This is a genomic window from Aureimonas altamirensis, assembly GCF_001463885.1.
Classification (GTDB): domain Bacteria; phylum Pseudomonadota; class Alphaproteobacteria; order Rhizobiales; family Rhizobiaceae; genus Aureimonas; species Aureimonas altamirensis.
Map to the genome: position 1 here is coordinate 56,924 of NZ_BBWQ01000024.1, position 114,120 is coordinate 171,043.

Below are 114,120 nucleotides of genomic sequence, written 5' to 3' on the forward strand. Positions count from 1 at the left end.
GGACCATGCCGCAGGCCGGTATCCTCGCCAACCAGCACAATTACCGTTCCGTCCACAGCGCCGTTGCCGCCAATGCGCGCAATGACGATACGGACCACGATGCAGAGCGCACGCATGTCGTGATCATCGACAGCCGGCAGCTCGAGCGCGAATGCCTTGCCAGCAGCCTCTGCGCCCAGAGCGCCGACCTGCAGATCGCAACCTTCTCCAATGTCGAAGGCTGGCGCCAGGCGCGTGCCCGTCACCCGGAGACGGCGGTCATCCTGCTGCATCTCGGCAACCGCAAGATCACCGATTTCGGCATTGCCGCCGATGTCAGCCGCGTCGTCGCCGAGGCCGCGCCGGTGCCGGTTATCGTGATCGCCGATACGGAAGAGATGCCCCAGATCGTCAAGGCACTCGAATGCGGCGCCAAGGGCTTCATCCCGACCACCGTCACCATCGGCGTCGCGATCGAGGCCATCGAGCTGACGCTGGCCGGCGGCGCCTTCGTGCCCGCTTCCAGCATCCTCGCCATGCAGTCCATGCTGGAATCCGGCCACGCCCCGGAGCGCCCGCTAAACGGCATGTTCACCGCCCGCCAGATGGCGGTCGTGGATGCGCTGCGCCGCGGCAAGGCCAACAAGATCATCGCTTACGAGCTGAACCTGCGTGAGAGCACGGTGAAGGTCCATGTGCGTAACATCATGAAGAAGTTGAAGGCGACGAACCGCACGGAAGTCGCGTTCAAGATCCGCGATCTGCTGCCGGAAACGGCTGGTCCGTCCATCTGAGGATAGCGGCGCGGCGTCAGCATAGACGCCTTGCCCGCAAGTATCATTTCAGTAAAAGCATAACTTAAAGTCTTTTCCTATTGGCGGGCGTCGTGTCCCATGGACACGCGCCCGCCCATCGCCTTTTTCAGGCGCAATCCCGCGTGCCGGAGCCGTCTGCCGGCTCGATCTGCACGCGCGCATGGCCGGCTCCGATAAAGCCCAGCTTCTGCGCAGCCCCTTTTGAAAGGTCGATCAACCGTCCCCGTACGAAGGGGCCCCGATCGTTGATCCGCACCACCACGGATTTGGAATTTTTGAGGTTCGTTACCTTGACCTTCGTGCCGATCGGCAAGGTCTTGTGCGCCGCCGTCATGGCGGCCGGGTTCATCATTTCGCCCGATGCCGTACGGGATTTCAGCGCGTACCAGGATGCGCTCCCGCAGGATGTCTTTCCTTGAGCGGCATAAGCTCCGGTTGCGGGCATGCCGAACGTCATTCCAGCCAAGATCATGGCCGCCAGGTGCAGCTTCTTCAATATCCCCGTGTCCTGTCCTGTTTCATACGGACAGGCGCCGAGAATCGACCGTCATCGCGTCGTGATGATTGTCCCCTCGTGGCCCCCGCCGTTCGATGGCTCCTAAAGCCATGACGGATAAGGCGAAATTTCGGCGGAGAGGTTAATTCGTGTCAGGACGCGTCGTCGCGCAGGTTGAGCAGGCCCTCGCGATAGGTCGGAAACTCGAAGGCAAAGCCCATGTCGCGGAGCCTCTTGTTGGAGACGCGCTTGTTCTCGCCATAGAAGCTGCGCGCCATGGGACCGAGCTCAGCGGTTGCAAAATCCTGCTCCGGCGGAGCGTCCACCCCCGCCAGTTCGGCCGCAAGGGCGACGACATCCTGCGGCGGCGCAGGCTCGTTATCGGTCACGTTGAAGATGCCGTCCGCGCGCCGGTTCATCAGGAAGCCCAGCGCCGAGGCGATGTCGTCCACATGGATGCGGTTGAAAACCTGCCCCGGCTTGACGAGGCGGCGCGCCGTGCCGGACTTCAGATTGACGAAGGCATTGCGGCCGGGGCCGTAGATTCCGGACAGCCGAACGATGGCCAGAGGAACGCCCCTGTCGTCGGCCAGCCGCCGCCACCCCTCTTCCGCCGCCAGCCGCTGGCGCGAGCGGAGCGACACCGGGGCCGGTTCGGTCGTCTCGTCCACCCATTCGCCCCCATGGTCTCCATAGACGCCGACGGTCGACAAATAGGCGATCCAGCACAGCTCCGGCGCGCCGTGGGCGATTTCGTCGCGATACCAGTGCAGCACGGCATCGCCGGCCGCTTCGCCATCCGGTGCGATGGACATCAAGAGATGTGTCGTGCGGAACAGCGCCGCGTCGATGCCGGGCCCCGGCGCCGTACCGTCGAAGATGAACGGCTTCAGCCCATGTGCGGCAAGCCCGGCCGCCTTGTCGGGCGTCCGGGTCGTAACGCCCGAAATGCCGCTTGTCGGCAGCCGTGCCGCAAAACGGCCGGCCGAATATCCATGGCCGAACACGAACAATCGGTGCGGCTGCGACCGCGAATCATCGTTTGCGGCTGCCTCGGCCGCGCCTACGCCGCCCGTCATCGACGGCGGAGCCAGCCGGGCGTGAGGCTGGACAGAGGGGGCGGCACGATATGCTCGATCTCCAGCGTGCCGATCGTCAGATGGTCGATCTCGGCCTTGCCGACGCGCGCCTTGCCCACGGACAATCGCCCGATGGCGAAGGCCCCGATGGCAAATGCGCCTACCGCAAAGGCACCGACGGCCAGGGCGCCGATGCTGCCGGCGCCCAGATGCCGGGTTTCGCGGAAGCCATCGGGCAGGCCGATACCGCCATCGCGAAGGGCGGCGCGCGCCCGCTCGAAATCGCCATGGGCCGCGTTGCGCGCCGCATCGGCGACGGCGGCACCCTTTTCCTGGGCGACTTCCTTCAATTCATCGGCTCGTTTCGACCAGCGCATGCCACTCTCCCCTGACCAGATCGTCATCCTCGTTAACAAGGGCGGCATCCCGCGCCGCCAAGGCCCCGGACGGAGAAAGCCGGCCGAATGCCCATACCGCCATCGCCCTGACAAGGGCGGCCTCATCGCCCAGAAGGCGCGTCACCTGCGGCAGAAGCGCGTCCAACCCGGAGTTTCCGGCCGCGATCAGGCAATTGGACACGAACTTGTCGCGGCCGATGCGCTTGACCGGAGAACCGCTGAACAACGCCCGGAAATCCGCGTCGGTCAGACGCATCAGGCTTTCCAGTGAAGGCGCGTTGAGATCGTCGCGCGCCTGCAGCCGCGCCTCGCGCGCGGTGCTGGCAAACTTGTTCCATGGGCAGACGGCAAGGCAGTCGTCGCAGCCATAGATGCGGTTGCCCATGGCCGGTCGCAACGCGCGGGGCACGAGCGCCTTCGTCTCGATCGTCAGGTATGAGATGCAGCGGCGGGCATCGAGCTGGTAGGGCGCGGGGAACGCGTCCGTCGGGCAGATATCCTGGCAGGCCCGGCACGACCCGCAGGCATCCGACGCGGCCGTGTCCGGCGTCAGCGCAAGCGTGGTCGCGATGGAGCCGAGAAAAAGCCACGAGCCATGCTCCCGGCTGACAAGGTTGGTATGCTTGCCCTGCCATCCGAGCCCTGCCGCCTGCCCCAACGGCTTTTCCAGCAGCGGCGCCGTATCGACGAAGACCTTGACCGAGTGGCTCTCATCCGGCCGCATCTGCCGGATGCGCCCCATCAGGCGGCCGGCAAGCTCCTTCAGCCTGCCCTTGATGACATCATGATAGTCGCGGTTGCGCGCATAGACCGAGATGACGCCCTGCGCCTTGTTTTCCAGAGCTTCCAGCGGGTCGAAGCCCGGGCCGTAGTTCATTCCGAGCACGATGACGCTGCGGGCCTCGGCCCACATGGACGTCACGCCGCGGCGGCGCTCCGCCGTTTCGGCGATCCAGCCCATGGTGCCGTATCGGCCCTCTTCCACGAAGGTGTCGAAGCGCTCCACGACCACCTCGTCGGTCCGCGCAGATGCGACGCCCACGGCGTCGAAGCCGAGGCGGTGGGCTTCTGTTTCGAGAAAAGACCGAAACCGGTCTTCCGCAGGGGGCGGCAGCGCATCCATACGGCTTTTATACAGGCTGGCCCCGGCTTTGCGTTCAGAAATCGAGTTCGCCGTAATGGGCGGCCGGCGGTATTCCGCGGATCCGCTCCTGCAGGAAGGGGCGGAAGGACGGGCGCGACTTGATACGCATGTACCAGTCCTTGGCTACGGGGTCGTCTTCCCAGCGTACTTCGCCGAGATAATCCAGCACTGAGATAGCGGCCGCGGCGGACAGGTCGGCATAGGACAAATGCGACCCGGCCAGCCAGTTGCGGCTTTCGGAAAGCCAGCCGATGTAGCGCACATGGTTCTTCAGATTGGCACGCGCAGCCCGCATGGCCGACGAATCGGGGGCGCCGCCGCCCTCGGCCGCCGTCATTTCGCGTTTGAAGACGCGCTCGCGGACCAGATAGCGCGTCACCTCGCCTTCCATCTTGCCGAGGAACCAGTCGGTCAGGCGCCGGATCTCCGCGCGCTCGAAAGGCTTTTCGGCCAGCAGCCGCCTGTCGCGCTGAAACACGCCGCGCGTCTCGTCCAGATATTCGGCCGCCACCATGCCGCCCACGATCGGCGGTCCGTTGTCCTCGACCAGCACCGGCACCGTGCCGGCAAGGTTCAGCGCCAACAGTTCCTTGCTGCGCTCCCACGGGCGTTCGTCGACGAGCTCGAAGCGCTCACCGTATTCCGTCATCACCAGGCGCAGGAACCTGCACGCAGCGGACATGGGGTGATGATGGAGCCTGAGCATGAGTCGTCTTGTCTTAACCTCCGGCCGTTCGGGCGATGTGCGGAGATAGCCGAATCAATGATTTGTCCGCAAGGGTGCTTAGGCGGGCGCCTTGCTTGAAACTGATGTCACAATACGGACGGGTTGATCCGCATGGTGCAGTGCGCAATGACAGGGGCTGGATAGACACGAGGGGACGGCGCTTGCAGTTCAACGATATTTTCGACGCCACGCTGCTTGGCCTGATCGAAGGTCTGACGGAATTCATACCCGTTTCGTCGACGGCGCACCTGTTGCTGATCGGGCAGGCCATCGGCTGGCGCTCGACGGGCCACAGTTTCGAGGTCCTGATCCAGCTCGGCGCGGTCCTGGCCGTCCTGTCGGTCTATTTCGGCAAGCTGTGGCATCTGGCCCGGACGCTGCCGACCGATGCGCGCAGCCGCCGCTTCGTACTGGGCATCCTCGTCGCCTTCCTGCCGGCCGCCATCATCGGCGCAATGGCGCATGGCTTCATCAAGGGCGTCCTGTTCGATTCGCCTGCCATCATCTGCATCGCGCTGATCGTTGGCGGCTTCATCCTTCTCTACATAGACAGGATGCCCCGCAGGATCCGCTACAAGGATGCGATGGAGTTTCCTCCGTCGGTCTGCCTGGCTATCGGCTTTTTCCAGTGCCTTGCGATGATTCCCGGTACGTCCCGTTCCGGCGCCACGATCGCCGGGGCGCTGCTGATGGGAACGGACAAGCGCTCGGCGGCCGAATTCTCGTTCTTCCTTGCCATGCCCACAATGGCCGGCGCCTTCACCTACGATCTCATCAAGAATCGCAACATCCTGTCGACCGACGACATGATGCTGATCGTCATCGGCTTCGTGGCTGCCTTCCTGTCGGCGCTCTTCGTGGTGAAGTTCCTGCTGGACTTCGTGTCCAGACACGGCTTCGCACCGTTCGCCTGGTGGCGCATCATCTTCGGGACGGCCGGGCTGATCGCCCTCTACGCCTTCGCCTGAGGGCGGATCGGCGCCGCAACGGCGCCCCGCCCCTCCCTGCCCCGGGTCATTCAGGCATTCAGGGCCGGGGTGCAATTTCCGGATCGATGGTCTGGTCCGAGGTCGGGCTGCCCTTGGTGAACTGGCCCTGCGGGCGGAACCGCACAAGATAGGTCGGCAGGACGGCTTCCAGCGTCCGCGGCTGGATGCCGAAGGCCTCAAAGGTGCGTCCCTCCGCCTTCGCCGCTTCGGACACGACATTGTCCTGCCGCAACTGCTGCACCTGGTCGTGGGTCAGCGGCGCGCCCGGCAGATACTTCATCACGCCGGCCAGCCGCTCGGCCGCGCCGAACGGAATGTCCAGGAAGCGGCGCTTGCGATCGATCACCAGAAGCATCTCTTCCATCAAGGCGCGGAAGCTCAGGCTTTCAGGCCCGCCCAGCTCATACACACGGCCACCCGGCACCGCGCCATCGACCGTCTTCGCCACCGCTTCGGCGACATCGTTGACGTAGACCGGCTGGAACATCGTCTTGCCGCCGCCGATCAACGGCAGGAAGGGCGAAAAGCGCGCCATGTCCGCGAAGCGGTTGAAGAACTGGTCTTCCGCGCCGAAGACGATGGACGGGCGCAGAACGGTGGCATCGGGCACGGCCTCGAAGACATATCGCTCGCCCAGCGCCTTGGTGCGGGCGTAGCGGCTTTCGGAATTCTCGTCTGCGCCGATGGCCGACATCTGCGTCAGGCCGGCACCGCGCGCCGCGGCGGCCTTTGCAACCAAGCGCGCGCCTTCTGCCTGGATGGCGGTGTAGCGCTGGCGTCCGGCCTCGGTCAGGATGCCGACGAGGTTGACGACATGGTCGGCATCTTCCACGGCGCGTTGCACCGACCACTCGTAGCGCAGATTGGCCTGGATGGGCTGGATCTGGCCGAGGCGGCCGGCCGTCTGCAGGTGGTAGGCCAGGTCGGGCCGGCGGGTCGCGACGCGGATGCGGTGCCCGCGCGAAGCAAGGGCGTGCACGACATAGCGACCCAGGAAGCCTGATCCGCCGAAGACGGTGACGAGCTTTTTGTTGTCGATTCGCATATGCGGGCCCTTCCGATATCGATGGCGCTGGCCCTGCGCGCTGCGGCGCGGCATCGGCCTTGCGAGGTCATTTAGCGGGATTTCCCCGACGCGCAAAGGGCTTGGATGCAGGCAAGCCGGATTGCCGCATTGTTTTTCCGCCGCAAGCCTTCACGGGGCGTTGACAGGCGCCCGGCCGCTCTCTAATGACACCGCCAGTGCCCAGGTGGCGGAATTGGTAGACGCGCACGGTTCAGGTCCGTGTGCCGCGAGGCGTGAAGGTTCGAGTCCTTTCCTGGGCACCAATTCACCGGATAGTTCCGGGAAGCCAAAGAGTTCAGCCACATCACTGTCCCGCAATGACCCGAGTTACGCGACCGGGTGATGCAGATAGTTCTGCATATGGCTCAACCATGGCCGCATCCTAGACTGGTGTTTTCTGGGTGCAGCGGGCTGTCTGGGCGAGTCGTCGCGATGCCGTAGGCAAGCGAGAGGAACTCGTTTCGCTAGGCACGAAGGACGCCAAGCTCGCGCGCGTGAAGTACGCACAGGTGTAGGCCGAGGTCGAAGCGCGATGGGCGAACCTGCAAAATGGTCAACGATCACTGACGGAGCGTGAAGCGCACGCGATGGCGCGCTGGAACCGCATCACATCGATTGACTCCGGGCCCGTGCACACGTCGCAGTCGGTGGCGTGTACGCGGGGGCTGATGGTCTGGTTTTTCATCCTAGGTCCGAAAATCCATGCTGGTTGATCTGATTGATCCTAACGGTTTTGTTCGCCGTAAAGGAGATACCATGAGCACAGTACTCGTCACCGGTGGCACCGGGTTTCTCGGTAGCCACTGCATCCTGCAACTCCTCCGCGACGGCCACGATGTGCGCACAACAGTGCGAGATCTTGGGCGGGAGCAACACCGAAGGTCTATCCTTGAAACCAACGGCGCCTCGACGGAGATGCCCTTGTCATTCGTGGCGGCCGATCTTCTGACCGAGAATGGCTGGATAGAGGCGGCGTCGGGCTGCGACGTCGTCCTGCACGTCGCCTCTCCTTTTCCCGCAACCCAGCCGAACAACGCGGACGAGGTCATTATCCCCGCAAGGGACGGCACCCTGCGTGTGCTTCGTGCGGCCCGCGACGCGGGGGTCAGGCGTGTCGTGCTCACGTCGTCGTTCGCCGCAGTTGGTTACGGACGGCAGCACCCGGGCCGGGCCTACGACGAACGGGACTGAACCGAGGAAGATGCGCCGAACGCCCCCTACATCCGGTCCAAGGTCATCGCCGAGCGAGTGGCTTGGGATTTCGTTGCGCGCGAAGGCAATGATCTAGGCCTAAGCGTCGTCAATCCGACCGGCATATTCGGGCCCACGCTCGGTGCCGACTACTCGGCCTCGATTGGAATGGTAAAGGCGATCCTCGAAGGGCAGGTGCCCGGTCCACCCGACATGGCTTTCGGTGTCGTGGATGTGCGCGATGTCGCGGACTTGCACATACGGGCCATGTCGAGTCCCAAGGCAGTGGGCGAGCGGTTCATTGCCGTTGCGGGCCCCGCGCTTTCGCTGAGAGACGTGGCGTGGACCCTCTCTGAAGAACTCGGCGAACGGGCTGACGGCATATCGCCGGCACTTCTGAGCGCACCGTCAACAACGCAGGAAGGCACCCAGCGTCCGGACGCCAGCAGCGCAAAGGCGCGTCGTATTCTCGACTGGTCGCCGCGCCCGGCCAGCGAAGCGATACTCGCCAGTGCGCAAAGCCTCCTGCAACTGGGCCTCATCGAATGATCGACCGCTATGAGAAGACGCTTAGAAGGGTTTCCCCAACAGGCAGGTGGTCGGAAGCGCCGTCGCGAAACGTTGAGGCATACTGATGCGAGGCATTAGGATTTAGCGCCGTCTTGCTCGAAAGCGACGTTCAGCCTGGAACGCTTCTTTCGCCTATCTTACGTCGCAACTTGTCTGAGGCCTTGGAGAGTATCGGGCGTCCATGACCGAACACTGCCTTCTCAAACTGGAGATGGGCGAGCCTACGCTGGGAGCGTCGTCCTTCAGCCTCGTCTTCGAATCCAACCGGGTCGGCTAGGCCTATGATGTTCATGAACACGTCGCCACCGATCAAAAGGTGATCGTCCCGCCAGAGGTAAGCGAGGTGTCCCGCGTCATGACCCGGTGTGTGTATTGCTCGCAAACCGCCGGCGATGTCCAGTACTTCGTCGCTCGTGACCTGCTGGTCGATTCGGATGGGTCGCGTACGCTCATCGGGATTCCATACCAGCCTGAACATGGTTTTGTGTAACACTCCAGGCGCAGCCGTCATCGGCCGGAAAGGACCACCGCTTTCAGCGATCATAGCGTCGGCCGCATGTATGTAGGTCCGGGCGCCGGTCGCAGCGACGATGGCCGCCGCGCTTCCAATATGGTCGGGGTGGCCATGAGTTAAGACGAGATGACGAAGATCACTTGGCTTGCGGCCAAGCTGGGTCAGGGCACGAAGGACGACGTGCTCCTTGTCAGGGAACCCGGCGTCCACAAGCGTCAGTTCGCCCTGATGATCGAGCAGGACCGCGTTGGCATTGCCAAGCGCGAGAAGCCAAGCGCCGTCGGCGATCTTTGTCAGTGCCATCCCAAAATTCCAATCGAAGTTGTCTGCCAGATGTCGTTGCCCCTAGTATCGCACTCTGCCTTCATGGCGGCGGCATAGAGTTCGTCAACCTTTACAGGGTTCGCCTTTGCCATCAGGATCAGCGAGTAGAATGCGACCGTACGGATCCTTCTCGGTCGCCTCGCCCGGGTGGACCTGACGTCGGAAGCGGAGTGTTCCCGGATTTGACGGGTAGCGAAGGGTGGCAAGGCAGGCGCTTGTCCATCCATCACATCAGTATGTCTGGAAGGCGCCGAAACCCTTCGCCAGGATAGGCCCGGTCGGCAGCCCGGTTGGCGATCCACCTTCAGGCTCAAGCGTGATCTCGTAGAGCTGGTCTTCTGCCGGTGGCGGTAGGTTGAAATCGTCCAGCCGCGTCACGCGGGCGTCCGGCAAGAGACCCATGGATCTGGGGCCCATATCGGCAGAAGGCAGAGTCCACACCTGCATCACGCGATCGTCCGGCACCTCGACGGCCGTGAGAAATCGAAGACGCGCCGTATCGTCTCCGAAATCTTCCACCATCGCCCGTGGGACGCCCGCATCATCCAGAAGAACAGCAATGACCCGAGGGTCGGCAGAGCCGGCCTGCCAGCCGATCCCAAGCCCCACGGCCAGCGCCAGCATGGCCGCCGCCGCCGGCAGCACCGTGCGCCGCACCATCGACTTGCCGCTGGCCGCCGACCGAACCGGTACCGTGTCGACCCGCTGATCGATCGACGTCAATTCCGCAAGGATGCGTGTCGACAGGCCGCCGGGCATGGTCAACGGCGCCGTTTGCAAATCCAACTCGACGAAGCGGTCGCGCGATTGGGCAATGGCGCGCGCAACTCCCTCGTTTGTCTCGGCAAGCCTCTCGATACGCCGCGCCTCTTCCTCATCCAGAAGTCCAAGGACGTACTCGTCGGCTGTCTCGGGAGAAAACGGGCTCACGACAGGCACTCCCGCAGTTTCAGAAGCCCTCGGCGTATCCATGACTTGGCCGTACCCAGCGGAACCTTCAGGACAGCTGCCACCTCTCCGTGGCTGTATCCGGAAAGATGCGCCAGAAGGATACCGGTCCGTGTCGCCGGTTCGACTTGCTCCAGACAATGCCGAAGCCGGCTCGATCCGGGCAGCATGCGCCATTCGGTCGGTTCGTCATGAATGGCCCGCGCATCTTGAAGTTCGACGATGTCTTCGGGTGCCAGTAAACTCATACGCTTTTCGCTGCGCAGGATATTGAGACAACGGTTGCGCAGGATCGCATACACCCAACCACGCGCCGATCCGTGATCGGCCTTGTGCTGATCCGCCTTCCGCCAGATCTGGATCATCGCGTCCTGCAAGGCTTCTTCGGCAAGTTCGACACGACCGAGAATGCGCTTGGCCACCGCAAAGAGCCGGTCGCCCTCGAGGGACAGGATCTGCGCGATGCCGTCGCGATCCCCGCCTGCACATGCCGCAATTGCTGCGCCCAAATGTTCGTCGCCAACGGGATCAGCCGACGCACCACCGGATGCCGGAGCAAAAGCGAACCCACTGGTGGGCGTCGTCTCGGTCACGCACGCATCCTTCTTATTACCCGTCCAAACGGCACCGACTTACAGGATGACAACGCACAATCGCAAACGGATGCAGAAAAACATGCGGGCCCTGCATCCAAACGCAGCATGGGAGTGTCTTCAAGGTCGGCATCGTAAATCGCGATGTCCAACCATTAGTGGAGAACGCGCATGATCCGCACCACCACCACCCTCATCGCCTCGGCAGCCCTCTTGGCCTTCGGCACGACCGCCTCAGCGGCCCCGGCAGTCGCACTGGTCGGAGAAAAGACACTCGCCATGTTCGATACCGACACCCGCGCCATCACCGGCACGATGGATGTCTCGGGCGTCGACAGGCTCGTCGGCATCGACTTCCGCCCGGCCGACAACACGCTTGTCGGCGTGACGGATGCCAACGTTGTTTTCACCATCGATCCGGCAACCGGTGCGGCCAGCGAATTGTCGACTATGGACACGCCTCTGGACATGGGCGACATGCCGGTCATCGTCGATTTCAATCCGATGGCGGATCGTCTGCGCTACATGACAGGCACGACGAACCACAGGGTGAATGTGGACACCGGTGAAGTCACCGTCGACGGTGATCTCAGCTTCGTCGAGGCCGACATGCACGCGGGCGAAGAGCCGGCCATCGTGGCGGCAGCCTATATCAATAGCCTTGGCAAGCCTGAAAGCACCGCGATGTACAACATCGACGGCACCATCGTCGCGCTCATACAGCAGACCGCTCCCAATGATGGAACGCTGGCGTCCATCGGCAAATTGGGAATCGAGAATCCTGCCTCAAACTATGCGTTCGACATCTCGGCCGACGCCGAGTTGAACAACACCGCATGGCTCGTCAATGGAACGACGTTGTTCACCGTAGATCTTGAGACTGGCGCAGCTACGGCTGTCGGCATGATCGAAGGCGTGGACGGTGAGATCCGCGACATTGCTATCGCCCCGCCGATGTAAGCACTGCCGCTTCCAGTCGCATGGCGCCAGCCGTCCCGATGTTCGGTTTGGCTCGTGCTGTGCTCAGATTGCTGCTCCGCGAACTCGGCGCCCTTTGCGACGGCGACCGCGTTCCCGGACAGTATATCGGCTTTCCTGACCAGGATTCCTGTCTACAACTCAAGTCGGACTGCGCCGCCGAAGCTATAGGTTGATGAGCGGCCATACCCAGATGAGGATCGTCAACACCGCAAGGGCGCCCGCGTATAAAGCACCGACCGCGTCGAGTGCAGGGGAAGCTGCCGGTCCGCTGATCCCAGTAAAAGCCGTTGCCACTGGGATGCGCGAGGCATCCTATGCAGTCGTTCTCTTGAACCACCTCGCCGTCCGTTCGATTATCGCCTCCTTGCCATTTGCTACAGAACGACGATACAAAACTTAAGCGTCAGCATCTGATAAGCCATTGTATTATCTTGATATTACTACGTCCGGGCTCGTTCCTTTCCTGGGCACCACCGGATTGTTCCGGGAAGCCAAAAAGCTCAGCCACATCACGGTCCCGCAATGACCTGGGTTACACGACCGGGTGATGGCTACTTTTCACCCAGATACTGAAACACAAGCTGCTTCCACCAGTCGCTTTCGACGGTTTGGATGAGGCTGACGTTCACGGGCTCACGCAGCGCGCTGTTGTTGGGCAGGGCAATCGCGTAGTTCTGCTTGACGAAGGTGGTGTCGAGAAGCTGCAGGCTGGATGCGTAGTCTTGCGAGATCAGCCAGTTCAGGAGAGGCCGGTCGTAGACGAAGGCGTCAATCTGGTTTGCTCGCAACGCCTCCAGGCCAGCTTGGACCGTCGGGTAGTCCCGATGGCGGACTTGCGTCGCATCGAGATAGGCGGCGGTCGAAGAAGCCTCGACGTTGCCCACTCGGACGGACTTCAGGTCGCCTTCGTTCTGTACCAGCCCCTCAAGCTGGTTGACCGTCAGAACCGAAGTCACCCCGGCCGTGAAGATCGCAATGCCGAGGATCGAGCCAATCATCCAGACGACGGCGAGAACCTGGCCTGGAACAGAACGCGGACCGAAATTGCCGGTGGTCGCCTGGGTCGCCGCGTTGGTGGCCCACCACAAGCTCGCGAACATACCCTTGGCGACCCCTCCGCCGAAGTCTTCATTGTCGCGACGTTCGAACAGCCAGATCAACAAGCCGACAAGCAGCGAGATCCCGATCAGCGCCAGGATGGCCTGCACGAAGCCGAACGAGGTCAGCGCGTTGAGAAGTGGACGCCAGGACGGTTCGCGGCTGGCAGGGATCGCGATGCCGAGCCCGGTCGCGTAGAAGGGCTGCGTGAAGTCGACGGTCTTCTCGCGTTCGGCCGTAACGGTGATGGCGGCGGTCGCCGCGTCGAACCTGCCGGAGGCGACGCCCGCAATCTGCTCCTGGACGGTTCCGACTTCCTCAAATCGATATTGCAGCTGAAGCGAGTCTGCGATGCGCTGCCACAAATCGACGCTGAGGCCGGTCCAGGTCCCGTCCTGACGCTTGTAGGCGAAGGGTGGCGCAAGCTTGATGCCGATGATGAGTTCGGCAGGTGAACCGCCCGCAGGGGGTTGCACCGGCCTAGGAGACTGAGCCGCGGCGGTGCCGCTCAGAACGAGAAGAGAGAGCAGGATGCCGACAACCAAGCGAGCCAGACGCATGAAACCTGCTATCGTCACGGAGAACGTCATGGAGCTTCGTCCCGGCAGGACAACCCAAGGAAAGAAGGGATTGGAGTACTCTGTCCGGTTCCGTACTTTAGATTGCAAGTAGAAACCTGTCTACGGGATCGGACTCACTGGCGTCTGATTGCCGTTTGCCGATCTTGCTTCCGTTACCACCAGCTTCTCGACCTCATCGCCCGAACCACGCCGCGGGACGAAAAAACTCCCCGCGTCCGCAACAACAAAATAAACTACCTCCAAAATCTATCAATTTTGTAGACTTTAATGCGGTGACGAACTTGAGGTCATTTCGATGCCGCAGACGCCTTCCAATCCGATCCAACTGGGCTCCAGCCTGCCGGACTTCGTCCTGCCCGGGCCCAATGGCGCAAGCATAACCCCGGCCGATTTTGCCGGGGCCCCGGCCCTGCTGGTGGCCTTCATTTCCAATCGGTGTCCCTTCGTCGTACTGATCCGCGAAGAGCTCGCAGCCTATGCCCGCGATTACGCCGGGAAGGGTGTCGCCGTTCTGGCGATCAATTCCAACGATGCGACCCTTTACCCGGAAGAAGCGGCGTCGGAACTGGCACGTGAGGCAAGCGACCACGGCTATGCCTTCCCCTATGTGAAGGACGCGACACAGGACGTCGCGCGGGCATTCCGCGCGGCCTGCACGCCGGACCTCTTCCTTTATGATGGCGCGGGCCGCCTCGCCTACCACGGCCAGTTCGACGACGCGCGTCCGGGCAACGGCAAGCCGGTCACGGGTGCGGATCTGAGGGCGGCAAGCGACGCCATCCTGGCGGGTCGCCCGCCCGTTGCAGCGCAGCTTCCGTCCATCGGGTGCAACATCAAGTGGCTGCCTGCCGAGGTCCTGCCGGACCAGCGCAAGGCCTCGTGATCGCGGCGCGAGCTTTTCCAACGCATCTTCAGTCAGGAACGCCGATGGCAACGGCCCGCAAGGACAGTTCGCTACCCAATGGCACCGTGCTCGGCTGCGACGTCCTGGTTGTCGGCGGGGGGCCGGCCGCAGCCTGGGCGGCTCTGTCCGCGGTCGAGGCGGGCGCCCGCGTCGTGCTGGCCGACAAGGGCTATTTCGGCACGAGCGGCGCGACCGCCCCGTCCAATACCGGTACCTGGTACGTGCCCCCGGGCGAAGCCCGCGCAACGGCGGTCGACGCCCGCTGGAAGAAGACGGCGGGGCTTGCCGACCGCCGCTGGATGATGCGCTGCGTCGATACCTGCTACGATAACCTGTCTCGGTTGGTCGAATGGGGATACCCGTTCCCCAGCGACGACGGCGGAAACCTGTACGTCGCCAACCTGCGCGGTCCCGATTACATGCGCTTCATGCGCGAGCGCGTATCGAAAGCGGCCGTGCGTATCCTCGATCATCACCCGATCCTCGAACTCATCGGCGAGGGCGCGTCCATATCGGGGGCCGCCGGCTTGGCGCGCGCCAACGGGCACGATTTTCGGATCGAGGCGAAGGCCGTGGTGCTCGCCACCGGCGGATGCGCCTTCTTCGAACGTATCCTTGGCGGAACGGGCCTGACCGGCGATGGCCATCTCTTTGCGCTCGAAGCAGGCGGCGCCCTGTCCGGAATGGAATTCAGCGGGAAATACACGCTCGCCCCCTACGGATCGTCGGTCAACAAGGGTTTGCCCTTCCGCTGGGCAAGCTTCTACCGCGCGGACGGCACCCCTCTCGTCGGGCCGGACGGCGCGCAGTTGACGAATGGAATAGGCGGAGCAGAACGGGCCATCGCCGCGGCCCTGATGGAGGGGCCGGTTTACGCCCGGCTCGATCTGGCCAACGCTCCCCTGCGCGATGCACTCCGCCGGGGGCAACCCAATTGCTTCGCCCCCTATGACCGGATGCGGCTGGACCCGTTCGAGGATCGCTTCCGTATCGAGCTGAAATACGAAGGGACCATCCGCGGCACGGGCGGAATCCGGATCGCCTCTGCCGAATGCGCAGCCGGCGTGGCCGGGCTGTTCGTCGCCGGCGACGCGGCCAGCCGCGAAAACGTAACCGGTGCGATCTCCGGCGGCGGCGCCATCAACGCGTCCTGGGCGATGGCGAGCGGCTGGTGGGCGGGCCACGGCGCGGCGTCCTTCGCGGCCAGGCGGCCGGGCATCGACGCCGGGCGGCTGACACCCCTCGGGCGGACGGGGCTGCGCGGCGCAAGCAGTGCCCGGCCCGTCGACATCGCGGCGGCCGCGTTGCGGGTGCATGCCGAAATTGCGCCGCTTGGCAAAAGCTACATTCGCGACGCCGCAACCTTGCGGCAAAGCCGAAATGCCGTCGACGCGGTCTGGCAGGAGCTCCATGACCATCTGGAGGCGACCGGCCGCGAGCGGCTGCGCGCCCGGGAACTGGTCGCGGTGACGGCTGCAAGCCGCGCTACGCTGACAGCCGCCGCTTTGCGCACGGAAAGCCGGGGCGTTCACCGCCGGGCGGATTTCCCCGGCGAAGTGCCCGGCATGGGACGCCGCATCATCGTATCCGGCGTGCAATCCGTCTCGGCGCAGCTCGAAGCGGAGGCAATCGACGCCGGGGTCGCATCATGATCGAGATCGTTTCCGAGGCACGCTGCATCCGCTGCGATATCTGCGAACGGGTCTGCCCTGCCTTCGTCTTCGACCGGGACGAATCCGGACTGCCCTTCATCGCAAGGCAGGATGACTGCCAGACCTGTTTCCTCTGCGAAATCTATTGCCCCACCGACGCGCTCTACGTGGCCGAGCATGCCCACGGGCCGACCGGCATCAGCGAGGCGGAGGCCGAGGCCGCCGATCTGTTCGGCAGCTATGCCCGCGCGCTCGGATGGCGGCGTGGCCGCTCCGGCGGCGCTGCGGACGATCCGACACATCGCCTCCGGATGGCGCAGGCATGAAGTTCGAGAGGAGAAGCCCATGGACCGCATAACAGTGAGGGACGTCTGCAAGACGTTTCGCCTCAGGCCGGGCCAGACCGTGACGCTGGATGGCCGCAAGAGCGATCGGGTCGAGGTTCTGGCCGGCGTCGATCTTTCGATCCGCCGCGGCGAGTTCATAACCCTCGTCGGCCCTTCGGGCAGCGGCAAGTCGGTCCTGCTCGACGTCATTGCCGGATTGACGGATGCGACGTCCGGCAGCGCCGAGATCGACGGACGCTCGGTGACGAGACCTCACGCCGATACGGCCTACGTCTTCCAGCAATATGCCCTGTTTCCATGGCGGACGGCCATCGAGAACGTCGAGTACCAGCTCGAGGTCCGGGGCGTGGGAAAGGCGGAGCGGCGCGAGCGGGCTCTCCACTTCCTCAACCTCTTCGGTCTGCGGGGCTTCGAGGATCGCTACCCCTCGCAACTGTCGGGCGGGATGCAGCAGCGCGTGGCCATCGCGCGCTCCTTATCGAGCGACCCCCAGGTCCTGCTGATGGACGAACCCTTCGCCGCGCTGGACGCCCAGACGCGCGATATCCTTCAGATAGAGCTTTTGCGCATATGGGAGACGATCCGCACGACGGTCGTCTTCGTCACGCACTCGATCGACGAGGCCATCTTCCTGGCCGACCGCGTCGTGGTCATGACGGCGCGTCCGGCCCGGGTGAAGGAGATCGTCGAGATAGACCTGCCGCGCCCGCGCGACATCGAATGTCGGAACGGCGCCGCCTTCAACGACTATCGCGGCCATGTGTGGAATGCCCTGCGGGATGAAGTCCGCAAGGCCCAGGCCGACTGGTCCCTCGCTTCCGCCTTCGGTCATTGAGGAGCCGGTCATGACCTATGCATCATCAGCCAAGGGCGGTGAAACGCCATTTCCGACGAATAGGCGGCTTCGGTTCAGCGTGGCCAACTCGGCCTTGCGGGCCGCTGCAAGCACGATCGGCTGCGGGCTCCCGGCAATGCTTGCATTCGCCCTCCTTTGGGAGATGGCGCCCCGGCTGGGCTGGATCAACGCGCTGTTCTTTCCGCCGCTCAGCCGGGTCCTGGCCAGCCTCGGCGACATGATCGCCAGTGGCCTCATCGTGCAGCATCTGGGTATCAGCCTGCAACGCGCGGCCATCGGCTTCCTGCTGGCCGTGGCGGTGGCCATCCCGCTCGGGCTGCTTATGGGCCGTTACACGCTGTTCGAGCGCATGAGCGACTTTCTGGTGCAGACCTTACGCAACACATCGCAGTTCGCCCTGCTGCCCGTCTTCATCCTGGTGCTCGGCATCGGCGAGGCATCCAAGATCGCCATCACCTTCTATGCCGCCGTGTTCTTCCTGCTGGTCAATACCATCGTCGGGGTCAAGTCGACCGATCCGCTGCTGCTGAAGGCTGCGCGCTCGATGGGCACGTCGGACTGGGACCTGTTCCGCAAGGTGATCCTGCCGTCGGCGATCCCGTCGATCGTGGCCGGCGCACGACTGGGCGTGAAATCCTCGCTGTTCTCGGTCATCGCAGCCGAGATGCTGGCAGCGCAATCGGGCATCGGCTTTCTCATCCAGAACTCGTCGCTGATGCTTCAGACAGACCGCATGTATGCCGGCATTCTGACGCTCACGATCGCCGGCCTCCTGCTCAATTATGCCCTCGTCGCCTTCGAGCGGCGCGCCACGCGCTGGCAGCCGCACGGCGACGAAACCGACTGATCCCTTTTTCAATCCAATCGAAACGGAAGGCCGTTACCCATGCGCACGACCAAACCCCTTCTTACGCGGCGCCTGTTCTCCGCCACTCTTGCCGCCGCAGTCGCCATCGGCGCCGTTCCGCTGGCCGGGGCGGCGTCTGCCGCCGACGACAAGCCGGACGCCATACGCATCGGCTCCACCGCACCGGGGCATTTCAAGTTCATCCTGTTCCGCCACCAGAAGCTTCTCGAGAAGGAATTCGAGGCGGATGGAATCCCGATCGAGCTGACGACGTTCGACGGCGGCTCTGCGGCGTCGGTTGCACTGGGGTCCGGCGCCCTCGACGTCACCTATATCGGCAACAACCCTTCGCTGCGGTTGGCGGCGAGCGGCGCCAACGTCAAGCTTGTCGGGCTTTCGAGCTGGCTGCCGTCCAACGAGACCCTTGTGCTCACCCGCGCCGACTCCGACATCCGGACGCTTGCCGACCTTAAAGGCAAGCGCGTCGGTTATCTTGCGGGGACGGTTCGCCACTCGACATTCGCCAAGGCACTGGAAGCACAAGGACTGTCGATCGACGATGTCGAGAGCCTGAACATCGGCATCGAGAGCTCCGGACCGGCCCTCGCCCGGGGCGATATCGACGCGATCGTGGAGGGGCAGGGTTCCGCTCAGCGCCTCGTGGAGGCGGGTCAGGCACGCATCGTCTTCGATGCGGCCAAGGACGGCCGCCCCGAATGGGCGGTGCCGCATGCCATAAGCGTCAACGGCGATTTCGCCCAGCGTTATCCCGACATCGTCGAGCGCATCCTGAAGGTCGACATCGCGGCGGCCGAGTGGGTCGAAGCCAATCCGGAAGAAGCCATCTCGATCTTCGTCGAGGAGACCGGCAACAGCGAAGCCGCTGTCAGGGCGACCTATGCGGATGGTCGTTTCTACCAGAACCCCGAGATCACGCCGGCGGCCGTGGAGGCCCTCAAGGGCGAGGAAGCCTTCATGGCGAAGGCCGGCCTGCTGCAGGGGTCGATCGACTACGACCGCTGGGTCGACCGATCCTTCTTCGAGGCGGCGACCGCCGAGCGCACCGCCGGCAACTAAACCTTGCCGAGCGCAACGACCAGCGACAGCCGAGCGGAGGAGCGGGCCGGGCGTCCGCGCCTCGTTGCCGGCATCGTCGCCGTCGCCTTCTTCATGCAGATGATCGACGGAACGATCATCGCAACCTCCCTGCCCGCCATGGCGGCCGATTTCCGGACCGACGCGATCTCGCTCAATGTCGGTTTTACGGCCTATCTTCTGGCGATGGCGATCTTCATTGCGCCGTCGGGTTGGCTGGCGGAGCGGTTCGGCGCCCGACGGGTCTTCCTTCTGGCCACGATCCTCTTTACCGCCGCGTCGCTGGCCTGCGCGGCGGCGGGCTCGCTCACCTCATTCACGCTGGCCCGCGTGGTGCAAGGCGCGGCGGCGGCCCTGATGGCCCCGGTCGGGCGGCAGCTCGTCCTGCGCGGCACGCAGAAGCACGAGCTCGTCCGCACCATCGCAATCATCACCTGGCCGGCGCTGATCGCCCCAGTCGTGGGTCCCCTCCTTGGCGGGTTCATCACCACCCATGTCGGCTGGCGGTGGAACTTTCTGATCAACCTACCCATCGGCATTGCCGGCGCCCTACTGATCCGTCTTTTCATCCCTGCGGATGAAGCACGGACGGCCCGGCGGTTCGACTGGGCCGGCTTTGCGCTGTCCGCCGGGGCCCTCGCCGCTCTCGTCACCGGCCTGGAACTCTTCTCGCATGAGGGCCGCGCCGGGCTGGCGCTGTCGCTTGTCGCCGCCGCGACGGCAACCGGCATGCTGGCGATACGGCACATGAACCGAAGCCTGGCGCCGTTGCTGGACCTCAAGGTATTGCAGGTCCGGACATTCGCTTTCTCGGCCTTGTCCAGCGGCATCCTGACGCGAAGCGCGATCAACGCAACGCCCTTCCTGCTGCCGCTCCTGCTGCAAATCGGCTTCGGCCTCGACGCAATCGCCACCGGCTCGCTGATCCTGGTCTATTTCCTCGGCAATTTGGCGATGAAGGCGGCGACGACCGGCTTCCTGCGGCTTCTGGGCTTTCGGACATTGCTGGTCTTCAACGGTGTCCTCGCTTCAGCCCTCGTGGCCTGTCTCGGGCTGATCGGCCCGGACACCGGCAATACGCTCCTGTGGCCGGTGCTGTTTGCCGCCGGATTGACGCGGTCGATGCAGTTCACTGCGCTGAACACCATTGCCTTCGCCGACATCGAGGCTCGCCAGCGGGGCGACGCGGCCACCATATCGGCCATGTCGCAGCAGATTTCCCAACTTCTGTCCATCGCAGGATCGATCGCCGTCATACGGCTGATCCACGCGTTCGACCTTGTCGGGCCAGACCGGGAAGCGGCCGCGTTCGCCCTTGCCCTCATGGTGATGGGGGCCATCGGCATCGCATCTTCGCTAGCCTTCCTGCGGCTGCCGGCAGATGCCGGCCACGAAGTTTCCGGCCGCCGCGCCTGACAGGCATACAGGCAGATGGAAGGGCTTGTGTCGCCATCGTCACGACGACGGCTTCCTGCTTTCGCTTACATCCGGTCGGTTGTCGAAGTCCGGGAAGCCCTGTCGACGACCAAAGCTGTTATGCTAACGTGGGTCGATTCACTCCCAACGACCCTTCCATATCTCAGGCTCGGACACCCTTGATGAAGCTTGACCGTATCGACATCAAGATCCTGCACGAGTTGCAGAAAAACGGTCGCGTGACCAATGTCGAACTAGCCAAGCTTGTCAATCTTTCCGCCAGCCCGTGCCTGATGCGCGTGAAGAAGCTGCAGGCGGAAGGCTACATCTCCGGTTATTCCGCGCAGATCAACGTCGCCAAGCTCGGTGCGACCCTCACGGTGTTCACCGAAGTCACGCTGAAGAACCATCAGCAGATCGACTTCGCGCGCTTCCTTACGGCCGTCGAAAAGGTCGATGAAGTGGTGGAATGCCACCTCGTTTCCGGCGGGTACGATTACCTGCTCAAGGTCGTGGCAGCGGGGATCAGCGAGTATCAGGCGATCATGGAGCGTCTGTCGGGCCTGGACATCGGCATCGACAAATATTTCAGCTTCGTTGTCCTGAAGTCGCCTGTCGTGCGGGCCCACCTGCCGCTGAAATCCCTGTTTCCCTACTGACGATCCGCTGCGCGGACCCCGCCTCCGGCCTTCAGTGCAGGCCATCGTGCCGAAATCCCCCCCATAAACGGAATATCCTGCTCCGGGACCGCAGAATTCGGCAATCCGTCCGGTGTGTTCAGTCCTACCGTCATCGCATCGCTCCACCCGGCATCCCGCGCCGGCCAAAAGGACAGTGCGCATGAACACCTTCCGCCCGAAGTACATCACCTTCGACTGCCATGGCACGCTCATCCATTTCCAGATGGCGGAAGCGGCCGTGGATCTGTACGGCGCCCAGCTCGGCAAGGAGCAGTTGGAGGCGTTCATCAGGCACTTTTCGGCCTATCGGCTGGACGAAGTGATGAAGGACTGGCAGCCCTATGCCGACGTCGTCCATAATGCGCTGGAGCGGACCTGCAAGCGCAACGGCGTTGCCTTCAAGGCAGAGGATGCACAGAACATCTACGAGCGAATTCCTTCCTGGGGCCCCCATGCCGACGTGCCGGAGGGGCTCGCCAAGGTCGCCAGGGAGTTCCCGCTTGTCGCGCTGACGAACTCGATGGACGCCCAGATCCACTCCAATGTCGCCAAGCTCGGCGCGCCCTTCCATGCAGTTCTGACGGCCGAGCAGGCCGGCGCCTACAAGCCGCATTTCCGGGCCTTCGAGTATATGTTCGACACGCTGAACTGCGGCCCCGAGGACATCCTCCACGTTTCGTCGTCGTTCCGCTACGACCTGATGTCGGCCCACGATCTCGGGATCAGAAACAAGGTCTGGGTGAACCGGGGCCACGAGCCGGCCAACCCCTATTATGGTTACACCGAAATCCCCGACATCCGTCACCTTCCGGGCGTCGTCGGCCTTTGAGCGCACCCATTGGCCCCGTCGTGGGCACGGCGCCCGCCTTGGCAGGGCAGGCACCGGGTCCGCGCACGGGAGCCTATTTCCGTGCCGGCGCGGCGGCCCTGACGAACCTGCCAAGCGTCTTCGATGCGCGTATCCTGGCCGAGTTGCTCGATCGTCACTACGGCCTGTCGGGTGCGATCGAGCCTTTGTCATCGGAGGTGGAGCATACGGCCGAGGTCACGCTCGCCGATGGCACGCGGCTGATCCTGAAGACCGCGCGCCAACCGGAGGCCGTGCCCAGCTTCCGCTTTCAGTCCGCAGCCATGGCGGCCCTGGAAGGTGCCGACGGATTCCTTGCGCCACGCCTTCTGCGCACGCTGCGGGGGGCCTCGATGTTCGAGGAAGCGGGCGTCTCGGGCTATCTCCAGACCCGTCTGGACGGCGTACCCCTCTATCGCGAGCGTCGCACACCCGACCTCCTGCGCCGAACGGGCCGCGCGCTTGGTTGCCTCGACCGTGCGCTGGCAGCGCACGACCTTCCGGCCGCCGACCGCCCGGTCCTGTGGCACGTCGGCTGCTGGTCCCATCTCATTCGGCTTCGGACCTACCTGCCGCAGGGGCCCGTGTCGCAAACCGTTGCCCGCGCGATGGAAACCTATGTCGATCGCGTCGAGCCGGCGCTCGTCGATCTGGCGTGGCAGGTTGCGCACAACGATCCAAGCCCCTTCAACACTTTGGCTTCGGATGAGGGCATCGCCTTTATCGACTTCGGCGACGGCGTCTTCGGCCCCCGCATCCAGGATCTCGCCGTTGCGGCGAGCCATCTCGTCTCCGATCCCGCACTTCCGCTCGGCGGCGCCGAGCACTTGATCGCGGGTTACCATTCCGTTCTGCCATTGTCCGCGCTGGAGGCGCAGCTCCTGGTGGGGCTGATGACGGCGCGGCAAGGCGCGTTGATCCTCATAAACTACTGGCGCTCGCACCTCTTCCCTGCCGACGCCGCCTACATCAACAAGAACGTCGGCCGTGCCGAAGCGGGCCTCGCCATTCTCGACCGTCTGAGCCCGATCGAGGGTGAGGCGGCGGTGCGCGCGGCCCTTGAAACGTGAAGCCACCCAACGCGGCCGCTTGCGAGCGCCGCATCCCCCTCCTTCGAACGGGACGGTTCCCATGTCCGTAGATCTGATGCCCAACCGCTACCGGCCCGGCGAGGCCAATCTCGCCCCGCGCGAGGCCGACCTCATCGCCCGGCGCGACGGCGTCCTGGGTGCGTCCTATCGCCTGCAGTACCGCAACCCGGTGCACTTCGTGCGTGGCGAGGGCATGTGGCTCTTCGATCCCGACGGGCGGCCCTATCTGGACTTCTACAACAACGTCCCGTCACTCGGTCACTGCCATCCGGAGGTCAACGCCGCCATGGCCGAGCAGGCCGGGCGGATCAGCGCGAACACGCGCTATCTCGAGCCGCGCCTCGTCGAGTACGCGGAGCGGCTGGTTGCCACCTTCCCGGCAGAACTCGACCGCATCGTCTTCACCTGCACGGGCAGCGAGTCCAACGACCTCGCGCTGCGCATCGCCCGGTTGGTCTCGGGCAACGAGGGTGTGATCGTCTCGGCCTATGCCTATCACGGCACGAGCGCAGCTGCGGCCGAAGTATCGCCCAATCTCGGCGATGCGGTGAAGCTCAGCCCGTCGGTGCGCATGGTTCGGCTGCCGGGCGTTAAAGGCGTCGCACCGGACAAGGCAGCCGCCTTCTTCGAGGCCGAGGTCCGGGGGGCGATTTACGATCTCCAAAGGCGCGGCATCGGGGTCGCGGCCCTTCTGGTCGACAGCATCTTTTCCAGCGACGGTGTCCATGTCGATCCGCCGGGCTTCATCGCCGGGGCGGTGGCGGCGGTGCGGGAAGCGGGAGGGCTTTTCATCGCCGACGAGGTGCAGCCCGGTTTCGGCCGGACGGGCGCGCATATGTGGGGCTTCGAGCGGCATGACGTGGCCCCCGATCTTGCGACGCTGGGCAAGCCCATGGGCAACGGCTTTCCGATCGGGGCGGTAGTCGGACGTCAGGCGCCGATGGACCGGTTCGGGGAAACCGCGCGCTATTCCAACACCTTCGCCGGCAACACGGTGGGCATCGCGACAGCCGACGCCGTTCTGCGCATTCTCCAGCGAGACGGCATCCTCGAAAACGCTTCGGCCATGGGCGAGCGGCTGGCCGCAGGGCTGCAGGCACTGTCCGCACGCATGGACGGTGTGCGCGCCATGCGCCATGCCGGCCTGTTCTTCGGCATCGACATCGGCAGCGACGACATGCCACCGGCCGCGCGCCGCGCAATGGCGCTCGACGTGGTCAACGCGATGCGCGACGACGGCGTCCTGATCAGTACCTGCGGCGCCAACGAAGACACATTGAAGGTGCGTCCGCCGCTGGTATGCGAGGCGCAGCATGTCGACCGCTTTCTCGAAGCGCTCGAAGCGGCGCTTCGAAAGCTGGCCGCATAGGCCGGCAAAAGGCGGCCGGACCCGCCCGCGCCGCTGCCTTGTTGCTAGGCGGTCTGCGCACCAGAGTGGCAAAGGGTCGGCGCACCGGCGAAGCCGCCGTGCCGCGCCTTTCGTCGCCGCCATCCAGGCACCGGGAGCCGCCGAAAGCGGGCACGCGCCGCGGACCTTCCGGGTCGAGTGGATCGTGCCGAATCGCCGACCCCGTGCAGAAGCTTCTGCTGCCGCCGCGGCACGATTCAGCGATTTCAGTTGGCCCAAACGCGCCACACTCGATGCAGGCGCCGGGAAGCCTTCGAAGCGAATGCCCATCGAGAGCACGAGAGTTTCCCGCACTGCCGGATTGAGTTGACGGCCTCGAATGCCATCGTCTGCCCCATCGATGTGATGATTTATCAGACAGCACTGACAGGAACGAGTTCGATGACGCCTCAATACAAGACGAACGGAACAGTGGCGCCGGCGCTTTCGGTGAGTGCCCTGACGATCGATCTGCCCGAGGGGATGGAACGGCGTCATGCCGTCGAGGACATCACCTTCGATCTGCAGGCGGGGCAAATCCTTTGCATCGTCGGCGAGTCCGGCTCGGGCAAATCCGTCACCGCGAACACGATCATGGGCCTCCTGCCCCGTTCGATCCGTGTCTCGTCCGGAAGCATCCAACTCGGCGGTCCGGAGGGGACAGCCATCGTCGATGCTTCTCCCGCAACGCTGCGCAACCTTCGCGGGCGCACCGTGTCGATGATCTTCCAGGACCCCCTCTCCGCGCTCAACCCGCTGATGACGGTGGGCCAGCAGATTACGGAAGTCCTGACCGCGCACGGCGTCGGAACCAGGGACTGGCAGCGACGGCGGGTCATCGAGCTTCTGACCGAGGTCAACCTTCCCGATCCGCAGCTCATGTACGACCAATACCCGTTCCGCCTGTCGGGCGGGCAGCGCCAGCGCGTCATGATCGCGATGGCCTTGGCGCTGGAACCCACGGTGCTGATCGCGGACGAACCGACGACGGCGCTCGACGTGACCACGCAGGCGCAGATCCTGCATCTCATCCGGGATATCCAGCGCCGCAAGGGCATGAGCGTCATGTTCATCACCCACGATTTCGGCGTGGTGGCTGAGATCGCCGACAGCGTGATCGTGATGGAGAAAGGTCGGATCGTCGAGCAGGGCAGTGCCGAAACCGTGCTGAAGTCGCCCTCCCATCCCTACACCAGGCGCCTGATCGCCGCCGTGCCCAGCCTGACGGGCAAGGACCGTCCGGTGGCCGCCGCAAGCGACAGCGGTCCTGTCATCAAGGTCGAGGGACTCGCCAAGACCTATCGCAGCGGCAGCGCCCTCTTCGGCAGCCAGCGTATCGTGCCCGCCGTGCAGAACGCTTCGTTCGAGCTTCGCGCCGGACGCACGCTCGGCATCGTCGGCGAGAGCGGCTCGGGCAAGTCCTCGCTCGGCCGGCTCCTGGTGAAGCTGCAGGACTGCGATGGCGGTCGCATCCAGTTCGAGGGCCGCGACATCGCCGCGCTTTCCGAGGCGGAGTTCCGACCGCTCCGCCCCAGGATTCAGATGATTTTCCAGGACCCGTTCGCGTCGCTCAACCCGCGTTCGACCATCGGCCGCATTCTCACCGTCGGTCCCGTTGCGCATGGCATGCCCTATGCGCAGGCACGCAGCGAAGCGAAAGAGCTTCTGGAACATGTCGGCCTCGACGCCGGCGCATTCGAGCGTTTTCCGCACGAGTTCTCCGGCGGCCAGCGCCAGCGCGTCGGCATCGCCCGCGCCCTGATGTTCAAGCCCAAGCTTCTCGTGGCCGACGAGGCGGTGTCCGCGCTCGACGTGTCGATCCAGGCGCAGATCCTGAAGCTGCTGGACCAGATCCAGCGCGAGACGGGCGTTTCCATGATCTTCATTACCCACGACCTGCGCGTCGCGAGCCAGATCTGCGACGAGATCGCCGTGATGCAGAAGGGCTCGATCGTCGAGCAGGGCCCGCCCTCGCAGATCTTCCTCAATCCCCGATCGGCCTACACGCGCGAGCTCGTGGCAGCGATTCCGGGCGACAAGCCGGCGGACGGCAGCTCCGCCGTCCTGAACTGATGCCGCGCCACCGATACCCATACCTTCAACCCGACACTGAAATGGAGACGACGTCATGACGGATACGACCATCCCCAAGTCCGGCCTTTCGCGCCGCGACGCCCTTCGCCTCATGGCGGCAGGCGGACTTGCCACCTTCGTCGCTCCCCAATTCGGGGCGGGCGTCGCCTTCGCGCAGGACGGCGCGGCGCCCAAGGGCCGCATCGTGGTCGGCATGTCGCAGGAGCCGACCGTCTTCAACCCGCTGATGGTCCATAACGAGGTCGACGACGCGGTGGCTTTCTCGGTTTTCGATGCACTGTTCCGCATCGACCCGCAGGGCCAGATCCAACCCAATCTTGCCGCCGAGGTGCCGACGACCGAGAATGGCGGCATTTCGGCCGACGGCCTGTCCTGGCGCGTCCGTCTGCGCGACGACGTCAAGTGGCACGACGGCACGCCCTTCACGGCCGAGGACGTCAAGTACACGCTCGAACTGATCGTCGATCCGAAGTTCCGCGCCTGGCGCACGGGCGGCCACGCCCTGGTGCGCGACCTTACGGTGGTCTCTCCGACGGAGATCACCTGGCGCATGGAGAGCCCCTTCGCGCCCTATCTCGCCTTCCTCGCCGAGACCTTCATCGTGCCCAGGCACATCCTGGAACAGGCAGAAGACCCGAACGCGGCGCCCTTCAACCAGGCTCCGGTCGGGACAGGTGCGTTCAAATGGAGCCAGCGCGTGGCCGGCGACCGCATCGAACTCGTCGCCAACGAGGACTATTTCGGCGAAGGCCCGTTCATCGAGCAGCTCATTTTCAAGTATATCCCCGACATGACGGTGCTCTACACCCAGTTCCAGAGCGGCGACATCGATCTGGTGGATCAGGCCTACATCACCGCGGACCACTACGAGGAAGCCAAGACCCTTCCGGATCGTGTCGTATCGCTGGAATCCAGCTCGTCGATCGAGGGCATCTTCTTCAACCTCGAGCGGCCGCAGTTCAAGGATCCGGCGGTCCGCAAGGCGCTCTATGCCGCGCTCGACCGCAAGGCGATCATCGACAGCATCTACTATGGCGTCGGCACGGTCACCGAGAGCTTCATGCCGCCGCGCTCTCCCTATTATGACGCCAACCTGCCGGTTCAGGAATTCGACCTCGAAGGCGCGCGCAAGATGCTCGACGACGCCGGCTGGGTTCCCGGAGCGGACGGCATCCGCGCCAAGGACGGCGTACGCCTGTCCTTTGCCAACTCCACGACCGCGGGCAACCACCTTCGCGAGCAGGTGCAGCAGTACATCCAGCAGGTCTACCGCGAAATCGGCGTAGAGATGACGATCTCCAACCTGCCGGCGGCCGTCATGTGGGGCGACTTCTGGACCCGGTCCCAGTTCGATACCGGCATTTCCGGCGTCGTCTTCCTGATCGCCTCCGACCCGGACGTCACCAACCGTTTCGCCTCCACCTCCAGCCTCGCCAAGGGCGGCAAGGGGTCGAACGTGATGCAGTACGCCAACCCGAAGGTGGACGAACTCCTCGAGAAGGGCCGCAGCAGTTTCGACATCGAGGAGCGCAAGGCGGTTTATACCGAGGTGCAGCAGATCGTCCGCGAGGACCTGCCGTTCATGCCGCTCTTCGCCTACACCAACGTCCTGGGCCGCAAGGCCGGGCTGGAGGGCTTCGTCTTCAATTCCAACACGCGCACGGCCTCCTCGCACGCCGCCGCCTGGTACTGGAAGGACTGAGCCTAAGCCATTCCCCACTCCCCTCCGCCGGACATCGGCGGAGGGGTTCTCCCGCGGCACCGTCATCAAGGGGCGAAAGCTGAATGCACGGCTTCCTACTCAAACGGCTTCTGCAGAGCCTCGTCCTGCTTGTCATCGTATCGGTGATCGGCTTCTTCGTGCTCAACCTTCTGCCCGGCGGCCCCCTGGCCCAGTTCGGGCTCGACTCCAGCATGACGCAGGAGGACATCGCACGTCTGTCCGCCCAGCTCGGATTGGACCGGCCGCTTTATGTCCAGTATTTCGACTGGGCCTGGCGGCTTCTGCAGGGCGACTGGGGCCACTCGTTCCGGGACGGGAACCCGGTTCTGGAGGTCATAGCGCGCCACCTTTGGGCAACGTTTCTGCTGATGGGCTCATCCACGGTCATCGCGGTGGCTGTCGGCGCATGGATCGGCATCCGCAGCGCAACGCACCGCGGCTCGACGTTCGATTACGTATCCACCGTCGGCGCGATGGTGGCACTGTCGATCCCGACATTCTGGTTCGGCCTCGTCGGCATCTACGTTTTCTCTTTGAAGCTCGGCTGGCTCCCGGCCGGCAACATGTACACGGTCGGCGACGAAACGGTCCTCGACTATCTCCACCACCTCATCCTGCCCAGCATCGTGCTGGCCCTCGTGCATGTCGCCGTCTGGAGCCGCTACATGCGCTCGGCGACGCTCGATGTCATCAACCAGGACTTCGTCAAGACAGCGCGCGCCAAGGGCCTGTCCGAGCGGCGCATCCTGATGAAGCACGTCGTCGGCAACGCCCTCCTGCCCATGGTGACGCTTGCCGGCATCCAGTTGCCCAGCGTCCTGACCGGCGCACTCGTGACCGAAACGGTGTTCACCTGGCCGGGCATGGGGCGCCTTTTCCTGGATAGCCTCGGCTACAGCGACTACCCGGTGGTGATGGGCCTTCTGATGTTCTCGGCGATCCTCGTGATCGTGAGCAACCTCCTGGCCGACATCGCCGTCGCCTTCATCGATCCCCGCATTCGTCTGGCCTGAGCCATGTCATCCATCGCCCGAGACAGGGAGTCAGCCACCATGACCACCGTCACTGCTTCCCCCGCCCGGCGTGAGCGCTGGTGGAACAGCCGCACAATGCACCGCTTCATGTGCAACAACCTCGCCTTGTTCGGGGTAGCGATGATCACGGTTCTGGTGCTGGCCTGCGTGTTCGGCCCGCATCTCCTGCCCTACACATCGCTCAACATCGACCTGCGCGCGCGCTTCGCGCCGCCCTTCACCGGCCAGCACTATCTCGGCACGGACCCGCTCGGGCGAGACATCGCCGCGCGCCTTCTGGAAGCCGGGCGTATTTCGCTTTCCGTCGGCTTCTCGGCCATGCTTCTGTCCACGATCATCGGAACGCTGGTCGGCGTCATCGCCGGCTATCGCGGCGGCTGGGTCGGCACGATCCTGATGCGCACCGTGGACGGGTTCCTGTCCTTCCCCTCCATCTTCCTCGTACTGGCGCTGGCCGCCGCGCTGAAACCCAGCGCCATGATGATCACGGTCGTCATCGCTCTCACGAGCTGGATGGAAGTGGCGCGCATCGTCGAGACGGAAGTGCGCTCGCTGCGCGAGCGCGAGTTTGTCCAGGCGGGGCGGATGCTGGGCCTCAGCGGCGCGCACATCATGTTCCGGGAGATTCTGCCAAACGCCATCGGCCCGATCATCGTGGCGGCAACGCTGACCGTCGCGCGCGCCATCCTGATGGAGGCCTATATCAGCTTCCTGGGCTACGGCATCCAGCCGCCCCTGCCCTCCTGGGGCAACATGCTGAACGGCGCGCAGCAATATCTCGGCAGCGCGCCCTGGCTTGCCATCATCCCGGGTGCGGCCATCACCATCGCGGTCGCGAGCTTCAACTTCATCGGCGACGGCCTGCGCGACGCCTTCGACGTGCGTGGCGACCACAAGTAGGACACCACGAACCAAAGCATGGCGCGCGGCGGCAGCATCGCGCCATCCCATCCCCCGCAAGTCGGTCGCCACCGCGACACCCACAGCCGAAAGACACATTCCCATGCGCATCGTCGTGAACCGCCTGAAGGACAGCCCCGACCTTGTCGAGAAGGTCGACGTCGTCGTGATCGGCGCCGGCATCGTCGGCTCTTCCACGGCCTACGAGCTGGCGCGCAAGGGCTTGTCCGTCGCCCTGATCGAGAAGGGCATCGTGGCTGGCGAGCAGTCGGGTCGCAACTGGGGCTGGGTGCGCGCGCAGAACCGCGACCTGCACGAACTGCCGCTCGCCATGTACAGCATGCGGCGCTGGGGCGAACTCGACGAGGAGATCGGCGCCGACCTCGGCTTCCGCCGCAGCGGCTGCCTGTACGTCACCAGGGACCCTGCCGAGCTGGCGCGCTGGGAGGCCTGGAACGCCAAGGCACGGGCCATGGGCTTCAGGAACGAGAGCCTGACCCAGGCGCAGGCGCAGGAGCGCATGAAGGGCAGCACCACGCGTTGGGCGGGCGGGCTATGGTCGCCGACCGACGGGCGCGCCGAGCCCGGCATGGCCGCACCGGCCATAGCAGCAGGGGCTCAGGCGCTCGGCGCCTTCCTCTATCAGAACTGCGCGGTCCGCGGTCTCGACATCGCCAATGGAGAGGTGCAGGGGGTCTGGACAGAGCGTGGCCTGATCCGCTGCGATGCGGCGGTCCTGGCAGGCGGCGCGTGGAGCTCTCGCTTCCTGCGCCGCCACGGCATCGACCTGCCCGTCGCCAATATCGAGGGGACCGCCCTGCGCACCACGCCGGCGCCGGAAGTCGTCGAGGCGGGCTGCGTGACGGGCGCGGGCTATGCGCTGCGCCGACGCCTGGACGGCGGCTACACGATCTCGGTGCCGGGGCACGGCGTGGTCAACCTTGCGCCGCAGGGCATCCGCTACGCCGCCAAGTTCCGCGAGATGATGAAAGCCAAGATTGCCAAGAAGCTCAAATACAAGCTCAGCAGTCGGTTCTTCAACGGCCCCGACGCGTGGGGCAGCTGGGACTTCGACAAGATTTCGCCCTTCGAAAAGATCCGCATCATGGACCCGGCGCCGCAGCAGGATCTGGTGGACGAGGCCATTCGTGCGCTCGTCGCCGACTTTCCCATCTTCAAGGGCATCGGCGTTGCGGGGGCCTGGGCGGGTCTGATCGACACGTCGCCCGACCTGGTACCCGTCGTCGGCAATCCATCCGAAATCCGCGGCCTGACGGTTGCTACCGGGTTCAGCGGCCATGGCTTCGCGCTCGGGCCCGGCGCCGGACGGTTGGCGAGCGAGCTTGCGACCAACGACACGCCGTTCGTCGAAATCGATGCCTATCGGGTGAACCGCTTCACCGACGGCTCGGCCATCAAGCGGCCGGACATGATGTGATGCAGCGCGCATCGCGATGCACCAGGTGTCCCGCGCGGCACCGTTGCGGCCAACAGGCCACAAATGGTATCGGATGGTGCCCCTTTGCCGGAGCGTACGCAAGGCGCGGACGGCTTCGGGAACCGTCCGGAAATTCGATGCCGAAGATCGGTCCCACGAGCAGACCTGCGGGCGAGAAGGATTCCTCTCGATGCAAGAATCGGTGCACCTGAAGTCCTTCGAACTCTTCGTGCAGGACATCGCCGGTGTCGACGTGGGCCTCCTGCACGCGCTGTCGCTCAGCGTCGGCTGGTCGCATCGTCCGAAGGACTGGGAGTTCCTGCGGCGGATCGGCAAGGGGATCGTCGCCGTGGACGGCATCGGGCGGGTGTTCGGCAGCGCGATGTGGTTTCCACACGGCGAGGACTTCGCCACGATCGGCCTGGTCATCACGACGCCGCGCCTCCAGGCGCAGGGCAATGGGCGCTGGCTGATGGATCACGTGCTTACGCAATGCGGGTCGCGCAACCTCAGCCTGAACGCGACCAAGCCCGCCTACCTCCTCTACCATTCGCTCGGCTTCGTCACCGAAGGAACGGTCCATCTGTATCAAGGGCAGATGCCGGCCATGCCGGCCGCGCGGCTTGAACTGGAAGGCAAGATCGACGCGCTTGCGCCGCATGCACTGGCCGAAATCGCTGCCCTCGACACGCAGGCCTTCGGCGCCGACCGCATGGCGCATCTGGCGGCACTGGCTGAAACCGCCACGATCCACGTGCTGCGGCGCGCCGGCGCTATCGTCGGCTATTCGATGTGCCGGGCGTTTGGGCGGGGTCATGTGATCGGACCGATTGTGGCAGTCAGCGAAAACGACGCCATCCATCTGGCGGCCGCGCACATGGATGGACTTGGCGGCCGCCACGTGCGCGTCGATACACGCTCCGAGGGCCCGTTTGCCGATTTCCTGCGCCGCAGCGGGTTGTCGGCCATCGAGACCGTCACCACCATGTCGAAGGGCCGCCGCGTTCTGACGTCCGAAGCCGGCCAGCCAATTATTTTCGGCCTTGCGGGCCACGCTCTGAACTGAGGAAAGGCGATGCGGCCTCGCCGCTTCGCCTTATCCTGCCGTCAATCGCGCATGGCGGCGCGCACGTCCGGATCGTCGAGCGTCTGGTCCAGCGTGGCGCGGGTCCGCTCGACGATGGCGTCGATGTCGTCGTCCGTGCAGCAGAGCGGCGGGGCGTAGCCGAGGATACCGGTCGGGAAGGCGCGCACGACGAGGCCGTTGTCCCAGGCGCGGTCGAAAATGCGGCGCGCCGGCTCGGCGGTGGCCGGAAGTGGCGTCTTGCGCTCCTTGTCGGTGACGAGTTCCACCGCCGCCAGCATGCCCCGGCCGCGAACCTCGCCGACCAGCGGATGATCGGCAAGACTACGAAGCCCCAACATCAGCCGCTGTCCCGCCCGGCGGCCATTGTCCAGGAGGCCGTCCTCATAAAGTTCGAGGCAGGCGAGGCCGACGGCCGCACTGACCGGGTGGGCGGAATAGGTGTAGCCATGGCCGACGGCCGCGGCTCCTGCTCCGTCCGCAATCGTATTGTAGACCTTATCCGACAGGAACACCGCGCCCATCGGAGAGTAGCCGGAGGTCAAGCCCTTGGCCACCGTCATGAGATCGGGCACCACGCCCTCCTCCTCGCAGGCGAAGAGCGGGCCGGTGCGTCCGAAGCCCGTGATCACCTCATCGGCGACGAACAGTATGTCGAGCTCGCGGCAGGTGTCGCGCATGGCCTTGACCCACCCGTTGGGCGGCACGAGCACCCCGCCCGAGCCCTGGATCGGCTCGACGTAGAAGGCGGCGACCCGCTCCGCGCCGAGTTCCTCGACCTTGGCCCGCAGCGCCGCCACAGAGGCGTCGATGATCGCCCGCGCCTCGGTGCCAACCGGGTTGCGGTAGCTGTAGTGCGTCGGGATCGTGTGTTGCCAATCGAAGGGCAGGCCGAAACCGGCGTGGAAGACGGGCAGCGCCGTCAGGCCCGCGCCGACCGTCGAGGAACCGTGGTAACCGCTCATCACCGAGATGAACTGATCCTTTTCCGGCTTGCCGAGCGAATGGTGGTAGTAGCGGATGAACCGCACGGTGGAATCGACCGCGTCGGAGCCGCCGAGCGTGAAGTAGACGTGGTTGAGATCGCCCGGCGCGCGGTCGGCCAGCTCCGAAGCGAGCCGGATCGCCGGCTCCGAGCCCAGTCCGAAGTAGCCCGTCGCATAAGGCAGCTCGCGTAGCTGACGCGCGGCGGCCTCGATGATCCTGTCCTGCCCGTAGCCGGCATTGACGCACCAGAGGCCCGCGAAGCCGTCGACCAGTTCGTGGCCGGCTGCGTCGCGGACGCGCGCCCCCTTGCCGGATGCGAGCACCCTGACGCCGGCCTTCTCGTGCCCGCGGTACGAGGCGACCGGATGGATAAGATGGGCGCGGTCGAGTTCGACCAGCGAATTTAGCAGCATGTCAAACTCCTTTGACCGGGCAGGCGCCGTAGCGTGCTGGCCGGGCCGTCGATGCGTGAGGCGCCCTCAAGCGCTCTGGCGGATGCCGCCCATGTGGAGGGTTTTCACTTCCAGATATTCCTCGATCCCGAGATGCGACCCTTCGCGTCCGAGGCCCGACTGCTTGACCCCGCCGAACGGGGCGACCTCGGTCGAGATCAGGCCGGTATTGAGGCCGACCATGCCGAACTCCAGCGCCTCGCCGACGCGCCAGGCGCGCGACAGCCCTTCGGTGAAGAAATAGGCGGCCAGGCCGAAGGGTGTGCCGTTGGCGATGGCGATGGCCTCTTCTTCCCGCTCGAAGCGGAACAGCGGAGCGACCGGTCCGAATGTCTCCTCCGAGGCCAGCAGCATGTCGGTGGTCGCCTCGCCGATCACGACGGGCCGGGCATATTGCGCGCCCTCTGCCAGATTGGCGCCTTCGGCCAGGATCCGGCCGCCCTTGGCTTTCGCGTCCGCCACATGGCGGTCGATCTTCTCGATTGCCGCCATGTTGATCATCGGGCCGATGGAGACCCCCTCCTGCGTCCCCGGCCCGACCGTCAGCGCCCGCACGCGGGCTGCCAGCTTTTCGGCGAAAGCATCGTAGATGCCCGACTGCACGAGGATGCGATTGGCGCAGACGCAGGTCTGCCCGCCGTTGCGGAACTTGGAGGTCATGACGCCCTCGATCGCAAGATCGAGATCGGCATCGTCGAACACGATGAAGGGGGCGTTGCCGCCGAGTTCCAGGCTGAGGCGCTTGATCTGGTCGGCCGCACCCCGCATCAGAAGCGCACCGACGCGGGTCGATCCCGTGAACGAGATCTTGCGGACAGCCTCGCTTTCCATGAGGGCCTTGCCGATGCCCGCCGGCATGCCGGTGACGATGTTGATGACGCCGGCCGGAATGCCCGCCCGCTCGGCCAGCACCCCGAGGGCAAGTGCGGAATAGGGCGTGAATTCCGAAGGCTTGATGACGACGGTGCAGCCGGCAGCCAGCGCCGGGGCAACCTTCCGCGTGATCATCGCGGTCGGGAAGTTCCACGGCGTGATAATGCCGCAAACGCCGACAGCCTCCTTGAGGACGACGATGCGCCGGTCGGGCGTCGGCGAAGGGATCGTCGCCCCGTTGATGCGCCGCGCCTCCTCCGCGAACCATTTGACGAAGCTGGCGCCGTAGCGGATCTCTCCCTGCGCCTCGCCGAGCGGCTTGCCCTGTTCCCAGGTCAGGATGCGGGCCAGGTCTTCCTCATGCTCGACCATGAGCGCAAACCACGTGTCGAGAAGCGCGGCGCGCTCGGCGTGGGTGCGGCGCTTCCAAAGTTTGAAAGCGCGCTCCGCCGCCTCGATCGCGGCCAGCGTTTCCGCCTCTCCCATGTCGGGCACAGTGCCGATGGCGCTCTGGACGGCAGGGTCGACCACCTCGATCGTCGCGCCGGAGCGCGCGTCCTGCCAGCGCCCGTCGATAAAGCCCTGGAAACGCAAGAGGTCCTTGTCGGTAAGCTGCATGGTCGCTTCTCCTTCCATCATGCCAGGGCGTCGAGGACGGCCTTGGTGATCGTGTCTGTCCTGTCCTGTCCCGGCCGTGTGCCGATGCCCCGGGCGGTGGCCGCCTCGACCGCTTCCACGACACTGGCGGCGGCCTCCCGCTCGCCCAGGTGCTCCAGCATCATCGCCCCGGACCAGACCGCGGCGATTGGGTTGGCGATGCCCAGATGCGCGATGTCGGGCGCCGAGCCGTGCACCGGCTCGAACATCGAGGGGGCGCTGCGGTCGGGGTTGATGTTGGCCGAGGCCGCGAAGCCGAGCCCCCCCTGGATCGCCGCGCCGAGGTCGGTGAGGATGTCGCCGAAGAGGTTGGAGGCGACGACCACGTCGAGGCTTTCGGGTGCCATCACCATGCGCGCGGCCATGGCGTCGATGTGGTAGGATGTTGCCTCGACGTCCGGATAGTCCCTGGCCACGAGCCTCGTCATCTCGTCCCAGAACACCATCGAGTGCTTCTGGGCGTTTGACTTGGTCACCGATGCCAGCTTGCCGCGCCGTGCCCTGGCCTGTTCGAAGCCGAAACGCAGGATGCGCTCGACCCCGGTGCGGGTAAAGATCGAGGTCTCTACCGCCACCTCGTCGGGCGTGCCGACATGAACGCGCCCGCCGGCACCGGAATACTCACCCTCGGTGTTCTCGCGGATGCACAGTATGTCGAAATTCGTCGTACGCAGCGGCCCCTCGACGCCCGGAAGAAGTCGGTGCGGGCGGATGTTGGCGTACTGCCTGAAAGCCTTGCGGATCGGCAGCAGAAGCCCGTGCAGCGAGACGGAGTCGGGCACCTCGGCCGGCCAGCCGACCGCACCCAGGAAAATCGCGTCGAAGGGGCGCAGCGTCTCGATGCCGTCCGCCGGCATCATCGCGCCAGTCTGCCGATAGAACGCGCAGGACCAGGGAAACCGCGTAGCCCTGAGCGTGAAGCCGTGACGCGAGGCGGCGCGCTGGAGCACGTCCCAGGCGGCGTCGATGACCGCCGTGCCGATGCCATCGCCGGGAATGAGCGCGATAGAGAAGGTCTTCATGAATGTCCTCACGCGGTGGGCGGCAGCAGCGCGCGATGGCGCGCGCTTGCCCGGACCGTCAGGCGTAGACGCAGACGTAAATCTTGCGAACCGTCTCGATCGTGCGCCAGATTCCGACGAAGCCCGGCTTCATCACGAAGCTGTCGCCCGCCCTGAAGGTGTAGGTCGGCCCGTCCTTTTCCTCGATTTCGACGTGGCCGGCGAGAAGGTGGCAGAACTCGAAGGTCGTGCCCTTGATCGAATGGGTCTCGCCGGGCGTCGCTTCCCACACGCCTGTCTTGATCGCCTCGCCGTTGGAATCGTCCTGCGCCCAGGTCTTGAAGGTCGGGGAGCCCGAGATCAGCCGCTCGGGAAGCGGCACGCCGGGCTTCGGCTCGAAGGAGGGGTTGGTATCGATCGGAACGATAAGCGACATGGGTGGTCTCCTGAGGTTGAGGGTGGTCTGACGCTCGGCGCGTGTCAGTAGCCGCGGGCGCGGTCGACGAGGCCGACCATGGGCCGGCCATCGCGATGGCGTCGAAGATTGTCGATCACGGCGCGGGCGGCCGTGTCGGCCTGGGTCACGCTCGCCACGTGCGGGGTGATCAGCACCTTCGGGTGACGCCAGAGCGGGTGGCCGGCGGGCAATGGTTCGGGGTCGGTGACGTCGAGGATGGCCGCAGAAAGCTGTCCGTCGTCCAGCGCGGACACGAGCGCCTGAGCGTCGAGTTGCGGACCGCGCCCTGTATGGACCAGCGCCGCCCCGCGCGGCAGGCGGGCGAAGAGCTGACCGTTCAGGAAGCCGCGCGTATCGTCCGTCAGCGGCAGGAGGCAGACGAGGATGTCGGTGCGCGCCAGGAAATCCGGGAGCTGGTCGGGGCCGTGGAAGCTTTCGACGCCGGCAACCGCGCGCGGCGAGCGGCTCCAGCCGGCGAGCGGAAAGCCGAATGGCATCAGCCGTTCCATCGCCGCCTGGGCCAGCATCCCCTGCCCCAGAAACCCGATGCGACGCCCGCTCGCCTGCCGAGATGGCAAGGCACTCCAGAGCTCCTCGCGCTGCTGGCCGAGATAGGCAGGAAGGTCGCGGTGCAGCGCCAGTACGGCCATCGTGACATATTCCTGCATCATGCGGATGATGCCGTCCTCGACCATCCGCACCAGTGCGACATGCGCCGGCAGGCCGGCCGTATCGAACTGGTCGACACCGGCGCCTATGGAAAAGACGACCTCCAGGTTCCGGTAGCGGGCAAGGTCCGCCGGGAGCGTCCAGGTGATGAGGTAGCGCACGTCGTCCGGCCGGACGGCGGCGGCATCCGTCGCGAAGTCGACATCGGGCATGTCCGCGGCGAAGGCTGGGCCGAACACGGCCGCGCGCTCGGCGGTCGAGTTGAACAGGAATACGGGCCGGTCGGTCATCCGCGGAGCCTTTCTCCAAGCGCGAGGATCAGCCCGAGACATTCGTCCAGCTCGCCGCGCGTAATGTATTCATCGGGCCGGTGGGCGCGGGCGATATCGCCCGGCCCGCAGATGACGGCGTCATGGCCCGCCGCCTGGAACAGGCCCGCCTCCGTACCATAGCTCACCGCCTCGCACGGGGGCCGGCCGGTCAGCCCGGTCATCAGCGCCGCCAGCGCGCTGTCGTGCGATAGCGCCAACGCGGGATAGGCGGCGAGTTCGTCCCAGCGGGCCACGAAGCCCCTTGCCTCAAGCGCCACCAGGCGCGCACGCACGGGCTCCAGGCCCCCGCGAGGGTCTACCCCGGCGATGGCGCGGACCTCGATCTCGGCCGTGCAGCGGTCCGGGATCACGTTCAGTGCCCGGCCGCCGGACACGACGCCCACCTGAAGCGTCGAGTAGGGTGGCGCGAAGCGGGTATCGAACGGCCCGCCTTCCAAGGCGCGTCCATGGGCCACGGCTTCGCCCAACACCTCGACCATCGCATGGACTGCGTTGAGCCCCTGGTCGGGCCGCGAGGAATGGCCCGAACGCCCTTCTACCTCCAGCCGTGCCGCTGCCTTGCCCTTATGGGCCAGGACAGCCTGAAGGCCGCTCGGCTCGCCGACGATGACGCCGAGCGGCGGGGCGCAGAGACGGGGCAGTTCGGCGATCATGTGCGGGACGCCCCGGCAGCCCGCTTCCTCGTCATAGGAGAAGGCCAGATGGAGAGGGCGCTCCAGTGCCGTGGCGGCCAGGACAGGAAGCGCGGCAAGCGCGCAGGCGAGAAAGCCTTTCATGTCGGTGGTGCCGCGCCCGTAGAGGCGATCGCCGTCCGGCCGCAGAATGAAGGGATCGGCGCTCCAGCCGTCTTCGCCTGCGGGCACCACGTCGGTATGGCCGGACAGGACATAGCCCGGCAGATCGGCCGGACCGATGGTCGCGAACAGGTTGGCGCGGTCGCCCTCGGGGCCGGGCAGCACGCGGACGGCAGCGCCATGCGAGCGGCAGTAGTCGGCGATCCAGTCCACGATAGGCGTATTGGGCGTGCCGACGACGGACGGAAAGGCAACCAGCCTTGCCAGGATGTCCTCGACCATGTCGGCGCCTCCGTTGCGAATGGCGCTGAGAGTAAGGAAACGAACCCGCCGTTCGTGCCGTAGATCCGGCAACTTCGGAAGATGATACCGAAAAGCACCCGATCTGCGGTAGAACCTTCGGCCTCTCCCGGATCACCCTACGGCATGAAGAACCAGGGGTGCGGAGCCCGCCCGCAGGCGGGAGGAAACCACGGCTCCCTTCCCTTAATGCAACGGGGCAGCGCCTTTGCCGCCCCGCTCGAAAAGCCAGCAGAAAAGCGGTAACGCCTCATGGAAACGGCTGCCATTCAGAATCGCGACCAGGCGGGCGACGAGGTCGCGATGGTTCCCTTCTCCGCTCGCCACCTGCCGGGCGCCCACAAGCTCTCACTCGACCTTCGCTGGCCCTACCGCCTCGATGATTGGGCCTTCGCCATCGAGCTTGGCCAGGGCTTTGTGCTGGAGCGGCAGGGCGAAGTCCTCGGAACGGCTGCCTGGTTTCCCTATGGCGACACCTGCGCGACGATCGGCATGATCATCGTGGCGGACGCGGTGCAGGGGCGCGGATACGGCGCCAGGCTCATGGACGCGCTGCTGGCGGCAGCCGGCCCGCGCACCATCCTTCTGAACGCGACGCCCGAAGGCCAGGCCCTGTATCTGCGGCGCGGCTTCCGTCCGGTCGGCACGATCCACCAGCACCAGGGCGTCGTGCCTGCAACCTTTAAAGCCGCCTCGACGGCGGACATCGTGCGCCCGATGGTGCCGGAGGATTTCGACGCGATGCTTCGTCGCGACCGGGAGGCGACGGGCTTCGAACGCCGGCCGCTTCTGGAGCGCCTTCTGGATGTCGGCGAGGCAGACGTGCTTCTGCGCGATGGCGAGGTCGCGGGCTATGCGGTGTCCCGTGTCTGGGGCCGCGGCCATGTCGTCGGGCCGGTCGTCGCGCCGACGCCACACGACGCGCGCCTTCTGATCGAGGTGGCCCTGTCGCGGCTGCAAGGGCGCTTCGTGCGCATCGACACGGACGTGGAAACGGGTCTTTCCCCCTGGCTCGCGGAGATTGGCTTGCTTCAGGTGAGCGACGCGCTGGTCATGGTTCTGGGCCAGATGCCGCCGACGGGACCGGCCCGCGTCTTCGCCCTGTCCAACCAGTCGCTCAACTAGGACGCCCGGTATGTCGCACGCCTCCCATCTCGCCGATCTGCCGACGCCCGCGCTTATCCTGGACACGGAGCGCCTCGACCGCAATCTCGACCGCCTTGCCAGGCGCATGGACGGGTTTGGCATAACGCTTCGCCCGCACATGAAGACGGCCAAATCGATCGACGTCGCGCGGCGCGCCTTCCGGAACGGGCCGGGTCCGATCACCGTCTCCACCCTTGCCGAAGCCGACTACTTCGCGGCGCACGGCTTTGTCGACATGACCTACGCCGTCGGCATCGCGCCCCACACGGCCGCGCGCGCCGCGCGGCTGCGCAGGGACGGCGTCGACATCAAGGTGCTGCTCGACACGGTTGCACAGGCGCAGATCCTCGGTAAGGCGGGCCGCGCCGCCGGCGTAAGCCCGAGCGCCTTCATCGAGATCGACTGCGACGGCCACCGCGGCGGTCTGCGGGTCGACGACCCCAAGCTCCTCGACGTGGCCTCCGCCATGAAGGTGGCGGGCGTTACGCTTGCGGGTGTCCTCACCCATGCGGGCGAGTCCTATGCGCTCGACACGCCGCAAGCTCTGGAGGCCGCCGCCGAAAACGAGCGGGCCGTCGCGGTGGATGCCGCCACCCGCCTGCGCGCGGCCGGCCACGACTGCCCGATCGTCAGCGTCGGTTCGACGCCGACCGCCCATTTCGCCCAGGCGCTCGACGGCGTCACGGAAATGCGGGCCGGCGTCTACATGTTCTTCGATCTGGTGATGCACGGCGTCGGGGTGTGCTCGACCAGCGATCTTGCGCTTTCGGTCCTGGCCACCGTCATCGGCGCCAAGCCCGAAAAGGGCTGGATCATGATCGACGCTGGCTGGATGGCCCTGTCACGCGACCGGGGCACGGCGGCCCAGCGCGTCGACCAGGGCTACGGCCTCGTCTGCGACCTCCAGGGGCGCCTCTATCCCGATCTCGTGGTGGTCGGCGCCAGCCAGGAGCATGGAACGCTCGCCATCCGCTCCGGCTCGAATGCGACGCTGCCCGACCTGCCTGTGGGCGCCAGGGTGCGCATCCTGCCAAACCATGCTTGCGCCACCGGCTCCCAGCACGAGCGCTATCACGTCGTCGCGGGCCCGGATGGCTCGGTGACGGCCGAGTGGCCGCGCATCCGCGGCTGGTAATATCCTTCTTCCTGCGATCGGATATGTCATGAAGCTCGCATCCTACTGGCTGGATACATCGACGCCCTTTGCAGGCGGCGCCACGGGGCCTGTCGAGGGAACCTACGACGTCGCCGTGATCGGCGGCGGGCTCACCGGCTCGTCTGCCGCTCTTGCGCTCGCCAGGAAAGGCGCCCGCGTCGTGCTTTTCGAAGCCGACATCATCGGCAGCGCGGCCTCGGGCCGCAACGGCGGCATGTGCAACAACGGCTTCGCCCAAGACTACGGGGCGATGTCCGAGCGGCTTGGACGCGAGGCCGCCAACACGCTCTACCGAGCCTTCGACGCGGGCGTCGACATGGTCGAGAAGCTGATCGCCGAGGAACGCATCGACTGCAACTTCGCCCGCGTCGGCAAGTTGAAGCTGGCCGCCAAGCCGGAGCACTACGACAAGCTGGCGCGCGCCCAGGAGCTGCTGGCAGCCAATGTCGACCCTGACACCGAGATGGTCTCGCGCGCCGGCCTTGCCGCCGAAGTCGGGACGGACCGCTATCATGGCGGCCTGATCTACAGGAAGAGCGCCACCATCCATATCGGCCGCTTCGTGCGCGGGCTGGCGGAAGCGGCGGCCCGCCACGGCGTCGATATCCACGAGCACACGCCGATGACGGGCCTGAAGCCCGCGCCGGGCGGCGGCCATGTCGTGGAAACGTCGAAGGGCAGTGTCAGGGCCGCCCAGGTGCTGCTGGCCAGCGGCATATCCCATGTCGGGCGCCCGCTCTCCTGGGTGCGGCGGCGCATCGTGCCGGTCGGCGCCTTCATCATCGTCACCGAGCCGCTGCCGCGGGACCTTCTTTCCAGGCTCATGCCCCGCCGGCGCAACTGCGTCGACACCAAGAACCTTGTGAACTACTTCCGCACCACGCCCGACAACCGCCTTCTTTTCGGTGGCCGGGCGCGGTTCGCCGTATCCAATCCCGCGTCCGACACCAAGAGCGGCGCCATCCTGAACGCCGCCCTGAACGACGTCTTTCCGGAGCTGCGCGACACCCGCATCGACTATTGCTGGGGCGGCATGGTGGACATGACGCGCGACCGGCTGCCCCGCGCCGGCGAGCGGAACGGCATCTATTACTCCATGGGCTACAGCGGCCACGGCACGCAGATGTCCACGCTGATGGGCACGATCATGGCCGATGTCATGGGCGGGCACGCGGAGAAGAACCCCTGGAAGGACTTCCGGTGGCCCGCCATTCCCGGTCATTTCGGCAAGCCCTGGTTTTTGCCCGTCCTCGGCGCCTACTACCGCATGAAGGACCGCTTCCAATGACCGATCCCGTACGTCATCTGGCACAGACGGGCCATCTCGATCGCTTCTACATCGATGGCGCCTGGGTAAAGCCGCTGGGGCGTGAGCGGGCCGAGGTCGTCGACCCCGCCACCGAAACCGTGATCGCCGAGATCCCGCTCGGCTCGATTTCCGACACCGATCACGCCGTGCAGGCTGCCCGCAGGGCGTTTCCCGGCTGGTCGCGCACCACGCCCAGCGAGCGCGCGGCCCTTCTTTCGCGCATCCATGCGCTGGTGCTGGAGCGGGCCGACCTGATTGCCTATGCGCTGAGTGCCGAGATGGGCGCGGCGATCACCTATGCCCGCCAGGCCCAGGTGCCGCTGGCAGCCGAACACATCCGCGTCGCGCGCGACAACCTTGCAACATTTCCCTTCGTCTCCCAGCGCGGCACGACGGCGATCTGCAAAGAGCCGATCGGTGTCTGCGCTCTGATCACACCCTGGAACTGGCCGCTTTACCAGATCACCGCAAAGGTCGGCCCGGCGCTTGCCGCCGGCTGCACGGTCGTCCTGAAGCCAAGCGAAATGTCGCCGCTCAGCGCGATCCTGTTTGCCGAGATCATGGAAGAGGCCGGCTGTCCGCCCGGCGTCTTCAATCTCGTCCATGGGTCCGGGCCGGTGGTCGGCGAAGCGCTTGCCTCGCACGACGCGGTGGACATGGTCTCCATCACCGGCTCGACCCGGGCAGGCGTACTGGTCGCCACGGCCGCCGCGCCCACCGTCAAGCGCGTGGCGCAGGAACTCGGTGGCAAGTCGCCCAACATCGTTCTGCCCGACGCCGACCTTGCGCATTGCGTGCCCCTCGGCGTGGCGGCAGGCATGCGCAATCTCGGCCAGTCCTGCAGCGCACCGACGCGCATGCTCGTCCCCCGGACGCGCCTTGCCGAAGTCGAGGCGCTGGCGGCAGAGACCGCCTCGTCCTTTATCGTCGGAATGCCGCTCGACGAGACGGTGACGCACGGGCCGATCGCCAACCGGGCACAGTACGAGCGTATCCAGACGATGATCGAGGCAGGCATCGCCGAGGGCGCGAAGCTGTTGACCGGCGGCACGGGACGGCCCGAGGGGCTTGCGGCCGGGCTCTTCGCCCGCCCGACCGTCTTCTCCGAAGTGCGGCGCGACATGGCCATCGCCCGGGAAGAGATCTTCGGCCCGGTCCTTGCGATCATGCCCTACGACACGGTGGAGGAGGCGGTCGAGATCGCCAACGACACCGTCTACGGCCTCGGCGCACATGTCCACGGGCGCAACCTGGACGCCGCGCGGGCGGTCGCTTTGCAGATCCGCGCCGGGCAGGTTCACATCAACGCGCCCGCCTGGGACCCACAGGCTCCCTTTGGCGGTTACAAGCGCTCTGGCAACGGGCGCGAATACGGACGCGAGGGTATGGAAGAATATCTCGAAACCAAGGCTATCCTTGGTTTCTACCCGCAACCGGACTGCGCCTCCGAAGCCACAGGTTGATGAGCGGCCATACCCAGATGAGGATGGTCAACACCGCAAGCGCACCGGCGATCGGCCGATCGACGAAGGCAAGCGGATTGCCATGTGACTTCATCATCGACGTCAGGAAGTTCTGCTCCAGCAGCGGACCAAGCACGATGCCGAGCACGAAGGGCGCCAGGGGTATGCGATTTGCTTCCATGAAGAAGCCGGCCACCCCGAAAGCCAAGGCAACACCCACGGCCGCGACGGTGTTTTCCATGGCGAAGGCACCGACCAGGCAGAAGACGAAGATGATTGGCATCAGAATGCCGAGCCGGACGGACAGCATCAGGCGGCTGAGCTTTATGGCTACCCAGCCGAGCGGGATCATCAGAAGGTTGGCCAAAAAGAAGATGCCGAAGATGGCATAGACCACGGAAGGGTTGTTCAGGAAGATCGTCGGCCCAGGGTTGATGCCCTTCATGAAGAGGACGCCGATGATGATGGCGGCGATGGCGTCACCGGGGATACCGAAGACGAGTGAGGGAATGAACCCACCGCTGACCGCCGCATTGTTGGCCGCGCCGGCCGCCGCAAGGCCCTCGCGCGAGCCACGGCCGAACTCCTGCGGCTTGCGCGAGAAGCGCTTGGCGAGCGAATAGGAAATCCATGCGGCGATATCGGCGCCGGCGCCGGGCAGGATACCCAGAAGCGTGCCAAGAACATTGCCCTGCGCGATGGCCCGGCGTTCTTCCCAGAGGATTTTCCCCTGCCCCTCGAAGACGCCCTTGATCTCGACCTGTTCAAGCTTGGCCCGTTGGACGCGCCGCGCATAGAACCGGAAGATTTCGGCAATGGCAAAGAGGCCGATCATGACCGGTACCAGCGACAGACCGCCGATCAGCGCGGTGCTGCCGAAGGTGAAGCGCGGCACGCCGCTGACAGGATCGATCCCGACGGTGGCCACCAACAGGCCGAGAGCGAGAGATATGACGCCCCGTGTACGAGAAGACTGGATCATGAATCCGGCTGTCGTCAGCCCAAGCAGGCAAAGCCAGAAATATTCGTAGGACGAAAAGCGCAGTGCGACCCGGGCCAGCGGGGGCGCCAGAGTGGCCAGGATCAAGGCTCCGAAAAGACCGCCGATGGCCGACGTCAACAGACAGATGCCCATGGCAACGTGCGCCTGTCCCTTCCGGGTCATGGCGAAGGCGTCGTTGGTATAGGCCGCCGATGCCGGCGTCCCGGGCATTCGCAACAGGACGGAGGGAATGTCTCCGGCGAACATCGCCATGGCGGACGCGGTAACCATCGCCGCGACGGCCGGAACAGGGTCCATGTAGAACGTCACGGGTACAAGGAGCGCAACCGCCATGGTGGCGGACAGCCCCGGCAGCGCTCCCATGAAGAGGCCGAATGTCGCGCTGGCCAGCATGACCAGAAGCACGAAGGGGTCGAAAAGAAGGGCCAGTCCGGCCAGGATGTTGCTCATCAGAGGTAACCTCCCAGCGGCGACATGACCCCGAGCGGCAGCGGCACGAGCAACAGTCGCGCGAAGATGAGGTAGATGACCAAAGCCCCGATGAGCGCGATGAGTGCGGACAGCCCGGTGCCGACCTTGCCCATTTTCAGAAGGATGAACAGGATGATCGCCGCCAGGACCGGGAAACCGACGATCCCGACAAGCATGATGTAGGCGATCGCCGCAAGCCCGACGACGCAGGGACGCCAGTAGCTCATGCCACTGGATTCTGAGTCATCGTCCTCGTCTTCGTATGCCGGCTCCGGAGCGTTCAGGGCGCACATGACCACGCCGGCAACGACGATGACGATGCTGAGGATCGTCGGGAAGAAGCCGGGTCCATAGGAGATCCGCGTCGCCGCCATGGGGGCCGGCAATTGTATTGACATAACCAGCAGGACGACGCCAAGGGCGGCAAAGCCCGCGCCGAGCATTCTATCAGTCATGCGATCAGCTCGAGTTTCGAGGAAAGGATCGGCCCCATCGGATACCGACCGACGGAGCCGCGTTTCAGGATCGACAGATCCTTGCCTATCGTCCCGACAGCGCGTCCAGGACCTTTCGCGTCTCGTCGAAATGTTCCGTTAGGAACTGGGTGAATGCGGCATGATCGAGATACGCGATCCCGAAGCCACGATCCTCCATGCCCTTGATGAACCTGTCCTGCTGCACAGCGTTCTCCACCGCGCCTTCGATCCGCTCGACAAGCGCCGGCTCCATACCTGCGGGCCCTGCGATACCGCGCCATGTGCCGCCGACATAGGACGTTCCGATGGCCTCTTCGACCGTGGGAACCGCGTCATCGATAGGCAGGCGCTTCTCGCTCATCACCGCGAGGGTCTTGACGACCCCGGCATCCTTGAGCGCCGTCGCCTCGGGAATGGAACAGAGCACGACGTCGATGCCGCCCGATGCCAGTTCCTGGAGGGCAGCCGACGACCCTTGTGCCGGGATGAGGTTCAACTTGGTGACGTCGACCCCTTCGCCAAGGAGCATGGCTACGAAGGGGATGTCCCAACTGGCATTGCAGGTGCCGCCGCAGGAGATGTTGAGGCTTCCCGGGTCTTCCTTGATCGCGGCGACCAGTGACGCAAGATCCTGGTAGTCCGAGCTGGCCGAGACGTGGATCGCGGATGGATCCGCGTTGAATTGCGCTATTGCGGTAAAATTCTCGGGCGTGAAGTTCGCTTGACCGAGAAGGGTGAACTGCGCGATCGGCGAAAGCTGGCCAAGGACGTAGCCGTCCGGAGCTGCCGCCGTGTAGGTCGTATAGCCGACGATCCCGGATGCCTGAGCCTGGTTTACCACCGGAAACGGCTGGCCGAGCGCCGCCTCCAGTTCGGCGGCGAGCAGGCGGAACGTGTAGTCGGATCCGCCTCCGGCTCCCGCAACGACCACAAGTTGCACCGGCCGTTCGGGCCAGTCCGCAGCCATGGCGATTGATGACGTCGTTCCTAGGAGCCCGGCGGCAACGAGTATGCTGGCAATCGATCTCTTCAAGGTTTCCTCCCCTTTGTGCGGTAAATCGAAGGCGCCCCCACCGTTGCGGAGGCGCCCGAACTGTCAGTGCGGTATGGCCTTGAGCGCCTCGGCGATCAGCGCCTTGCGCGCGTCGTCGGGTGCGCGCATCGGCGCGCGCGGATAGGCAAATGGCACGCCCTGCAGCGACTGCGCATATTTGATGTTTGCGGGCAGATCGTCCGTCAGGATCGCGTTCCAGAAGCGGAGCAGGCCGGCATGGAGGGTGCGGGCCTCGTCATGGGCGCCCGCCTTGACCAGATCCCACAGCTTGACGACGGCTTTCGGCGCGGCCGCGGGGTTGGCGGCGATGGTCCCGTGGACGCCCAGGACGAAGCTTGGATAGAGCAACGCGTCCACGGCCGTGAAGACAAGCTTGCCCTCTGGCAGGTCGAGCAGCAGATCGGCCGTCAACTTCAGGTCACCATTGGATTGCTTGACACCGATGACACCCGGAACCTCGCGCATGATCCGCCGCAGCAGCGCTGGGCGAAGATAGCACCAGGGGACCACGTTATAGATCAGGACGGGAAGCCCGCTTTCTTCCGAGATAGCCCGGAAATGATCGACCAGCGCATCATCCGACGGGTGGAAAACGTAATGCGGCGGCGTGACCTGCAGGGCAACGGCGCCGGCTTTCCGCGCCCGCCGCGAGCGTTCGACGGCCTGGCGGGTCGAGTTGATGATGATGCCGGCGATCAGCGGAACCCGTCCGCCAAGGGCTTCCTGCGATGTCTCGAGAAGCTTGTTCAATTCGTCGGCGTCGAGCGTATGGCCCTCTGCGGACGAGCCGCCGACGCAAACGCCATGGACGCCGGCTTCGACCATCCAGTCGATCTGGGGCTTCATCAGCTCGTACTGGATATCGCCCTCTGCATTAAAGGGCGTCGTGGTCGGGGGAATCACACCATAGAAAGCTTCGGACATAGTCTTCCTCTAAAATCGGACACTATGTCTGATTAATGGACATCTTGTTCACGGTCAATGACAAAGGCTGTCTGCGATCAGCGGCTTCCCTCGCCACCCAGCCGCATGGAGATGAGCCGCGCCTGCTGCTTCACGAGCTCGGCAAAGCCGGGAATCGTCTTGTCGTCGAAGCGTGCCTTGTCGCCGGTGACGCTGATGGCGGCGAAGATGCGTCCGCTTGCGTTCCAGATCGGCGCGGCAACGCAGCGCCGCCACTCCTCATATTCCATGTCGTCGATCGAGTAGCCGCGCTCCAGGGTCTTTCGCAGCTCTTGGCGCAGGGCCTCCGGGTCGGTGATGGAATGGGCGGTGAAAGCCGGCAGACCCTGGCTGATGACGCGCTCGACGACCGTGTCGCTTTGATGCGCCAGCACGGCCTTTCCCGTTGCGCTGCAATGGGCCGCAGCACTTTCAAGTGTAATGAGATTGTTCAACCCGCGGGAATCGTGCCGGCTTACCATGATGATGCCGTGCCCGTCGAAGACGCCCAGATGGACTGACAACCCGGTCTTGTTGGAGAGGGTGGTTATGCTTTCCGCCGCCTCGCGTTGAACGTCCATGTTGGCGAGCACGGTGTTTCCGAGCTCGAACAGCTTGAGGCCCAGACGGTACCGCTCCCTGTCCCGGTCCTGCTCCAGAAGGCCTAGAGTGCAGAGCGTTCTGACAAGCCTGTGCACGGTCGTGCGCGGCAGATCGATCCGCTTTGAGATCTGCAGGACGGACAGCGCCTTGTCGCTGCGCGAAAAGCACTCGAGCACCGCCATCATCTTGAAGTAGGACAGCATCTGCCCCGATGCTTCGCTGCGCCCCGTCTCGACCAAGGATTTTGGATCGCCCGTCAACTCTATCTCCCGATCGCTTCCATAATTCTCAAGACTGCCAGCATACCGGGATCGTCCTGCCCCTTGGAAGCATCCGCGAACATTCGGGCACGGCCGATCTTGTTGGGACGCCCCCGAAAGGCCTCGAGCGCATCGTGGGCGGCTGCTTGCGCCACCGCCCCCAATCCGGGCCCGTCACCGTGACCATCGACGGCCTGTGCAAGCGCATCGAGCGAATCAAGGACAGTCTTGTCACCCAGCGCGGCGCCACCGCGAGCCGCCATGGCATCGCGCGCGGACGAAAGGATCGCGCCGAGTTCGGACACAGGAAGCTCCGTTCGGCCCTTCGTGGCGCGTGCCGCCGTCATGAAAGCCGTCGCGATCAGCGTGCCGAGGCTGGAGCCCGTCGCGCCGGCCGTCGCCCGGGCATAGGCAGAAAACGTAGCGCCGAGCTCGGCGCCGTCTGCGGGCGCTTCCCTCTGGATGGCGCCAACGACGCGAGCCAGCATGGTGCCGGTGTCGCCGTCTCCCAGCCTGCTGTCGGCCCGGTTCAACTCAGCTTCGATGGCCGGCAGCGCGCGGGCGATATTGTCGACCGCCGCATGAACGGAATTGCTCGTCAGGACCATGGTTCAGACCTTCCAGAAGGGGCAATTGGCCGGCGCAGCAAGGAGGGGCTCCAACTCATCGTCGATCGCGATGAGGCTGATCGATGTCCCGGCCATTTCCATGGACGTCACGTAGTTGCCGACCATGGGCCGTCGGATCCGCATGCCTGCGGCCTCGATACGTTTGGCGACTTCGCCATAAAGGATGAAGAGTTCATCGAGCGGCGTGGCACCAAGCCCATTCACCAGTACGCCGACAGCCTGGCCTGGCACCTGGCCGAGTTCCGCGATCAACCGGTCCACCATCTCTTCGGCCAGCGCGTGTGCAGGCTTCAACTTGCCGCGCCAGATACCGGGCTCGCCGTGGATTCCCATTCCCATCTCGACCTCATCATCCTCGATGACGAAATTGGGCGCGGATGCCCCCGGCACATGGCATGAGCGCAGCGCCACCCCGATGGTGCGCGTATGGTCCACGGCCTTCTGCGCCAGGCGGGCAACCTCGTCGAGCTCGAGGCCGGCGGCTGCGGCGGCACCCGCAACCTTGTAGGCGTAGATCAGACCGGCAACGCCGCGGCGCTTGCCGGACTCTTCCAGCGGCGCACTGGCGATATCGTCGGTACCGAGTACCGTCCGGGTGCGGATCCCCTCGTCTTCCAGCATCTCGACGGCCATCGAAAAGTTCATCCGGTCGCCGCCGTAATTGCCGAACAGAACCAGCACACCTGCACCAGCGTCGGCCATTCGGATCGCATCGATGCAGGAGGCGAGATTCGGCCCCTCGAAGACGTTACCAACCGAGCACGTATCGAGAAGGCCCTCGCCAACATAGCCGGCGAAGAGCGGCAGATGTCCCGATCCGCCACCGGACGCGATACCCACTTTGGAAGGCGCCGGATCACCTGCGCGGCGGACGACCCGTCTACCTTCGCCTGCCAATACCATACCCGGATTGGCAGCCACCATTCCGGCAAGGGCGTCATCGACGTAGGTATCCGACGAATTGATAAGCTTCTTCATACCGAACTCCGATCGCATGGACGAACGCCATCCGTAGATGTTCGCTATTCGGACATCAAGTCTAACTTTTGCAATTGCCCTTGCTCTCGCAATGCCGAAATTCTGATTTGCTCCGGCAAAAAACGGCCTCGAAGGGATGGCATCCAAGTTGACGGCTTCAGCCGTCCGAAGTTCGGGACAGCCAGTCCCACGCGATTGCGGTCCTGGGTCGGTGACACGGCGGCGCTCTGCCGCCGGCCGCGACAGGGTAGAAAGGTTCGGGAGCAGGATGGACACGGTCCCCACACCGGAATCCGCAGGCTCAGGATGGGCAGAGGGCATGTCCCGCGCCCTTCCCGGAAAGCTGCTCGGATGCAGCGCCGGGCGCGGGTGGACATCCATACTCCTGCGCCGGTATCGCGAGCCGCTTACGGTCGAGGACCTCGAACTCGAGCCCTCCCGAAACGCCGTCATCGTGCTTGTGCGGCGCGGAACCTGCAAGATCGAAAGCCTTTCAGCGGGCCGTTGGAACCATGCCACCTTTCGGGCCGGCGATCTGGGAATGACCCCGCCCGGAGAGCATGACCGGCTCCGGTGGTATGGCGAGAAGCCGCACGAGACATTGCACCTTCATTTACCGCAGGAGATGCTGAACGGCGCGATTGCCTCAGCCGGCAACCGGCATGGGGAAAACTTGTCCTTTCCCAGTCGCCTGCGCATGAAGGACACCACCGTCGAAACCGCCATGATTGCCCTGGAAAGCGCCCTCGCCGACGGCGCTGACGAGCTCTACGCCGCCTCGGCGGGCCACTGGCTGGCATCCCATATCCTGTTCCGCCACGGCGCCACGCCGCTGTCGCCTGCACGGAGCGACGAGGGTGCGGCGACCCTGCGCCATGCGGACGCCTATATGCGCGCGCACCTTGCCGAACGGGTCACGCTCGATGACCTCGCGCGCGTTGCCGGCTGCGGCACCTTCCAGCTTATCCGGATCGCCAAGCGCAACTGGGGCGAAACGCCCTTGCAAAGGATGACGCGGCTGCGGATGGAACATGCCTGCATCCTGCTGGCCGGATCGCAAATGTCAGTCATTTCCATCGCCTTGGAATGCGGATACTCGAACCCCACCCATTTCGGTGTCGCCTTCCGCCGCAGGTACGGTGTGACGCCGCTAGGCTACCGGCACGAACGCACGGCCTGACCCGGCAATACCGCGATAGGCGTCCCGCAGGATCGCGAGAGACGCAGAGGCCTGCTTCGTTTCCAATGAACGCCCGCACCGACGCCCCCGTCGACAAGGACGTTCCCATGGATCCAGACAATCCCCGACCGTTCGACCCATCGTCCCCGCTTGTGCTCAATCGGCGCGACCTGATGGTCGGCACGGCAACCGCGGCTGTGGCCGGCACGCTCGCCACGCCGGGCGAGGCAGGCGCCGCGGCGAATGCCGCTGTGTCCGCCATGACGGATCTGTCGGTCACCATCAACGGCGTATCCCACAGAATTGCGCTCGACGTGCGCAGCTCGGCCCTGGACATGCTTCGCGAAGTCTTCGGGCTGACCGGTTCCAAAAAGGGCTGCGACCATGGCCAGTGCGGGGCCTGTACCGTTCATGTCGACGGGCGGCGTGTCGCGGCCTGCCTGACCCTGGCGGCGCAGCTCGAGGGCCGCGCGGTCACGACGATCGAGGGCATCGCCCCCGGCGACGGCCCACTCCACCCCATGCAGCAGGCCTTTATCGACAATGATGCCCTGCAGTGCGGCTATTGCACCCCCGGCCAGATCATGGCGGCCATTGCCTGCGTGAACGAAGGCAATGCCACCTCCTCCGAGAGGATCCGCGAATATATGAGCGGCAACATCTGCCGCTGCGGCGCCTATGCAGGTATCGTCGCAGCCATTCAGCAGGCCGCGCCGCAGATGCAGGAGGCCTGAGCGTTGCAACCTTTCGCCTATTCTCGTGCCGCCTCGAGCGCGGATGCGATCCGACGCCTGGCCGCCTCCGACGGCAGGGCGAAGCTCTTGTCCGGCGGGACGACGCTCTACGACCTGATGAAACTCGGGGCCGAACGACCCGATGCGATCATCGACATCAATGGCCTGTCGAATCTGGCTTTCATCGAAGCCCAAGACCCCGGCGGACTGCGTCTCGGTGCCCTTGCCAGGATGAGCGACGTCGCGGCCGACGCGGCCGTCCAGGCCAACTATCCCGCCATTGCGGAATCTCTTTCGCTTGCCGCATCGCAGCAATTGCGCAACATGGCGAGCCTTGGCGGAAACCTTTTGCAGCGAACGCGCTGCGCCTACTTCCGGGCCGGCGCTCCCTATGCCTGTAATAAACGCGTGTCGGGCAGCGGTTGCTCGGCAATCGACGGCATCGACAGGGGCCATGCCCTGCTCGGCGGCAGCCAGGACTGCCGGGCGGTCTATCCGGGAGACTTCGCCGTGGCGCTTGTGGCGTTCGACGCATCCGTCGAACTTGCCGGCCCAGGCGGGACAAGGCTTCTGCCCGTGGAAAGCCTTTACCGCGAGCCAGGCGATGCCCCGGACCGCGACACGATCATTGCCGCCGACGAACTCATCCTGGCAATTCACGTGCCCCCGGCCGCCTGGGCGGGACGCTCGACCTACCTGAAGATCCGGGATCGGAAGTCGTACGCCTTCGCCCTGGTTTCGGCCGCGGTCGCGCTGGATATCGCAGCCGACGGTACGGTGCGCGAGGCACGCATCGCGCTCGGTGGAGTCGCGACACGCCCGTGGCGCGCCCGATCGGCCGAAACGTTGCTTGCCGGGCGTCCGCTCGATCGCGCGGCAGCCTTGGCCGCCGGGGAGATGGCCTTTGCCGATGCGCGGCCCGGCCGACACAACGCCTTCAAGATCGAGCTCGGCCGGCAGACAGTCGCCGACGCGCTCATGACTGCGGCCGAAAGGAACGGATGATGACGGGACCCGGCTTCGCCCCGATCGCGCGTGTCGATGCGCAAGACAAGGTCCGCGGTCGCGCCATCTACGGCACCGACCGCGCGCTGCCGCGCATGGTTCATGCGGTACTGGCCACGGCGAAGATCGCGCGGGGGTCGATCCGGTCGATCGCAACCGATATGGCCCTTGCCGTTCCCGGCGTGCGCCTGATCCTGACCCATGAGGATATCGAAATCGTTGAACCTGCGCAGTTCATCCTGGCGGGACAGGGCTACGGGTTTCAAAGCATCCAGCCCTTGGCGACCCGAAAGATCGGGTACAAGGGCCAACCGGTCGCCGTGGTCGTGGCCGATACGCTCGAAGCGGCCATGCAAGCGGCCGACGCGCTGGATGTCATCTACGATACCGAAGCGTTCCAGGCGCTCATCGACGCAGCGTCGGACGAGGATATCGTCGCCCAACAAGGGTCGCCGCTGCCGCAGGAAGCGTTCGGCGACAAGATCGTCGGAGATGCGGATGCCGCGATCCATAGCGCGGCCGTGCAGGTCGACGCTTCCTATGTTTTCCACGCCCAGCATCAGAACCCGATCGAATTGATCTCGACCGTGGCGCATTGGCAGGGCGAGCGGCTGGTCGTCCACGAGGGGACGCAGAATGCCGGGGCCATCCAGCACGGGCTGGCCCGCCAGTTCGGCATCGACTCGGCCCTGGTGGAGATCATCTCTCCCCATGCCGGTGGCGGATTCGGGCAGAAGAACTCCATGCAGTCGCAGACTTTCCTTGCGGCGGTTGCGGCACGCCGTCTCGGCCGGCCGGTGAAGTTGGTCATGACCCGGGAGCAGATCTTCCATACGGCAAGCTTTCGGCCGGCAGCAAGGCATCGCGTGCGGCTCGGAGCAACCAGGGACGGCCATATCGTCGGAGCCGTCCACGAGGTGGACCAGCAGACATCGCGCCATGACCTGTTCGCCAGTTCGACGGCGAGTATCACCGCGAGGCTGCATGGCATCGCGAACTTCCGGGGCAGCGAACGACTCGTCCGGACCGATGTCCAGACTCCCGGTTACATGCGTGCGCCCTTCGAGCATTCCGGCACCTTTGCCTTCGAAACCGCGATCGACGAACTGGCCTACGCGCTGTCGAGCGACCCGGTCGCGCTGCGGCTGGCCAATGATGCGACGGCCGATCCGCTCACCGGACGTCCCTTCACCTCGCGGTTCCTGGCGCAATGCCTGACCATCGGCGCCGAACGCTTCGGCTGGTCGCGGCGACAGATGGCGGCCGGCTCCATGTCAGGGGAAAATGGCGAGCTGATCGGTTGGGGCGTTGCCTGCGGCGCCTACAAGGCGGCTGTCGCCCCGGCGATCGCCACGATCGAGGTGCATGCGGACGGTGCCGTCGTCGTCAGCGTATCCGGCCACGAGATGGGCCAGGGTTTGCGCACGGTGGTCGCCAACGTCGTGTCGCGGCGGCTGGGTATAGAGCCGGGCCGCGTGGACCTCGTGCTGGGCGAGACGCGTGGCGCGGCTCCGCACCTGACTGCGGGGTCGTGGGGCACGGCAACGGCGATCCCCGCAGTGGAAGCGGCCATGGATGCTCTGGACGAGGAGGTCCGCCGCATCGGCGCCGGGGCCGATGGGTCCGGCATCGACGCGGTGCTGCGCCGCGCCGGCATGACCCGGATTTCGTCGGAAGCGCGCAGCAAGGCCCCGGGTCAGCCCGACGCCGTCTATGAGCGGCTGGTGACGGGGCTTCCGGCCGCGTCCGGGCCCGTCTTCCCGGATTTCGTGGCCATGAGCTATATCGCCCATTTCATCGAGGTGCGGGTCGAACGGAGCACGCGCAGGATCAGCATTCCCAGGGTCGTCAGCGTTGCCGATTGCGGCCGTGTCGTCAGCCCGGTCACCGCCGCCAGCCAGGTTCGCGGCGGCGTCGTGGGCGGTATCGGCGGCACGCTGATGGAGATCAGCGAAGTCGATCCGCGCCATGGCGGCTTCCTGAACGCCGATCTTGCCGAGTACGTCGTGCCGGTGAACGCCGATATCGGCGACATCGAGGTCCATTTCGTGGACGAGCCCGACCCCACCCTCAACACGCTCGGAGCCAAGGGCCTTGGAGAAGTGGCCATGACCGGCGTCGGCGCGGCGATCGCAAACGCAATCCATCATGCCACGGGGCGGCGGCATCGCAGCCTGCCGATCCGCATCGAGGACATGCTCTGAGCTGCCGGGACGATCAGCTCAACCGCTCGTAATCGACTTCGAAGACGCCCATCTGCACAGCGCCTTTTTCCGCTTCCCAGACATCGAGAACATCATTCAAATATTGGCCGGAGGGTTCATCTTCAGGCCAGGATGCTTCAGCTTCCCAAACCAGATGACCATCCTGTTTGATGCGAACGATATAGCCTGCCAGTGCCATCACGACCTCCTTCGATAGGTCGCTAACGACTTTGGAAATCGGCTGGTTCGATGCCGGATTGTCGCACGGCTGCAGACCCGGAGCGATGACCGCATCGAAAAACAATGCACGACGGAGCTTACGCCGCCGATCTACATTCCATAGCAAGCGTCTTGTGAAACAGAAGGCAAAAGGATCGCGTGATGCATTCCATCTCCCATGCCGCAGCTATCGGCTCTGCAATCATGATGGCTATCGCGGCCGTGCCCGCACACGCGCAATCCTCCTCGACGTGCGATCAGTATGGGGGGTACGAAGCGGAAAACTGCCTGAATGATGCCCTTGCGACCGCCAATGATGCGTTGAACGCAGCCTACCAGCAGGCCGAGGCTTTTATTGCCGGTGATCCGGATACGGCTGCTGCGGACAAGGCCACCTGGAAGAACGACCTGATCGCCGCCGAACGCGCCTGGGTTGCCTACCGCGATGCGAACTGCAAGTTCGAGCTTATCGGCGCCGAGTGGCACAATGGCAGTGGCACCACTGCGGCACAGCAGGATTGCGTGCTGACGATGACGACGCAGCGCACGAGCGAGTTGACCGAGAGATACAGCGCGAAGTGATTGGTGTCATGCCAGCAGGCTTTCATCGGACAGGTCCAGCTCGTGTGCATGGTGCCAGTCATGATCGAACACGGTTATCAGCCGGTCCAGGACGTGCTTGCCGTCCGTCTCGATCGCAAGCTCTCTGCGGCTGTCGAAGCTGCCCGGCGCAAGGTTGATCGAACCGACGATAGCCCGCGAGCCATCTGCGACCAGCACCTTCCCATGCAGTTTCAGATGACGCAGTTGCCGGACCTTTGCGCCGACATCCTGCAGTATGCGCAAGCCGCCCACGGCCTCGACGAGTTGCTGAGCCTTCAGCTTGTGCGGCGGCTTCGCCATGATATGAACCTGCACGCCCCGCTGGACGGCCCGCACGATCCGCTCGATGATGACCATGTCCTGATAGCGCTCGTTCTGCACCCAAAGAGAGTGTTTGGCGCCGTCGATGAAGGCGGCCAATCGCGCACGCCCGTTGTTCGGGCACCAGATCAGGCTTGAATTGTGTGCCGGCTCGAAGGGTTCACGCGCCCAGTCGCACTCGAAGCACTGGACCATTTCGGACACTTCCGAATGATCCCTGGTCGAGACCACATAGTCGCGCGTTTCGGTCAGGTTTCGATCGTCCCAGTTCAGCGATTTCACGAACCCGATCTCGCTGTCGATCACCATCGATTTCTGGTGCGTCAGGGCAAAGTCCGGGCTGCTGTCGCGAACCTGCACGCCGGCATCCTCCAGCGCACGGCGTGCCTCCTCGTTCTCACAGACACCGTTTCGCCTGGCGGGGTTCAGCATCACGCGGACCGTCACGCCGCGCCGTTGTGCAGAGGTGACCGCATGCAGCAGCGGCCGGCTCGTGAACACGAACATGCGGATATCGATGCTCTTCGACGCTTCCGCGATCGGCTTGATGATAGCGTCGGCGGTGTCGTCCGGTAGAACGATGAGTTTGCGGGACACTGTGCCTATCCACCCTCAATTGGTTCGCGAAATGCTTCGCTCGTTGGTCGGGTCGTTCTGAACGCGATGCAGCTCGGCATAGAGGCCGCCAAGTGCCAGAAGCTCGGCGCCCGACCCTTGTTCCGCAACGACACCCTCTTTCAAGACCACGATCTTGTCTGCATTGCTGACCGTGCTCAACCGATGCGCGATCATAATCACGGTGCGGCCCTCCATCAAACGGGCCAGGCCCTCCATCACGAGATGCTCGGACTCCGTATCGAGCGCCGCTGTCGGCTCGTCGAGGATCATGATGGGGCTGTTGCGGATTACCGCCCGCGCAATGCCGATACGTTGACGCTGGCCACCGGACAACGTGTCGCCGCGTTCGCCGACGAGGGAGTCGTACCCCTGGGGCATGCGCTCGATGAACTCGTGGGCGTTCGCGATCCGGGCCGCCTCGATGACCTCCTCGGGGCTGGCATCCGGCCGGCCATAGGCGATGTTGTCGCGAATGGTGCCCCGGAACAGAACGGTCTCCTGCAGCACGAACCCGATCTGCGACCGCAAACTGGTGAGCTTCAGGTCGGCAACGTCGCTGCCGTCGATCATGATCGTCCCGCTGTGAGCGTCATAGAAGCGTGGGATCAGGCTCAACACGGTCGATTTCCCGGAGCCGGTAGGCCCGACGATCCCGACGACCTGCCCCGGCTCCACCGAGAACGAGACCCCGCGCAGCACAAGGTCTTCTTTCGTATACCCAAACGTCACGTCGCGAAGCTCGATGGCGCCGCTCAGGCTTCCGGGCTCGCGCGCGTCGGCGCGCTCTTCGATCACGTCGTCGGCCGCCAGGATCGCCTGTATCCGCTCGATCGCGACCGTCGTCTGCGCGACCGTCGCCGTCATGCTGGCCAGATCCTGGACCGGCTTGAAGAACTTCGCGAGATAGGCAAGGTACACCGTCAGCGCGCCCGCCGTCATCACGCCGGCCACGATCAGGGCCGTCCCCCGCCAAAGAACGATCGCGGTGCAGAACGCCACGACGATCGCAACCAGCGGCGACATCAGGGACTTCACCTTGCGCGCCCGCAACGCCGCCTCGACCGTGGCATGGCTGGCGGCCTCCAGATGGGCAAGCTCCATATCCTGCCTGCCGAATGCGGTGACGGCCCGCACGGAGCCGAGCCCCTCCTGCACAACGGACAGAACTTCCGCCTGCCGCACCCGCACGATGCGCGTGATGCTTTTCACGGCCTTCCGGAATCGCGACAGGAAAATAAGGAGAAATGGTGTGACGCCGACCGCAATCAGCGTAAAATCCCAGTCGAGCCAGAACATGATCCCGATCATGAAGACGATCGTGACGATATCGACCAGGATATCCAGTACCGACGATGACGCAAAGTCCTGAACCGTATCGACATCGGTCGTTATGGTGGAAATCAGGGCGCCGGTCTTGGCGGTATCGTAATATCGCAACGACAGCCTGTTGAGGTGCTCGTAGATGCGGATGCGAAGATCGTTTGCGACCCACTGCCCGATGCTGGTTGTGTAATAGCTGTCGATATAGGTGGCCACGCCCCCAAGAAGAGCGATGACAAGCGTCGCCAAGCCGGCAAACAGGGCAACCCCCATCGCATCTCGCGGAATGCCCAGATCATGAGCCCAGCTCAGCCACGCCGGCAGCGCGTGATGGCCGAGTGCATCGTCGATCACGATCTTCAGCGGCCACGGAGCGGCGAGGCTCATGGCGATTTCGACCAGCATGGCCAGCAGAACGATCAGCAGGCGCCAGCGATAGGGAAAGAGCATCTCCCGCAAAAGACGGGTCATGAACCATTATCTCCCTGGGCGGGCTCGGTTGGTGAAGGTCAGGAATGCGGGGATGCGATACGTCGCACGACTTTAAGCAAGCCGCAGCGAATTGGTAAAGAAGGAGATCGAACCCGACCAGCCATCGCGCCGCAGACAACCTTGACGGGTGTGTCACTAAGTGACATATCAGTAGTCACTTGGTGACAGAGTATGACGATGACTGAGCGAAGCAAACTGGACGAAGCGCGGCTGGCGGTCTCCCGCCATGCGGCGGAGCTGTTCTGGAAAAAGGGTTTCGAGGCAACCAGCGGCGACGACATCGCAGCGGCCGCCGGGATCTCCAAACGCACTGTCTGGCGTTACTTCAGGTCCAAGGAAGCGTGCGTCGAGCCCCTGTTTCTGCTGACGAGCTATCGGTTCGTCGATCAACTGCGCCGCTGGCCGAAAAGCATCTCGCTGGAAACGTATCTGCGTGAGGTGATCGGCACGATGTACCGGACGGATGAAGAGATCCGCGACGCAGTTGCCGCAGCGCGCCTCGTGTCGCGGTTCGACCGGGAGCCGCCGCTTCGCTCGGCCTATCTGATGGCAAGTGCGCAAGCCGAGACCGGGATGGTCGAAGTCGTCGCCGATCGGCTGGACCGGTCGATCAGAAATCTCGAGGTCAGGCTGTCTGCCGCAGCGGCGATGGCCGCGCTGCGCATCGTGGACGAGACGATCGCATCAGCCGCCATCAATGACGGTCAGCTCTACGAGCCGGACGAAATTGCGGAACAACTGGCCACGTCCATTCGCGCGGTGAGCGCTCCGGGGTTTTGCGACCCTGTATCGGACGGTGCTTTGCAGATGAGGCAAGACCCATGAACTATCCCGCGACGAAACAGGTGGATGTGTCGGACGTGCGTTTCGGCACCACCATTGCCGACCCCTATCGCTGGCTCGAAAACGACATCCGGCGCGACACCGACGTGGCCCTTTGGGTCGATGCGCAAAACGCCCTGTCCGCTTCCTATCTGGCAAGCCTGCCGGGGCGCGCGATCTTTCACGCGCGGCTGACCGCGCTCTACGATCACGAACGGCTCTCGACGCCGGAGAAGCGCGGCTCACGCTACTTCTTCACGCGAAACGCGGGGCTGGAGGCCCAATCCATTCTCTACCTCCGCGAGGCCGGTGACGGCATCGACCGCGTCGTGATCGACCCGAACGCATGGTCCGAAGGCGGCACGAGCGCACTTGCCGAATGGGCGCCATCGCAGGATGGAACGCACCTTGCCTATGCCGTCCAGGAAGATGGCGCGGACTGGCGCACGATCCGCGTTCTGGATGTCGACAGCGGTGCCATCATGGAAGACGAGATCCGTTGGGCCCGCTTCACCAGCATGGCCTGGGCGAAGGACGGCTTCTTCTATGCGCGCAACCCTGCCCCAACGGCGGACACCGGCTTCGAGGCGGTGGTGCGCGACCACGCAGTCTACTTTCACCGGCTCGGCACCCCGCAGGCGCAGGATCGCCTTGTCCACGCGCCGCAGCACGAGCTGCCGCTCATCCATACGATAGAGACGACGCCGGACGGCCGATACCTTCTGATCTACACCACGGCTCTCCAGGGCGGCGCGGCCCTCTCGGTGGTGGACCTTTCGTCTTCCGAATGGATGGTGCGTTCCCTGGTCGACGGCTTCGACACACTCTGGACGCTGGCCGGCAACCAGTCGACGACGCTCTACCTCGTCACCGAGGACGGCGCCGAGCGCGGCAGGCTCGTGACGGTGGATTTGAACGACCCCGATCCCGTGTTCGTCGAACTGATCCCTGAGCACAAGGATCGCGTCCTGCGCCATGCGTCGCTGGTGGGCGATCGCCTGCTCGTCGCCTACTCCGTCGACGCCAAGACCGAAGTCGAGCGCTTTCGGCTCGACGGCACGCCCGACAAGGCGGTGGACCTGCCGGGCATCGGCAGCGCGGGCGCCTTCCACGGCCGGCCCGGCGACGACGAGGCCTTCTTCCTGTTCACCAGCCACGACGCCCCGACGAGCATCTATCGTTACGACGTCGCCACCAACACGCGCACCGTCTGGGCGAAGCCCGACGCGAAGGTCGATCTGGACCGCATCCATGTCGAACAGCATTTCTACACCTCCAGGGACGGCACGCGCGTGCCGATCTTCGTGGTGCGCCGTACCGATGTGACGGGTGCCGCGCCGACCATGCTGACGGCCTATGGCGGTTTCGGCATTCCGATGGTGCCCTTCTATTCGCCCGACGCCATGGCTTGGGTGGAACAGGGCGGCGTCTACGCCGTGGCCAACATCCGCGGCGGCGGCGAGTACGGCCAGGTCTGGCACGAGGGCGGGCGGCTCGGACGCAAGCAGAACAGCTACGACGACTTCATCGCCGCGGCCGAATTCCTGAAAAGCGAAGGCATCGCCAGGCCGGGCGGGCTGGCCATCCACGGTGAGTCCAATGGCGGCCTTCTGGTGGGTGCGGTGGTCAACCAGCGGCCCGACCTTTTCGCCGCGGCGCTTCCCGGCGTCGGGGTGATGGACATGCTGCGCTTCGAGCAGTTCACCGGCGGCCTGCTCTGGTCTCAGGAGTTCGGCAGCCCCTCGGTGGAGGCGCAGTTCCGCAACATCCTGTCATACTCGCCATTGCACACCGTGCGGGACGGCGCCTTCTATCCGGCGATCCTTACGACAACGGCCGACACGGATGACCGCGTCGTGCCGGCCCATTCCTTCAAGTATGTCGCGACACTTCAGGCCGCCGACATCGGAGACCGGCCCCACCTTCTGCGCGTCGAGACGCGGGCCGGCCATGGGGCCGGCAAGCCCATCGACAAGGTGATCGAGGAAGTGGCCGATCGATGGGCATTTGCAGCGCACTGGACGGGACTGGAGGTCGCCGGCAGTGACGACCGGCAGCGCTGACCAACTGGAAGTCTGTCCGTTCCGGTTGTAGAGCACACCATGGATTTTGCAGCCCAGCCTATCGGATCAGCCTCGATGCGCGGAACGCTCGAACAGCTCTACACCTATCCTGTCAAAGGGCTTTCGGCCCAAAGTGTCGACAAGGCGGTCCTTCGTGCCGGCGAAGGGTTTCCGGATGATCGCCTGTTCGGCTTCGCGCGGCACGACAGCGGCTTCGACCCGCACGATCCTCAGCCGCTGCCGAAGGATCGCTTCGTTGTGCTGGTGAAGGAGGAACGGCTTGCCGGCCTTGCAACACGGTTCGACCCTGTGAGCCGCCATCTGGTGATCTCGGTTCAGGGTCACGTGGTCTTCGACCGGAAGCTGACGAATGAGAATACGGTCCGCGAGGCCGAGGATTTCATCGCGCGGATGTTCGACCTGGAAGATGGCATGCGGCCCATCTTCGCCTATTCGGGCGTCCACAGGTTTACCGATGTGTCCGTCGTCTCGAAAGAACTGATGAACGCCGTTTCGCTGATCAATCTCGATACCGTGCGCGATCTGGAACAGCGCATCCGCGCACCAGTCGATCCCCTCCGGTTTCGTGCAAATATCTACTTCAGCGGATGGGAAGCCGGCAGCGAACTGGACCTCATGGGCAGAACCTTCCGCATCGGCGCGGCAAGGATGCGGATTATCAAGCGCACACGGCGCTGTGCGGCAACGGAAGTCAATCCTGTAACGGCGCGGCGCGACCTCAAGACGCCGCGACTGATCTTGCAGCACTATGGCCATGCCGATATGGGCGTCTACGCGGAAGTGATCGAAGGCGGAGAGATCCGCTCAGGTGACACGGTCGTCATCGAGGAGGAGTAGGCATCATGGATGATCTTTTCCCGGTGATCGTGAAGCGTCGCGACAATCTGACGGACGAGATTACGCGTTTCGAGTTCGTCGCCGAGCCGGGAGCGCAATTGCCGCCCTTTACGGCCGGGGCGCATATCAGGGTGGCGACGCCAAGCGGGCATCTTCGCACCTATTCGCTCAACAATGACGAAGCCGAGCGGGATCGCTACGTCATTGCGGTTAAGCGCGAAGATACGGGCCGTGGCGGTTCGCTGAGCATGCATGACGGTCTTCGACCCGGAGCGCGTGCAGATATATCTGCGCCCATCAATCTCCTTCCGGTGGTGCCGGCGCCCGGCTATCTGCTGATTGCCGGTGGAATCGGGATCACACCCATCCTGTCGATCGCACGCAAAATGCGGCGCGAGAGGCACGAGAACTGGCGTTTGCTGTATCTGGCCAAAGGCCCGAAGGAAGCTGCTTACCTGACCGAGCTTCTGTCCGAGGACTTCCGCAACCATGTGACTGTGCATTTTTCCGACAGGGATGGCCGTATCGACGTGTGGCCACACCTCGAAAGGCAGGACAAGGCGCATCTCTACTACTGCGGCCCGAAAGGGCTGATGGACCATATCTATGCCCTGACGGTTCACTGGCCACGCAGCAGGGTGCATTCCGAAGAGTTCACCAACGTCGTCAGCACGCTCGGCAATCAGCCCTTCCAGGTGCGACGTGCGTCCAACGGCGAAATCGTGGACATTCCGGCCGACAAGAGCATCGTCGAGGTATTCCGTCAGAAAGGCTACAAGCCGAAATCGAGTTGCGAAACGGGGACGTGCCGGACCTGTATCGTGCCGATGCTGGGTGGCGAGCCGGACCACCGCGATCTGTGCCTCAACGAGGATGAACGAAACCGATACTTTGCGCCCTGCGTGTCGCGTGCCGCAGGCGACATGATCACCCTGGATCTATAGCAGCGATCGCTAGCCGCTCCGTCGTCACCCCGGCGACAGGCCCTTGCGGCCCGTCATCGCCATGGCGGCCTCCAGCTCATTTGCCAGGACATCGAAAAGCGCCCGGGGGCCTTCCGGCCCGTAAGCGGCGACGGCATACAGGAACGGCCGCCCGACGAAGACGAAGTCCGCGCCGGCGTCCAGAGCCTTGAGTATGTCCTCGCCGGAGCGGACGCCCCCGTCCAGCGCGATCGGAAATCCCTCCGGCACCGCTGCGCGGATCGCAGGCAACACGTCGAGTGGCGCCGGCGCTCCATCCAGTTGTCGGCCGCCATGGCTGGAAACCTGGATCGCGTCGGCGCCGGCCGCGGCGGCCAGGGCTGCATCCTCTGCATCCAGAACGCCTTTCAGAACGAGCCTGCCCTTCCACCGGCGGCGGATCTGCCCGAACACGTCCCAGTCGAGACGGCCGGAGCTTTGCGCCGCCATCACCTGAGCCAAGGTGCGCGCGCCGGCACCGGGCTTGGCATAGGGGGCCAGATTGGCAAGGCGGGGCGCCCCATGGCGAAGGGTTGCGATGGCCCAGGCGGGATGTCGCGCAAGGTCCAGCAGCGTGCCCGCACCGAACCGGAGCGGCAGGCCGAAGCCATTGCGCAGATCGCGCAGACGCTTGCCAGGCCGCGGTACATCGGCCGTGACCAGCAGCGTATCGAACCCGGCCGCCTCGGCCCGTGCGATCAGGTCTTCCGTGATGTCCGGCGAGGCGCCGACATAAAGCTGGAACATCGAGCGTGTGGGTGCCGCCGCGCGCAAAGCCTCCAGTGTCTGCGTCGCCGGCGTCGGGCAGACATAGGGCGCGCCGAAGGCTTCGGCCGCCCGGGCGAATGCAAGATCGGCACCCGGCCATGCCAACCCCGGCAGGCCGAGCGGCGCGATGCCGAACGGCACCGACCAGCTCCGGCCGAGAAAGCGGCACGACAGGTCGGCCCGGATTTCCGAATTGACCAGGATACGCGGCCTCAGGCACGTCCGCACGAAGGCCGCGCGGCTGCGGCATGCGGCGTTTTCCTCGCCCGCTGCGCCGTCGACATAATCGAACGCGAAGCGCGGGATGCGCGAGCGGGCGCGCTTGCGCATGTCGTGCGACGAGATCGGCGAGATCGTCTTGCGGCGGTCGGTCATCCTCGGGTCACTGCAATGGTCCGGACTGGCAGGGAAAAGGCGGCGAGCCGAACCCTGCCTGCCCAAAGCCGGCATGGAAATTCGAAATTACCTTCGAACGGCGAAGCGGCGCTCGACGCAGCCGCGGCCTCTCACCTTTTGACACCCTTGCGCGCGATCCCGGCAGCTTCCAGAGTTCGGCGATGGACCTACAGCTCTCACTGAAAACACTCCGCTACATCGTGGAGACCGCAGATTGCGGCAGCGTCACCGAAGCGGCGCGCCGACTGCAGGTTTCCCAACCGTCCGTTTCGTCGGCGCTGGCGCAGGCCGAACGCGATCTCGGCGTCCAGATCTTCGTACGCCACCACGCACGCGGAATGACCCTTTCGGTGCCGGGCCGCAGGCTGGTGGACGAAGCCAGGCCACTTCTGGTCCATGCAGCGGCCTTCTCGAAAACCGCGCGCGCGCTGGGCGACCCGCTCAGCGGCCAGATCGTGGTCGGCAGCTTTCCAACCCTTGCCATGCGATACATGCCGCGCATCATCGACGGCTTCGCGCGCGCCTTCCCCAAGATCGAGATCAGCCTGATCGAGGGCGACCATCACGAGATTCTCTCCGCCCTGCAGGATGGCGGAATGGAGATCGCCATCGGCTACGACTATGCGTTGCCGCCGGAGCTTCATGCCCATGAGCTGGCTGCGCTGCCTCCCCATGCGCTGCTGATGCCCGATCATCCCCTTGCCGGCGAAAAGGCGGTCTGGCTGGGCGACCTGGCCGAAGATCCCTTCATCCTTCTCGATCTTCCACACTCGCGCGACTATTTCGCGGGCCTGTTCGCCGCCTGCGGCGTCGAGCCGAACATCGCCTTTCGCAGCCGCTCTCCCGAACTGGTCCGCGGCCTCGTCGGCAACGGCCGTGGCTTTTCCCTCAGCAATGTCCTGCCTGCCGTGCCGATCGCCTATGATGGCAGCCGCATCGCAACGATACCGCTGCGCGACGACCTGCCCCCGGTGCGGATCATGCTGCTTCATCTGCCGGGATCCGGCATGCGCCCCGCCGTTGCGGCTTTCGCCGGCCATCTGCGCGCCGAATTTGCGGGCGGCGGCACCTCTGGTTAGAGCGCGCCTATGCAGGGATTAGTTTGCACATGGCTATACGATGATAGCGTCTCCTTATCCGTAGCATAGTTACAGGTTTTAACGCATCGATTTTGGTTCAATGCCTAAATTATGGATGCTCATTCATCGATGAATGCTTAATTATTAAACGGCTTTGCCATTGCAGGCGTAAGTCGCAGCAAACGATCCTTGGCTGGAAACTTCCAGGGGATCGACATGAAAACACTGATCGCGACGATACTGGCTTCCTGCACGGCCGGGCTAATAATGAGTTCTGCAGCATTGGCGCAGACCCAGATGCGCCTTGCCGTCGAGACGACGAGCGGAGATCCGACGCATGTGATGTTGTCTACCTTCCGCGACGCCTTGAGCGAGAGCGCCGGGGACGCCGTCACGTTCACCTTCAACGACGGCGGTTCGTTGGGCGATGAAACCGCGCTGGCCGAGTTGATCCGGGCCGGTGCGGTAGAGGTGATCCCGATGGGGTCCGACGGTGTCGCATCGCTGGACACCCACTTCTCGATCTTCGATACGCCGTTTCTGTTTTCCAGCAAGGATGATGCCAGGAAGGCGCTGGACGGCGAGTTCGGCGACGTGATGGCGCCATCGCTGCGGGAAAAGGCAAACCTGGAGGTTCTGGCCTTCGGCGAACTCGGCGTTCGCGTCATCAGCAACTCGAAGCACGAGGTCAAGTCTCCGGCGGACCTGTCGGGCCTCAAGCTGCGCACACCCAGCAGCCCGACACGCATGATGGCGTTCCAGACGCTGGGCGCCGTGCCGACCAACCTGCCGCTGGGCGAAGTCTACATGGGCCTGCGCCAGGGGGTGATCGACGGGCAGGAGAACCCCTTGTCCGTCATCAAGGAATTCTCCCTGCACGAGGCGCAACCCTATATCTCGCTGACCAATCACATCTACACCCCGATTACGCTGGTCATGAACGGCGTGGCCTATGACGCGCTCAGCGACACGCTGAAGGCGCAGGTAAAGGCGGCGGCGGAAGCCGGCGTCGAGGCCACAAGGACCCTGTCCGACGAAAGCGACGCCAAGCTGGTGGGTGAGTTCCGGGAAGCCGGCGTCACCGTCACCGAGCCGGACATCGCGGCCTTCCAGACGGCAGCCGAGCCTGTCCGGGCACAGATCGCCGAGATCGTCTCGCCGGAATTCATGGACAGCGTGAAGGGCCTGCTTCCATGAGCGCCGTCGCCACCCGCTACCCCCGCTTCATGCCCGACGGCTCCGGCACCCTCGCGCGGATCGGCCTCATCTACATCGCGTCCTCGGTCGTGATGGAGGAAGAGATGTCGGCCATGTCCGCTCCCGGCGTCTCCACCCATACCGCCCGCATTCGCCTGCCGAAGGTGACGGTCGAGGGGATAGAGGAGATGATGAACGCGCCGGAGCTGGAGACGGCAGCGCGCCACGCTGCCGCGCCGCCCATCGACGTTCTATGCTTCGGCGGCACGAGCGCCTCGTTCCTGCACGGGACGGCATACGACACGGCCCTGATCCGCAAGATCCGGGCATGGACGCCCGGGCCGATCGTCACCACGGCCTCGACGGCGACGCTTGCCGCCCTGCGGCAGGTGAAGGCCGGCAAGGTGGCGCTGGCAACGCCTTATGTCGGTGCGATCCACGACCGGGCCGTCCGCTTCCTGTCCGAGAACGGACATGAGGTCGTCAAAGGCGCCCATCTGGATATCACCGAGGACCACGCGCTGGCCGAAGTGCCGCTGGAACGCGTCTACGACCACATCCTGTCGGTCGACCATCCGGAGGCGACCGCCATCTTCGTGTCCTGCACCAACTTCCGCACCGTCGGCGCCATCGCCGCGCTGGAAGAGCGGCTGGGCAAGCCCGTCATCTCGGCCGTTCAGGCCTCGTTCTGGCATTGCCTGCATCTCGTTGGCGTGAAGGGCGCGAAGCCCGGCTACGGCCAGCTCTTCGCGGGGCTCGAAGCCGATGTCTGACAGTGTCGCCCTGACGGTCCCGCGCGGCGCCTTGCGGCGCAACGCCCTGATGGTCGTGGAGATCGCGGCGATCGCGCTTCTGGTCGCGCTCGTCGTCCTGGTGCTCGCCAATTCCCTCGGGCGCTATCTGTTCTCGCGCCCGCTGCCGTGGAGCGAAGAGATCGTCCGGTCTTTGCTGATGTGGCTCGGCGGCCTCGGCATCACGGTGGCGGCCCTGCGCAACGGGCTCATCGCCTGCGCCATCTGGACCTCGCGGCTGGGGGCAACCGCGCAGCGGCGGCTTCGCGTGGCACAGAACCTGTTCGGCATTGTCACCATGGCCGCGCTGGCCTGGTACACCTGGCAGTATCTGGGCATCTTCGGCGCCGACCGTTCGCCGCTGCTGGGCATTCCCAAGGCAGTGCCGATCAGCGGCATCATCGGCTGCGCGGCAGGCATGTCGCTTGCATTCATCATCGACCTGATCGCGCCGGAGGATCTGTAATGCTCGGCCTTGCCGCCATAACGCTGGGCGCCCTGTGCGCGCTCGTGCTGCTCGGACTTCCCGTCGTCATCTCGCTGGTCGCATCGGTGCTGATGTTCCTGGCGTTCTCCGGCGGCTGGGCGATGGCCCTGCCGCAACAGGTGCTGGCGGGTGTCGGGGACTACCTCCTGATCACGCTGCCGCTGTTCATCCTGGCGGGCGGCATCATGAATGCCACCGGCATCGCCGACCGGCTGTTCGACTTCGGCGCGGCGCTGGTGGGCTGGATGCGCGGCGGCCTGGCGCATGTCGACGTGGCCGCCAGCGTCATGTTCGGCGGCATGATCGGCACATCGGTCGCCGATCTCGCGGGCACCGGCTCCGTCACCATCCCGAAGCTGAAGGCGCACGGCTATCCGGGCCCATTCGCGGCGGCCGTCACGGCCACCTCGTCAGGCATCGGCGTGCTGATACCGCCGAGCTCTCCGATGATCCTCTATTCCGTCGTCACCGGCACCTCGCTGGGGGCGCTCTTCCTGGCCGGCGTGGTGCCGGGCCTGCTGCTGGCCGCCATCCTGATGATCACCATCTCGATCCTCGCCCGGCGCAACGGCTGGCAGCCGATGAACTCCTTCGAATGGACGCGCGTCATTCGGACGGGGGTCCATGCGATCCTGCCGCTGGGAATGCCGGCCATGATCCTTGGCGGGCTTGTATTCGGCATCTTCACCGCAACGGAGGCGGGCGCCTTCGCCGTCGCCTATTCCCTCATCCTCGCCGGCTTGGTGTACCGCACCCTGACACTGCCGAAGCTGCGGCAGGCGCTGGTGGACTCCGTGATCCTGACGGGCGAAGTCCTGATGGTGGTCGGATTCTCGACCGCGCTCGGCTGGGCCCTGTCGCAAAGCGGTGTGCCCGCGGCGCTGTCATCGGCAATCGATACGCTGGTCCCCTTCGAAAGCGTCACCGTGCGCATCTTCGCCCTGCTGCTGCTGGCGTTGATAGCGGGGATGGTGCTGGATCCGCTCATCCCGATGATCATGCCGGTGCTGTTGCCGGCGCTTCTGGCGATGGACGTGGACCTGGTGCATTTCGGCGTCCTGATCGTCATGACCGTGGTGATCGGGCAGGTCACGCCGCCGGTGGCGATCGCCCTTCTGGTGGCCGCCAAGATCGGCAAGGAAGACGTCTGGGACGTCACGCGTGCGAACATGCCGTTCCTCTACGCGCTGTTTGCCGCGCTCATCATCCTGACGCTGTTTCCGGCGCTGTCCACCACCCTGCCGGCGCTGATGAACTGAGGCCAGCGCACGGCCGTCGACAGGGCGGGGATCGGTTTTTCCTACGTCCTGCGACGGAACTTACTTCTTTCATCCGCGCCGGCGAGCGCGCAGTTCTTGGACTGAACAACAATCCCCGGGAAGTGAACATGATCGTCGAGAAGACCGACACGCTGGTCGTTGGGGCCGGGCAATCCGGCATCGCGATGAGCGAGCATCTGACAGGGATGGGCATTCCCCATCTGGTGCTGGAGCGCAGCCGCGTCGCGGAGCGCTGGCGCTCGGAGCGGTGGGACTCCCTGGTGGCAAACGGACCGGCCTGGCACGACCGTTTCCCCAACATGGAATTCACCGACCTGCCGCCCGATACCTTCCCGCCGAAGGAACGGATGGCGCGCTACTTTGAAGATTATGCGGCGATGTTCGACGCGCCCATCCGCACCAATGTCGACGTCAAGCGCGTGCGCCGCTGCGAGGGGCGTCCGGGCTTCGTCGCCACGACGTCGGCAGGCGACATCGAGGCACGGCGCGTGGTGGTTGCAACCGGTCCGTTCCAGGTTCCGGCCTTCCCCCGCATCGTGCCGGAGGACAGCGGCATCGCGCAGATCCATTCGTCGGCCTACAGGAACCCGCAGGCTTTGGCCGACGGCGCCGTGCTGGTTGTCGGCGGCGGCGCTTCCGGCTCGCAGATCGCGGAAGAGCTGAACAAGGCGGGCCGCACGGTCTACCTGTCCATCGGCGAGCATTACCGCCCGCCGCGGTCCTATCGTGGCCGCGACTATGTCTGGTGGCTCGGTGTTCTTGGCAAGTGGGACGAGATCAAGATCAACGCCAAGAAGAAGCATGTCGCCTTCGCGGTCAGCGGCTACGATGGCGGCAAGACCATCGACTTCCGCCGCCTCGGCAGCGCCGGCATCACCGTTCTTGGCATGACGGAAGGCTATGAGGACGGCGTCCTGACCATCGCCGACGATCTGGCCCGCAACCTGGCCGAGGGCGACCGCGCCTATCTCGATGTCCTGGCGGAAGCGGACGCCTATGTCGAGCGGAACGGCATAGACCTGCCGCCCGAGCCCGAAGCCTGGGCGATCCAGCCCGACCCCGCCTGCGTCACCGATCCGATCCGCCGGCTGGATCTGGCGGCGGCAGGCATCACGACGATCATCTGGGCGACCGGCTTCAAGTTCGATTTCAGTTGGCTTCAGGTCGACGCGTTCCATCCGGATGGCATGCCCTTCCACAAGCGCGGCATCTCGGTCGAGCAGGGAATCTATTTCCTGGGCCTGCCGGACCTGACCAACCGGGCATCCTCCTTCATCTATGGCTGCTGGTACGACGCCAAGTACATTGCGACGCATATCGGCGTGCAGCGCAACTACGATGCCTACCGCGCGCCGGTTGCCGAGCCGGCCTTGGCCACGCAGGACTGAACGCGGCATTTTCCGGGGGACCGCCAATGAAGACCGTCATGTTTCTCAACGGGCCGAATGCCAATCTCTACGGGCTGGACCCGAAGGGTACATACGGTACGGACAGCTTTCCGCAGATCGAGTCCGCCTGCATGGCGCGGGCGGAGGCGCTTGGGTTCAAGCTGCATTTCCGCCAGTCCAACCATGAAGGCCAGCTCATCGACTGGATCCAGGAGGCGCGCCAGAGCTGCGACGGCCTGCTCATCAACGCCGCCGGGCTGACCTACACCTCGATCGCGATCCTCGACGCGCTCCTGGCATTCGATGGCCCGATCATCGAATGCCACATGAGCAATATCTGGAAGCGGGAGCCGTTCCGCCACCATTCCTTCATATCCAAGGCGGCAACCGGCGTCATCGCAGGGCTGGGGGTGCGTGGCTATCTGCTCGGCCTTTCGGCGATGCACGAGCTGATCGCCGGAGACGCGGCATGACGGCGACGCTGGTGTTCCATAGCGGCCCGGACCCGTTCGAGCCCTGGCGCGATGCGCTTGCCCCCCATCTGGGCGAGGACGTCCTGATCGAGAAGTCCGATTCCGTCACCGACCCGGAAGCGGTCCGGTTCGCGCTGGTCTGGATGCCCCCGGAAGGCTTTTTCGACCGCTTCCCCAACCTGGAACTGGTGATCAATCTAGGCGCCGGCGTGGACCGGCTGGTTGCCCGCAAGGACCTGCCGGATGTGCCGATAACCCGGCTGTCGGACCCGGAGATGGGCCGGATGATGGCCGGCTTCGTCCTGTTCTCGGTGCTGCGTCATGCCCGCGAGATACCGCATTTCCAGGCCGCGCAGACCCGACGCGAATGGAGCTACCGCCACCCGCGCGCCGCGCAGGACATCACGGTTGCGGTGCTTGGCCTCGGCGAGCTCGGCGCACCGGCCGCCACGGAAATCGCCCGGCAGGGTTTCGACACGCATGGCTGGGCGACACGGCCGCGCGACCTGCCCGGGGTAACCGTCCATCACACCGAGGCGGCCCTGCCCGCTTTGTCCGCGAAGGCCGATATCGTGGTGTGCATGCTGCCATTGACGCCCGGCACCCGAAAGCGCCTGGACGCGTCCTTCTTCGACGGGCTGAAGCCCGGTGCCGCCTTCGTCAACGTTTCGCGCGGGGAAGTGGTCGACCAGGAGGCTTTGGTGGCGGCCTTGCAGTCAGGCCAGTTGTCCGGGGCGACGCTCGACGTCTTCGAGACGGAGCCGCTGCCGACCGACAGCCCGCTCTGGGATATGCCGGGCGTTCTGATTACGCCGCATCTTGCTTCTGTTGCACTGCCTAAAAGTGCTGCACCGCAAATCGCGGCAAATATCCGCGCAGTGCTGGCCGGTCGGGCGGTTTCCAACGAAGTGTCGCGTGTGCGCGGCTACTAGGCAGAATGCCGTCCTATTGAACAGTTTTCTGCGGACGCCCGAGCCTGTCCTTGGAAAAACCCATTCCTAACAGCCGATTAGAGGGATGAAGCACAAAAATCTTCGCACTGGATAGGTATTTCCAGTTAGGCGTCGGCTTCCCTCCCCTCGCAATATCGCACCCACAGATCACCCGGCCATGGCGCATGCCTCAACAGATGGGAACCATGATGAGACGCCTTCTTCTGACTGCATCGGCACTTGCTTTCCTGACCCCGTCCGCCTTCGCCGAGACCCTCGTGGTCAGTAGCTGGGGCGGCAGTTTCCGCGACCTGATCGCCGAGGCCATCGCAACCAAGTTCACCGAGGAAACCGGCGTCACCGTGGAGTTCATCACCGGTGGCACCATCGACCGGCTCAACCAGGCCAACCTCAGCAAGGACAATCCCGAAAGCGACGTGACCTTCACCACGTCCCATGTCGGCTGGCTGTACCGCAACCAGGGCCTCTTCGAGGATCTCGACATGTCGAAGATCCCGAACGCGGCCAACCTCGTCGAGCAGGCGAAGATCAGCCCGTCGCATATCGGCGCATGGGCCTATGTCTACACCATCGGGTACCTTCCCGACCTCGTCCCGCAGGACATCACCTTCGAAAGCTGGAACGATCTGTGGTCTCCCGAGCTGAAGGGGATGATCGCCGTTCCGGACTTCGACCCCTCGCACATCATCGCGGTCGCCGCGAAGCTCGAAGGGGTGGACATCGAGAATTGGCAGCAGGCCGAAGACAAGCTCCGGGCGCTGCAGCCCAACCTGAAGGCGTTCTATACCAACGACGCCAACTCGCAGCAGCTTCTGTCGACGGGCGAAACGCCGGTGCAGGTGCTGTTGTCGATGAACGCCTATCACATGCAGTCCGAAGGGCTGGACGTCAAACTGGCGATCCCGAAGGAAGGCGCGGTGCTCGGCATCGACACGATGGGCATCACCAAGGGCAGCACCAAGCAGAATCTGGCCTACAAGTTCATCGACACGGCCCTCGACCCCGAGGTTCAGGCCCGGATCGCCGAAATCAAGAAGGGCAGCCCGGTCGTCTCCAACGTCCAGCTTCCGGAAGAGCTGGCGTCCCTGCCCGGCATCTTCACAACGCCCGAACAGTGGGAAAGCCAGACGCTGATCATCCCGCATCAGTTGCGCGCCGAAAAGACCGGCGAATGGCGTCAGTGGTTCTCGGAAAACATGACCGCCGGCAACTAAGCCCCTCTGCCCCGCCGCGTTCGCGGCGGGGCCTCTTTCCTTCCCGATCTGGTCTGCCGCATGTCGAAGCGCCCATTCCTTCGCTGGTTCGCCTCTCCGTCGATCCTTATCGCGTTCGGCATCGCGGCGTCGTTTCTGGCTATCGTCCAGTACAGCTTCCGGGCCCATATCCCGGGATCTCTCGATCCCGGCGGCCTGACACTCGACAATTTCACCACGCTCTTGAAGGCGGTCTACGGCCAGGCTTTCCTGAATACGGTGCTGCTGTGTCTGTGGACGGCGCTGTTCACGCTGCTGATCGGCTATCCGCTGGCCTACGCGATGATCCGGGCCAAGTCCGCCCGGCTGCGCAGCGCCATTCTGCTGATATCGCTGACGCCGCTGTTCCTGGGTGAGATCGTACGCACCTATTCGTGGATGATCGTGCTCGGCAACCGGGGCTTCCTGAACTCCTTTCTGCTGCAGACCGGCCTGATCGACAGGCCGCTGAACCTGATGTTCACCATGACCGGCGTCGTCATCGCGCTGGTCCACTTCACCCTGCCGATCGTGGTGGTGATGCTGGCCGCCGCGCTGTCGCATATCGACCGCAACCTGGAGCGCGCGGCGCGCTCGCTTGGGGCGGGCCGTATACGCAGCTTCCTGACGGTGACGCTGCCCTTGTCGGTGCCCGGCATCGTCGCCGCGGCATCGACCGCCTTCGCCTGGACCTTTTCTGCCTTCGCCACCCCGCAGATGATCGGCGGCGGGCAGGTACAGACCATCTCGACGCTGGTCTATCAGGTCGGTTTCGCGTCGTTCAACTTCCCGCTTGCCGCCTCGCTGTCGCTCGTCGGCCTGCTCTTCACCCTTGCCGTCCTTGCCCTCTTCAATGCCGGCATCGGCCGGCTCGAACGGATCGGAGCGCACTGACCATGAAGAAAAGCGTAACCGACCGCGTTCTGGACTGGGGTGGCGCGATCCTTGTCGGGGCGATCCTGTGCTTCGTGATGATGCCCTTCGTTGTGGTGGCGATCGCCTCGTTCAACGATGGCGCCATCCTGTCCTTTCCGCCGCGGAGCTGGTCGTTCCGCTGGTATGCGAACGCCTTCCAGTACCGCGACTTCGGCGCGGGCCTCGTCAATTCGCTGAAAGTCGCGGCGGTCGGCGCAAGCGTCGCGGTGGTTGCGGGCGCCGGCTTCGCCTATGTGCTCGACCGGTACGAGTTCAGGGGCAAGAGCGCCCTGAACGCGATCCTGATGTCGCCGCTGGTCATCCCCAACTTCACCATCGGCCTCGGCCTCCTGATCCTGTCGGCGGCGGCCTCCCTGCCCCGCTCCATCTGGCTGGTCGTGGCGGTGCACGTCATCATCGTATTCCCCTTCGTCGTCCGCTCGGTCTACGTGTCGCTGCGCAATTTCGAGCGGCGCTACGAACAGGCGGCCGAAAGCCTCGGCGGGGGGCCGCTGCACGTCCTGTTGACGATCACCCTGCCGCTGCTGGTTCCGGGCCTCGTTTCGGGTTGCCTGTTTGCCGCGATCCTGTCGTTCAACGAGTTCACGGCCTCGCTCTTCGTGGTCAACCAGAGCACGCAGACGCTGCCGGTCGCGATGTACAACTACGTCCGCGAATATGCCGACCCGACGCTGGCCGCGCTGTCCGTGGTCTACGTGGCCGTCGTCGCCATCATCCTCCTGATCGTCCACAAGATCTTCCGCCTCGAAAAGGTTCTCAATGTCGAGTGAGATGCCCATTCCCGCGCCGTCGTCGGACGTGCCGGACGCCGCCGTCCAACTGGATGGCGTTGCCAAGTCCTTCTCCGGCATGACAGCGCTCGACCCGATCTGGCTGAAGATCCGCCGTGGCGAGTTCATGACCCTTCTGGGGCCATCCGGCTGCGGGAAGACGACGCTTCTGAACCTGATCGCCGGCTTCCTAGAAGCCGATGCGGGCGAACTCTTCATCGAGCGCGAGCTCGTCACCCAGGTGCCTCCGCACAAGCGGGAAATCGGCATCGTCTTCCAGAACTATGCGCTGTTCCCGCATATGTCCGTTGCGCAGAACGTCGCCTACGGCCTGAGGACGCGGCGTGTCGCCAAGGCGGAGATTGCCGAGCGTGTCCGCGAGGCGCTGGCGCTGGTGAAGCTGCAGGATTTTGCCGACAGACGCCCGAAGCAATTGTCCGGCGGCCAGCAGCAGCGCGTGGCGCTGGCACGGGCCCTGGTGATCCGGCCGCGCGTGCTGCTTCTGGACGAGCCGTTCTCCGCCCTCGACCGCAACCTTCGGGGCGCGATGCAGGTGGAACTGCGCGAAATCCAGACCCGCCTTGGGCTGACGACGGTGTTCGTCACGCACGACCAGAACGAGGCGCTCAGCATGTCGGACCGAATCGCCGTCATGTCGCGCGGCCATATCCGCCAGATCGGCAGCCCGGCCGACATCTACGACAGGCCGCAAAGCCTCTTCGTTTCCACCTTCGTCGGCGATGCCAATTTGTTTTCGGCGACCCTGCGCAGGCGGCTGGATTCCACCGCCGAGGTCGATATCGGCGATACGCCGGTCAAGCTGTCGCTCTTCCAGGACGACGTGCCCCCGGTGGGCCCGGTGACGGTGTTCGTGCGTCCCGAGCAGTGCCGCCTGACCGAGCCGGGCACCCCGTCGTCCATTCCGGCGCGCGTGGCCTTTTCCGTCTATCAGGGCAGCTATGCCGAACTTTATCTCGATTGTCCGGCCGCTGCATCGGGACGCGTGATGCTGCGCGTTCCGGCGGCCACGGCCCTTGCGCCGGGTGTCGCGGTCGCGATTGCCCTGCCGGAGCAGGGCGCGGCCGTCTACGCACGGGAGGACGTGCAATGACCCGCACGATGAAAGCCGTGATTGCCGCACGGCCCGGCGGGCCGGACGTGCTGACGCTGGTGGACCGCCCCGTCCCGGCGCCGGGAGACGGCGAAGTGCTGATCAAGGTCGCCGCTGCGGGGATCAACCGTCCCGACATCATGCAGCGCTCGGGCGCGCTGCCCGCGCCGGCCGGCGTTTCCGACGTGCTGGGGCTCGAGGCCGCTGGGGAGATCGTCGCCATCGGCGCCAACGTCGATCCCGCCGCGCTCGGCACGACGGTGATGGCCCTCCTGAAGGCAGGCGGTTACGCCGAGCATGCCGTGGCGCGAGCGGCCCACTGCCTTCCCGTTCCCGAGGGCCTGAGCCTGGAGGAAGCCGCAGCCCTGCCGGAGGGGGTCTTCACCATCTGGCACAATCTGTTCGAGCGTGGGGCGCTGCGCTCCGGCGAGACGGTCCTGATCGAAGGCGGCGCCAGCGGCATCGGCACGCTTGCCCTGCAACTGGCCGGGGCGATGGGCGCCAAAGTGATCGTGACTGCCGGCGGAGCCGAAAAGTGCCGCCGTCTGGCGGCCATGGGGGCGGAGGCGATCGATTACCGCACGGCGGATCTGGCCGCGGAGGTGCTGCGGCTGACCGGCGGGCGCGGCGCGGACGTCGTCCTGGACATCCTCGGCGGAGACGCCGTCAACAGGCATCTCGCCTGCATGGCGCCCGGCGGACGCCATGTCGGCCTGTCCTTCATGACCGGCATGATCGCGCCGGTCGACCTCGGCTTGCTGATGCGCAAGGGGCTCTGGCTCACCTCGTCGACACTGCGGCCCAAGAGCGACGAGGAAAAGGCCGCCATCGCGGCCGAGGTGCGCCAGACGCTTCTGCCGCTCATCGGGCCGGGCAAGGTGCGCCCCGTCCTGTCGCGCGCCTTCCCGCTGGCCGGGGTCTCGGATGCCCATACCCTGCTGGAGAGCGGCGACAATATCGGAAAGATCGTGCTGAGCATGCAGCCGGCGGCCGCCTGACCGTTCCAGACCCTTCCACCTTACCAAGGAAAGACTTGTCCATGGCCCATCTGCGACACCGGAAGTTCAACACGCGGGACACATATCCCGAACAGAATCTCGACAACGACCTGTCGCAGGCCGTCGTTGCGAAGGGCGGTACGACCATCTTCCTGCGCGGCCAGTGCCCGCAGGATCTGGACACGGCCGAGAACATCGCCAGCAGCGACCCCGTCGAGCAGACGCACAAGGTGATGCAGAACATCCGCCAGCTCGTGCAGGAGTGCGGCGGCGAGATGGAGCATGTCACCAAGCTGGTCGTCTACCTGACCGACGTGCGCCACCGCGAAGCGGTGTACCGCACCATGGGCTCCTACATCAAAGGCGTCTTCCCGGTCTGTACGGGCCTGACCGTGGTGGCCCTGGCCCGTCCCGAATGGCTGGTCGAGATCGACGCGACCGCCGTCATCCCCGATTGAGCGGACATAAGTAGACGGAAGGGCGAAGGCCCAGGGAGTTTCCATGACTTTTTCGATCGTTGGCCACTGTCCGGACACGGGAATGTTCGGCGTTGCGATATCCTCGTCGTCGCCGGCCGTTGCCGCGCGCTGCTCCTTCGCCCGGGCCGGCGTCGGCGCCGTCGCCACGCAGAACGTGACCGACCCGCGGCTTGGCCCGCACGCGCTGGACCTCATGGCGCGCGGGGCCAGCCCGCGCGAGGCGCTGGCGATCCTGGAGCGGAGCGGCTCGCACATGGCGTTCCGCCAGGTTCTGGCGGTGGGGCGCTCCGGCGAAAGCGCCATCTATTCCGGCACCGAGGTGCTCGGCATGTGGTCCGAGGCGCAGGGCCGCGATACGGCCGCCGCGGGCAATCTCCTGGCCGATGCCGGCGTGCCGGAGGTCATGGTCCAGTATTTCAGCAACTCGGAGGGCCATCTCGGGCAGCGCCTCGTGGGCGCGCTGCGGGCGGGTCTGGATGCCGGCGGCGAGGCGGGGCCCGTCCACTCGGCCGGGCTGCTGCTTGTCGATGCACAAAGCTGGCCGCTGGCCGAACTTCGGATCGACTGGAGCGACGAATGCCCGATCGCGGCGCTGGAAAAGGCCTGGTCGGTCTACCAGCCGCAGATGGATGCCTATGTCACCCGCGCGCTGGACCCGCGCCAGGCGCCGTCTTATGGCGTTCCGGGCGATGAATGACTACCCTTGGCGGGCGCCCGACCGCGCCCGGACAAGGTTCTTGAAGGTTTTGCCATGCCGCTTCGCTTCACCCTGCGACAACTGGAATATTTCATTGCCGTGGGTGAAGCCGGCAGCATCGCGCTGGCCGCCGAGAGGGTAAACGTCACCGCCCCGTCCATGTCGTCGGCCATCGCGCAGCTCGAAGCCGGGTTCGGCGTCCAGCTCTTCACGCGGCGCCACGCACAGGGCTCGGCCCTGACGCCGACGGGCGAGCGCTTCATGGAGCAGGCGCGGGTGGTGCTGGAAGACGCCGCCAAGCTGAACGATCTGGCCAATATCTATACCGGCAGCGTCCTCGGATCGTTGCGGATCGGCTGCCTGCGAACCTTCGTGCAGCTCATGGTTCCGCAACTGCGCCGCACCTTCGAAAGCCGCTATCCCAGCGTGGAGTTCAGCCAGGTCGAGCTGGATCAGGCACAGATCTTCGATGCGCTGGGGGCGGCCCGGATCGACGTGGCGTTGACCTACGATATCGCCCTGCCCAGCGACATCGATTTCCAGCCGCTGCGCACCCTGCCGCCTTACGTCATGGTGGACATGGATCATCCGCTGGCCGGACGCGCCAGCCTGACGGCCGACGAACTGCTGGGCCATGGCATGGTGCTTCTGGATATGCCGCACAGCTCCGACTATTTCCTGTCGCTGTTCAGGGGCCTCGGGCAGCGACCCCGCATCGCGGAACGCACCTCCGAAATCTCGATCCAGCGCAGCCTGGTGGCCAACGGCTTCGGCTTCGGCATATCGAACATGCGCACGGTCTCCGATATCTCGATGGACGGCAAGCAGTTGAAGTTCATACCGCTGCATACGCCGGTGCCGCCGCTGCAGCTTGGCATCGCCATTTCGCGCGCCGCGCATGTGTCCCGCACCATCCAGGCCTTCATCGACCATTGCCACGAAGCCGCGGATTCGGGCAGCCTGCCCGGCCTGCTGGCCTGACGGACATCTTCTCATGATACCCGACACAATCGACATCCTGACCCGGCTGGTGGCATTCCCGACCCTGTCGCGGCAATCGAACCTGGCGCTTCTGGACTATGTCGAAGGCCTGCTCGGCCCGGCCGGCATCCGCCTCCAGCGCTATGCCAGCGACGATGGCACGAGGGCCAACCTCTGGGCCAGCGTCGGGCCGGATATCGCCGGCGGCGTTGTGCTGTCCGGGCACTGCGACGTGGTGCCCGTCGAGGGGCAGGAATGGTCCAGCGACCCGTTCCGCCTGCGTGCCGAAGGGGGGCGTCTCTACGGGCGCGGCACCGCCGACATGAAAGGCTTTCTTGCGGTGGCCATCCGGGCCATGCTGCAGGCCGCCGGCCGAACGCTTCACCGGCCCGTGCACCTTGCGATCTCCTATGACGAGGAAATCGGCTGTCTCGGCGTGCGCGGCATGCTGGACATGCGGCGTGGGCACCCGGCTCGGCCGGCTCTGTGCCTGATCGGAGAGCCGACGGGCATGCGCATCGCCATCGGGCACAAGGGCAAGCGCGCCCTGCGCGCCTGCTGCACCGGCCGTGAGGGCCATTCGGCCCTGGCGCCCAATGCGTTGAACGCCCTGCATCTCGGCGCCGAGTTCGTAACCCGCCTGCAGGCCCGCCAGGAAGAACTGGAAGCTTCGGGCGCACGCGACGACGCCTATGACATCCCCTATTCGACGCTGCATGTCGGTACGATGCGCGGCGGTACCGCGTTGAACATCGTGCCGGGGCGCTGCGACCTGGAGTTCGAGTTGCGCGCCGTCGCCGCCGACGATCCCGACGCCATCATCGCCGGCATCGTCGCCGATGCAGAAGACATTGCCGCACGGCATCGCGGACGGTTTCCCGAAGCCCGCATCGATGTCGAGGACGTATCGGGATATCCGGGGCTGGATATACCGGCCGACACACCGGAAATCGCGCTGCTGCAGTCGATGCTGGGCGACAATGAGCCGCCCATCAAGGTCGCGTTCGGAACGGAGGCGGGCTTGTTCCACGAGGCGCTGGACATCCCCACGCTGATCTGCGGCCCCGGACATATGGCGCAGGGCCATCGGCCGGACGAGTTCGTCGGCGAAGACCAGCTCGCGCGCTGCGAAGCGTTCCTCGAGGCGTTGATCGCCGACGCATGACCTTGAAACCTACCAATCGTAACTTAGCTAAGCTACGATTGGTAGGTTCGAGGATCATTCAATGACACAAGACGCTATCCTGCTCATGGGCGGCTCCGGGGCGATCGGCCTTCTGACCGCCGAGGCCTTGCGCGCCGCGCATCCCGAGGTTCCCTTGTTGATCGGCGGGCGCGATGGCGCCAAGGCTCAGGCCACTGCGGACAAGCTTGGAAACGCCGAAGGCGTGGCAATCGACCCCCGCGCCGAAGACCTCGGGCTCGGGGCCCGCGAGGTGTCCGCGGTTGCCGTGTTCTATTCCGACGAGCGGCTTGCCGGGCTCACTTACGCCAAGGCACGTGGGCTTCCTCACCTTGGCATATCGTCGGGTATCTATGAGGTCGCGCCGGAAGTCGCGGTCCATATGAACAACCCCGGCGCTTCGGCGATCGTGCTTGGATATGAATGGCTGGTCGGGGCCACCACCGTTGCGACCCTGGCAGCCGCCAGGCCCTTCGCGCGCCTCGACAGCATATCGCTGGGTGCTCTTGTCGACGAGGATGATGGCGGTGGCCCTGCGGTCGCCGAGGATTTCGAGCGTCTTGCCCGCTTGATGCCCGCCGCATTGGCCCTGCGCGATGGCGCCTATGTCTGGCAGAGCGGCGACGATGCCAAATCCCGCTTCCACGCAATCGACGGCACGCAAGTCGAGGCCAATGGTTTCTCGTCGATCGACGTCGTCGGGCTTGCCGCAGCGACCGGCGCACGGAATGTCCGTTTCGATCTCGCGACAGGGGTCACTTCCTCGCGCCGGCGCGGCGAGGCCAAATCCACGGAGATCATCATCGAACTGCAGGGCGAGGACAGGCAGGGCAAGCCGCTTCGGAGCCGACATGCGGTCTTCCATCCCGGCGGCGCGGCCCCGCTGACGGCCCTTGGCACCTCGATGATCCTGGAACGGCTGGTCGGGCTCGACGGACGGGCGCCGACGGCACCGGGGCTCTATTTCCCCTATCAGGTCCTCGATCACGATCGATATCTGCGGCGGCTCGAAGACGCGGGGGGCGCAATCCTGGAACTGGAGACGCTTGCATGAATGCATCGACCGCGAAACGCCTGCCCCGGGAAGCGCGCCGCCAACAATTGCTGGAGGCGGCGCTCGGCATCGTCCGCACGGAGGGGGCGGACAAGCTGACCCTCGGTTACCTTGCCGAACGCGCCGGTGTCTCCAAGCCCGTCGTCTACGATCACTTCGGGACACGCTCGGTTCTGCTGATCGAGCTCTACCGCATGATCGATCACGAGCGGGTCGAAGCCTTCCAGGCCTCCATGGCCGGAGGCGGCCGCACGCGCCGTCAGACGGTGGACGCCCTTGCCGGTGCCTACATACTCTGTGCCGGCGACGTCACGGACGAGTTCCATGCGGTGGGCGCGGCGCTTGCGGGCAGCGAGGAGAAGGCGCAGGTCTTCCAGGAATTGCTGGGCAATTGTGTTCGCATGTTCATCGCGGTGCTGACACCGCACACGACATTGCCCGGCGACGAAATCGAGCGCCGATGCACGGCCCTTGTCGCCGCGGGCGAGGCGCTGGCCGCCGCGATGGTGCAGAAACGATTTACAGAGGCGGAAACCATTTCCACATTCGCCGCCGTGATCGACGGGGCAATCGCATGATCCCGCGTCCGCCATCCTTGCGGGATTTGCGTCAACATGTCGCAAAGGAGTGCTTTTCTTAATTCCGCCACAGGAGTATACGCCCCGTTCCAGCAGGGGTGTCACCGGAACATCATTGAGACCGGGCCGCTTGCCGTTATGATAGGCGCGGTTTCTTCGAAGTACGGAACGGCAATGGCAGACCCTTCAGCCGCTTCGACGCATGCCTTGTCCGTCGGGTTCGACGGAAGCGATGGCCATTCCCCGGATGGCCTCGGCAGTCTGTGTTCAGGCGACCGGGCCGCCCTTGCAACCGTGCAGAAGGCGCATTCCCCCGAATGAGCGAAGCCACCGTCGCGAAACCGCAGCGCAAGCACCGGCGCGCGCTGCGGAAGAAAAGCCTGATGGCCACGACACTGGGCAGCATCGGTGTCGTCTATGGCGATATCGGCACCAGCCCCCTCTACGCGATGAAGGAGTCTCTCCTTCATGTCGGCCACGCGCCGTCGCAAGCCGAGATCCTGGGCATCGTCTCGCTGCTGGTCTGGTCGCTGATCTTCGTGGTGACGGTCAAATACGTCGTGCTGATCCTGCGCGCCGACAATCAGGGCGAAGGCGGGGCCTTGTCGCTGATGGCGCTGGCGCAGAAGGCGCTGGTGCGCCCCAGCCGCGTCGTCATGGTTCTGGGCATGGTCGGGGCCGCGCTTTTCTACGGCGACGCGATCCTGACGCCGGCCGTGTCCGTGCTGTCGGCGGTCGAGGGCCTGAAGGTGACCTTGCCGTCGCTCGATCCGTTCATCGTGCCGATCTCCATCGCCATCATCATCGCGCTCTATTTCGTCCAGAGTTCCGGCACGGGCCGCGTCGCCGTGTTCTTCGGGCCCATCATGACGCTCTGGTTCATCACGCTTGCGGCCATCGGCCTTTTCCATATCGGCGATGCGCCGGTCATTCTGCATGCGCTGAACCCGCTGCATGCGCTCTGGTTCATGACCAGCCACGGCATCATCGGCTTTACCGTTCTGGGCTCCGTCTTCCTGTCGGTCACCGGCGCCGAGGCGCTGTATGCGGACATGGGCCATTTCGGCAAGCGGCCGATCCGCCTTGCATGGCTGTGGCTGGTGGGCCCGGCGTTGCTGATCAACTATCTCGGCCAGGGCGCCTTCGCGCTCAGCAGTCCGGCCGCCCTGCCCAACCTGTTCTTCCTGTCGGCGCCCGAATGGGCGCGGTTGCCGCTGGTGCTGCTGGCCACCCTGGCCACCATCATCGCCGGGCAGGCCGTCATTACCGGCGCCTTCTCCCTGTCCCAGCAGGCGATCCAGCTTGGCCTGCTGCCACGCCTGCAGATCGAGCATACCTCCGAGACGGAGCACGGGCAGATCTACGTTCCGACCGTCAACTGGCTGATGCTGGCGGGCGTCGTCGCGCTGATCCTCTTCTTCCAGGATTCCTCATCGCTGGCCTCGGCCTACGGCATTGCCGTCACCGGAACGATGATCGTCACCAGCCTGCTGGCCATCGTCGTTCTCGCCTATGGCTGGAAATGGGGCCTCGGCCTTGCCGTCGTGACGATGGTGCCATTCCTCATCATCGACTCCGCCTTCCTTGCGGCAAACCTGTTGAAGCTTGCCGATGGCGGCTACCTGCCGCTGGTCGTCGGTGCGCTGATCGTGCTTCTGATGTCCACCTGGGTCCGGGGCACCCGCCTTCTGACGGAAAAGGCCCGGCGCGACAGCCTGCCGATGCAGAGCTTCATCAAAAGCATGGCCGGCTCCGCCTCCGTTACACGGGTGCCCGGCACCGCCATGTACCTGACCGGCACGCCGGAGATCGTGCCCACCGCACTCCTGCACAACCTGAAGCACAATCGCGTCCTGCACGAGCATAATGTGATCGTGACGGTGAAGACGGCGAACTCGCCCTATGTCGCCGAGGCCGACCGGCTCGTCTATGAGGGCCTGTCACCCTCTTTCGAGCGCATCACCCTGCATTACGGTTTCCTGGAAGAGCCGAACCTCGTCCAGGCACTCATCCAGCTTCGGACGATGGGCATGAAGTTCGACGTGATGTCGACGACCTTCTTCGTCGGCAGGCGGTCTATCCGCCTTGCGCGGCAAAGCGAAATGCCACGCTGGCAGGGCAAGCTGTTCAAGAAGATGTCGCGCTATTCCTACGACGCGATCGATTATTTCCGCATTCCGGTCAACCGGGTGGTGGAGCTGGGCACCTACGTGACGCTGTAGCGCCCGTCAGGCGGGCCACCATCGGTGAAAGTGATGGACCGGCCCGTGCCCCTTGCCGATGCCGAGCCCTTCGGCGGCGGCCAGGGCAGCGTGTAGATAGGCCTTCGCCGAGGCCGTCGCCTCGTCCAGGCTTTCGCCCTTCGCGCGGCCTGCGGCGATCGCCGCCGACAGGGTGCACCCCGTGCCATGGTCGTTGGTGGTGTGAAGCCGCGGCGCCACCAGCGCCAGCGGCTCGCCCACCGGGCGGAACAGCATGTCCCGGCACTCGGCGCCCCTGCCGTGCCCACCCTTGATCAGCACGGCGCCGGCCCCCATCGCCAGGATGCTGTGTGCCTGGCGCGCCAGTTCCTCGTCGTCCTGTGCCGGCTCGCGGCCGGTCAGAAGGGCCGCCTCCGGAAGGTTGGGCGTGACGATTTCCGCCAGCGGCAGCAGCATGCGCTTCAGATTATCGACGGCGCCCGGCTCCAGCAGGGTATCGCCCGACGTCGCGACCATGACGGGGTCCAGCACGGCGCGCCGCCCGTATGCGGCCAGCCGGTCGGCGATCGCTTCCGCCGTCGCGGCGGACGAGACCATGCCGATCTTGATCGCGCCGACATCCATGTCGGTCAGGACGGCGTCGATCTGGGCCGCCACCATTGCGGGCGACAGGGTCTCGATGGCCGTCACGCCCTGCGTGTTCTGCGCCGTTACAGCCGTCAGCACGCTCGTGCCGTAGACGCCGAGCGCCGAAAACGTCTTCAGGTCGGCCTGGATACCGGCGCCGCCGCCGGAATCCGAGCCGGCGATGGTCATGGCGATAATGGTCATTCGGCCTCCCGCAATACTGAACCGCCGTGGATGGCGAGGCTGCCCGCCCCTGTCAATCCAGATGCCGCGCCACGGCCTCCAGGAAGTCGTACTCGTCGACCGGCCAGGAGCCCTCTGGCTTGGACTGGGCGCCCCACATGGCGATCACCACCTGCCGCCGCGGATTAATGTAGATATACTGTCCGAAGATGCCGATGGCGGCGAAGGCGCCATCCTGCTCGAACCCGTCATTCTGCGATACGGGCCACCACATGTAGCCGTAATCCACCATGCGCCCGCCGATTTCGTGCGGTGCACCGGCCTGCCGCACCCAGCCCTCCGGCAGGACGCGCTCGCCGCCGATGGTGCCGTCCTCCAGGATGAACTGGCCGAAGCGGGCATAGTCGCGCAGCGTCGCCGACAGGCCGCTTCCGCCGACCTCCAGCCCATCCGGGGATTCAAGCCACCATGTCGCGTCCCGCTCCATGCCCGCGCGCGACCATATCTTTTCGGAGAGATAGTCGGCCAGCGGCCGGCCCGTCGCCGCGGCGACCAGTTCTCCCAGGATGTGCGTCTCGCCCGTCGAATAGGTCCAGACGGCGCCCGGCTCGCCCAAGCGGTCGAGAGAGCCCATGAACTGCAGGATGGTATGGGGCTCCTGGCCGATCTGCAGGTCCAGCATGCGCCGGCGGTCGGATGTCGGGTCCGTATAGCGCTCGTTCCACTTGACGCCGGACGACATCAGCAGGATCTGGCGGATCGTGACCCCGTCATAGACGGTTCCCTTGAGTGCCGGCAGGTAGGTGTCCACGCGATCGTCGATCCGCTCTATCGACCCGTCACGGATGGCGGCCCCCACAAGCGTCGAGGTGATCGACTTGGCGATCGACATCGACATCCAGCGCGTCTTCTCGTCATTGCCGAGCTCGTAATCCTCGAAGACGGTTTCGCCGTTCTTGAGCACCATCAGCGCGGCAACGCGGTTCATCGACATGTAGTCGTAGAGATCGTAGTTCTTGCCGCCGGACGGAATGACCAGTCCGTCGAGGCTGCGTGACGAGGGCGCAAACGCGCGCACCGGGCCGCCCGCCGCGACGATGCGGGTCGGGAACAGCCGGTCTATGTTGCGGAAGGTGCGCACCTGCCGGTCCGGCAAGAGCTTGCCGTCATACATTTCCTGCACCGTGCCGATATCGGCCGCATCCGCGCCCCGCTCCTGCGAAAATGCAGGCGCCGCGAGGCAGCCGAAGGTCAACAGGCCGGCAATAACGATCCGCCGCAAGGACCGGTCAAAGGCATATCGATATCCGGGCATCGGCGTCACCCACTGTAAATTCAACCATCGGTTGCCTCTTCCAGACCAAAGCCGATGCCAATGCAAGGGGCGTCATGCATGCGATCCATTGTCGCACGGGATAGAAATGGGGTTCCCCTGCCCAGTTCTCGCCGCATCCCGCCAATAGCGCTTGACCTGGGGACAATTACATTCACGGATAAGATGAACATATCGGACGTTGCTGCCAACAAGGCCGTCAGGGCCCTGTCGATGCTTGCTCTATGTGCACTCGCCGCCTGCCAGTCTACGGATATGGCTGAGCTTGCACCCAAGAAGCAGATCAATCCGAAGGACAAGGAATGCTTGGCGAGAGCCATGTATTTCGAATCCAACCGATCCAGCGACGAGGGTATGCTGGCAGTCGGAACGGTTGTGATGAACCGCGTCGGCTCCGAAAGTTATCCGGAATCCGTCTGCGGTGTCGTCGGGCAGAAGAATCAGTTCGCGAGCGGCGTGATGACGCGCCCCATGAAGGCCGGCAAGGAGCGCGCGGAGCGCGTTGCCGAGGCGGTTCTGCAGGGCGAGCGCCACGCGCTTGTCGGCAATGCCATGTATTTTCACACGGCGGGCCTCAGCTTCGGCTATCCGAACATGAACTACGTTGCGGTGGCTGGCGGAAACGCCTTCTACCAGAGGCTGTCGCGCCAGTTGCGCGAGGGGCGGCGGATGACGTCGCAAAGCGAAGCGCGCACGGCGCAGGCGGCACACATGGCCGCCGGCAACCCCATCGTGATGTCAATTGCGCCCGAAGCGGAGCCGGCCAACCGCAATGGCGCCGGCTCCGGTATCCTGCAGGCTCTAAAGGCCGCGCAAGTCGACCGGAAGTAGCTCTTCCGGGAAGTCCTGGTAGGACACCGGCCGCAGGAAGCGGTCGATGGCCATGCCGCCGACGGAGGTGGAACGCCCGTCCGACGTGGACGGGAACGGCCCGCCATGCACCATGGCGGGAGAAACCTCGACACCCGTTCCGAAGCCGTTGACGAGAAGGCGGCCAGCCTTGCGCTCCAGCAGCGGCAGCAGCGCCTTGACCCGCTCTCCATCCGACTGCGCGATATGCAGCGCGATGGTCAACTGGCCCTCGATCCCTTCCAGGATCTCGCGCAATTCGGTTTCGTCCTTGCAGCGGACCACCAGCGATGCGGCGCCGAACACCTCATCGTGCAGCGACGGATCGGCCGTGAAGTCTGCGCCCGAAACGGCAAACAGCGCCGGCTGCCCCTGGCATCCCTGCCCCGGCTGGCCACGGCCGAGTTCACTGACGGCCGCGTTGCCGGCAAGGCTGGAAACGCCGTCGGCGAACGCCTTGTGAATGCCGGGCGTCAGCATCGTCTGCGCCGCGATGCCACCGAGCGCGGCGGCTGCGGCCTTTTCGAACGCCGTTACCTCCGGGCCTTCGACTGCCAGGATGAGGCCGGGGTTGGTGCAGAACTGGCCGGAGCCGAGCGTGACCGACTGGGCGAAGGCGGTGGCGATGGCCTCGCCCCGCTCGGCCAGCGCGCCCGGCATCAGCAGCACGGGGTTGATGGAGCTCATCTCCGCATAGACGGGGATCGGAACCGGCCTGTCCTGCGCGATCTTCATGAGGGCCGTGCCGCCCCCGCGCGACCCGGTGAAGCCGACCGCCTTGATGCGGGCATCGGCGACAAGGCCCTGGCCGATCTTGCGGCCGGTATCGAACAGCAGCGCGAAGGTGCCGGCCGGCATGCCCTTGTCGGCCACGGCCTTCTGCACGGCACGTCCCACCAGTTCGGACGTGCCGAGATGGGCCGAGTGGGCCTTGGTGATGACCGGACAGCCTGCTGCAAGGGCCGAAGCGGTATCACCGCCGGCAATCGAGAAGGCCAGAGGGAAATTGGAGGCCGAGAAGACGGCAACCGGGCCAAGGCCGATCATGTGGGCGCGCAGTTCGGGCTTGCGGGCCGGCTTGCGCGTCTCGTCCGCTGCATCCTTCACCGTCCGCAGGAAAGTCTTCTTGCGCACGATATCGGCGAAGAAGCGGAGCTGGCCGACGGTGCGTCCGCGCTCGCCCTCGATACGGCCGCGCGGCAGGCCACTTTCGGCAACGCAGCGCTCGATCAGTTCGTCACCGAGGGCCATGATGTTGTCGGCGATGGCTTCCAGGAAGGCAGCGCGCTCTTCCAGCGGACGGTTGCGATAATCGTCGAAGGCAGCCTCGGCCAGCGCACAGGCCTGCTCGAGGTCGGCCTCGGTGGCGCCGCCGAAAGCGGGCTCGAGCGTCGTGCCGGTGGCAGGGTCGAAGGCACGGGCCTCGCCATTGACGCCACGTACGGCCTTACCGCCTATGAGGTTCTCGCCGGTGATCGGCATATGGGCTCTCCCTTGTATCGATCCTTTTCGCCGGGGAACCGGCGAAACAATGGATTTTGCAGACAATGTGCAAATCCACGGCGCATACCTTTCGCAAGGGAGGCCCAACGTCAAGGCATGGACGCGGAGCGCGGCTGCCGGTGATGCCGTTTGCAGGCAACCCGGCAGTTCAGGACGGTGGTTAACCCGCGTGCGTTGATGCCCGCACGATGGGGGCGACTTCCGTGCCCAGGAGCTCGATCGAACGCTTCATCGCGGCCGTCTCCAAAGAGGCGGTACTCATCTGGAACGTAATGCGCGAGAGGCCGCCGAGCGTCTCGCTTGCCCGAAGCATCTTGGCAGAAACCGTTGCCGGATCGCCGATCAGGAACGCCCCTTCCGGGCTCGCCATGGCGTCGAACTGTTCCCGTGACGGTGGCGGCCAGCCGCGCTCGCGGCCGATCCTGCCGGTCAGATGCGCCCAGCCGGGAAAGAACGCATCCCGGGCCGCCGCGTCGGTTTCGCCGACGAAGCCCATCGCATGGATGCCCACCTTGAGGGTGTCGGGGCTATGCCCGGCGCTTTTGCCGGCCTCGCGATAAAGCTCGACGAGCGGGCGGAACCGCTCGAAGGTGCCGCCTATGATCGCCACCATCAGCGGCAGGCCAAGCGTGCCCGCGCGCGCAAACGAGCGCGGCGTGCCGCCGACGCCGATCCACAGCGGCAGGCGCGGCTGATGGGGGCGCGGATAGATGCCCTGCCCCTCAAGGGGCGCGCGGAAGCGGCCCTTCCAGATCGGGAAGGTCGTCCCGTTCAGCTTCAGGAGAAGATCGAGCTTTTCGGCGAAGAGCTCGTCATAGTCCCGCGGGTCGGCACCGAAGAGCGGATAGGCTTCGCCGAAAGAGCCCCGCCCCACGACGATTTCGGCGCGGCCCCTGGCGATCAGGTCGAGCGTGGCGAACTCCTGGAAGATGCGGACAGGGTCGGCGGCGCTCAGCACCGTCACGGCGCTCGTCAGTCTGATCCGGCTGGTGCGGGCGGCGGCGGCGGCCAGGATGATGGGCGGTGCCGAATCCAGAAACTCGGCACGATGGTGCTCGCCGATACCGAAGACATCCAGCCCGGCCCGGTCGGCAACCTCGACCTCATCGAGCAGATCGGCCATGCGGTCCGTTGCCGAAGGCGGTTTGCCCGTCGCCGGATCCGGCAGAATGGCGGCAAAGCTGTCGATACCGATTTCCATGCATATGTCCTTCAATTCGGGGCGCCAGGTGTGAAAACGCGCCGGCCGCTCAGCCCGGAAGCGGAATATGCTCGTCCCGGTCGTCGACCGGCAGATCGAAGCGCCCCTTGCCCCAGTTCTGTGCCCGCCATTCGGCTTTTGCCTCTTCGATGCGCTCCTGCGAGGACGCAACGAAATTCCACCAGATGTAACGGGGACCGGGAAGCGTCGCACCGCCGAGGATCATCAGCCGTGCGCCCCTGTCGCCCCCGGCAACCGTGATCCTGTCGCCGGGGCGGAAGACCATCATCCGGCCCGCTTCGAACTCCTGCCCGGCGATCGAGATCGAGCCTTCGACGATGTAGATGCCCCGGTCCTCGTGATCGTCGGGCATCGGCAACAGGCCTTCCGCATCCAGCTTCACGTCGGCGTAGAAGGTCTGCGAGTACATGGTGGCCGGGGCATTCTGCCCATAGGCGCTGCCGAGAATGAGCCGCACCTGTGCGCCGCGATCCTCGATCACCGGCAGGGCGCTCCTGCCATGGTGCTCGAATGTCGGCGCCATATCCTCCTGACGTTCGGGCAGTGCCAGCCAGGTCTGGATACCGAACAGGCTGTTCGGGCCGCTTCGGGCGGCTGCGGAGGTACGCTCGGAATGGGTCACGCCGCGCCCGGCGACCATCCAGTTCAACTCGCCGGGTTGGATCGTCTGGTCGGCCCCGGTGCTGTCCCGGTGATGAAAGTCGCCGCGAAACAGATAGGTGACGGTGCCAAGCCCGATATGCGGGTGCGGCCGAACATCGACGCCCTGGCCGGTCAGGAATTCGGCCGGCCCGGCCTGGTCGAAGAAGATGAACGGTCCGACCATCTGCCGCTTCGGCGCCGGCAAAGCGCGCCGAACCTCGAAACCGCCGAGATCGCGAGAGCGCGGAACGATGAGGGTTTCGATGGCATCGAGGCCGACGTCATCGGGGCAGCCGGGGTCGATCGCCGGATTCCAGCTCATGCGCATTCTCCTCTTCCGGGCTTTGGACAGGCTTCGCCCTCGCCGATGCGAACGCCTAAGCTGGCGTATTGCCGCCGGCCCGACTAGCCCCGCGCCGCGTCATGCTGTGTTGCCGAAAGTGGAACGTGCGGGCGATGCAGGTTCGGCAAGCGCCGCTCCGGTCATGTCTAGTCGTCGCGACCCCAGATGTCCGAATTTCGTGCGAAATACTCGATCATCATCTCCGTCAGCACTCGCACTTTCCGCGTCGGGTGCTGACCTGGCGGGCGGACGACGAATGTGGCTCCCGCCGGCACCGGATAGCCGGTCATGATGGGCACCAACGCGCCGGAGGCCAGATATTCATAGGTGATGCAATCCGGCAGCCAGGCGATACCGAGATCGGCGGCGGCGGCGGCAGCAAGCGCCGTGGCGCTATCGGCCTTGAACCTTCCCTGCGGCTGGACGGTGACGATCTTGCCGCCATCCAGGAACTGCCAGGTTTCGGTTCCCTGCATGAGCGCTTGATGACTAGCGATTTCGGCCGGTGTTTGCGGAGACCCATGCGCTCTGACATAGGCCGGGCTTGCGACGAGCTTGCCAAGGATCGGCCCGACGCGCCGGGCGATCAGGTTGGAATCCGGAAGGTAGGCGCCCCGGATCGCGCAGTCGAACCCTTCCGAAATGAGGTCGACGAAGCGATCGCTGTAGGAGGTATGAATCTGGAGCTGCGGATGCCGGCGCGCCATCTCCGCAATGACGGGGGCAAAATGCGTCGGACCGAACGTCAGCGGCATCGCAACCCTGAAGACGCCGCGCAGTTCGCCGTTGGGAATGATCGTTTCCCTGGCCCTGTCGATCTCGGCGCTGGCGCGTGCCGCATGCTCCCTGAATGTGATGCCCGCCTCGGTCAGCGCGGCGCCGCGGGTGGTTCGCGCAAGAAGCTGGACGCCAAGCTGCGCTTCGATCCGCAGAAGCCGCCGGCTGACGATCGACTTGGAGAGGCCAAGCCGACGTGCCGCAGCCGTCACGCCCCCTGCATCGGCCACGGCGACGAACGTTCGAAGATGCTCGATATCCATTTCGGCGTCCCTTATTCTGCAACACGGCCTGGCGGACCATTGCACGGCCGCCTCGCTCGAGGGAATGGCAAGTCGTGGCCGGGCCAAAGGGGTCTTGTGCGGGAAACGCCCTACATGGGGATGGTCCACTGCCGGACTTTTCAAAGAGAGGCGTGCTTGATCAAGACGGCATACGTGCTGACGCGAGACCGGCAAAGGGTGGCCCAGATCGCGGCGATCGTCACCCGGTTCGGGTTCGGCCATCTGCTGGCCGGCATTCCCATACCCTCGGATGTCGTACCGCGACAGCCGACGCCGGAACGGGCGCGCGCCGCATTGCAGGAACTGGGTCCGACCTTCGTGAAACTCGGTCAGATCCTGGCCACGCGCGGCGATCTTTTCCCTCCCGAATGGGTGGCTGAATTCGAGAAGCTGCAGGATGACGCCGCTGTCGTCGACGCCGGCATCATGATCCCGCGTTTGAACGAGGCGTTGGGACAGCCGGCAGACGAGGTCTTCGAATCCTTCGACGAAAAGCCGATTGCGGCAGCATCGATCGGACAGGTCTACGCCGCCAGACTGCCTGATGGCCGAAACATCGTCCTGAAACTGCGCCGGCCGGGTATCCGCAAGCAGATGGAAGCGGACCTGCGCATCCTTGCGCATATCGCCGAACTGGCGGAACAGAACCTGCCCGACGTCCGCCGCTATCGGCCGCGCGAGATCGTTCGCCTGCTTTCCAATGCGCTGCTGGAAGAGCTCGATTTCACGGTCGAGGCACGCAACACCGAAACGCTCGCCGATGCGTTCGCACAGGACCCGAACATCGTCGTCCCGGCGATCCACTGGCCCTTCACAAGCGAGAGGCTTCTGGTTCAGGATCGGCTATCCGGTGTACCGGTTTCCGACGCGGCGGCATTGTCCGCATCGGGTCTTGACCGTGCTCTGATCGCGCGCCGGGGCGCGGAAGCCTTTTTGAAGGCCGCATTCGACGAGGGCCTTTTCCACGCGGATCCTCATCCAGGCAATCTCTTCTGCCTTGCCGGAAACCGTGTCGGCTTCATCGATTTCGGGATGATCGGGCGCCTGTCGTCGACACGCCGTTCCGAAGTCGTGCAATTTATCGGCGCCGTCATCGCCGGCGATGGCCGGGGCGTGCGGAACGTCATGATCAAATGGGGCGGAACGCCTGAGGACGGGCTCGATGCACTGACGGCGGACGCCGATGCATTTGCGATGCGCAACAGCACTCACCCCTTCAATTTTGCCAATGCAATGCGCGACTTTACGGAGCTGGGGCGTCGCCACCGCCTGCCCTTGCCACCGGACCTGGCTCTCTTCATCAAGGCGTTGCTGACGGCCGAGGGCAGCTTGCGTCGCCTCGACCCCCAACTCGACGTCATCGCCCTCGCCGGCCCGATCGTTCGGCGTTCCACCCTGGCGGCGAACAACCCCGAAGCGCTCGCACGCGAAGGGCTGAACCTGCTGCTTGAGCTGCGGGACGTGTCGAAGGAGGCCCCGCACGCCTTGCGCAGCCTTTTTTCCAGTCTGTCAGAGGGCCGCTTCAAGATGCATGTTCAGGCGCCGCAGATGGACGAGCTGGGCGCCCATGTCGAAAGGGCTGCGACGAAACTTGCTGTCGCAGTTGTGGCAGGGGCGCTTGCGCTGGGTCTGGCACCGAAGCTGTTCGACATCGGGCCCAGCATCTGGGGCGTTCCTGCCTTTCTGGGGCTCGGCATCATGGCTTTTGTGGCGGCATGCCTATGGATCGTCCTCAGGCGCGGCTGACGCTGCCGCTTCGCTGCACGATCGCCAGCGCGACAAGGGTGGCGCCAAGCGCAGCCCAGGGCGTTACCAGCAACCCCGGCCCGGCGACGAGAATGCCGCCGACAAAGGAGGCCGCCGCGATCCCGAGATTGAATGCCGCGATATTGAAGCCGGAGGCCGTACCCACCGCGTCCGGCGCTTCGGCTTTTGCCGTGGCAACCACACCGGCCTGCACGATGGGGGAGATCGCAAAAGCGAAGACGCCCCAGGCAAACAGGTTGGCAAACATGGCAGCGGCGTGACTTGCGGTGAGCGGCAATGCCGCAAGCGAAAGCGCCAGACCGACAAGCACGACCTGCAGGGCGCGCCGTGTGCCCAATGTGTCGGCCAGCCGGCCGCCGAGGAGATTACCGATCACGGTGGCAACGCCGAAGAGCATCAGCGACAGACTGACCGTCGCCTCGCTGACACCCGTCACCTCCGTCATCAGCGGCGAGAGATAGGTGAAGACGACGAAGGGCCCACCGAAGCCGAACACCGTTACGAGATACATTGCCAGCAGCCGGGGCTTGGTAAGCAGCGTTAGCTGCGACAGGAAGCCGGCGGGTGGTGTGTGCGGAATCGTCTTCGGCAGCAGTGTCACGAGACCGGCGACGCTGATTGCACCCAGCAGCGCCACGGCCAGGAAGGGCGCGCGCCAGCCGAAATGCTGCCCGACGAAAGAGCCGAACGGCACACCCACGACCATGGCGACGGTGAGGCCCGCGAACATCAACGACACCGCTTGCGCCGATTTCGACCTGTCGACCAGCGAGGTCGCAACCGTTGCGCCGATGGAAAAGAAGACGCCATGGGCAATGCCGGTGACGATCCGTCCGGCCAGCAGCACCGCATAGCCCGGCGCGAAAGCGGCGATCAGATTGCCGATGGTGAAGATCACCATCAGGCCGATGGCCAGTTGCCGGCGCGGCAGCCTGCCGGTCAGCGCCGTGACGGTGGGCGCACCCAGCGTGATCGACAGCGCATAAAGGCTGACCAGCAGCCCCGCCGTGGGAATGGAAACGGACAGGTCCCGGGCCATTTCCGGAATCAATCCGACGATGACGAATTCGGTGGTGCCGATGGCGAAGGCCGACACCGCCAATGCGAAGAGAGCAAGCGGCATACCGGTCTCTCCCTGCATCACGCCAGAAGCGACGCGGCTGCCGCCTGGGCGATGGCCTCGTCCGCTTCCACGGTTGCGCCGGCAACGCCGATAGCGCCGATCACCATGCCGGCCTTGTCGCGCAGCACGACGCCGCCGCCGAAACTGATAAGCCCGCCATTGGTGTTCTCGAGGGTGTAGATCGCTCCGCCCGGCTGGGCGGCCTGTCCAAGCTGGAGGCTGTCGGTCTGGAACAGCGCCGCGGTGCGCGCCTTTTTTCGGCTGACGTCGATCGGGCCTAGATTTGCACCGTCCAGCCGCGCGAACGCAACGGGATAGGCGGCCGTGTCGAGCACCCAGATTGCGACGGCAAAGCCGTCTCTTGCGGCTTCTGCCCTGGCGACGGCGATAAGCGATTCTGCGGTGGCGATGTCCATGTCTGCTTCCTCGAACGGAATTTCAGGGAAGCACGAACACTATCCACGGACGGCTGAAACGGAACAAGAGATTTTTGGAAACGCCGGATCTTCAGCAATGCTGAACACGAGCGTCACCGAACCTTTTCGGCCTCCTTCATCATCATCCAGGCGATGTCGGTAAGCTGGCGGCGCGGCAGGCGGGCGGATGGACCGCTGAGACCGATTGCGGCACGCACCTCGCCACCCTCGCGCCAGGGCACGGCAACACAATGCAGACCCGGTTGATAGGTTTCGAGATCGAGCGCGAAGCCGACCCGCTCGACCGTCTCGATCTTCGACAGGATGTCCGGCCCCAGCGCGTCGGCCCGCGTGGCGAGCACGCGCTTGCCGAGACCCGGCATGAAGGCAAGAAAGACCAGGCCGATGGCCGAACCTTCCAGACGTTCGCGTTGGCCGATGCGGCAGGTGGTGCGCAAGGTCTGGCCGGATTCGATCGTGTCGAGATAATAGGTCTCGTCACCGCTCGGCACGGCCAGATAAACCGTCTCGCCCGTCTTCCGCGCGATCGCCTCCAGCGCCGGCAGAAGCCGGATGCGAAGCGCGCTGTCGTCGCCGGCAATGCGGGCGAGGTTCAGGATACGCCCTCCCAGATGGTAGCGCGTGTCGCCGGCACGCCGCCGGACATAGCCCAGCGCGTCTAGCGTCTTCAGGATGTTGTGTGCCGTCGTCTTGCCGAGCCCCGTCCGCTCGGCGATCTGTTTGAGCGACGTCGCTCCGCCCTCGCGGGCGATGATTTCCAGAATGGCGACAGCGCGTTCGATGGACTGGATCGGGCGCGTTCTACCCGGCGAACTCTCTACATCGACATCAACTTCGTGCATGGCAGACGATACCGTATTTCGCGTTGGTTGAAATCGAGATAAGCAGCTTTCTCCGCTCCATGCGCGATGATCGCGATACGCGGCGGCGGCGGGGAAGCGTTCCTCTTTCCGCGACAGAGTTTTCCCCTTGTCATGACTACTCGTAACCGGCCGGCAACGGTACCCCGTCGGTCGAGCGGCGGTCAGCCATGGTTCGATACGTTCCGCTGACGGCTCTGGAGCAAGAGACCGGAGATTCGATTACATGGCTGAAGCGACCTTGGTGCAGACGATCGGACCGGCGATCGTCCTGATGGGGGCGGCCGTGGTTGCCGTGCCGCTGTTTCGGCGCCTGGGGCTTGGCTCCGTTCTCGGCTATTTCACAGCCGGCGTTCTGGTTGGGCCGTCCGTGTTCGGCCTCTTCAGCGATGCCTCGTCCATCCTGCATTTTTCCGAGCTTGGCGTTGTGATGTTCCTGTTCGTCATCGGCCTGGAACTCAGACCTCAGAAGCTATGGGCCATGCGCGGCCAGATCTTCGGGCTTGGCGCGATGCAGGTCGTGTCGGCGACGCTGGCCTTGTCCTTGGCGGGCATGCTGGTCTTCGGGCTGTCGGCCACGGTGGCCTTCGTTGCAGGCGCTGGCTTCGTGCTGTCGTCGACGGCGGTCATCATGTCGGTGCTGCAGGATCGCGGAGAGATTTCCAGCCCGGAGGGACAGAAATCCGTCTCGATCCTTCTGTTCGAAGATTTGATGATCGTTCCGCTGCTGGCGATCATCGCGGTGCTGTCACCCCTGTCGCAAGGACAGTCGGGATGGGCTGACGTTCTTCTGGCGCTCGGCGCACTTCTGGCTCTTCTTGGCGTATCGAAATGGGCGCTCAACCCGTTCTTTGCGCTGCTGGCGCGGGCAAGGACCCGCGAGGTCATGACGGCGGGTGCGCTGCTGGTCGTGCTGGGTGCTTCATTGCTTATGGCCGCCGCCGGGCTGTCCATGGCGATGGGCGCCTTCCTGGCCGGCGTGATGCTGTCGAGCTCCAGTTATCGGCACCAGCTCGAAGGCGATGTCGAGCCGTTCCGAGGGCTGCTGATGGGCCTGTTCTTCATGGCCGTCGGCATGTCTCTCGATCTTGCCGTCGTCGCGGACGAATGGGGACTGCTGCTTGCCATGCTCGCCGTATTCACGGTGGCCAAGGGCATCGCCGTCTACGCCGTCGCCCGCCTGTTCGGCGGCTCGAACCACCAGGCGCTGCACCGTACCTCGATGTTCCTGCAGGGCGGCGAATTCGCGTTCGTCCTCTACGCCGCCGCAACGGCCGGCGGCGTGATCGAAGCGCGCGACAATGCGCTGTTCACCACCGTCGTGATTTTCTCGATGGCGCTGACGCCCATCCTGATGATTGTGGCGGACAGGCTGCTGCGCAGCGAGGCCTCCATGGATGGCGTCGAGGCAGCGCGCGACCTGAGCGGACGGGTGCTGATGATCGGCTTCGGGCGGTTCGGCCAGATCGCCTCGCAACTGCTGCTGTCGAAGGGCGTCAGCCTATCCGTCATCGACATGAACCCCGACCGCATCCGGGAAGCGGCACTGTTCGGCTTCAAGGTGTTTTTCGGCGACGGCACCCGCCTCGACACGCTGCACCATTCCGGCGCCGGTTCGGCCGACGCGTTGCTGATCTGTATCGACGACCGAAAGGCCGCCCTGCAGATCGTGGAACTGGCGCGGCACGCATTTCCCCAGGCGAAAATACTTGTGCGAAGCTACGATCGTGGCCACGCTGTGGAGTTGATCCGCGCCGGTGTCGACTACCAGATCCGCGAGACCGTCGAATCCGCTTACAGGATGGGTGCGGAAGGCCTGCGTGCGCTTGGGCATGCCGAGCTGGACGCCGAAGAAGCGGAAGAGGACGTGCGTCGGCGCGACGAGAAGCGGCTGTCCGAGCAGGTACAGGGCGATGCCATGTCGGGTGCCGACCACCTGCATGTCCGGCCTGTTCCCGAGCCGCTGAGCGGCAAAGCGGCGACAGGGCCAAGGGGTGTGACATGAAAAGCTTCAAGGTTGCGATTGCCGGTTTCGGTGGTGTGGGACGGGCAACGGCGAGCCTGCTTTTGTCCCGGCATGCACGTTACCGCGACGTCTATGGTGTCGACCTGCGGCTGGTGGCCGTCTGCGGATCGCGGTCCGGAGCGGCAGATGCGGACGGGTTGGACGCGGCGCAATTGATTGAGCTGAAGGATGGCCTGTCGGGCCCGGCCTTCATCGATGCGAGCGGCGCCGATATCCTGATCGAGGCGGGACCGAGCGATTTCCGCACCGGCGGCCCGGGACTCCTGTACTTGCGCTCATCGCTGTCGGCCGGCCGCGACACGATCGTGATTTCAAAAGGCGCGCTCGTCCATAGCGGGCGGGAACTGCGGATGATTGCCGAAGGCTCCGGCGCCCTCTTGAAGCTCAGCGGTGCCGCCGCCGCAGCCCTGCCGACGATCGATCTGATCGACCATAGCCTCAAGGGCTGCGAGGTGCTGCAGGTCGAGGGTATCCTCAACGCCACCACCAATTACCTGCTCGATGCGATGACGACGCGCGGGATTGGCTTCGACGAGGCGTTGTTGGAGGCCCAACGCGGCGGTTTCGCCGAGGCCGATCCGCGCAACGACACGGAAGGCTGGGACACGGCCTGCAAGCTGCTGATTCTTGCCAATTTTGGCCTCGGCGCCGATCTGGCGATGGACGATCTGACGGTCGAGGGTATCCAGACCGTCTCGGCCGAACGGATCGCGGCCTGGCGCGAGCAAGGGCTTGTTCCGAAACTTATCGGCAGTCTGACGCGGCAGGACGGCGCCATCCACGCCGCGGTCGGCATCAAAACCTATCCGCTTGCCGATCCCTTCGCCAACATCCGCGGCAAGGACAAGGCGATCCGCATCACGACCGATGCGATGGGCGAGGTCATGGCCATCGCATCCGGCAGGGAGCCGCTGGCCACCGCCGCGGCGGCGCTGAAGGATCTGGAGCATATTCTGGCGATACGGACCGGCCAACGGGCGGCCCCTATCCGGCGCGACCCGTGATGGCGCGACCCGTGATGGCGGGACATATCCGGGTGCAGAGGAGAAGCAGATGAAGGCTGCAGTTTACGACAAGCCAGGGCCTCCGGACGTGCTGAGATATGCCGATGTCCCGGACCCGGTCTGTGGGCCGGAGGATGTGCTGATTGCCGTCGAGGCGATTTCGATCGAGGGCGGCGACCTCATCAACCGGCGCTCTACGCCGCAGCAATCCCCATGGATCGTCGGTTACGCCGCTGCCGGCACCATCGTCGCGATCGGCGAGGCAGTCAGCGACCGGGCTGTCGGTCAGAAGGTGACGGCGTTCAGCATGTCAGGATCGCATGCCGAACTGTGGGCCGTGCCTGCTTCGCGCACATGGCCGATCCCGCAGGATCTCGACGTGATACGCGCCGCGGCACTGCCGATCGCGTTCGGAACGGCCCGGCACTGCATCGTTACCAAAGGCAGGCTGAACAGCGGTGAGACGGTCCTGATCCAGGGTGCAGCCGGCGGTGTCGGTCTGGCGGCGGTTCAAATTGCGCGTCAGGCCGGGGCGAACGTCATCGCGGTTGCCAGCGGCAGCGAGCGGCAGGCCCGTCTGGTTGCCCTTGGCGCAACCCATGTCATCGATCGACTTCGGCACGATGTCGTCGAACAGGTGCGTCGGCTGACCGATGGCCGGGGCGCCGATCTGGTGGTCGATCCCGTCGGATCGACCTTGCAAACATCTCTTGACGCGCTTGCCCCCGAAGGACGGCTCGTTTTCGTCGGAAACGCCGGCGGTGGTGGCCTGGATGTCGATCTTTGGTCGCCCATGCAGAACAACCAGACGCTCCACGGTGTCTTCATGGGGTCTCTCTTCGAACGGCCGGACGTGCATCGGACGGTCGACGAACTTCTGGAGGCTGCGGCGCAAAGGCGACTGGATGTGGTGGTCGATCGTGTCTTCCCCCTGCGGGACGCATCGAAGGCCCATGATCATGCAGAAACGGCAAAGCCCTTCGGCCGGGTCATGATGACGCCCTGACGCCGACGCCGCTGCGTTCGAAACACGCAATCAACATGTCGGTGAGAACGCGCACCTTCCTTGCAGGATGCTGCCCGGGCGGCCGAACGACGTAGATGCCTGCCGGCGGCGGCGGATGACGTGTCATGACGGTCACCAGTGCGCCGGACGCCAGATAGTCCTTGATCAGGTCGTCGGGGAGCGCGGCGATACCCAATCCCGCGACAGCGGCGACAACGAGAGCCGCCCCGTTATCGGCTTTGAAGCGGCCCTGTGGCCGGACGGTGCGCATCGTGTCGCCATCCATCACCTGCCAGGTTTCCATTCCCTGCATCAGCGCCTGATGCGTCACGAGGTCTTCCGGCGTTTCCGGGGCGCCGTGGGCTTCGACATAGGCAGGGCTTGCGACGAACTTCCCGTAGAGCGGCCCGACGCGTTTCGTCATCAGGTTCGAATCCCGCAGCGTGCCGACGCGGATCGCGCAATCGAACCCCTCTGCTATCAGGTCCACAAAGCGGTCGCTGTAGCTGGTTTGAATCTGCAACTGCGGATGGCGCAACGCCATGTCTGCGAACACGGCTGCAAAATGGGTTGGACCGAACGTAAGGGGCGCGGCCACCCTCAGACGCCCGCTCAGGTCTCCAGTTGGCAGAATGGCATCTCTTGCGGCGTCGATTTCTGCACTGGCCCTGGCCGCATGATCCCGAAAGGTGGCGCCTGCCTCCGTCAGGGATGCTCCGCGGGTAGACCGTGCAAGCAGTTGCACGCCAAGCTCCGCCTCCAGCCGCGCAAGCCGCCGGCTGACCATCGATTTGGAAATGCCCAGCCGAAGGGCGGCGGAGGTGATGCCGCCCGCATCGGCGACTTCCACAAAGGTCCGCAGATCGTCGATGTCCATCCTGCGTTCCCGGTTCCGCTACAGTGTTCCGCGCAACCGCTGACTACCGCATCGAAAACGGGAATGACAGGGTTCTCGGGCTGACACCGCTATAGGAAGGACGCTCCGTGCCTCCAGCCGTGCGCGTGTCGATCACCCCGGAACCCTAGGAATTGTATATGACCTTCCGCAACGGCCTCGATTCACTTCTTCGTCCCGAAGATTCGGTCCTCGTCATGATCGACCACCAGCCCTATCAGCTGGCGAACGTTAACAGCCATGATCCTCAAGCCGTGGTGAACAACACGACGGCGCTTGCGAAGGCTGCAAAGGTTTTCAACGTCCCCACGATCCTGACCAGCGTGATTGCCGGCCGCGGAGGCCTGCTCTTCAAGCATCTCACCGAAGTCTTCCCGGGGCAGGAGGTGATCGATCGCACCTTCATCAACACCTGGGAGGATCCGAAGGTGGTGGATGCGGTCAAGGCGACCGGCCGCAAGCAGTTGATCATTGCCGGCCTGTGGACGGAGGTCTGCGTCGCGATGCCGGCAATCCAGGCGGCGGGCGAAGGCTGGGATGTGACCGTGATCACCGACGCATCGGGCGGGACTTCCGTCGAAGCCCATGAGATCGCGATCCAGAGGATGATCGGGGCCGGCGTCAACATGATGACCTGGCTTGCGATCGCTGCCGAATGGCAGCGGGATTGGGCGCGCGCGGAGACGGCGGGCGCGCTGACCGACGTAATCGTCGACCATGCCGGCGGCAGCGGCATTGCCTATCTGTGGGAACAGCAGCTTCTGAACACGCCTGTTCAGGCGGCCAGCAAAGCCGGCCTGTAAACGCTGACCCTGGATGACGAGCGCCTGGCCGGATGCCTGATGAAAAGCGCCCGATAGAGCCTCGTCATCCACCTCTGTTCCCGAATGAGCTACCGCAAGGCGGTCATCGGTGCGGATCAGCGCTGACCCCCATCATAGCTCCGCCTGTTCTCCTCGATGCGGGGGATATTGACCCATATCGAGTAAGGCGAGGCTGCTTGCATTCGTGGTCCATTCCAAGGCTGATAGGATGGACGTCCGGCCCGGCTACGAACTGCGCATCAGACAATGATCTCCGACACCAGAACACCGCATGAAACCGAGCGGCCCGGCGACAGGATACTGGCCCGAACCGCCCCGCTGATATTCCTGGTTCTCTGGTCGTCGGGCTTCGGCTTCGCCAAGGTCGGGCTGGAGCACGCTGGGCCGATGACATTGCTGAGCCTGCGGTACGGCGCCGTGGTGACATTGCTGATCCCGGCATTCCTGATCCGCCGTCCCGCCTTGCCGCGCACCGCCCAAGCGTGGCTGCACATCATCATCGTGGGATTTCTCATCCAGTTCGTCTATTTCGGGCTTGGGCTGACCAGCATGTATCTCGGCGTGCCGGTCGGAACGGCGGCGGTGATCGCCTCGCTTCAGCCGATCGTCGTGTGCCTGGCGGCACCCGCCATCACCGGCGAACGGATCGGCGGCCTCAAATGGACCGGTATCCTGATCGGACTTTTCGGTGCGGTCGCCGTGATTGCCAGCCAATCGGGCGTGATAGCCGATGGCTATGTCGCGCTGCCGCTATGCTTCGGATCGATGCTGGCGATGGCAGCGGCGACGCTTTATCAAAAGCGCTTCGGTGCCGCCCATCACGTGATATCCGTCAACCTCGTGCAGTACACGGTTGGCTTTATCCTCACACTGCCTTTGTCCCTTATGCTGGAGAGCCAGGACGTTTCCTGGACCATGGAGTTTGCGGTCGCGCTCGCATATCTGGTCATCGCGAACTCGCTTGTCGCCATTTCCCTGCTTCTCTTCATGCTGAGGCGCGGTGAAACATCGCGCGTTTCATCGCTCTTTTTCCTTATCCCGCCAACCGCCGCACTCAGCGGTTGGCTGCTTCTTGGAGAAACGCTCGGCCCCCTTGCCGTCGCCGGAATGGCTATAGCGGTTGCCGGCGTTGCCTTGGTGCAGAGGTCCTGAAACCTTACGCGCTACAAAAGCATGCCGCCCGAGACTTCGATCCTCTGGGCATTCACCCACCGGTTATCTTCCGACAACAGTGACGCAATGGCGGGCCCGATGTCGTCGGGCTGGCCGACACGGCCAAGCGCGATCGTGCCGGCGATGAAGGCGTTCACTTCAGCATTGTCGCGAACCGTACCGCCGCCGAAATCGGTCTCGATGGCACCTGGAGCGATCGTATTGACGGCGATGCCGCGCGCGCCCAGCTCCTTGGCCTGATATCGGGTCAGAACCTCGATGGCGCCCTTCATCGCGGCATAGGCCGCGTAACCCGGCAGGGCAAACCGGGCCAGGCCGGACGACAGGTTCACGATGCGTCCGCCATCCGCGATGACCGGCAGGAGCTTCTGGGTGAGAAAGAACACGCCCTTCAGATGGATATTCATCAGGAGATCGAACTGGTCCTCCGTCGTCTCGGCGAAGGGCGCATTGATGCCGATACCGGCATTGTTGATCAGAAAGTCGAATGTGTCCCGCTGCCACTCCTGTTGAAGCGCGGCCTGTACGGCCACCACGAAATCAGGGAAGGACGGCGTCTTGCCGGTATCGAGCTGCAGCATCACGGCGCGGCGGCCTAAGTCCCGTATCGCCTTTGCCGTCTCTTCGGCCTCACCGCTTTTCGAGTTGTAGGTTCCGATCACGTCGACGCCGCGCCGGGCAAGCGACATAGCCGTGTTGCGGCCAAGGCCACGGCTGGCTCCGGTAACCAGGGCGATTTTCGGATGGGTGTCGGTCATGTTCGATCTCCTTGATCGTATTGGCATGGGCCTGAAACTAGCCCCTTCCGCGGTGCAGATAATTCTATATAATCCGGAGTCATCATTCGGGATTTTCGGATTATGGATCGATTGGACGCCATGCGCGTCTTCACCCGCATCGTGGAGCGACAGAGCTTCTCCCGAGCGGCCCAGGATCTCGGCCTGCCGGCGTCGACCGCCACGGATGCCGTCAAGCAGATCGAGCGGCGTCTGGGTGTCCGGCTTCTGGACCGGACAACGCGGCAGGTGCGCCCCACGCCCGACGGGGAAGCCTATTATCGCAGCTGCCTCAGCATCCTCGATAATGTCGAGGATGCCGAAAGCACCTTGAGCGGCGCCGAGCCGAAAGGGCTTCTGCGTGTAAACCTTCTGGGCAGTCAGGCACGAAGGATCATCCTTCCCGCCCTGCCGGATTTTTACGAGCGCTATCCGCAGATCGATCTGTATCTGGGCGAGGCCGATCATTTCGTGGATCTCCTGCGTGAAGGCGTCGATTGCGTGATCCGGTCGGGGCAGCCCGACAATAGTGAACTGGTCGGCCGCCAGATCGCCCTGCTGCACGAAATTACCGTGGCCTCACCTGCCTACCTGAAACGCCATGGAAGGCCCGAGAGCTGGGATGCGCTCGATGGTCATCAAATGATCGGGTATCATTCGTCCGCGCTCGGTGCGGCCATGCCGCTGGAATTCGTCGTCGAGGGCGAGATCAAAAGCGTTGCATTGCCAAGCCGGCTGACGGTCAGCGGCACCGATACGCTCCTTGCGGCGGCACTGGAGGGCCTCGGGATCATCCAGGTCCCGCGCTATGCCGTTGCACGGCACATCGAAACCGGCACGCTTGTCGAACTCCTGCCCCACACGCCGCCGACGGCAATGCCAATTCATATCTTCTATCACAGCAGGTGGCATCTAAGCCTGCGCGTCCGCACCTTCATCGACTGGGTCGTCGAGCTTTATCGCGACATCGATGAGCGGGAGTAAGCCCGCGACGAGCGCCTGAACGGCTTCATGCAAACAGATTGGTATCCGTTACCAAAGCCATGGATTTTGCAGCTTCGTCTGTGTCCAGATCGGCGAACCCCCCGCAACAGAAGCAGCCAAGGGCCGTGCCCTGCCCGTCATCCGCACGGAACGCCGACCGGGTGGCTTTTGCCTTCAAGCGCGGACCGATCGGCCCGGGAAGGCCGCCTTGCTGTTGTGAGGCGCTATAGACGGTGGTGCCTTCCTTGAAGGTCTCGACGACCTTGATACTGGGAATGTCGTCGACATCTGCAGTCACGGGATTGCGGTCGAGGATGACCAGATCGGCCAACTTGCCGATTTCGATGGAGCCCTTCCTGTCTTCCTCGCGATATTGCCATGCCGCCGCCGTCGTCACGGCCTTCAGGGCAGTCATGACGTCGACGCACTCGTTGGGGCCGACGATGACACCGCTCCGGGACTGTCTTGTCATCGCGGACCACACCATCAGCATGGGGTCGACCGGCGTAACCATGAAGTCGTTATGGTTGGAGCATCGGAGCCCTTTGGCGACAGCGCTCTTCATCGGGCTGATGAAAAATGCCCGGTCTTCGCCGAGATTTGCGATGTGAACGTCGCCCCAGAAATAGGTGTGTTCCGTGAAGAAGGATGGTGAGAGGCCTATGCGGGCATAGGCATCCAACTGATCGGGCCGCATGCACTGCGAATGGATCACCACATGGCGTCGGTCATCGCCGGCGCGCACGCCGGCGCCATCGGCGGATGCGATGACCATGTCGATGGCAGCATCGCCATTGGCATGGGACCATATCTGAATGTTCTTCTCGGTCAGGCTCTTGTAAAGCTTTGCGATCAGCTCGGGAGGGAAAACCGGTTGGCCCACCCACTCCTGTTCTCCAGCCGGCCCGCCGGTCAGCAGGGGCTTGGTCCAGTAGGCTGTCTTGCCTTGCGGCGACCCGTCGTTCACCAGCTTGATACCGCCGAGTTTCAGCCTGTTGTCGTAATAGCCGAACTCCTTTGAGGCATCCCCGATCGCGATCTTTCCGTCATTGTCGGTGCTCAGATAGCTGCGGAATATCTTGGGAACTTCCGCCGCGAAGGGCAGCGAAACCACGTCGATATACAGCCTCTTCTCACTGGCGGCCTTGCGCAGAAACGTCAGTTCCTCTGCATGGGTCGCGCCTTCCTGAGCGGTGGTCACGCCTTTGCTGGCATAGATCTGCTGGGCAGGCTGGAGAAGGTCCAGAAGTTCGGCTTCCGACGGCTGCGGCACCTGCGCGAATATCGGCAGGAAGGCGGTTTCCATCAACAGGCCCGCCGGCTCGTTGGAGCCGGGCAACCTTGCGATCAGGCCGCCCTCCGGTGTCGGGGTCTCGGCGGTTATGTCGAAGAGATCGAGTGCACTGGAATTGAGGACCGCGCCGTGATTGGACACGTGGATCGCCATAACCGGGTTGTCGGGGAAATGGGCATCCAGATCCATACGCGTCAGTTCGCGGCCTTCTTCCAGGCCGCTACTGTCGTAGCCATAGCCGATGACCCACTCGCCCTTCGGAATCTGACGCTGCGCCTGATTGTCCTGCAGGGCCTTGACGATGTCGGGTATGGCGCTGACGGGTCCGACAGGCGCCAGCGACAAATTTGCCCAGACGACGACGCGCGGCGCGTTCATGAAGTGTCCGTGCGCATCGATGAAGCCTGGAAGCAGTGCGTGGCCGTCGAGATCGATCAGGCGGGTTTGCGGACCGACCCAACGGTTCCGGACGTCCGATTGCGGACCCACGGCAACGATGACGCCATCCTTCACGGCGACAGCCTCTGCCGTCGGTGCGGCATCATTCATCGTCACGATCGGTCCGCCAAAGATGACGATGTCGGCGCCTTCAGCGGCGCGGGCCGAAAACGGATGGCCCCACGCCAGAGCACCGACAAGGGCCGATGCTCCACCTGCTACAACGTCACGCCTGGTTGCCATAGTCAGCTCTCGTTTCAGAAGGTCTATCAAGAGTAGAAACTGACGGGGTCAATCATCGTCAAGCTTACGATCGTTGTTGGCTGCGGGCGAGGATCCAGCGGTGGAACGCGCAGGCTATGGTCGACGCTGGATCGCCCTATCGGTACTTTTGAAGAAGCGCTTTTCCACGGGCGGACAGCCGATAGCCTATCGGCAGGCTTTCCGTCAGGCCGAGTTCCTTGAGTTGCCGGACCTTCCTGAACAGCATGACGCCTTCCATCAACCGGGCGGCGTCGACCCTACCAGGGAATAAGGCGGCGGACGAACAGGCGCGCGTTCCAGTCAGGTATCGAAAATGAGCGATTGGCTGACCATCGCTCCGGCCAGCGATCCATCTGCCACGGCCCGCGCGACCATCGAGGGGAAGGCCGCGACGTCTCCGGCTGCATAGACGCCCGGCACCGACGTCATCATTCGCTCGTCGACCTGTAGGATCGATCCGACCGGGGCCTCTCGCATGGCGCATCCCAACGCGGTCGCAAGTTGACCGCGCGGCTCGATAAAAGGCGCGATGTAAAGGGCATCGAGGGGAACGGACCGTGCCGGCGCCAGCTCAATATGGCTCAGCCCACCGTCGGCGCCATGCAGCGCTGTGACAGGCGCCGTTTCAACCAGGATTTCGAGCGCCGCGAGCGTGTCGATCCCTTCAACCTCGACGCCATTGGTGAACAGCGTCGTCGGACCCCAATTCGCGATCAGGCGCGCATGATGCAGGGAGGCCGGACCGGCATAGAGAACGCCCAGCCGGCGATCGGCATACTCGTAGCCATGGCAATAGGGGCAGTGGAGGACGCTTACGCCCCAGCGCTCGGCAAGACCCTCAATCGGCGGCAGGATGTCCCGCACGCCGCTGGCGAGGATAAGCCGACGTCCTTCGAGCACCTCGCCAGAGGCGAGCATGACGGAGAAGCCATCCCGTGCGCCTGTCGTGCCGACGGCCTCTCCATCGACAAGTTGGACCGTTTCGTACGGTTGCAACTGCGCGCGCGCCGTCGCCAGCATCGCGGCAGGTGTCGAGCCGTCATGGGTGAAAAACCCGTGCGATTGCGGCGAGAAGCGGTTGCGTGGCGTGCCGGTATCCAGAACGGCGACATCGTGCCGTCCCCGCGCCAGATAGATGGCTGCGGACAGGCCGGCAAAGCTGCCGCCGATGATGATTGCGTCATGCATGACGGATATCCGATCGTTTCATGCCGATTGCGACGAGCCGGGCATCGAAATCCTTCGACAGGGAAGCCAGGGTCACCGCTTCCATACGGGCGAGCAGGACGGCCTCCGCCTGTTGCCTGGCATCGTCAAGCTCGGCGTTGACGGCCTGCTCCACAAGGCAGGATGGATGATCGCTGCGATTGCCGAAGGCGAACAGCCGAGGCGCGCCGATGGCCTCATAGAGCATGCGCAACGTGACGTCCTCCGGGCGACGCGCCAGCGCCCAGCCGCCGCCCGGCCCTTTGGTCGAGCGCACGATCCCCGCTTCGCGCAGGCCGGCAAAGGTGCGGCGTGCAACCACCGGATTGCTCCCCATCGCCTTGGCCATCGCTTCGGACGTCATCGGCGTGGGAGCGTCGGCCATATGGAGAAGCAGGTGCAATACGCTGGACAGGCGAACATCACTGGACATGTAACTATGTGTGTTACACATTCAATGCGATGTCAATGGAGGCAAGCGCGGTCCCGAAGCGGCACGCCTTGGCGATGGACCTCGGTTCACCGCGCTGATCGTCAGCCGTCGGTGGATCGGGTCAGGTTCTCCCAGTCATCGATCTCACTCAGCATTGCCTGAAGCCGATGACGAACAAGACCAAGTGCATCGCTGCCCAGAAGCAGTTGCGGCGGGGGATTTTGCGACATCACGAGTGTTAGGACAGCCTCGGCAAGCTTTTCCGGATCTCCCGGTTGCGCGCCGTGTTTTTTCTGCCGCGCCTCGCGGATCGGATCGAAGAGACTATCGTACTCGCCGATCGAGCGCTCTGTGCGGACCATCGAACGCCCTGCCCAGTCGGTGCGGAAGGAGCCCGGGCAAAGCGCGGTTACATGGACGCCGAACGGTGCCATCTCGGCACGCATGACTTCGGATATGCCCTGCAGCGCAAACTTGCTGCCGCAGTAATAGGCGATCCCCGGCATGGTTATCAGGCCACCCATCGAGGTTACGTTGACGACGAACCCCGAACGCCTTTGTCGGAACCGCGGAAAAAACGCTTTGGCCACCGCGACGGCGCCGAAGACATTCACGTCGAACTGGCGCTGCATCTCCGACAATGGGGATTCTTCCAGCACCCCCTCGTGCCCGTAGCCGGCATTGTTGATCAGCACGTCGACCGGGCCGAAATCGGCTTCGGCCTGTAGAGCGATCCCTTCGATGCGGTCGAAATCTGTGATGTCGCATAAGACTGCGTGGGCTTTCGGAAGCCGCCCAAGCAGGGAGCGACGCGCCTCATCGGAACGAACGGTGCCGATGACCTTGTGTCCTGCCCGCAGCGCTGCTCCCGCAATGGCAAACCCGAAGCCCGAGTTGGCTCCGGTAATGAAGAAAGTTTTCGCTGTCATGATCGGGCCTTGCGTGTGCGTTTCAACGCATTGCAAAATAGTCTGGGCCTAACCCGCACAACAGCGCAGATACTCTATCAAAATTGAGCAATTCTATGAATTCCAGCGACCTTGCCTGGCAGGCATCCCGGCTGGCGCCGCAGCCTGGGTACAATCCAACGGCCTTGGGCGGCATGCGCATCCTGCGGTCCGAGACCGTTCTGGAGGATGTGCCTGTCCTGTATCGGCCAGGGGCAGTCTTTGTGCTGCAAGGCGCGAAGCAGGGCTATCTGGATGGGAAGGTCTATCGCTACGATGCCGACCATTATTTGGGGGTATCGGTTCCCGTGCCGTTCCGCATGGCATCGCAAGCCAGTGCCGAAAAGCCGCTGCTGGCGCTTTACCTCGAATTCGACCTGCACGTTGCTGCCGAGATTGCCATGACGCTCGAGGATGGCGGGCAAAGTGCCCGCGAGCAGGCGCGAAGCCTTGTCTCAAGCCCTTTATCTGCAGAGTTGCGAGATCTCTTGCGCAGAACGATGAGCACGCTTGCCGACCGGCAGGAATGCGCGATCCTTGGACCCGGCATTCTGCGGGAGCTGCACTACCGTGTCCTCGTGGGGCCTCAGGGCGGCGCTCTTCGGGCGGCCCTGCATCACCGGGGGCCGGCAGGCCGGATCGTGGACAGCCTCGCGCGCATTCGTGCATCGTTCAATGCGGGGATTTCCGTACCGGAACTGGCGGCGGAAGCTGGTATGAGCGTTCCCTCCTATCATGCCCATTTCAAGACGCTGACAGGCACGTCGCCGGTGCGCTACATCCGGGCGATGCGTCTTCACGAGGCGCGCGTGATGATCGCCTCCAACCAGGGCTCCATCGCCACGATCGCAGCCGAAGTCGGCTATGCGAGTGCCGCCCAGTTTGCCCGAGATTTTCGCAGCCATTTCGGACGAACCGCTACAGAGGAGGCCCGCTGGATGCGGGAGCATCTCGGATATCCAACGGGATGACGGAGCAGACTTTTCACTGACCCTGACGAGAATGAAGATGGGCGCCAGGCTAGGGCGAAGTCATATCCAGACGCGCTGCTCGCAGCTCGGCACAAGCATTGCCGCCTAATACGCAGGGAGCCCCCCTCGGCGGGGTTTTCTTTCGCCCGTACCATTCCGTATTTGATCTGCCCGTCCGGGTCGCCCATAATAGCCTTCGGGTAACGACGCCCAAGATCATCGTGATTGGTTTCCATGGCTACTGGCACTGTAAAATTCTTCAATATGGACAAAGGCTTCGGCTTTATTACCCCTGACAATGGTGGATCGGATATCTTCGTCCACATCTCGGCCGTACAGGATTCGGGACTCAATTCCTTGAGTGACGGCCAGAAGGTTTCTTACGACACCGAGGCCGACAAGCGCGGCAAGGGCGACAAGGCAGTGAACCTGAAGGCGCTCTAACGAGCCCTGGCTGTCTTGCATCTGACTCTGTCACGTCCCGGGGTTTTCTTTTGCCCGCCGGAACTGTAGTCAGGGCCTGGCCGACTGCGTGGAGTGTCCGCGTTGGCATCTAGAACCCGTCGGGGGAAACCTCGGCGGGTTTCGTTTGTGAAGGAGCGGCCGAACAGCGGTTGATCCACCCCTATCGAAGCCGTTTTAAGGCGCACAGCCGCGTTTTACCTTTGGCGATGCTGTTACTGTTCCGCGCGCCAAGTCTGTTTTCAGCCGAACTGACGCTCTCAAGCGCTGAGTTCGATCAGGCCTGTAATCCGCGCGTACCATTTTTCCGTATCGAAACCGAGCCATGATGGGTGCTGTGTTCTGGCGTACACAGCCGCCCAGCGCGACGGATGCTCTGCCTCGTGGTCAAGCACCATCGAATCGCCCGTTGACGGACTTCAACTGAAAACTTGTTCGCTGTTTCTTTCATATTGGCTCCACCTTCTTAGGAGTTGGAGCCTCCGGCAAACCCGGCGCGGCTCAAACCTGGAATGTGGGATCCTCACCCGAAGGCCGGACCTGTGGTGAGGCCAGGCTATTGCTGCCATCCGGCCGCAAGCATGCTCCAGTCAACATCGCGTTCCTCCTTACCGGTCCACACATCCCAGTAAGCCGGATCGTCGGACCTTGGTCGATGATCGTGGTTCAGTTCCCGCATCTCGACAAGAACCGGGATCGGCGCTGCCCATCCCAGGAGGATTGCATGCCTAGATGGAAGGCCGGGAAGCTCTTTCAGCAAGCCGCCGATGTTGTCGGGTACCAGCTTCGAGACCAGTTTCTGATCGGCATCATTGACGATGCGATGAAGTAGGAATGTGTTGCACTGGGCAAGCAGCGTTGGCGAAAGTTCTGACGGCCGCTGCGACGAGACTAGCAGGCCGAGTCCGAACTTCCGCCCCTCTCGGGAAATACGTTCGAAGATTTCCCGGCAAAGGTCGGCCGCATTCCAGCTCTCCCGGTCAGTTGCGCCAGCGCCCTTAACGAAGTTGTGAGCCTCCTCCAGCACGAGCACCGTCGGCAGTGACTGGCCAGTATCCCGGCGAAACCGTTGGAGAGCCTCGAAGACGACTCGAGCCAGCACGGAAACGATGATGTGCACTGTGTCCGAGGGCACGAGCGAAAGGTCGATTACAGCAATGTTGCCGTTTGCGGCGTTGTTTGCGCCGACATAGTCGTCCAGCCAGTCCTTGAATTCCGGAGGATTGGGGTCGTTCACGACACTTCCAAGGCGGCTATCCGCCAGCATGCCGCGGATCCTCAGTCCGAGGGTAGAAACGAAGTTCGCGACGTTTGCCGACTGTCGGGCAGCGAGTCCTTCCAGATGGCTCGCCAGACTGGATACGTCGAATACGAGTGGCGCATCCTCGTGCATGTGTTCGTCAGCCTGGGCAACGGGAAGGGACGCAAGCAATGCTTCGATAGAAGCGGCAAGTCCTTCCAGATCAGCGGCTGCGAAATCGGTCCAATACCTTCCTCGATCGAGCTTCTTTCGAATGAGAGCGTCGACCGTTGCCTGGACGTGTCCGACAGCGTCGTGATACGCAACGTCGATCTGACTAGGCCAGACCTCACAATCGGTAGACAATGTAGTAAGAATATCACCGAATTTTTTGTTACTTGGAAACCCAGTGTATTCTTGGCGGCCGCTTGCGAGCGCCGATCTTATGGAAGCGCGATACGATGAGGCCAGCCGCGCAACCTGTGCTTCCGGCGTGATATCTAGCTGCTTGCCGCTCTTAAGCTCTCTTAAGCCCTGCAGGAGCAACGGGCGCTGGACGGCTGGCTGGGCATGGGAAAGCGTGCTCCATTCCGCACCGTTCCAAAGCCATGCTGGCACCTTGAGTGCCTTTTCCTCTCCTTGAAGGGGAGGCACGCGGAAAACACGGACGCTGGCCGGGTCATCGGCGAACGCACGACTGTACTCGCCGTTGGGATCCAGGATGATGAACCGGGCGTTCGGCTTTCCTAGCTTGTCCGACTTTTCTCTTTCGGCGGCAGCCGCATCGATCGACCACCTGATCAGACCCGCCACCGAACAGGATTTCCCGCTTCCCGTGTTTCCCAGCACGGCTAGGTGGCGACCGAATATCTTGTCCGGATCCACCATGATGTC

The 114,120-nt window shown here is 64.5% G+C and carries 106 protein-coding genes, 1 tRNA gene and 2 pseudogenes (2 of these 109 only partly in view); 66 read left to right on the plus strand and 43 right to left on the minus strand.

Going from position 1 to position 114,120, the window contains the following annotated elements:
- Positions 1-773 carry the 3' portion of a response regulator transcription factor gene (locus AUL31_RS18055; protein WP_244489456.1) on the plus strand. 28 nt of this gene lie to the left of the window's left edge, so 773 of the gene's 801 nt are visible here — the last part of the coding sequence; the start codon falls outside the window, past its left edge; the stop codon is at positions 771-773.
- A gap of 127 nt (positions 774-900) precedes the next feature.
- On the opposite strand, the gene AUL31_RS18060 is transcribed toward AUL31_RS18055, so the two are convergent.
- The 5 genes from AUL31_RS18060 to AUL31_RS18080 all read right to left on the minus strand — a co-directional run bounded on the left by AUL31_RS18060 (position 901) and on the right by AUL31_RS18080 (position 4,617).
- Entirely contained in the window at positions 901-1,251 is a 351-nt protein-coding gene (locus AUL31_RS18060) for a septal ring lytic transglycosylase RlpA family protein (protein WP_244489459.1), read from the minus strand.
- Between the two features lie 191 nt (positions 1,252-1,442).
- Entirely contained in the window at positions 1,443-2,369 is a 927-nt protein-coding gene (locus AUL31_RS18065) for an SDR family oxidoreductase (RefSeq protein ID WP_143190296.1), read from the minus strand.
- On the minus strand, positions 2,366-2,746 hold the full coding sequence (locus AUL31_RS18070) for a hypothetical protein (RefSeq protein ID WP_143190297.1): 381 nt from the start codon (positions 2,744-2,746) through the stop codon (positions 2,366-2,368). The genes AUL31_RS18065 and AUL31_RS18070 overlap by 4 nt, the downstream gene beginning before the upstream one ends.
- Positions 2,721-3,890 (minus strand): tRNA epoxyqueuosine(34) reductase QueG, encoded by a 1,170-nt coding sequence (queG, locus tag AUL31_RS18075; protein ID WP_060609853.1) that lies wholly within the window; start codon positions 3,888-3,890, stop codon positions 2,721-2,723. The genes AUL31_RS18070 and queG overlap by 26 nt, the downstream gene beginning before the upstream one ends.
- 34 nt (positions 3,891-3,924) lie before the next feature.
- Positions 3,925-4,617, minus strand: a complete 693-nt coding sequence (locus AUL31_RS18080) for a glutathione S-transferase family protein (RefSeq protein ID WP_060609855.1) — start codon at positions 4,615-4,617, stop codon at positions 3,925-3,927.
- 182 nt (positions 4,618-4,799) lie between these two features.
- Here AUL31_RS18080 and AUL31_RS18085 point away from each other — a divergent pair, with 182 nt between their 5' ends.
- Positions 4,800-5,606 carry an undecaprenyl-diphosphate phosphatase gene (locus tag AUL31_RS18085; RefSeq protein ID WP_060609857.1) on the plus strand — a complete coding sequence of 269 codons (807 nt, stop codon included), beginning with the start codon at positions 4,800-4,802 and terminating at the stop codon, positions 5,604-5,606.
- Positions 5,607-5,664: 58 nt separating this feature from the next.
- On the opposite strand, the gene AUL31_RS18090 is transcribed toward AUL31_RS18085, so the two are convergent.
- On the minus strand, positions 5,665-6,672 hold the full coding sequence (locus AUL31_RS18090) for a complex I NDUFA9 subunit family protein (protein WP_060610187.1): 1,008 nt from the start codon (positions 6,670-6,672) through the stop codon (positions 5,665-5,667).
- Positions 6,673-6,871: 199 nt separating this feature from the next.
- On the opposite strand from AUL31_RS18090, the gene AUL31_RS18095 reads away from it, so the two are divergent.
- Together AUL31_RS18095 and AUL31_RS18100 are read left to right on the plus strand one after the other, a co-directional pair.
- Positions 6,872-6,956: transfer RNA gene (locus tag AUL31_RS18095), tRNA-Leu, on the plus strand.
- Between the two features lie 493 nt (positions 6,957-7,449).
- A pseudogene (locus AUL31_RS18100) lies at positions 7,450-8,433 on the plus strand (SDR family oxidoreductase).
- A 130-nt stretch (positions 8,434-8,563) separates the two neighbouring features.
- On the opposite strand, the gene AUL31_RS18105 reads toward AUL31_RS18100, so the two are convergent.
- From AUL31_RS18105 to AUL31_RS18115, 3 genes are all read right to left on the minus strand, one after another.
- Positions 8,564-9,271: an MBL fold metallo-hydrolase gene (locus AUL31_RS18105; RefSeq protein WP_060609859.1), complete on the minus strand. Its 708-nt coding sequence runs from the start codon at positions 9,269-9,271 to the stop codon at positions 8,564-8,566.
- 252 nt (positions 9,272-9,523) lie between these two features.
- Entirely contained in the window at positions 9,524-10,222 is a 699-nt protein-coding gene (locus AUL31_RS18110; protein ID WP_060609861.1) for an anti-sigma factor, read from the minus strand.
- Positions 10,219-10,833, minus strand: a complete 615-nt coding sequence (locus tag AUL31_RS18115; protein ID WP_082647011.1) for a sigma-70 family RNA polymerase sigma factor — start codon at positions 10,831-10,833, stop codon at positions 10,219-10,221. Before AUL31_RS18115 ends, AUL31_RS18110 begins: the two co-directional genes overlap by 4 nt.
- Positions 10,834-11,004: 171 nt before the next feature.
- Between AUL31_RS18115 and AUL31_RS18120 the strand changes: the two genes are divergently transcribed.
- On the plus strand, positions 11,005-11,793 hold the full coding sequence (locus AUL31_RS18120) for a DUF4394 domain-containing protein (RefSeq protein ID WP_060609865.1): 789 nt from the start codon (positions 11,005-11,007) through the stop codon (positions 11,791-11,793).
- Between the two features lie 572 nt (positions 11,794-12,365).
- On the opposite strand, the gene AUL31_RS18125 is transcribed toward AUL31_RS18120, so the two are convergent.
- Positions 12,366-13,502 (minus strand): transporter substrate-binding domain-containing protein, encoded by a 1,137-nt coding sequence (locus AUL31_RS18125; RefSeq protein WP_244489457.1) that lies wholly within the window; start codon positions 13,500-13,502, stop codon positions 12,366-12,368.
- 286 nt (positions 13,503-13,788) lie between these two features.
- Between AUL31_RS18125 and AUL31_RS18130 the strand changes: the two genes are divergently transcribed.
- The 17 genes from AUL31_RS18130 (at position 13,789) to AUL31_RS18210 (ending at position 32,870) form a co-directional block, all read left to right on the plus strand.
- Entirely contained in the window at positions 13,789-14,376 is a 588-nt protein-coding gene (locus tag AUL31_RS18130; protein ID WP_060609868.1) for a thioredoxin family protein, read from the plus strand.
- A 44-nt stretch (positions 14,377-14,420) separates the two neighbouring features.
- Positions 14,421-16,049, plus strand: a complete 1,629-nt coding sequence (locus AUL31_RS18135; RefSeq protein ID WP_060609871.1) for an FAD-dependent oxidoreductase — start codon at positions 14,421-14,423, stop codon at positions 16,047-16,049.
- Positions 16,046-16,375: a 4Fe-4S dicluster domain-containing protein gene (locus AUL31_RS18140; RefSeq protein ID WP_060609874.1), complete on the plus strand. Its 330-nt coding sequence runs from the start codon at positions 16,046-16,048 to the stop codon at positions 16,373-16,375. The genes AUL31_RS18135 and AUL31_RS18140 overlap by 4 nt, the downstream gene beginning before the upstream one ends.
- 19 nt (positions 16,376-16,394) lie before the next feature.
- The gene (locus AUL31_RS18145; RefSeq protein ID WP_060609877.1) at positions 16,395-17,231 is read left to right on the plus strand and encodes an ABC transporter ATP-binding protein; all 837 of its coding nucleotides are present in this window, start codon (positions 16,395-16,397) and stop codon (positions 17,229-17,231) included.
- Between the two features lie 10 nt (positions 17,232-17,241).
- Positions 17,242-18,099, plus strand: coding sequence for an ABC transporter permease (locus AUL31_RS18150; protein ID WP_082647012.1), 858 nt, complete (start codon positions 17,242-17,244; stop codon positions 18,097-18,099).
- A 39-nt stretch (positions 18,100-18,138) separates the two neighbouring features.
- Positions 18,139-19,176: an aliphatic sulfonate ABC transporter substrate-binding protein gene (locus AUL31_RS18155; protein ID WP_060609881.1), complete on the plus strand. Its 1,038-nt coding sequence runs from the start codon at positions 18,139-18,141 to the stop codon at positions 19,174-19,176.
- Positions 19,177-19,179: 3 nt separating this feature from the next.
- Entirely contained in the window at positions 19,180-20,610 is a 1,431-nt protein-coding gene (locus AUL31_RS18160; RefSeq protein ID WP_060609884.1) for an MFS transporter, read from the plus strand.
- A 182-nt stretch (positions 20,611-20,792) separates the two neighbouring features.
- Complete coding sequence (locus AUL31_RS18165; RefSeq protein ID WP_060609890.1) at positions 20,793-21,269, plus strand: Lrp/AsnC family transcriptional regulator; 477 nt, start codon at positions 20,793-20,795, stop codon at positions 21,267-21,269.
- Positions 21,270-21,450: 181 nt separating this feature from the next.
- A complete protein-coding gene (locus AUL31_RS18170; protein ID WP_060609895.1) occupies positions 21,451-22,119 on the plus strand; it encodes a haloacid dehalogenase type II in 669 nt (222 codons plus the stop codon).
- Positions 22,116-23,207 carry a phosphotransferase enzyme family protein gene (locus AUL31_RS18175; protein ID WP_244489458.1) on the plus strand — a complete coding sequence of 364 codons (1,092 nt, stop codon included), beginning with the start codon at positions 22,116-22,118 and terminating at the stop codon, positions 23,205-23,207. Before AUL31_RS18170 ends, AUL31_RS18175 begins: the two co-directional genes overlap by 4 nt.
- 61 nt (positions 23,208-23,268) lie before the next feature.
- Positions 23,269-24,597: an aspartate aminotransferase family protein gene (locus AUL31_RS18180; RefSeq protein WP_060609899.1), complete on the plus strand. Its 1,329-nt coding sequence runs from the start codon at positions 23,269-23,271 to the stop codon at positions 24,595-24,597.
- 420 nt (positions 24,598-25,017) lie between these two features.
- Complete coding sequence (locus AUL31_RS18185) at positions 25,018-26,688, plus strand: ABC transporter ATP-binding protein (RefSeq protein WP_060610201.1); 1,671 nt, start codon at positions 25,018-25,020, stop codon at positions 26,686-26,688.
- 55 nt (positions 26,689-26,743) lie between these two features.
- Entirely contained in the window at positions 26,744-28,411 is a 1,668-nt protein-coding gene (locus AUL31_RS18190; RefSeq protein WP_060609901.1) for a peptide ABC transporter substrate-binding protein, read from the plus strand.
- An 83-nt stretch (positions 28,412-28,494) separates the two neighbouring features.
- The gene (locus AUL31_RS18195; RefSeq protein WP_060609905.1) at positions 28,495-29,445 is read left to right on the plus strand and encodes an ABC transporter permease; all 951 of its coding nucleotides are present in this window, start codon (positions 28,495-28,497) and stop codon (positions 29,443-29,445) included.
- Between the two features lie 39 nt (positions 29,446-29,484).
- Complete coding sequence (locus AUL31_RS18200) at positions 29,485-30,366, plus strand: ABC transporter permease (RefSeq protein ID WP_060609908.1); 882 nt, start codon at positions 29,485-29,487, stop codon at positions 30,364-30,366.
- A gap of 103 nt (positions 30,367-30,469) precedes the next feature.
- Positions 30,470-31,804, plus strand: coding sequence for an NAD(P)/FAD-dependent oxidoreductase (locus AUL31_RS18205; RefSeq protein ID WP_060609912.1), 1,335 nt, complete (start codon positions 30,470-30,472; stop codon positions 31,802-31,804).
- Between the two features lie 190 nt (positions 31,805-31,994).
- Entirely contained in the window at positions 31,995-32,870 is an 876-nt protein-coding gene (locus tag AUL31_RS18210) for a GNAT family N-acetyltransferase (protein WP_060609915.1), read from the plus strand.
- 41 nt (positions 32,871-32,911) lie between these two features.
- Here the strand turns inward: AUL31_RS18210 and AUL31_RS18215 are convergent, their stop codons facing one another.
- From AUL31_RS18215 to argE (AUL31_RS18240), 6 genes are all read right to left on the minus strand, one after another.
- Positions 32,912-34,288 carry an aspartate aminotransferase family protein gene (locus AUL31_RS18215; RefSeq protein ID WP_060609919.1) on the minus strand — a complete coding sequence of 459 codons (1,377 nt, stop codon included), beginning with the start codon at positions 34,286-34,288 and terminating at the stop codon, positions 32,912-32,914.
- A gap of 66 nt (positions 34,289-34,354) precedes the next feature.
- Positions 34,355-35,818 (minus strand): NAD-dependent succinate-semialdehyde dehydrogenase, encoded by a 1,464-nt coding sequence (locus AUL31_RS18220; protein WP_060610204.1) that lies wholly within the window; start codon positions 35,816-35,818, stop codon positions 34,355-34,357.
- A 17-nt stretch (positions 35,819-35,835) separates the two neighbouring features.
- On the minus strand, positions 35,836-36,879 hold the full coding sequence (locus AUL31_RS18225; RefSeq protein ID WP_060609922.1) for a tartrate dehydrogenase: 1,044 nt from the start codon (positions 36,877-36,879) through the stop codon (positions 35,836-35,838).
- Between the two features lie 58 nt (positions 36,880-36,937).
- Entirely contained in the window at positions 36,938-37,294 is a 357-nt protein-coding gene (locus AUL31_RS18230) for a cupin domain-containing protein (RefSeq protein WP_060609924.1), read from the minus strand.
- A 44-nt stretch (positions 37,295-37,338) separates the two neighbouring features.
- Positions 37,339-38,274, minus strand: coding sequence for a 2-hydroxyacid dehydrogenase (locus AUL31_RS18235; RefSeq protein WP_060609928.1), 936 nt, complete (start codon positions 38,272-38,274; stop codon positions 37,339-37,341).
- On the minus strand, positions 38,271-39,392 hold the full coding sequence (argE, locus tag AUL31_RS18240) for an acetylornithine deacetylase (RefSeq protein WP_060609931.1): 1,122 nt from the start codon (positions 39,390-39,392) through the stop codon (positions 38,271-38,273). Before argE (AUL31_RS18240) ends, AUL31_RS18235 begins: the two co-directional genes overlap by 4 nt.
- 270 nt (positions 39,393-39,662) lie before the next feature.
- Here argE (AUL31_RS18240) and AUL31_RS18245 point away from each other — a divergent pair, with 270 nt between their 5' ends.
- The 4 genes from AUL31_RS18245 to AUL31_RS18260 are packed head-to-tail and all read left to right on the plus strand — an operon-like array spanning position 39,663 to position 44,484.
- Positions 39,663-40,535 carry a GNAT family N-acetyltransferase gene (locus tag AUL31_RS18245; RefSeq protein ID WP_060609934.1) on the plus strand — a complete coding sequence of 291 codons (873 nt, stop codon included), beginning with the start codon at positions 39,663-39,665 and terminating at the stop codon, positions 40,533-40,535.
- A 10-nt stretch (positions 40,536-40,545) separates the two neighbouring features.
- Positions 40,546-41,691 (plus strand): alanine racemase, encoded by a 1,146-nt coding sequence (locus AUL31_RS18250; RefSeq protein ID WP_060609937.1) that lies wholly within the window; start codon positions 40,546-40,548, stop codon positions 41,689-41,691.
- Between the two features lie 28 nt (positions 41,692-41,719).
- Positions 41,720-43,000, plus strand: a complete 1,281-nt coding sequence (locus tag AUL31_RS18255) for an NAD(P)/FAD-dependent oxidoreductase (RefSeq protein ID WP_060609942.1) — start codon at positions 41,720-41,722, stop codon at positions 42,998-43,000.
- Entirely contained in the window at positions 42,997-44,484 is a 1,488-nt protein-coding gene (locus tag AUL31_RS18260) for an aldehyde dehydrogenase family protein (RefSeq protein WP_060609945.1), read from the plus strand. The genes AUL31_RS18255 and AUL31_RS18260 overlap by 4 nt, the downstream gene beginning before the upstream one ends.
- On the opposite strand, the gene AUL31_RS18265 is transcribed toward AUL31_RS18260, so the two are convergent.
- The 7 genes from AUL31_RS18265 to AUL31_RS18295 all read right to left on the minus strand — a co-directional run bounded on the left by AUL31_RS18265 (position 44,432) and on the right by AUL31_RS18295 (position 50,900).
- Positions 44,432-45,937 carry a tripartite tricarboxylate transporter permease gene (locus tag AUL31_RS18265; RefSeq protein WP_060609948.1) on the minus strand — a complete coding sequence of 502 codons (1,506 nt, stop codon included), beginning with the start codon at positions 45,935-45,937 and terminating at the stop codon, positions 44,432-44,434. The genes AUL31_RS18260 and AUL31_RS18265 overlap by 53 nt on opposite strands.
- Positions 45,937-46,413: a tripartite tricarboxylate transporter TctB family protein gene (locus AUL31_RS18270; protein WP_082647013.1), complete on the minus strand. Its 477-nt coding sequence runs from the start codon at positions 46,411-46,413 to the stop codon at positions 45,937-45,939. Before AUL31_RS18270 ends, AUL31_RS18265 begins: the two co-directional genes overlap by 1 nt.
- Positions 46,414-46,498: 85 nt before the next feature.
- The gene (locus AUL31_RS18275; protein ID WP_073469474.1) at positions 46,499-47,467 is read right to left on the minus strand and encodes a Bug family tripartite tricarboxylate transporter substrate binding protein; all 969 of its coding nucleotides are present in this window, start codon (positions 47,465-47,467) and stop codon (positions 46,499-46,501) included.
- Positions 47,468-47,530: 63 nt separating this feature from the next.
- Positions 47,531-48,412: a dihydrodipicolinate synthase family protein gene (locus AUL31_RS18280; RefSeq protein ID WP_060609957.1), complete on the minus strand. Its 882-nt coding sequence runs from the start codon at positions 48,410-48,412 to the stop codon at positions 47,531-47,533.
- A 77-nt stretch (positions 48,413-48,489) separates the two neighbouring features.
- Positions 48,490-49,293: an IclR family transcriptional regulator gene (locus tag AUL31_RS18285; RefSeq protein WP_060609960.1), complete on the minus strand. Its 804-nt coding sequence runs from the start codon at positions 49,291-49,293 to the stop codon at positions 48,490-48,492.
- Between the two features lie 2 nt (positions 49,294-49,295).
- Complete coding sequence (locus tag AUL31_RS18290) at positions 49,296-49,901, minus strand: dihydroxyacetone kinase subunit L (protein ID WP_060609963.1); 606 nt, start codon at positions 49,899-49,901, stop codon at positions 49,296-49,298.
- Between the two features lie 3 nt (positions 49,902-49,904).
- A complete protein-coding gene (locus AUL31_RS18295; protein WP_060610208.1) occupies positions 49,905-50,900 on the minus strand; it encodes a dihydroxyacetone kinase subunit DhaK in 996 nt (331 codons plus the stop codon).
- 319 nt (positions 50,901-51,219) lie between these two features.
- Here AUL31_RS18295 and AUL31_RS18300 point away from each other — a divergent pair, with 319 nt between their 5' ends.
- From AUL31_RS18300 to AUL31_RS18315, 4 genes are all read left to right on the plus strand, one after another.
- On the plus strand, positions 51,220-52,080 hold the full coding sequence (locus AUL31_RS18300; RefSeq protein WP_060609967.1) for a helix-turn-helix domain-containing protein: 861 nt from the start codon (positions 51,220-51,222) through the stop codon (positions 52,078-52,080).
- A 107-nt stretch (positions 52,081-52,187) separates the two neighbouring features.
- Positions 52,188-52,814, plus strand: coding sequence for a (2Fe-2S)-binding protein (locus AUL31_RS18305; protein WP_060610211.1), 627 nt, complete (start codon positions 52,188-52,190; stop codon positions 52,812-52,814).
- A 3-nt stretch (positions 52,815-52,817) separates the two neighbouring features.
- Positions 52,818-53,819 carry an FAD binding domain-containing protein gene (locus AUL31_RS18310; RefSeq protein ID WP_060609971.1) on the plus strand — a complete coding sequence of 334 codons (1,002 nt, stop codon included), beginning with the start codon at positions 52,818-52,820 and terminating at the stop codon, positions 53,817-53,819.
- Complete coding sequence (locus AUL31_RS18315; RefSeq protein ID WP_060610215.1) at positions 53,819-56,023, plus strand: xanthine dehydrogenase family protein molybdopterin-binding subunit; 2,205 nt, start codon at positions 53,819-53,821, stop codon at positions 56,021-56,023. Before AUL31_RS18310 ends, AUL31_RS18315 begins: the two co-directional genes overlap by 1 nt.
- Before the next feature lie 13 nt (positions 56,024-56,036).
- On the opposite strand, the gene AUL31_RS20425 is transcribed toward AUL31_RS18315, so the two are convergent.
- The gene (locus AUL31_RS20425) at positions 56,037-56,222 is read right to left on the minus strand and encodes a hypothetical protein (RefSeq protein ID WP_143190299.1); all 186 of its coding nucleotides are present in this window, start codon (positions 56,220-56,222) and stop codon (positions 56,037-56,039) included.
- 182 nt (positions 56,223-56,404) lie between these two features.
- On the opposite strand from AUL31_RS20425, the gene AUL31_RS18325 reads away from it, so the two are divergent.
- Entirely contained in the window at positions 56,405-56,824 is a 420-nt protein-coding gene (locus AUL31_RS18325; RefSeq protein WP_060609978.1) for a lysozyme inhibitor LprI family protein, read from the plus strand.
- A 6-nt stretch (positions 56,825-56,830) separates the two neighbouring features.
- Here the strand turns inward: AUL31_RS18325 and AUL31_RS18330 are convergent, their stop codons facing one another.
- Complete coding sequence (locus AUL31_RS18330; protein WP_060609981.1) at positions 56,831-57,763, minus strand: phospholipase D-like domain-containing protein; 933 nt, start codon at positions 57,761-57,763, stop codon at positions 56,831-56,833.
- A 15-nt stretch (positions 57,764-57,778) separates the two neighbouring features.
- Complete coding sequence (locus tag AUL31_RS18335; RefSeq protein WP_060609984.1) at positions 57,779-59,575, minus strand: ABC transporter ATP-binding protein; 1,797 nt, start codon at positions 59,573-59,575, stop codon at positions 57,779-57,781.
- Between the two features lie 198 nt (positions 59,576-59,773).
- On the opposite strand from AUL31_RS18335, the gene AUL31_RS18340 reads away from it, so the two are divergent.
- From AUL31_RS18340 to AUL31_RS18355, 4 genes are all read left to right on the plus strand, one after another.
- Positions 59,774-60,421 (plus strand): TetR/AcrR family transcriptional regulator, encoded by a 648-nt coding sequence (locus AUL31_RS18340; protein WP_159439815.1) that lies wholly within the window; start codon positions 59,774-59,776, stop codon positions 60,419-60,421.
- Positions 60,418-62,481, plus strand: coding sequence for a prolyl oligopeptidase family serine peptidase (locus AUL31_RS18345; protein ID WP_073469476.1), 2,064 nt, complete (start codon positions 60,418-60,420; stop codon positions 62,479-62,481). The genes AUL31_RS18340 and AUL31_RS18345 overlap by 4 nt, the downstream gene beginning before the upstream one ends.
- Before the next feature lie 75 nt (positions 62,482-62,556).
- Positions 62,557-63,339 carry an MOSC domain-containing protein gene (locus tag AUL31_RS18350; RefSeq protein ID WP_060610218.1) on the plus strand — a complete coding sequence of 261 codons (783 nt, stop codon included), beginning with the start codon at positions 62,557-62,559 and terminating at the stop codon, positions 63,337-63,339.
- Positions 63,340-63,344: 5 nt separating this feature from the next.
- Entirely contained in the window at positions 63,345-64,283 is a 939-nt protein-coding gene (locus AUL31_RS18355) for a PDR/VanB family oxidoreductase (protein WP_060609993.1), read from the plus strand.
- Positions 64,284-64,307: 24 nt separating this feature from the next.
- On the opposite strand, the gene AUL31_RS18360 is transcribed toward AUL31_RS18355, so the two are convergent.
- Entirely contained in the window at positions 64,308-65,444 is a 1,137-nt protein-coding gene (locus AUL31_RS18360) for an alpha-hydroxy acid oxidase (RefSeq protein WP_060609996.1), read from the minus strand.
- Positions 65,445-65,626: 182 nt separating this feature from the next.
- Here AUL31_RS18360 and AUL31_RS18365 point away from each other — a divergent pair, with 182 nt between their 5' ends.
- The 20 genes from AUL31_RS18365 (at position 65,627) to AUL31_RS18460 (ending at position 85,354) form a co-directional block, all read left to right on the plus strand.
- The gene (locus tag AUL31_RS18365) at positions 65,627-66,544 is read left to right on the plus strand and encodes a LysR family transcriptional regulator (protein WP_060609999.1); all 918 of its coding nucleotides are present in this window, start codon (positions 65,627-65,629) and stop codon (positions 66,542-66,544) included.
- Between the two features lie 216 nt (positions 66,545-66,760).
- The gene (locus AUL31_RS18370) at positions 66,761-67,741 is read left to right on the plus strand and encodes a TRAP transporter substrate-binding protein (protein ID WP_060610002.1); all 981 of its coding nucleotides are present in this window, start codon (positions 66,761-66,763) and stop codon (positions 67,739-67,741) included.
- On the plus strand, positions 67,738-68,514 hold the full coding sequence (locus tag AUL31_RS18375; protein WP_060610005.1) for a maleate cis-trans isomerase family protein: 777 nt from the start codon (positions 67,738-67,740) through the stop codon (positions 68,512-68,514). Before AUL31_RS18370 ends, AUL31_RS18375 begins: the two co-directional genes overlap by 4 nt.
- Positions 68,507-68,998, plus strand: a complete 492-nt coding sequence (locus tag AUL31_RS18380; RefSeq protein WP_060610008.1) for a TRAP transporter small permease — start codon at positions 68,507-68,509, stop codon at positions 68,996-68,998. Before AUL31_RS18375 ends, AUL31_RS18380 begins: the two co-directional genes overlap by 8 nt.
- Positions 68,998-70,278, plus strand: coding sequence for a TRAP transporter large permease (locus AUL31_RS18385; protein WP_060610011.1), 1,281 nt, complete (start codon positions 68,998-69,000; stop codon positions 70,276-70,278). The genes AUL31_RS18380 and AUL31_RS18385 overlap by 1 nt, the downstream gene beginning before the upstream one ends.
- 128 nt (positions 70,279-70,406) lie before the next feature.
- Positions 70,407-71,687, plus strand: coding sequence for a flavin-containing monooxygenase (locus AUL31_RS18390; RefSeq protein ID WP_060610014.1), 1,281 nt, complete (start codon positions 70,407-70,409; stop codon positions 71,685-71,687).
- A gap of 26 nt (positions 71,688-71,713) precedes the next feature.
- Positions 71,714-72,160 (plus strand): type II 3-dehydroquinate dehydratase, encoded by a 447-nt coding sequence (locus AUL31_RS18395; protein WP_060610016.1) that lies wholly within the window; start codon positions 71,714-71,716, stop codon positions 72,158-72,160.
- Positions 72,157-73,092 carry a 2-hydroxyacid dehydrogenase gene (locus tag AUL31_RS18400; protein WP_060610021.1) on the plus strand — a complete coding sequence of 312 codons (936 nt, stop codon included), beginning with the start codon at positions 72,157-72,159 and terminating at the stop codon, positions 73,090-73,092. The genes AUL31_RS18395 and AUL31_RS18400 overlap by 4 nt, the downstream gene beginning before the upstream one ends.
- Before the next feature lie 209 nt (positions 73,093-73,301).
- Complete coding sequence (locus AUL31_RS18405; RefSeq protein WP_200801696.1) at positions 73,302-74,327, plus strand: ABC transporter substrate-binding protein; 1,026 nt, start codon at positions 73,302-73,304, stop codon at positions 74,325-74,327.
- Between the two features lie 60 nt (positions 74,328-74,387).
- Entirely contained in the window at positions 74,388-75,239 is an 852-nt protein-coding gene (locus AUL31_RS18410; RefSeq protein WP_060610024.1) for an ABC transporter permease, read from the plus strand.
- A gap of 2 nt (positions 75,240-75,241) precedes the next feature.
- The gene (locus AUL31_RS18415; protein WP_060610027.1) at positions 75,242-76,051 is read left to right on the plus strand and encodes an ABC transporter permease; all 810 of its coding nucleotides are present in this window, start codon (positions 75,242-75,244) and stop codon (positions 76,049-76,051) included.
- Positions 76,041-77,162, plus strand: a complete 1,122-nt coding sequence (locus tag AUL31_RS18420) for an ABC transporter ATP-binding protein (protein WP_060610030.1) — start codon at positions 76,041-76,043, stop codon at positions 77,160-77,162. Before AUL31_RS18415 ends, AUL31_RS18420 begins: the two co-directional genes overlap by 11 nt.
- Positions 77,159-78,160, plus strand: a complete 1,002-nt coding sequence (locus AUL31_RS18425) for an NAD(P)H-quinone oxidoreductase (RefSeq protein ID WP_082647015.1) — start codon at positions 77,159-77,161, stop codon at positions 78,158-78,160. The genes AUL31_RS18420 and AUL31_RS18425 overlap by 4 nt, the downstream gene beginning before the upstream one ends.
- Positions 78,161-78,201: 41 nt before the next feature.
- On the plus strand, positions 78,202-78,618 hold the full coding sequence (locus AUL31_RS18430) for a RidA family protein (protein WP_060610033.1): 417 nt from the start codon (positions 78,202-78,204) through the stop codon (positions 78,616-78,618).
- Between the two features lie 43 nt (positions 78,619-78,661).
- Entirely contained in the window at positions 78,662-79,336 is a 675-nt protein-coding gene (locus AUL31_RS18435) for a DUF1028 domain-containing protein (protein WP_060610036.1), read from the plus strand.
- A gap of 54 nt (positions 79,337-79,390) precedes the next feature.
- Complete coding sequence (locus AUL31_RS18440) at positions 79,391-80,317, plus strand: LysR family transcriptional regulator (RefSeq protein ID WP_060610224.1); 927 nt, start codon at positions 79,391-79,393, stop codon at positions 80,315-80,317.
- A 13-nt stretch (positions 80,318-80,330) separates the two neighbouring features.
- Positions 80,331-81,482, plus strand: coding sequence for an acetylornithine deacetylase (argE, locus tag AUL31_RS18445; protein WP_060610039.1), 1,152 nt, complete (start codon positions 80,331-80,333; stop codon positions 81,480-81,482).
- A 61-nt stretch (positions 81,483-81,543) separates the two neighbouring features.
- Positions 81,544-82,554, plus strand: a complete 1,011-nt coding sequence (locus tag AUL31_RS18450) for a Rossmann-fold NAD(P)-binding domain-containing protein (RefSeq protein ID WP_060610042.1) — start codon at positions 81,544-81,546, stop codon at positions 82,552-82,554.
- Positions 82,551-83,132 (plus strand): TetR/AcrR family transcriptional regulator, encoded by a 582-nt coding sequence (locus AUL31_RS18455; RefSeq protein ID WP_143190300.1) that lies wholly within the window; start codon positions 82,551-82,553, stop codon positions 83,130-83,132. Before AUL31_RS18450 ends, AUL31_RS18455 begins: the two co-directional genes overlap by 4 nt.
- 317 nt (positions 83,133-83,449) lie before the next feature.
- Positions 83,450-85,354, plus strand: coding sequence for a potassium transporter Kup (locus AUL31_RS18460; protein WP_060610046.1), 1,905 nt, complete (start codon positions 83,450-83,452; stop codon positions 85,352-85,354).
- A 6-nt stretch (positions 85,355-85,360) separates the two neighbouring features.
- Here the strand turns inward: AUL31_RS18460 and thiD are convergent, their stop codons facing one another.
- Positions 85,361-86,164 carry a bifunctional hydroxymethylpyrimidine kinase/phosphomethylpyrimidine kinase gene (gene thiD, locus AUL31_RS18465; RefSeq protein WP_060610050.1) on the minus strand — a complete coding sequence of 268 codons (804 nt, stop codon included), beginning with the start codon at positions 86,162-86,164 and terminating at the stop codon, positions 85,361-85,363.
- Between the two features lie 52 nt (positions 86,165-86,216).
- On the minus strand, positions 86,217-87,458 hold the full coding sequence (locus tag AUL31_RS18470; RefSeq protein WP_060610053.1) for a serine hydrolase domain-containing protein: 1,242 nt from the start codon (positions 87,456-87,458) through the stop codon (positions 86,217-86,219).
- 273 nt (positions 87,459-87,731) lie between these two features.
- Here AUL31_RS18470 and AUL31_RS20750 point away from each other — a divergent pair.
- A pseudogene (locus tag AUL31_RS20750) lies at positions 87,732-88,124 on the plus strand (cell wall hydrolase); the annotation flags it as partial.
- Positions 88,125-88,277: 153 nt separating this feature from the next.
- Here the strand turns inward: AUL31_RS20750 and AUL31_RS18480 are convergent.
- The 4 genes from AUL31_RS18480 to AUL31_RS18495 form a co-directional block, all read right to left on the minus strand.
- Positions 88,278-89,807, minus strand: a complete 1,530-nt coding sequence (locus AUL31_RS18480; protein ID WP_060610059.1) for an aldehyde dehydrogenase (NADP(+)) — start codon at positions 89,805-89,807, stop codon at positions 88,278-88,280.
- Between the two features lie 181 nt (positions 89,808-89,988).
- Positions 89,989-91,029 (minus strand): LLM class flavin-dependent oxidoreductase, encoded by a 1,041-nt coding sequence (locus tag AUL31_RS18485; RefSeq protein WP_060610062.1) that lies wholly within the window; start codon positions 91,027-91,029, stop codon positions 89,989-89,991.
- A gap of 49 nt (positions 91,030-91,078) precedes the next feature.
- Positions 91,079-92,014, minus strand: a complete 936-nt coding sequence (locus AUL31_RS18490; RefSeq protein WP_060610228.1) for a pirin family protein — start codon at positions 92,012-92,014, stop codon at positions 91,079-91,081.
- A gap of 167 nt (positions 92,015-92,181) precedes the next feature.
- Positions 92,182-93,075, minus strand: coding sequence for a LysR family transcriptional regulator (locus tag AUL31_RS18495; RefSeq protein ID WP_060610065.1), 894 nt, complete (start codon positions 93,073-93,075; stop codon positions 92,182-92,184).
- A gap of 156 nt (positions 93,076-93,231) precedes the next feature.
- Between AUL31_RS18495 and AUL31_RS18500 the strand changes: the two genes are divergently transcribed.
- On the plus strand, positions 93,232-94,842 hold the full coding sequence (locus AUL31_RS18500; RefSeq protein ID WP_060610068.1) for an ABC1 kinase family protein: 1,611 nt from the start codon (positions 93,232-93,234) through the stop codon (positions 94,840-94,842).
- On the opposite strand, the gene AUL31_RS18505 is transcribed toward AUL31_RS18500, so the two are convergent.
- From AUL31_RS18505 to AUL31_RS18515, 3 genes are all read right to left on the minus strand, one after another.
- The gene (locus tag AUL31_RS18505) at positions 94,829-95,986 is read right to left on the minus strand and encodes an MFS transporter (RefSeq protein WP_060610072.1); all 1,158 of its coding nucleotides are present in this window, start codon (positions 95,984-95,986) and stop codon (positions 94,829-94,831) included. The two genes, AUL31_RS18500 and AUL31_RS18505, sit on opposite strands and share 14 nt — an antisense overlap.
- Before the next feature lie 17 nt (positions 95,987-96,003).
- Positions 96,004-96,402, minus strand: coding sequence for a GlcG/HbpS family heme-binding protein (locus tag AUL31_RS18510; RefSeq protein WP_060610075.1), 399 nt, complete (start codon positions 96,400-96,402; stop codon positions 96,004-96,006).
- A 113-nt stretch (positions 96,403-96,515) separates the two neighbouring features.
- The gene (locus AUL31_RS18515) at positions 96,516-97,265 is read right to left on the minus strand and encodes an IclR family transcriptional regulator (protein ID WP_060610078.1); all 750 of its coding nucleotides are present in this window, start codon (positions 97,263-97,265) and stop codon (positions 96,516-96,518) included.
- A 244-nt stretch (positions 97,266-97,509) separates the two neighbouring features.
- Here AUL31_RS18515 and AUL31_RS18520 point away from each other — a divergent pair, with 244 nt between their 5' ends.
- From AUL31_RS18520 to AUL31_RS18530, 3 genes are read left to right on the plus strand one after another with little or no spacing between them, the layout of a single operon-like run.
- Entirely contained in the window at positions 97,510-99,288 is a 1,779-nt protein-coding gene (locus AUL31_RS18520; RefSeq protein ID WP_060610081.1) for a monovalent cation:proton antiporter-2 (CPA2) family protein, read from the plus strand.
- Positions 99,285-100,313, plus strand: coding sequence for a homoserine dehydrogenase (locus AUL31_RS18525; protein WP_060610084.1), 1,029 nt, complete (start codon positions 99,285-99,287; stop codon positions 100,311-100,313). Before AUL31_RS18520 ends, AUL31_RS18525 begins: the two co-directional genes overlap by 4 nt.
- 49 nt (positions 100,314-100,362) lie before the next feature.
- Positions 100,363-101,319 (plus strand): quinone oxidoreductase family protein, encoded by a 957-nt coding sequence (locus tag AUL31_RS18530; protein ID WP_060610087.1) that lies wholly within the window; start codon positions 100,363-100,365, stop codon positions 101,317-101,319.
- On the opposite strand, the gene AUL31_RS18535 is transcribed toward AUL31_RS18530, so the two are convergent.
- The gene (locus AUL31_RS18535; protein WP_060610090.1) at positions 101,303-102,196 is read right to left on the minus strand and encodes a LysR family transcriptional regulator; all 894 of its coding nucleotides are present in this window, start codon (positions 102,194-102,196) and stop codon (positions 101,303-101,305) included. The genes AUL31_RS18530 and AUL31_RS18535 overlap by 17 nt on opposite strands.
- A 158-nt stretch (positions 102,197-102,354) precedes the next feature.
- On the opposite strand from AUL31_RS18535, the gene AUL31_RS18540 reads away from it, so the two are divergent.
- Both AUL31_RS18540 and AUL31_RS18545 read left to right on the plus strand, forming a co-directional pair.
- Entirely contained in the window at positions 102,355-103,017 is a 663-nt protein-coding gene (locus AUL31_RS18540; protein WP_060610093.1) for a hydrolase, read from the plus strand.
- 267 nt (positions 103,018-103,284) lie between these two features.
- Complete coding sequence (locus tag AUL31_RS18545) at positions 103,285-104,190, plus strand: DMT family transporter (protein ID WP_060610096.1); 906 nt, start codon at positions 103,285-103,287, stop codon at positions 104,188-104,190.
- An 11-nt stretch (positions 104,191-104,201) separates the two neighbouring features.
- On the opposite strand, the gene AUL31_RS18550 is transcribed toward AUL31_RS18545, so the two are convergent.
- A complete protein-coding gene (locus AUL31_RS18550; protein ID WP_060610099.1) occupies positions 104,202-104,969 on the minus strand; it encodes an SDR family NAD(P)-dependent oxidoreductase in 768 nt (255 codons plus the stop codon).
- Positions 104,970-105,071: 102 nt separating this feature from the next.
- On the opposite strand from AUL31_RS18550, the gene AUL31_RS18555 reads away from it, so the two are divergent.
- Positions 105,072-105,971 (plus strand): LysR family transcriptional regulator, encoded by a 900-nt coding sequence (locus tag AUL31_RS18555; protein ID WP_060610102.1) that lies wholly within the window; start codon positions 105,072-105,074, stop codon positions 105,969-105,971.
- A 25-nt stretch (positions 105,972-105,996) separates the two neighbouring features.
- Here the strand turns inward: AUL31_RS18555 and AUL31_RS18560 are convergent, their stop codons facing one another.
- Entirely contained in the window at positions 105,997-107,946 is a 1,950-nt protein-coding gene (locus AUL31_RS18560) for an amidohydrolase (protein WP_073469480.1), read from the minus strand.
- Positions 107,947-108,046: 100 nt separating this feature from the next.
- On the opposite strand from AUL31_RS18560, the gene AUL31_RS20430 reads away from it, so the two are divergent.
- Positions 108,047-108,238: a hypothetical protein gene (locus AUL31_RS20430; protein WP_156417302.1), complete on the plus strand. Its 192-nt coding sequence runs from the start codon at positions 108,047-108,049 to the stop codon at positions 108,236-108,238.
- 29 nt (positions 108,239-108,267) lie between these two features.
- Here AUL31_RS20430 and AUL31_RS18565 read toward each other — a convergent pair whose 3' ends face one another.
- The 3 genes from AUL31_RS18565 to AUL31_RS18575 form a co-directional block, all read right to left on the minus strand.
- Positions 108,268-109,155: an NAD(P)/FAD-dependent oxidoreductase gene (locus tag AUL31_RS18565; RefSeq protein ID WP_060610106.1), complete on the minus strand. Its 888-nt coding sequence runs from the start codon at positions 109,153-109,155 to the stop codon at positions 108,268-108,270.
- The gene (locus AUL31_RS18570) at positions 109,148-109,606 is read right to left on the minus strand and encodes an Rrf2 family transcriptional regulator (protein WP_060610110.1); all 459 of its coding nucleotides are present in this window, start codon (positions 109,604-109,606) and stop codon (positions 109,148-109,150) included. Before AUL31_RS18570 ends, AUL31_RS18565 begins: the two co-directional genes overlap by 8 nt.
- A gap of 101 nt (positions 109,607-109,707) precedes the next feature.
- Positions 109,708-110,535 carry an oxidoreductase gene (locus AUL31_RS18575; RefSeq protein WP_060610113.1) on the minus strand — a complete coding sequence of 276 codons (828 nt, stop codon included), beginning with the start codon at positions 110,533-110,535 and terminating at the stop codon, positions 109,708-109,710.
- 95 nt (positions 110,536-110,630) lie between these two features.
- On the opposite strand from AUL31_RS18575, the gene AUL31_RS18580 reads away from it, so the two are divergent.
- Together AUL31_RS18580 and AUL31_RS18585 are read left to right on the plus strand one after the other, a co-directional pair.
- Positions 110,631-111,524, plus strand: coding sequence for an AraC family transcriptional regulator (locus AUL31_RS18580; protein WP_060610115.1), 894 nt, complete (start codon positions 110,631-110,633; stop codon positions 111,522-111,524).
- A 234-nt stretch (positions 111,525-111,758) separates the two neighbouring features.
- Complete coding sequence (locus AUL31_RS18585; protein WP_060610118.1) at positions 111,759-111,968, plus strand: cold-shock protein; 210 nt, start codon at positions 111,759-111,761, stop codon at positions 111,966-111,968.
- A gap of 574 nt (positions 111,969-112,542) precedes the next feature.
- Here AUL31_RS18585 and AUL31_RS18590 read toward each other — a convergent pair.
- A protein-coding gene (locus AUL31_RS18590) for an ATP-binding protein (protein WP_060610121.1) crosses the window boundary here: on the minus strand, positions 112,543-114,120 show its 3' portion. Its footprint extends 492 nt past the window's final position; only the last 1,578 of its 2,070 coding nucleotides appear in the window; its start codon lies beyond the right edge, outside the window; the stop codon is at positions 112,543-112,545.

Bases quoted from the DNA above. Each gene is read 5' to 3' on its own strand.
- AUL31_RS18440 (WP_060610224.1), top strand. From the start codon at position 79,391: ATGCCGCTTCGCTTCACCCTGCGACAACTGGAATATTTCATTGCCGTG.
- AUL31_RS20425 (WP_143190299.1), bottom strand. From the start codon at position 56,222: ATGGCACTGGCAGGCTATATCGTTCGCATCAAACAGGATGGTCATCTG.
- AUL31_RS18415 (WP_060610027.1), top strand. From the start codon at position 75,242: ATGAAGAAAAGCGTAACCGACCGCGTTCTGGACTGGGGTGGCGCGATC.
- AUL31_RS18450 (WP_060610042.1), top strand. From the start codon at position 81,544: ATGACACAAGACGCTATCCTGCTCATGGGCGGCTCCGGGGCGATCGGC.
- AUL31_RS18250 (WP_060609937.1), top strand. From the start codon at position 40,546: ATGTCGCACGCCTCCCATCTCGCCGATCTGCCGACGCCCGCGCTTATC.
- AUL31_RS18150 (WP_082647012.1), top strand. From the start codon at position 17,242: ATGACCTATGCATCATCAGCCAAGGGCGGTGAAACGCCATTTCCGACG.
- AUL31_RS18270 (WP_082647013.1), bottom strand. From the start codon at position 46,413: ATGACTGATAGAATGCTCGGCGCGGGCTTTGCCGCCCTTGGCGTCGTC.
- AUL31_RS18365 (WP_060609999.1), top strand. From the start codon at position 65,627: ATGGACCTACAGCTCTCACTGAAAACACTCCGCTACATCGTGGAGACC.
- AUL31_RS18155 (WP_060609881.1), top strand. From the start codon at position 18,139: ATGCGCACGACCAAACCCCTTCTTACGCGGCGCCTGTTCTCCGCCACT.
- AUL31_RS18580 (WP_060610115.1), top strand. From the start codon at position 110,631: ATGAATTCCAGCGACCTTGCCTGGCAGGCATCCCGGCTGGCGCCGCAG.
- AUL31_RS18355 (WP_060609993.1), top strand. From the start codon at position 63,345: ATGGATGATCTTTTCCCGGTGATCGTGAAGCGTCGCGACAATCTGACG.
- AUL31_RS18245 (WP_060609934.1), top strand. From the start codon at position 39,663: ATGGAAACGGCTGCCATTCAGAATCGCGACCAGGCGGGCGACGAGGTC.
- AUL31_RS18560 (WP_073469480.1), bottom strand. From the start codon at position 107,946: ATGGCAACCAGGCGTGACGTTGTAGCAGGTGGAGCATCGGCCCTTGTC.
- AUL31_RS18165 (WP_060609890.1), top strand. From the start codon at position 20,793: ATGAAGCTTGACCGTATCGACATCAAGATCCTGCACGAGTTGCAGAAA.
- AUL31_RS18455 (WP_143190300.1), top strand. From the start codon at position 82,551: ATGAATGCATCGACCGCGAAACGCCTGCCCCGGGAAGCGCGCCGCCAA.
- AUL31_RS18385 (WP_060610011.1), top strand. From the start codon at position 68,998: ATGCTCGGCCTTGCCGCCATAACGCTGGGCGCCCTGTGCGCGCTCGTG.
- AUL31_RS18380 (WP_060610008.1), top strand. From the start codon at position 68,507: ATGTCTGACAGTGTCGCCCTGACGGTCCCGCGCGGCGCCTTGCGGCGC.
- AUL31_RS18180 (WP_060609899.1), top strand. From the start codon at position 23,269: ATGTCCGTAGATCTGATGCCCAACCGCTACCGGCCCGGCGAGGCCAAT.
- AUL31_RS18375 (WP_060610005.1), top strand. From the start codon at position 67,738: ATGAGCGCCGTCGCCACCCGCTACCCCCGCTTCATGCCCGACGGCTCC.
- AUL31_RS18140 (WP_060609874.1), top strand. From the start codon at position 16,046: ATGATCGAGATCGTTTCCGAGGCACGCTGCATCCGCTGCGATATCTGC.
- AUL31_RS18060 (WP_244489459.1), bottom strand. From the start codon at position 1,251: ATGACGTTCGGCATGCCCGCAACCGGAGCTTATGCCGCTCAAGGAAAG.
- queG (WP_060609853.1), bottom strand. From the start codon at position 3,890: ATGGATGCGCTGCCGCCCCCTGCGGAAGACCGGTTTCGGTCTTTTCTC.
- AUL31_RS18135 (WP_060609871.1), top strand. From the start codon at position 14,421: ATGGCAACGGCCCGCAAGGACAGTTCGCTACCCAATGGCACCGTGCTC.
- AUL31_RS18170 (WP_060609895.1), top strand. From the start codon at position 21,451: ATGAACACCTTCCGCCCGAAGTACATCACCTTCGACTGCCATGGCACG.
- AUL31_RS18225 (WP_060609922.1), bottom strand. From the start codon at position 36,879: ATGAAGACCTTCTCTATCGCGCTCATTCCCGGCGATGGCATCGGCACG.
- AUL31_RS18535 (WP_060610090.1), bottom strand. From the start codon at position 102,196: ATGGACATCGACGATCTGCGGACCTTTGTGGAAGTCGCCGATGCGGGC.
- AUL31_RS18485 (WP_060610062.1), bottom strand. From the start codon at position 91,029: ATGGAAATCGGTATCGACAGCTTTGCCGCCATTCTGCCGGATCCGGCG.
- AUL31_RS18070 (WP_143190297.1), bottom strand. From the start codon at position 2,746: ATGCGCTGGTCGAAACGAGCCGATGAATTGAAGGAAGTCGCCCAGGAA.
- AUL31_RS18490 (WP_060610228.1), bottom strand. From the start codon at position 92,014: ATGAGCTGGAATCCGGCGATCGACCCCGGCTGCCCCGATGACGTCGGC.
- AUL31_RS18530 (WP_060610087.1), top strand. From the start codon at position 100,363: ATGAAGGCTGCAGTTTACGACAAGCCAGGGCCTCCGGACGTGCTGAGA.
- AUL31_RS18130 (WP_060609868.1), top strand. From the start codon at position 13,789: ATGCCGCAGACGCCTTCCAATCCGATCCAACTGGGCTCCAGCCTGCCG.
- AUL31_RS18325 (WP_060609978.1), top strand. From the start codon at position 56,405: ATGCATTCCATCTCCCATGCCGCAGCTATCGGCTCTGCAATCATGATG.
- AUL31_RS18295 (WP_060610208.1), bottom strand. From the start codon at position 50,900: ATGAAGAAGCTTATCAATTCGTCGGATACCTACGTCGATGACGCCCTT.
- AUL31_RS18570 (WP_060610110.1), bottom strand. From the start codon at position 109,606: ATGTCCAGTGATGTTCGCCTGTCCAGCGTATTGCACCTGCTTCTCCAT.
- AUL31_RS18505 (WP_060610072.1), bottom strand. From the start codon at position 95,986: ATGCCGCTTGCTCTCTTCGCATTGGCGGTGTCGGCCTTCGCCATCGGC.
- AUL31_RS18210 (WP_060609915.1), top strand. From the start codon at position 31,995: ATGCAAGAATCGGTGCACCTGAAGTCCTTCGAACTCTTCGTGCAGGAC.
- AUL31_RS18430 (WP_060610033.1), top strand. From the start codon at position 78,202: ATGGCCCATCTGCGACACCGGAAGTTCAACACGCGGGACACATATCCC.
- AUL31_RS18410 (WP_060610024.1), top strand. From the start codon at position 74,388: ATGTCGAAGCGCCCATTCCTTCGCTGGTTCGCCTCTCCGTCGATCCTT.
- AUL31_RS18550 (WP_060610099.1), bottom strand. From the start codon at position 104,969: ATGACCGACACCCATCCGAAAATCGCCCTGGTTACCGGAGCCAGCCGT.
- AUL31_RS18230 (WP_060609924.1), bottom strand. From the start codon at position 37,294: ATGTCGCTTATCGTTCCGATCGATACCAACCCCTCCTTCGAGCCGAAG.
- AUL31_RS18215 (WP_060609919.1), bottom strand. From the start codon at position 34,288: ATGCTGCTAAATTCGCTGGTCGAACTCGACCGCGCCCATCTTATCCAT.
- AUL31_RS18280 (WP_060609957.1), bottom strand. From the start codon at position 48,412: ATGTCCGAAGCTTTCTATGGTGTGATTCCCCCGACCACGACGCCCTTT.
- AUL31_RS18195 (WP_060609905.1), top strand. From the start codon at position 28,495: ATGCACGGCTTCCTACTCAAACGGCTTCTGCAGAGCCTCGTCCTGCTT.
- AUL31_RS18220 (WP_060610204.1), bottom strand. From the start codon at position 35,818: ATGCAGCTTACCGACAAGGACCTCTTGCGTTTCCAGGGCTTTATCGAC.
- AUL31_RS18265 (WP_060609948.1), bottom strand. From the start codon at position 45,937: ATGAGCAACATCCTGGCCGGACTGGCCCTTCTTTTCGACCCCTTCGTG.
- AUL31_RS18350 (WP_060610218.1), top strand. From the start codon at position 62,557: ATGCGCGGAACGCTCGAACAGCTCTACACCTATCCTGTCAAAGGGCTT.
- AUL31_RS18345 (WP_073469476.1), top strand. From the start codon at position 60,418: ATGAACTATCCCGCGACGAAACAGGTGGATGTGTCGGACGTGCGTTTC.
- AUL31_RS18290 (WP_060609963.1), bottom strand. From the start codon at position 49,901: ATGGTCCTGACGAGCAATTCCGTTCATGCGGCGGTCGACAATATCGCC.
- AUL31_RS18470 (WP_060610053.1), bottom strand. From the start codon at position 87,458: ATGCCCGGATATCGATATGCCTTTGACCGGTCCTTGCGGCGGATCGTT.
- AUL31_RS18525 (WP_060610084.1), top strand. From the start codon at position 99,285: ATGAAAAGCTTCAAGGTTGCGATTGCCGGTTTCGGTGGTGTGGGACGG.
- AUL31_RS18340 (WP_159439815.1), top strand. From the start codon at position 59,774: ATGACTGAGCGAAGCAAACTGGACGAAGCGCGGCTGGCGGTCTCCCGC.
- AUL31_RS18390 (WP_060610014.1), top strand. From the start codon at position 70,407: ATGATCGTCGAGAAGACCGACACGCTGGTCGTTGGGGCCGGGCAATCC.
- AUL31_RS18125 (WP_244489457.1), bottom strand. From the start codon at position 13,502: ATGACGTTCTCCGTGACGATAGCAGGTTTCATGCGTCTGGCTCGCTTG.
- AUL31_RS18480 (WP_060610059.1), bottom strand. From the start codon at position 89,807: ATGCCGATCACCGGCGAGAACCTCATAGGCGGTAAGGCCGTACGTGGC.
- AUL31_RS18520 (WP_060610081.1), top strand. From the start codon at position 97,510: ATGGCTGAAGCGACCTTGGTGCAGACGATCGGACCGGCGATCGTCCTG.
- AUL31_RS18425 (WP_082647015.1), top strand. From the start codon at position 77,159: ATGACCCGCACGATGAAAGCCGTGATTGCCGCACGGCCCGGCGGGCCG.
- AUL31_RS18190 (WP_060609901.1), top strand. From the start codon at position 26,744: ATGACGGATACGACCATCCCCAAGTCCGGCCTTTCGCGCCGCGACGCC.
- AUL31_RS18105 (WP_060609859.1), bottom strand. From the start codon at position 9,271: ATGGCACTGACAAAGATCGCCGACGGCGCTTGGCTTCTCGCGCTTGGC.
- AUL31_RS18565 (WP_060610106.1), bottom strand. From the start codon at position 109,155: ATGCATGACGCAATCATCATCGGCGGCAGCTTTGCCGGCCTGTCCGCA.
- argE (WP_060610039.1), top strand. From the start codon at position 80,331: ATGATACCCGACACAATCGACATCCTGACCCGGCTGGTGGCATTCCCG.
- AUL31_RS18545 (WP_060610096.1), top strand. From the start codon at position 103,285: ATGATCTCCGACACCAGAACACCGCATGAAACCGAGCGGCCCGGCGAC.
- AUL31_RS18205 (WP_060609912.1), top strand. From the start codon at position 30,470: ATGCGCATCGTCGTGAACCGCCTGAAGGACAGCCCCGACCTTGTCGAG.
- AUL31_RS18080 (WP_060609855.1), bottom strand. From the start codon at position 4,617: ATGCTCAGGCTCCATCATCACCCCATGTCCGCTGCGTGCAGGTTCCTG.
- AUL31_RS18300 (WP_060609967.1), top strand. From the start codon at position 51,220: ATGTCCCGCGCCCTTCCCGGAAAGCTGCTCGGATGCAGCGCCGGGCGC.
- argE (WP_060609931.1), bottom strand. From the start codon at position 39,392: ATGGTCGAGGACATCCTGGCAAGGCTGGTTGCCTTTCCGTCCGTCGTC.
- AUL31_RS18405 (WP_200801696.1), top strand. From the start codon at position 73,302: ATGAGACGCCTTCTTCTGACTGCATCGGCACTTGCTTTCCTGACCCCG.
- AUL31_RS18315 (WP_060610215.1), top strand. From the start codon at position 53,819: ATGACGGGACCCGGCTTCGCCCCGATCGCGCGTGTCGATGCGCAAGAC.
- AUL31_RS18515 (WP_060610078.1), bottom strand. From the start codon at position 97,265: ATGCACGAAGTTGATGTCGATGTAGAGAGTTCGCCGGGTAGAACGCGC.
- AUL31_RS18260 (WP_060609945.1), top strand. From the start codon at position 42,997: ATGACCGATCCCGTACGTCATCTGGCACAGACGGGCCATCTCGATCGC.
- AUL31_RS18335 (WP_060609984.1), bottom strand. From the start codon at position 59,575: ATGACCCGTCTTTTGCGGGAGATGCTCTTTCCCTATCGCTGGCGCCTG.
- AUL31_RS18370 (WP_060610002.1), top strand. From the start codon at position 66,761: ATGAAAACACTGATCGCGACGATACTGGCTTCCTGCACGGCCGGGCTA.
- AUL31_RS18395 (WP_060610016.1), top strand. From the start codon at position 71,714: ATGAAGACCGTCATGTTTCTCAACGGGCCGAATGCCAATCTCTACGGG.
- AUL31_RS18495 (WP_060610065.1), bottom strand. From the start codon at position 93,075: ATGGATATCGAGCATCTTCGAACGTTCGTCGCCGTGGCCGATGCAGGG.
- AUL31_RS18185 (WP_060610201.1), top strand. From the start codon at position 25,018: ATGACGCCTCAATACAAGACGAACGGAACAGTGGCGCCGGCGCTTTCG.
- AUL31_RS18255 (WP_060609942.1), top strand. From the start codon at position 41,720: ATGAAGCTCGCATCCTACTGGCTGGATACATCGACGCCCTTTGCAGGC.
- AUL31_RS18200 (WP_060609908.1), top strand. From the start codon at position 29,485: ATGACCACCGTCACTGCTTCCCCCGCCCGGCGTGAGCGCTGGTGGAAC.
- AUL31_RS18575 (WP_060610113.1), bottom strand. From the start codon at position 110,535: ATGACAGCGAAAACTTTCTTCATTACCGGAGCCAACTCGGGCTTCGGG.
- AUL31_RS18540 (WP_060610093.1), top strand. From the start codon at position 102,355: ATGACCTTCCGCAACGGCCTCGATTCACTTCTTCGTCCCGAAGATTCG.
- AUL31_RS18145 (WP_060609877.1), top strand. From the start codon at position 16,395: ATGGACCGCATAACAGTGAGGGACGTCTGCAAGACGTTTCGCCTCAGG.
- AUL31_RS18555 (WP_060610102.1), top strand. From the start codon at position 105,072: ATGGATCGATTGGACGCCATGCGCGTCTTCACCCGCATCGTGGAGCGA.
- AUL31_RS18065 (WP_143190296.1), bottom strand. From the start codon at position 2,369: ATGACGGGCGGCGTAGGCGCGGCCGAGGCAGCCGCAAACGATGATTCG.
- AUL31_RS18305 (WP_060610211.1), top strand. From the start codon at position 52,188: ATGGATCCAGACAATCCCCGACCGTTCGACCCATCGTCCCCGCTTGTG.
- AUL31_RS18460 (WP_060610046.1), top strand. From the start codon at position 83,450: ATGAGCGAAGCCACCGTCGCGAAACCGCAGCGCAAGCACCGGCGCGCG.
- AUL31_RS18510 (WP_060610075.1), bottom strand. From the start codon at position 96,402: ATGGACATCGCCACCGCAGAATCGCTTATCGCCGTCGCCAGGGCAGAA.
- AUL31_RS18120 (WP_060609865.1), top strand. From the start codon at position 11,005: ATGATCCGCACCACCACCACCCTCATCGCCTCGGCAGCCCTCTTGGCC.
- AUL31_RS18400 (WP_060610021.1), top strand. From the start codon at position 72,157: ATGACGGCGACGCTGGTGTTCCATAGCGGCCCGGACCCGTTCGAGCCC.
- AUL31_RS18435 (WP_060610036.1), top strand. From the start codon at position 78,662: ATGACTTTTTCGATCGTTGGCCACTGTCCGGACACGGGAATGTTCGGC.
- AUL31_RS18360 (WP_060609996.1), bottom strand. From the start codon at position 65,444: ATGACCGACCGCCGCAAGACGATCTCGCCGATCTCGTCGCACGACATG.
- AUL31_RS18585 (WP_060610118.1), top strand. From the start codon at position 111,759: ATGGCTACTGGCACTGTAAAATTCTTCAATATGGACAAAGGCTTCGGC.
- AUL31_RS18420 (WP_060610030.1), top strand. From the start codon at position 76,041: ATGTCGAGTGAGATGCCCATTCCCGCGCCGTCGTCGGACGTGCCGGAC.
- AUL31_RS18235 (WP_060609928.1), bottom strand. From the start codon at position 38,274: ATGACCGACCGGCCCGTATTCCTGTTCAACTCGACCGCCGAGCGCGCG.
- AUL31_RS18090 (WP_060610187.1), bottom strand. From the start codon at position 6,672: ATGCGAATCGACAACAAAAAGCTCGTCACCGTCTTCGGCGGATCAGGC.
- thiD (WP_060610050.1), bottom strand. From the start codon at position 86,164: ATGACCATTATCGCCATGACCATCGCCGGCTCGGATTCCGGCGGCGGC.